Source organism: Mesobacillus sp. AQ2 (assembly GCF_030122805.1).
GTDB lineage: Bacteria > Bacillota > Bacilli > Bacillales > Cytobacillaceae > Mesobacillus > Mesobacillus oceanisediminis_A.
In genome coordinates this window covers 40,001-155,343 of record NZ_CP126080.1, presented here as the reverse complement: position 1 = coordinate 155,343, position 115,343 = coordinate 40,001, and the positions used below count along the sequence as shown (strand labels likewise).

111 protein-coding genes, 11 tRNA genes, 6 rRNA genes and 2 other annotated features (2 of these 130 running past the window's edge) are annotated in these 115,343 nt (G+C 46.0%); of the genes, 4 read left to right on the top strand and 124 right to left on the bottom strand.

Going from position 1 to position 115,343, the window contains the following annotated elements; translation table 11 throughout:
- The 55 genes from map to QNH36_RS00560 all read right to left on the bottom strand — a co-directional run.
- Positions 1–295, bottom strand: partial view of a type I methionyl aminopeptidase gene (gene map / locus QNH36_RS00830; RefSeq protein WP_251544832.1) — the 5' portion only. It extends 452 nt beyond the left edge of the window; the window shows 295 of its 747 coding nt (coding positions 1–295); its start codon is at positions 293–295; its stop codon lies beyond the left edge, outside the window.
- The gene (locus QNH36_RS00825) at positions 295–945 is read right to left on the bottom strand and encodes an adenylate kinase (RefSeq protein WP_144481251.1); all 651 of its coding nucleotides are present in this window, start codon (positions 943–945) and stop codon (positions 295–297) included. Before QNH36_RS00825 ends, map begins: the two co-directional genes overlap by 1 nt.
- Before the next feature lie 56 nt (positions 946–1,001).
- Complete coding sequence (gene secY, locus QNH36_RS00820) at positions 1,002–2,297, bottom strand: preprotein translocase subunit SecY (RefSeq protein WP_144481252.1); 1,296 nt, start codon at positions 2,295–2,297, stop codon at positions 1,002–1,004.
- Complete coding sequence (gene rplO, locus QNH36_RS00815; protein ID WP_144481253.1) at positions 2,297–2,737, bottom strand: 50S ribosomal protein L15; 441 nt, start codon at positions 2,735–2,737, stop codon at positions 2,297–2,299. Before rplO ends, secY begins: the two co-directional genes overlap by 1 nt.
- Positions 2,738–2,769: 32 nt before the next feature.
- Positions 2,770–2,952 carry a 50S ribosomal protein L30 gene (gene rpmD / locus QNH36_RS00810; protein ID WP_079504252.1) on the bottom strand — a complete coding sequence of 61 codons (183 nt, stop codon included), beginning with the start codon at positions 2,950–2,952 and terminating at the stop codon, positions 2,770–2,772.
- 13 nt (positions 2,953–2,965) lie between these two features.
- Positions 2,966–3,466: a 30S ribosomal protein S5 gene (gene rpsE / locus QNH36_RS00805; protein WP_283904463.1), complete on the bottom strand. Its 501-nt coding sequence runs from the start codon at positions 3,464–3,466 to the stop codon at positions 2,966–2,968.
- A 24-nt stretch (positions 3,467–3,490) separates the two neighbouring features.
- Positions 3,491–3,850: a 50S ribosomal protein L18 gene (gene rplR, locus QNH36_RS00800; protein WP_144481255.1), complete on the bottom strand. Its 360-nt coding sequence runs from the start codon at positions 3,848–3,850 to the stop codon at positions 3,491–3,493.
- A gap of 32 nt (positions 3,851–3,882) precedes the next feature.
- On the bottom strand, positions 3,883–4,419 hold the full coding sequence (gene rplF, locus QNH36_RS00795; protein ID WP_144481256.1) for a 50S ribosomal protein L6: 537 nt from the start codon (positions 4,417–4,419) through the stop codon (positions 3,883–3,885).
- 32 nt (positions 4,420–4,451) lie between these two features.
- Positions 4,452–4,850, bottom strand: coding sequence for a 30S ribosomal protein S8 (gene rpsH / locus QNH36_RS00790; RefSeq protein WP_023626417.1), 399 nt, complete (start codon positions 4,848–4,850; stop codon positions 4,452–4,454).
- A gap of 30 nt (positions 4,851–4,880) precedes the next feature.
- Positions 4,881–5,066, bottom strand: a complete 186-nt coding sequence (rpsN, locus tag QNH36_RS00785) for a 30S ribosomal protein S14 (protein ID WP_009499044.1) — start codon at positions 5,064–5,066, stop codon at positions 4,881–4,883.
- A gap of 25 nt (positions 5,067–5,091) precedes the next feature.
- Positions 5,092–5,631, bottom strand: coding sequence for a 50S ribosomal protein L5 (rplE, locus tag QNH36_RS00780; RefSeq protein ID WP_041966519.1), 540 nt, complete (start codon positions 5,629–5,631; stop codon positions 5,092–5,094).
- Positions 5,632–5,657: 26 nt separating this feature from the next.
- Positions 5,658–5,969 carry a 50S ribosomal protein L24 gene (rplX, locus tag QNH36_RS00775; protein WP_283904462.1) on the bottom strand — a complete coding sequence of 104 codons (312 nt, stop codon included), beginning with the start codon at positions 5,967–5,969 and terminating at the stop codon, positions 5,658–5,660.
- Positions 5,970–6,003: 34 nt separating this feature from the next.
- On the bottom strand, positions 6,004–6,372 hold the full coding sequence (rplN, locus tag QNH36_RS00770) for a 50S ribosomal protein L14 (protein WP_044393899.1): 369 nt from the start codon (positions 6,370–6,372) through the stop codon (positions 6,004–6,006).
- Positions 6,373–6,412: 40 nt separating this feature from the next.
- Positions 6,413–6,676: a 30S ribosomal protein S17 gene (rpsQ, locus tag QNH36_RS00765; protein ID WP_023626421.1), complete on the bottom strand. Its 264-nt coding sequence runs from the start codon at positions 6,674–6,676 to the stop codon at positions 6,413–6,415.
- Between the two features lie 19 nt (positions 6,677–6,695).
- Positions 6,696–6,896 carry a 50S ribosomal protein L29 gene (rpmC, locus tag QNH36_RS00760; protein WP_079504261.1) on the bottom strand — a complete coding sequence of 67 codons (201 nt, stop codon included), beginning with the start codon at positions 6,894–6,896 and terminating at the stop codon, positions 6,696–6,698.
- Entirely contained in the window at positions 6,886–7,320 is a 435-nt protein-coding gene (gene rplP, locus QNH36_RS00755) for a 50S ribosomal protein L16 (RefSeq protein WP_102264859.1), read from the bottom strand. Before rplP ends, rpmC begins: the two co-directional genes overlap by 11 nt.
- A gap of 1 nt (position 7,321) precedes the next feature.
- The gene (gene rpsC, locus QNH36_RS00750) at positions 7,322–7,978 is read right to left on the bottom strand and encodes a 30S ribosomal protein S3 (RefSeq protein ID WP_144481258.1); all 657 of its coding nucleotides are present in this window, start codon (positions 7,976–7,978) and stop codon (positions 7,322–7,324) included.
- A gap of 3 nt (positions 7,979–7,981) precedes the next feature.
- The gene (gene rplV / locus QNH36_RS00745) at positions 7,982–8,323 is read right to left on the bottom strand and encodes a 50S ribosomal protein L22 (protein WP_079504264.1); all 342 of its coding nucleotides are present in this window, start codon (positions 8,321–8,323) and stop codon (positions 7,982–7,984) included.
- Positions 8,324–8,341: 18 nt separating this feature from the next.
- Positions 8,342–8,620: a 30S ribosomal protein S19 gene (rpsS, locus tag QNH36_RS00740; protein ID WP_044393904.1), complete on the bottom strand. Its 279-nt coding sequence runs from the start codon at positions 8,618–8,620 to the stop codon at positions 8,342–8,344.
- A gap of 57 nt (positions 8,621–8,677) precedes the next feature.
- Entirely contained in the window at positions 8,678–9,508 is an 831-nt protein-coding gene (gene rplB, locus QNH36_RS00735; protein WP_144481259.1) for a 50S ribosomal protein L2, read from the bottom strand.
- A gap of 29 nt (positions 9,509–9,537) precedes the next feature.
- The gene (rplW, locus tag QNH36_RS00730) at positions 9,538–9,822 is read right to left on the bottom strand and encodes a 50S ribosomal protein L23 (protein ID WP_144481260.1); all 285 of its coding nucleotides are present in this window, start codon (positions 9,820–9,822) and stop codon (positions 9,538–9,540) included.
- The gene (rplD, locus tag QNH36_RS00725; RefSeq protein WP_283904461.1) at positions 9,822–10,445 is read right to left on the bottom strand and encodes a 50S ribosomal protein L4; all 624 of its coding nucleotides are present in this window, start codon (positions 10,443–10,445) and stop codon (positions 9,822–9,824) included. Before rplD ends, rplW begins: the two co-directional genes overlap by 1 nt.
- 26 nt (positions 10,446–10,471) lie before the next feature.
- Positions 10,472–11,101: a 50S ribosomal protein L3 gene (rplC, locus tag QNH36_RS00720; RefSeq protein ID WP_144481262.1), complete on the bottom strand. Its 630-nt coding sequence runs from the start codon at positions 11,099–11,101 to the stop codon at positions 10,472–10,474.
- Positions 11,102–11,139: 38 nt separating this feature from the next.
- On the bottom strand, positions 11,140–11,448 hold the full coding sequence (gene rpsJ, locus QNH36_RS00715) for a 30S ribosomal protein S10 (RefSeq protein WP_009791329.1): 309 nt from the start codon (positions 11,446–11,448) through the stop codon (positions 11,140–11,142).
- Positions 11,449–12,247: 799 nt separating this feature from the next.
- A complete protein-coding gene (tuf, locus tag QNH36_RS00710) occupies positions 12,248–13,435 on the bottom strand; it encodes an elongation factor Tu (RefSeq protein WP_144481263.1) in 1,188 nt (395 codons plus the stop codon).
- A gap of 123 nt (positions 13,436–13,558) precedes the next feature.
- Entirely contained in the window at positions 13,559–15,637 is a 2,079-nt protein-coding gene (gene fusA / locus QNH36_RS00705) for an elongation factor G (RefSeq protein WP_283904460.1), read from the bottom strand.
- A gap of 48 nt (positions 15,638–15,685) precedes the next feature.
- On the bottom strand, positions 15,686–16,156 hold the full coding sequence (rpsG, locus tag QNH36_RS00700; protein WP_023626435.1) for a 30S ribosomal protein S7: 471 nt from the start codon (positions 16,154–16,156) through the stop codon (positions 15,686–15,688).
- A 40-nt stretch (positions 16,157–16,196) separates the two neighbouring features.
- Positions 16,197–16,619, bottom strand: a complete 423-nt coding sequence (rpsL, locus tag QNH36_RS00695; RefSeq protein WP_023626436.1) for a 30S ribosomal protein S12 — start codon at positions 16,617–16,619, stop codon at positions 16,197–16,199.
- Positions 16,620–16,720: 101 nt separating this feature from the next.
- The gene (locus QNH36_RS00690; RefSeq protein ID WP_144481265.1) at positions 16,721–16,969 is read right to left on the bottom strand and encodes a 50S ribosomal protein L7ae-like protein; all 249 of its coding nucleotides are present in this window, start codon (positions 16,967–16,969) and stop codon (positions 16,721–16,723) included.
- A 180-nt stretch (positions 16,970–17,149) separates the two neighbouring features.
- A complete protein-coding gene (gene rpoC, locus QNH36_RS00685) occupies positions 17,150–20,752 on the bottom strand; it encodes a DNA-directed RNA polymerase subunit beta' (RefSeq protein WP_144481266.1) in 3,603 nt (1,200 codons plus the stop codon).
- Between the two features lie 113 nt (positions 20,753–20,865).
- A complete protein-coding gene (gene rpoB, locus QNH36_RS00680) occupies positions 20,866–24,429 on the bottom strand; it encodes a DNA-directed RNA polymerase subunit beta (RefSeq protein ID WP_144481267.1) in 3,564 nt (1,187 codons plus the stop codon).
- A 245-nt stretch (positions 24,430–24,674) separates the two neighbouring features.
- Positions 24,675–25,277, bottom strand: a complete 603-nt coding sequence (locus QNH36_RS00675; RefSeq protein ID WP_144481268.1) for a class I SAM-dependent methyltransferase — start codon at positions 25,275–25,277, stop codon at positions 24,675–24,677.
- A gap of 316 nt (positions 25,278–25,593) precedes the next feature.
- Positions 25,594–25,959, bottom strand: coding sequence for a 50S ribosomal protein L7/L12 (rplL, locus tag QNH36_RS00670; protein ID WP_144481269.1), 366 nt, complete (start codon positions 25,957–25,959; stop codon positions 25,594–25,596).
- A gap of 57 nt (positions 25,960–26,016) precedes the next feature.
- Positions 26,017–26,517 carry a 50S ribosomal protein L10 gene (gene rplJ / locus QNH36_RS00665; protein ID WP_144481270.1) on the bottom strand — a complete coding sequence of 167 codons (501 nt, stop codon included), beginning with the start codon at positions 26,515–26,517 and terminating at the stop codon, positions 26,017–26,019.
- Positions 26,518–26,549: 32 nt separating this feature from the next.
- Positions 26,550–26,686: a sequence feature (ribosomal protein L10 leader region), on the bottom strand.
- Positions 26,687–26,736: 50 nt separating this feature from the next.
- Positions 26,737–27,429 carry a 50S ribosomal protein L1 gene (rplA, locus tag QNH36_RS00660; protein ID WP_125482148.1) on the bottom strand — a complete coding sequence of 231 codons (693 nt, stop codon included), beginning with the start codon at positions 27,427–27,429 and terminating at the stop codon, positions 26,737–26,739.
- Between the two features lie 227 nt (positions 27,430–27,656).
- Positions 27,657–28,082: a 50S ribosomal protein L11 gene (gene rplK, locus QNH36_RS00655; protein WP_144481271.1), complete on the bottom strand. Its 426-nt coding sequence runs from the start codon at positions 28,080–28,082 to the stop codon at positions 27,657–27,659.
- 173 nt (positions 28,083–28,255) lie between these two features.
- Entirely contained in the window at positions 28,256–28,789 is a 534-nt protein-coding gene (gene nusG, locus QNH36_RS00650) for a transcription termination/antitermination protein NusG (RefSeq protein ID WP_144481272.1), read from the bottom strand.
- 276 nt (positions 28,790–29,065) lie between these two features.
- A complete protein-coding gene (gene secE, locus QNH36_RS00645) occupies positions 29,066–29,248 on the bottom strand; it encodes a preprotein translocase subunit SecE (protein WP_144481273.1) in 183 nt (60 codons plus the stop codon).
- Between the two features lie 51 nt (positions 29,249–29,299).
- The gene (gene rpmG / locus QNH36_RS00640; protein ID WP_079504286.1) at positions 29,300–29,449 is read right to left on the bottom strand and encodes a 50S ribosomal protein L33; all 150 of its coding nucleotides are present in this window, start codon (positions 29,447–29,449) and stop codon (positions 29,300–29,302) included.
- A 146-nt stretch (positions 29,450–29,595) separates the two neighbouring features.
- Complete coding sequence (gene sigH / locus QNH36_RS00635) at positions 29,596–30,246, bottom strand: RNA polymerase sporulation sigma factor SigH (RefSeq protein WP_079504287.1); 651 nt, start codon at positions 30,244–30,246, stop codon at positions 29,596–29,598.
- A gap of 68 nt (positions 30,247–30,314) precedes the next feature.
- Positions 30,315–30,824, bottom strand: a complete 510-nt coding sequence (locus tag QNH36_RS00630; protein ID WP_144481274.1) for an NYN domain-containing protein — start codon at positions 30,822–30,824, stop codon at positions 30,315–30,317.
- A 2-nt stretch (positions 30,825–30,826) separates the two neighbouring features.
- Positions 30,827–31,612 (bottom strand): 23S rRNA (guanosine(2251)-2'-O)-methyltransferase RlmB, encoded by a 786-nt coding sequence (rlmB, locus tag QNH36_RS00625; RefSeq protein WP_144481289.1) that lies wholly within the window; start codon positions 31,610–31,612, stop codon positions 30,827–30,829.
- Positions 31,613–31,811: 199 nt separating this feature from the next.
- A complete protein-coding gene (locus QNH36_RS00620) occupies positions 31,812–32,216 on the bottom strand; it encodes a Mini-ribonuclease 3 (RefSeq protein WP_144481290.1) in 405 nt (134 codons plus the stop codon).
- A 3-nt stretch (positions 32,217–32,219) separates the two neighbouring features.
- A complete protein-coding gene (gene cysS / locus QNH36_RS00615) occupies positions 32,220–33,617 on the bottom strand; it encodes a cysteine--tRNA ligase (protein ID WP_283904459.1) in 1,398 nt (465 codons plus the stop codon).
- Entirely contained in the window at positions 33,598–34,293 is a 696-nt protein-coding gene (cysE, locus tag QNH36_RS00610; protein ID WP_144481276.1) for a serine O-acetyltransferase, read from the bottom strand. Before cysE ends, cysS begins: the two co-directional genes overlap by 20 nt.
- A 480-nt stretch (positions 34,294–34,773) precedes the next feature.
- Positions 34,774–35,013 (bottom strand) — a binding site (T-box leader).
- A gap of 68 nt (positions 35,014–35,081) precedes the next feature.
- Positions 35,082–36,539, bottom strand: coding sequence for a glutamate--tRNA ligase (gene gltX, locus QNH36_RS00605; protein ID WP_283904458.1), 1,458 nt, complete (start codon positions 36,537–36,539; stop codon positions 35,082–35,084).
- A gap of 73 nt (positions 36,540–36,612) precedes the next feature.
- Positions 36,613–37,095, bottom strand: a complete 483-nt coding sequence (gene ispF / locus QNH36_RS00600; RefSeq protein WP_144481278.1) for a 2-C-methyl-D-erythritol 2,4-cyclodiphosphate synthase — start codon at positions 37,093–37,095, stop codon at positions 36,613–36,615.
- Positions 37,096–37,138: 43 nt separating this feature from the next.
- Positions 37,139–37,834, bottom strand: a complete 696-nt coding sequence (gene ispD, locus QNH36_RS00595) for a 2-C-methyl-D-erythritol 4-phosphate cytidylyltransferase (RefSeq protein WP_144481279.1) — start codon at positions 37,832–37,834, stop codon at positions 37,139–37,141.
- A gap of 443 nt (positions 37,835–38,277) precedes the next feature.
- Positions 38,278–39,369 carry a PIN/TRAM domain-containing protein gene (locus QNH36_RS00590; protein WP_144481281.1) on the bottom strand — a complete coding sequence of 364 codons (1,092 nt, stop codon included), beginning with the start codon at positions 39,367–39,369 and terminating at the stop codon, positions 38,278–38,280.
- A 280-nt stretch (positions 39,370–39,649) separates the two neighbouring features.
- On the bottom strand, positions 39,650–40,723 hold the full coding sequence (gene disA / locus QNH36_RS00585) for a DNA integrity scanning diadenylate cyclase DisA (protein ID WP_144481282.1): 1,074 nt from the start codon (positions 40,721–40,723) through the stop codon (positions 39,650–39,652).
- 4 nt (positions 40,724–40,727) lie between these two features.
- A complete protein-coding gene (gene radA, locus QNH36_RS00580; RefSeq protein WP_144481283.1) occupies positions 40,728–42,107 on the bottom strand; it encodes a DNA repair protein RadA in 1,380 nt (459 codons plus the stop codon).
- A gap of 231 nt (positions 42,108–42,338) precedes the next feature.
- The gene (gene clpC, locus QNH36_RS00575; RefSeq protein ID WP_144481284.1) at positions 42,339–44,777 is read right to left on the bottom strand and encodes an ATP-dependent protease ATP-binding subunit ClpC; all 2,439 of its coding nucleotides are present in this window, start codon (positions 44,775–44,777) and stop codon (positions 42,339–42,341) included.
- 4 nt (positions 44,778–44,781) lie between these two features.
- Positions 44,782–45,864: a protein-arginine kinase McsB gene (mcsB, locus tag QNH36_RS00570; protein ID WP_144481285.1), complete on the bottom strand. Its 1,083-nt coding sequence runs from the start codon at positions 45,862–45,864 to the stop codon at positions 44,782–44,784.
- Positions 45,865–45,866: 2 nt separating this feature from the next.
- A complete protein-coding gene (mcsA, locus tag QNH36_RS00565; RefSeq protein ID WP_144481286.1) occupies positions 45,867–46,412 on the bottom strand; it encodes a protein-arginine kinase activator protein McsA in 546 nt (181 codons plus the stop codon).
- A 28-nt stretch (positions 46,413–46,440) separates the two neighbouring features.
- A complete protein-coding gene (locus QNH36_RS00560; protein WP_144481287.1) occupies positions 46,441–46,902 on the bottom strand; it encodes a CtsR family transcriptional regulator in 462 nt (153 codons plus the stop codon).
- Positions 46,903–47,075: 173 nt separating this feature from the next.
- On the opposite strand from QNH36_RS00560, the gene QNH36_RS00555 reads away from it, so the two are divergent.
- Positions 47,076–47,255 (top strand): hypothetical protein, encoded by a 180-nt coding sequence (locus QNH36_RS00555; RefSeq protein ID WP_251544824.1) that lies wholly within the window; start codon positions 47,076–47,078, stop codon positions 47,253–47,255.
- A gap of 257 nt (positions 47,256–47,512) precedes the next feature.
- Here the strand turns inward: QNH36_RS00555 and rrf (QNH36_RS00550) are convergent.
- From rrf (QNH36_RS00550) to spoIIE, 34 genes are all read right to left on the bottom strand, one after another.
- Positions 47,513–47,628, bottom strand: a 5S ribosomal RNA gene (rrf, locus tag QNH36_RS00550).
- A gap of 224 nt (positions 47,629–47,852) precedes the next feature.
- Positions 47,853–50,787: ribosomal RNA gene (locus tag QNH36_RS00545) — 23S ribosomal RNA — on the bottom strand.
- Positions 50,788–51,012: 225 nt separating this feature from the next.
- A 16S ribosomal RNA gene (locus QNH36_RS00540) occupies positions 51,013–52,562 on the bottom strand.
- Positions 52,563–52,744: 182 nt separating this feature from the next.
- Positions 52,745–52,820: transfer RNA gene (locus QNH36_RS00535), tRNA-Ala, on the bottom strand.
- Between the two features lie 13 nt (positions 52,821–52,833).
- Positions 52,834–52,910 (bottom strand) — tRNA-Pro (locus QNH36_RS00530).
- A gap of 19 nt (positions 52,911–52,929) precedes the next feature.
- Positions 52,930–53,006 (bottom strand) — tRNA-Arg (locus tag QNH36_RS00525).
- Between the two features lie 22 nt (positions 53,007–53,028).
- A tRNA-Leu gene (locus tag QNH36_RS00520) sits at positions 53,029–53,117 on the bottom strand.
- A 10-nt stretch (positions 53,118–53,127) separates the two neighbouring features.
- Positions 53,128–53,202, bottom strand: a tRNA-Gly gene (locus QNH36_RS00515).
- A gap of 18 nt (positions 53,203–53,220) precedes the next feature.
- Positions 53,221–53,305 (bottom strand) — tRNA-Leu (locus QNH36_RS00510).
- 18 nt (positions 53,306–53,323) lie between these two features.
- Positions 53,324–53,399, bottom strand: a tRNA-Lys gene (locus QNH36_RS00505).
- Between the two features lie 7 nt (positions 53,400–53,406).
- Positions 53,407–53,482: transfer RNA gene (locus tag QNH36_RS00500), tRNA-Thr, on the bottom strand.
- A 24-nt stretch (positions 53,483–53,506) separates the two neighbouring features.
- Positions 53,507–53,582 (bottom strand) — tRNA-Val (locus tag QNH36_RS00495).
- 8 nt (positions 53,583–53,590) lie between these two features.
- A 5S ribosomal RNA gene (gene rrf, locus QNH36_RS00490) occupies positions 53,591–53,706 on the bottom strand.
- Positions 53,707–53,808: 102 nt separating this feature from the next.
- A 23S ribosomal RNA gene (locus QNH36_RS00485) occupies positions 53,809–56,743 on the bottom strand.
- A gap of 225 nt (positions 56,744–56,968) precedes the next feature.
- Positions 56,969–58,518 (bottom strand): 16S ribosomal RNA (locus QNH36_RS00480).
- The 16S, 23S and 5S rRNA genes sit together here with 9 tRNA genes alongside, the layout of an rRNA operon.
- A gap of 398 nt (positions 58,519–58,916) precedes the next feature.
- Positions 58,917–60,401, bottom strand: coding sequence for a lysine--tRNA ligase (gene lysS, locus QNH36_RS00475; protein ID WP_144481398.1), 1,485 nt, complete (start codon positions 60,399–60,401; stop codon positions 58,917–58,919).
- Between the two features lie 199 nt (positions 60,402–60,600).
- Positions 60,601–61,602: a tRNA dihydrouridine synthase DusB gene (gene dusB / locus QNH36_RS00470; RefSeq protein ID WP_283904457.1), complete on the bottom strand. Its 1,002-nt coding sequence runs from the start codon at positions 61,600–61,602 to the stop codon at positions 60,601–60,603.
- 82 nt (positions 61,603–61,684) lie between these two features.
- A complete protein-coding gene (locus QNH36_RS00465) occupies positions 61,685–61,888 on the bottom strand; it encodes a helix-turn-helix domain-containing protein (RefSeq protein WP_144481400.1) in 204 nt (67 codons plus the stop codon).
- Positions 61,840–62,367 carry a 2-amino-4-hydroxy-6-hydroxymethyldihydropteridine diphosphokinase gene (gene folK / locus QNH36_RS00460; protein ID WP_283904456.1) on the bottom strand — a complete coding sequence of 176 codons (528 nt, stop codon included), beginning with the start codon at positions 62,365–62,367 and terminating at the stop codon, positions 61,840–61,842. The genes QNH36_RS00465 and folK overlap by 49 nt, the downstream gene beginning before the upstream one ends.
- Positions 62,368–62,369: 2 nt before the next feature.
- Complete coding sequence (folB, locus tag QNH36_RS00455; RefSeq protein ID WP_144481402.1) at positions 62,370–62,729, bottom strand: dihydroneopterin aldolase; 360 nt, start codon at positions 62,727–62,729, stop codon at positions 62,370–62,372.
- Entirely contained in the window at positions 62,722–63,555 is an 834-nt protein-coding gene (folP, locus tag QNH36_RS00450) for a dihydropteroate synthase (protein WP_144481403.1), read from the bottom strand. Before folP ends, folB begins: the two co-directional genes overlap by 8 nt.
- The gene (gene pabC, locus QNH36_RS00445; protein WP_283904455.1) at positions 63,552–64,427 is read right to left on the bottom strand and encodes an aminodeoxychorismate lyase; all 876 of its coding nucleotides are present in this window, start codon (positions 64,425–64,427) and stop codon (positions 63,552–63,554) included. Before pabC ends, folP begins: the two co-directional genes overlap by 4 nt.
- The gene (gene pabA, locus QNH36_RS00440; protein ID WP_283904454.1) at positions 64,427–65,017 is read right to left on the bottom strand and encodes an aminodeoxychorismate/anthranilate synthase component II; all 591 of its coding nucleotides are present in this window, start codon (positions 65,015–65,017) and stop codon (positions 64,427–64,429) included. The genes pabC and pabA overlap by 1 nt, the downstream gene beginning before the upstream one ends.
- Complete coding sequence (gene pabB / locus QNH36_RS00435) at positions 65,014–66,417, bottom strand: aminodeoxychorismate synthase, component I (protein ID WP_481825298.1); 1,404 nt, start codon at positions 66,415–66,417, stop codon at positions 65,014–65,016. The genes pabA and pabB overlap by 4 nt, the downstream gene beginning before the upstream one ends.
- Positions 66,418–66,580: 163 nt before the next feature.
- Entirely contained in the window at positions 66,581–67,507 is a 927-nt protein-coding gene (gene cysK / locus QNH36_RS00430) for a cysteine synthase A (RefSeq protein WP_283904453.1), read from the bottom strand.
- 218 nt (positions 67,508–67,725) lie between these two features.
- Entirely contained in the window at positions 67,726–68,610 is an 885-nt protein-coding gene (locus tag QNH36_RS00425) for a peptidyl-prolyl cis-trans isomerase (protein WP_283904452.1), read from the bottom strand.
- A gap of 21 nt (positions 68,611–68,631) precedes the next feature.
- Positions 68,632–69,510 (bottom strand): Hsp33 family molecular chaperone HslO, encoded by an 879-nt coding sequence (gene hslO / locus QNH36_RS00420; RefSeq protein WP_144481408.1) that lies wholly within the window; start codon positions 69,508–69,510, stop codon positions 68,632–68,634.
- Positions 69,511–69,563: 53 nt separating this feature from the next.
- Complete coding sequence (locus QNH36_RS00415) at positions 69,564–70,340, bottom strand: type III pantothenate kinase (protein ID WP_186326893.1); 777 nt, start codon at positions 70,338–70,340, stop codon at positions 69,564–69,566.
- A 168-nt stretch (positions 70,341–70,508) separates the two neighbouring features.
- Entirely contained in the window at positions 70,509–72,479 is a 1,971-nt protein-coding gene (gene ftsH / locus QNH36_RS00410; RefSeq protein ID WP_144481410.1) for an ATP-dependent zinc metalloprotease FtsH, read from the bottom strand.
- 137 nt (positions 72,480–72,616) lie between these two features.
- Positions 72,617–73,156, bottom strand: a complete 540-nt coding sequence (gene hpt, locus QNH36_RS00405) for a hypoxanthine phosphoribosyltransferase (RefSeq protein WP_186326894.1) — start codon at positions 73,154–73,156, stop codon at positions 72,617–72,619.
- 27 nt (positions 73,157–73,183) lie between these two features.
- Positions 73,184–74,572, bottom strand: coding sequence for a tRNA lysidine(34) synthetase TilS (gene tilS / locus QNH36_RS00400; protein WP_349654832.1), 1,389 nt, complete (start codon positions 74,570–74,572; stop codon positions 73,184–73,186).
- A gap of 168 nt (positions 74,573–74,740) precedes the next feature.
- Positions 74,741–75,766: a protein kinase domain-containing protein gene (locus tag QNH36_RS00395; RefSeq protein ID WP_283904451.1), complete on the bottom strand. Its 1,026-nt coding sequence runs from the start codon at positions 75,764–75,766 to the stop codon at positions 74,741–74,743.
- Complete coding sequence (locus QNH36_RS00390) at positions 75,735–76,472, bottom strand: vWA domain-containing protein (RefSeq protein ID WP_144481413.1); 738 nt, start codon at positions 76,470–76,472, stop codon at positions 75,735–75,737. The genes QNH36_RS00395 and QNH36_RS00390 overlap by 32 nt, the downstream gene beginning before the upstream one ends.
- A 385-nt stretch (positions 76,473–76,857) precedes the next feature.
- Positions 76,858–79,332 carry a stage II sporulation protein E gene (gene spoIIE, locus QNH36_RS00385; RefSeq protein WP_251544897.1) on the bottom strand — a complete coding sequence of 825 codons (2,475 nt, stop codon included), beginning with the start codon at positions 79,330–79,332 and terminating at the stop codon, positions 76,858–76,860.
- Positions 79,333–79,616: 284 nt separating this feature from the next.
- Between spoIIE and QNH36_RS00380 the strand changes: the two genes are divergently transcribed.
- Positions 79,617–79,690, top strand: a tRNA-Met gene (locus QNH36_RS00380).
- Between the two features lie 136 nt (positions 79,691–79,826).
- Positions 79,827–79,898: transfer RNA gene (locus QNH36_RS00375), tRNA-Glu, on the top strand.
- Positions 79,899–80,052: 154 nt separating this feature from the next.
- On the opposite strand, the gene QNH36_RS00370 is transcribed toward QNH36_RS00375, so the two are convergent.
- The 26 genes from QNH36_RS00370 to metG form a co-directional block, all read right to left on the bottom strand.
- Positions 80,053–80,517, bottom strand: coding sequence for a S1 domain-containing RNA-binding protein (locus QNH36_RS00370; protein ID WP_283904450.1), 465 nt, complete (start codon positions 80,515–80,517; stop codon positions 80,053–80,055).
- Positions 80,518–80,592: 75 nt separating this feature from the next.
- The gene (locus QNH36_RS00365) at positions 80,593–80,991 is read right to left on the bottom strand and encodes an FtsB family cell division protein (protein WP_144481416.1); all 399 of its coding nucleotides are present in this window, start codon (positions 80,989–80,991) and stop codon (positions 80,593–80,595) included.
- A 47-nt stretch (positions 80,992–81,038) separates the two neighbouring features.
- A complete protein-coding gene (gene yabQ, locus QNH36_RS00360) occupies positions 81,039–81,674 on the bottom strand; it encodes a spore cortex biosynthesis protein YabQ (protein WP_144481417.1) in 636 nt (211 codons plus the stop codon).
- Positions 81,671–81,973 (bottom strand): sporulation protein YabP, encoded by a 303-nt coding sequence (yabP, locus tag QNH36_RS00355; RefSeq protein WP_079504197.1) that lies wholly within the window; start codon positions 81,971–81,973, stop codon positions 81,671–81,673. The genes yabQ and yabP overlap by 4 nt, the downstream gene beginning before the upstream one ends.
- An 87-nt stretch (positions 81,974–82,060) precedes the next feature.
- Positions 82,061–82,333 (bottom strand): RNA-binding S4 domain-containing protein, encoded by a 273-nt coding sequence (locus QNH36_RS00350; RefSeq protein ID WP_283904449.1) that lies wholly within the window; start codon positions 82,331–82,333, stop codon positions 82,061–82,063.
- 39 nt (positions 82,334–82,372) lie between these two features.
- Positions 82,373–83,836: a bifunctional methyltransferase/pyrophosphohydrolase YabN gene (gene yabN, locus QNH36_RS00345; protein ID WP_283904448.1), complete on the bottom strand. Its 1,464-nt coding sequence runs from the start codon at positions 83,834–83,836 to the stop codon at positions 82,373–82,375.
- A 30-nt stretch (positions 83,837–83,866) separates the two neighbouring features.
- A complete protein-coding gene (locus QNH36_RS00340; RefSeq protein WP_283904447.1) occupies positions 83,867–85,471 on the bottom strand; it encodes a putative polysaccharide biosynthesis protein in 1,605 nt (534 codons plus the stop codon).
- A 181-nt stretch (positions 85,472–85,652) separates the two neighbouring features.
- Entirely contained in the window at positions 85,653–86,189 is a 537-nt protein-coding gene (gene spoVT, locus QNH36_RS00335; RefSeq protein ID WP_144481350.1) for a stage V sporulation protein T, read from the bottom strand.
- Positions 86,190–86,454: 265 nt separating this feature from the next.
- Positions 86,455–89,991, bottom strand: a complete 3,537-nt coding sequence (gene mfd, locus QNH36_RS00330) for a transcription-repair coupling factor (protein ID WP_283904446.1) — start codon at positions 89,989–89,991, stop codon at positions 86,455–86,457.
- Positions 89,992–90,174: 183 nt separating this feature from the next.
- Entirely contained in the window at positions 90,175–90,405 is a 231-nt protein-coding gene (fin, locus tag QNH36_RS00325) for an anti-sigma-F factor Fin (RefSeq protein WP_144481348.1), read from the bottom strand.
- A 148-nt stretch (positions 90,406–90,553) separates the two neighbouring features.
- Positions 90,554–91,114: an aminoacyl-tRNA hydrolase gene (gene pth / locus QNH36_RS00320; RefSeq protein WP_251544904.1), complete on the bottom strand. Its 561-nt coding sequence runs from the start codon at positions 91,112–91,114 to the stop codon at positions 90,554–90,556.
- Positions 91,115–91,250: 136 nt separating this feature from the next.
- Positions 91,251–91,883 carry a 50S ribosomal protein L25/general stress protein Ctc gene (locus tag QNH36_RS00315; protein ID WP_144481346.1) on the bottom strand — a complete coding sequence of 211 codons (633 nt, stop codon included), beginning with the start codon at positions 91,881–91,883 and terminating at the stop codon, positions 91,251–91,253.
- An 897-nt stretch (positions 91,884–92,780) separates the two neighbouring features.
- Positions 92,781–93,737, bottom strand: coding sequence for a ribose-phosphate diphosphokinase (locus QNH36_RS00310; protein ID WP_144481345.1), 957 nt, complete (start codon positions 93,735–93,737; stop codon positions 92,781–92,783).
- Between the two features lie 18 nt (positions 93,738–93,755).
- A complete protein-coding gene (gene glmU / locus QNH36_RS00305) occupies positions 93,756–95,129 on the bottom strand; it encodes a bifunctional UDP-N-acetylglucosamine diphosphorylase/glucosamine-1-phosphate N-acetyltransferase GlmU (protein WP_283904445.1) in 1,374 nt (457 codons plus the stop codon).
- 229 nt (positions 95,130–95,358) lie between these two features.
- The gene (gene spoVG / locus QNH36_RS00300) at positions 95,359–95,649 is read right to left on the bottom strand and encodes a septation regulator SpoVG (protein WP_023613316.1); all 291 of its coding nucleotides are present in this window, start codon (positions 95,647–95,649) and stop codon (positions 95,359–95,361) included.
- 769 nt (positions 95,650–96,418) lie between these two features.
- On the bottom strand, positions 96,419–96,793 hold the full coding sequence (locus QNH36_RS00295; protein ID WP_079504186.1) for a RidA family protein: 375 nt from the start codon (positions 96,791–96,793) through the stop codon (positions 96,419–96,421).
- 33 nt (positions 96,794–96,826) lie between these two features.
- Positions 96,827–97,651, bottom strand: a complete 825-nt coding sequence (gene purR / locus QNH36_RS00290; RefSeq protein WP_144481342.1) for a pur operon repressor — start codon at positions 97,649–97,651, stop codon at positions 96,827–96,829.
- Positions 97,652–97,706: 55 nt separating this feature from the next.
- On the bottom strand, positions 97,707–98,576 hold the full coding sequence (gene ispE / locus QNH36_RS00285) for a 4-(cytidine 5'-diphospho)-2-C-methyl-D-erythritol kinase (RefSeq protein WP_144481341.1): 870 nt from the start codon (positions 98,574–98,576) through the stop codon (positions 97,707–97,709).
- 537 nt (positions 98,577–99,113) lie between these two features.
- The gene (locus tag QNH36_RS00280; protein WP_144481339.1) at positions 99,114–99,293 is read right to left on the bottom strand and encodes a small, acid-soluble spore protein, alpha/beta type; all 180 of its coding nucleotides are present in this window, start codon (positions 99,291–99,293) and stop codon (positions 99,114–99,116) included.
- A gap of 155 nt (positions 99,294–99,448) precedes the next feature.
- Complete coding sequence (gene veg, locus QNH36_RS00275) at positions 99,449–99,712, bottom strand: biofilm formation stimulator Veg (protein ID WP_023613322.1); 264 nt, start codon at positions 99,710–99,712, stop codon at positions 99,449–99,451.
- Positions 99,713–99,907: 195 nt separating this feature from the next.
- Entirely contained in the window at positions 99,908–100,786 is an 879-nt protein-coding gene (yabG, locus tag QNH36_RS00270; RefSeq protein WP_144481352.1) for a sporulation peptidase YabG, read from the bottom strand.
- Between the two features lie 303 nt (positions 100,787–101,089).
- Positions 101,090–101,968, bottom strand: a complete 879-nt coding sequence (rsmA, locus tag QNH36_RS00265; protein WP_251544907.1) for a 16S rRNA (adenine(1518)-N(6)/adenine(1519)-N(6))-dimethyltransferase RsmA — start codon at positions 101,966–101,968, stop codon at positions 101,090–101,092.
- Positions 101,961–102,524 carry a ribonuclease M5 gene (gene rnmV / locus QNH36_RS00260; RefSeq protein ID WP_283904444.1) on the bottom strand — a complete coding sequence of 188 codons (564 nt, stop codon included), beginning with the start codon at positions 102,522–102,524 and terminating at the stop codon, positions 101,961–101,963. The genes rsmA and rnmV overlap by 8 nt, the downstream gene beginning before the upstream one ends.
- 230 nt (positions 102,525–102,754) lie before the next feature.
- Positions 102,755–103,939 carry a resuscitation-promoting factor gene (locus QNH36_RS00255; RefSeq protein WP_251544918.1) on the bottom strand — a complete coding sequence of 395 codons (1,185 nt, stop codon included), beginning with the start codon at positions 103,937–103,939 and terminating at the stop codon, positions 102,755–102,757.
- A gap of 238 nt (positions 103,940–104,177) precedes the next feature.
- Positions 104,178–104,945 (bottom strand): TatD family hydrolase, encoded by a 768-nt coding sequence (locus QNH36_RS00250; RefSeq protein WP_283904443.1) that lies wholly within the window; start codon positions 104,943–104,945, stop codon positions 104,178–104,180.
- A gap of 296 nt (positions 104,946–105,241) precedes the next feature.
- The gene (metG, locus tag QNH36_RS00245; RefSeq protein ID WP_144481335.1) at positions 105,242–107,197 is read right to left on the bottom strand and encodes a methionine--tRNA ligase; all 1,956 of its coding nucleotides are present in this window, start codon (positions 107,195–107,197) and stop codon (positions 105,242–105,244) included.
- Between the two features lie 859 nt (positions 107,198–108,056).
- Between metG and QNH36_RS00240 the strand changes: the two genes are divergently transcribed.
- A complete protein-coding gene (locus tag QNH36_RS00240; RefSeq protein ID WP_079504177.1) occupies positions 108,057–108,344 on the top strand; it encodes a transition state genes transcriptional regulator AbrB in 288 nt (95 codons plus the stop codon).
- Positions 108,345–108,394: 50 nt separating this feature from the next.
- Here the strand turns inward: QNH36_RS00240 and rsmI are convergent, their stop codons facing one another.
- The 9 genes from rsmI to QNH36_RS00195 all read right to left on the bottom strand — a co-directional run.
- Positions 108,395–109,276, bottom strand: coding sequence for a 16S rRNA (cytidine(1402)-2'-O)-methyltransferase (gene rsmI / locus QNH36_RS00235; protein WP_283904442.1), 882 nt, complete (start codon positions 109,274–109,276; stop codon positions 108,395–108,397).
- Positions 109,277–109,493: 217 nt separating this feature from the next.
- Complete coding sequence (locus QNH36_RS00230; RefSeq protein WP_283904441.1) at positions 109,494–110,237, bottom strand: tRNA1(Val) (adenine(37)-N6)-methyltransferase; 744 nt, start codon at positions 110,235–110,237, stop codon at positions 109,494–109,496.
- 62 nt (positions 110,238–110,299) lie between these two features.
- Positions 110,300–110,671, bottom strand: coding sequence for a DNA replication initiation control protein YabA (gene yabA, locus QNH36_RS00225; protein WP_144481332.1), 372 nt, complete (start codon positions 110,669–110,671; stop codon positions 110,300–110,302).
- 13 nt (positions 110,672–110,684) lie between these two features.
- The gene (locus QNH36_RS00220; RefSeq protein WP_144481331.1) at positions 110,685–111,515 is read right to left on the bottom strand and encodes a PSP1 domain-containing protein; all 831 of its coding nucleotides are present in this window, start codon (positions 111,513–111,515) and stop codon (positions 110,685–110,687) included.
- Entirely contained in the window at positions 111,508–112,515 is a 1,008-nt protein-coding gene (holB, locus tag QNH36_RS00215; RefSeq protein WP_283904440.1) for a DNA polymerase III subunit delta', read from the bottom strand. Before holB ends, QNH36_RS00220 begins: the two co-directional genes overlap by 8 nt.
- 13 nt (positions 112,516–112,528) lie before the next feature.
- Positions 112,529–112,969 (bottom strand): YaaR family protein, encoded by a 441-nt coding sequence (locus QNH36_RS00210; RefSeq protein ID WP_251544913.1) that lies wholly within the window; start codon positions 112,967–112,969, stop codon positions 112,529–112,531.
- A 27-nt stretch (positions 112,970–112,996) separates the two neighbouring features.
- On the bottom strand, positions 112,997–113,326 hold the full coding sequence (locus tag QNH36_RS00205; protein ID WP_079504170.1) for a cyclic di-AMP receptor DarA: 330 nt from the start codon (positions 113,324–113,326) through the stop codon (positions 112,997–112,999).
- A gap of 329 nt (positions 113,327–113,655) precedes the next feature.
- Positions 113,656–114,288, bottom strand: coding sequence for a dTMP kinase (tmk, locus tag QNH36_RS00200; RefSeq protein ID WP_144481328.1), 633 nt, complete (start codon positions 114,286–114,288; stop codon positions 113,656–113,658).
- Positions 114,289–115,343, bottom strand: partial view of an aminotransferase class I/II-fold pyridoxal phosphate-dependent enzyme gene (locus QNH36_RS00195; protein WP_283904439.1) — the 3' portion only. 367 nt of this gene lie beyond the right edge of the window; only the last 1,055 of its 1,422 coding nucleotides appear in the window; the start codon falls outside the window, past its right edge; its stop codon occupies positions 114,289–114,291. It lies immediately after the preceding gene.

The following is a 115,343-nucleotide window of genomic DNA, read 5'->3' as shown; positions in this document are numbered from 1 at the left end:
ACTTTGCACCGATGTCAATGCTGATGATGTCGCCTTCTTTAAGAACCCGATTTCCAGGTATCCCGTGAACTAGTTCTTCATTAACGGATGCACAGATGCTGCCGCGAAAACCATTATAACCTTTAAAAGAAGGAGTTGCACCTTGTTTGCGGATAAAATCCTCAGCAATGGCATCCAGCTCTTTGGTTGTAATGCCAGGAGCAACGTGTTTTTTCAACTCCTGGTGTGTCAGCGCTACAATGCGACCTGCTTCCCGCATAATTTCTATTTCACGAGGGGTTTTGCATATGATCATTAATTTAAGCCCCCAAGCAATTCTTCGATATCAGCAAAAACGACATCAATGTCCTGCTGACCGTTGATATTGCGTAAGTAACCTTTATCTTCATAGAAGTTCAACAGAGGCTTTGTTTGCTGGATGTTAACGTCCAGACGGTTTTGAACTGTTTCTGCGTTATCATCAGCGCGCTGGTAAAGCTCGCCGCCACAACGGTCACAAACGCCTTCCTTTGCAGGAGGATTGAACACAAGGTGGTATGTCGCTCCACAGTTTTTACAAATCCTGCGTCCTGTCAAACGCTCCATGAGGATACTCTGATCCACATCAATGTTGATGACATAATCAATTTTTTTGCCAAGATCAGCAAGCATGCTGTCCAGTGCTTCAGCCTGTGCAACTGTGCGCGGGAATCCATCAAGAAGGAATCCATTTTCACAGTCTTCTTTGCTTAAGCGTTCACGGACAATCCCGATCGTAACTTCGTCAGGAACCAGCTCTCCCTTGTCCATAAATGATTTTGCCTGTAATCCAAGTTCCGTTCCTTCTTTGATAGCTGCACGGAACATATCTCCAGTTGAGATATGAGGGATGTTGTATTTACCAACAATTTTATCGGCTTGCGTGCCCTTACCGGCACCCGGAAGCCCCATCAGAACCAAATTCACAAGTTTTCCCCCCTCAGTCTCTATTAAAGATTCAAGGGACACAAGTCCCCTAAATCTTATTTTATAAAGCCTTTATAATGGCGTTTTACAAGCTGAGCTTCAAGCTGCTTCATCGTTTCAAGCGCAACGCCGACAACGATCAGCAAGCTAGTTCCGCCAATCTGAACCGATTGAGGCAGACCAGCGAATTTAATGAAAAACACTGGCAGCACAGAGATTACTGAAAGGAAAATCGCACCAACCAAAGTCAGGCGATAAAGAACCCTTGTCAAGTATTCCTGTGTGTTTTTTCCTGGACGTATACCAGGAACATATCCACCCTGCTTCTTCAGGTTCTCGGCGACTTGTTCAGGATTGACCTGGATGAACGCATAGAAATACGTGAACGCGATGATTAGTGCCACATAGACGATCATACCGATCGGCTGTGTGTAATCAAACGTCTTCTGAATCCAGAGTGTCACATCATTCGTGCCGAAGAACTGAGCGATTGTCGGAGGTGTAACGACAAACGAAATCGCGAAGATAACCGGGATGACACCAGCAGCGTTCACTTTCAAAGGAAGGTGAGTGTTCTGGCCGCCAACCGCGTTGTTTCCTACGCTCATGCGTTTAGCGTACTGGATCGGTATTTTACGTGTTGCCTGCTGGATGAAAATAACACCCACAACGATTGCGATAACAGCAATCAGAATCAGCAATACAGTCACAATGCGCAGGAACAGAGCGTCGCCTGCATCAGAGAACTGCTGTGCATAAATCTGATTGACCATTGTCGGAATTCCGGCAGCAATACCTGCAAAGATAATGATTGAAATACCATTTCCTACACCTTTTGCCGTGATCTGCTCACCGAGCCACATCAGGAATGCAGTTCCAGCTGTCAGAACAAGGGCAATCATCAGGTAAGAAGTGATACCGGCATTTTGGATCAATAATCCTCCTGCCATATTGTTAAAGCCATAAGACATACCGAGTGCCTGGATAAAACCAAGAACGATCGTGAAATAGCGGGTAAACTGAGCTAATTTACGGCGTCCGACTTCTCCTTGTTTGGACCATTCAGTAAACTTTGGCACAACATCCATCTGCAAAAGCTGGATGATGATTGAAGCAGTGATGTACGGCATGATTCCCATCGCGAAGATGGAGAAGTTCTGCAGCGCACCGCCGCCAAAAGTATTCAGCACACCGAAGACACTCATGTCATCCTGTGCTTTCAAAATATCTGCATTTACGTTCGGTACAGGAATAAATGAACCAAGACGAAATACAATCAACATTAAAAGGGTGAAGAGAATTTTATTTCTAATTTCACCCACGCGCATAAAATTGGAGATTGTCTGGAACATTAAATCACCTCAGTTTGACCGCCGGCAGCTTTGATCGCTTCCTCGGCTGCAGAGGAGAACTTATGAGCTTTAACAGTCAATTTCTTCTCAAGGCTTCCCTTAGCAAGGATCTTAACTCCTGCTAGTTCCTTCTTGACAAGACCTGTTTCGATTAGAAGTTCTGGAGTTACTTCTGTTCCATCTTCGAATACGTTCAGGCTATCAAGGTTAACGACTGCGTATTCTTTGCGGTTGATGTTCGTGAAACCGCGTTTAGGCAAGCGTCGGAATAAAGGAGTTTGACCACCTTCAAAACCAGGGCGTACACCGCCGCCAGAACGAGCGTTTTGACCTTTATGACCTTTACCAGCAGTTTTACCTTGACCAGAACCGATACCGCGTCCAAGACGCTTACGTTCTTTACGAGAACCTTCTGCAGGCTTTAATTCATGAAGTTTCATGTTGGCACCTCCTTATTTTAAAAAGGTTAAAATTATTTTTCAGTTACTGTAACCAGGTGAGAAACTTTGTTGATCATGCCGCGGATTGCTGCATTATCTTGTTGCTCAACTGTTTGGTTCATTTTACGTAAGCCAAGAGCCTTAACTGTTTCGCGCTGATCTTGCGGACGGCCGATCAGACTGCGAGTGAGGGTAATTTCTAATTTGTTAGCCATTTGATTTCCCTCCTTATCCTAACAGTTCTTCCACAGATTTACCGCGAAGTTTCGCTACTTCCTCTGCACGCTTAAGTTGAGATAGACCTTCAAGAGTTGCACGAACCATGTTGATTGGAGTGTTCGTTCCTAGAGACTTAGACAGGATGTCAGCAACACCTGCTAATTCTAGTACCGCACGAACTGGTCCGCCAGCGATAACTCCTGTACCTTCAGAAGCAGGCTTCAGAAGGATTTCACCAGCACCAAAGTGTCCGATAACCTGGTGTGGAATTGTAGTACCAACCATAGGTACTTGGATTAGGTTCTTCTTCGCATCTTCGATAGCTTTGCGAATCGCTTCAGGTACTTCTTGTGCTTTACCAGTACCCATGCCGACATAACCGTTTTTATCTCCTACTACTACTAGAGCAGAAAAACGGAAACGGCGTCCACCTTTAACAACTTTAGCAACACGGTTAATCGTAACTACGCGTTCTTCAAGTTCAAGTTTGTTTGGATCAATACGACGCATCTTTTTGTGTCCCTCCTTTTTCTATTAAAATTCTAAGCCGTTTTCGCGGGCAGCATCAGCAAGTGCCTGGATGCGGCCATGATAGAGGTATCCGCCACGGTCAAATACTACTGACTTATAACCTTTTTCCACAGCACGCTTAGCGATTAATTCACCGATTTGCTTTGCTGATTCCAGGTTATTGCCTTCAACGTTCACTTCTTTATCTAAAGTAGAAGCACTCGCTAGAGTTACTCCATTTACATCGTCGATTAATTGAGCATAAATGTGCTTGTTTGAACGGAACACATTTAGACGAGGACGAGCTTCAGTTCCGCTAAGTTTCGCACGGACACGAGCGTGTCTCTTACGGCGAGTAGCGTTTTTATCAGCCTTCGTAATCATTTACGTCACTCCTTTCGTTAACCTATGCGGCATTACTTACCTGTTTTACCTTCTTTGCGGCGTACATATTCGCCTTCATAACGAATACCTTTGCCTTTGTAAGGCTCTGGTGGACGTACGTCACGGATGTTAGCAGCCAATGCGCCAACACGCTCTTTATCAGTACCTTTAATAACGATCTTCGTATTTGAAGGAACTTCGATTTCAAGGCCTTTTTCTGCCTCGATTTCAACCGGATGAGAGTATCCTACGTTAAGTACAAGCTTGTTACCTTGCTTAGAAGCACGGTAACCGACACCTACTAGCTCAAGGCCTCTTTCGAATCCTTTAGATACACCCTCAACCATGTTAGCAAGAACCGCACGAGTCGTTCCGTGCAATGCACGATGTTCTTTGTTATCAGTTGGACGAGAAATGTTGACTACGTTCTCTTCGACCTTGATTTCGATGTCAGAGTGAAAAGTACGAGACAATTCACCTTTTGGTCCTTTTACTGTTACGTGATTGTTATCAAGAGTAACAGTAACACCAGCTGGAATTTCAATTGGTTTTTTACCTACGCGTGACATTTGTTGCACCTCCATTCATTCAGAAAAATCTATTACCAAACGTATGCTAAAACTTCTCCGCCCACTTGCTTAGCGCGAGCTTCTTTGTCAGTTAAAACGCCGTTTGAAGTTGATACTAGTGCGATACCTAAACCGTTAAGTACACGAGGTACTTCAGTTGATTTTGCATAAACGCGAAGTCCTGGCTTACTGATTCTCTTAAGACCAGTGATAACACGCTCGTTGTTTGCACCGTACTTCAAGAAGATACGGATGATACCTTGCTTATTGTCTTCGATATATTCAACGTCACGCACGAAACCTTCACGCTTAAGGATCTCAGCGATTTCTTTTTTAATGTTAGAAGCAGGTACTTCTAATTTTTCGTGACGAACCATATTCGCGTTACGAATACGAGTTAGCAAATCTGCAATCGGATCTGTCATGACCATTTAATTTACCTCCTTCCAGAGCTTTCAGTTTTACCAGCTAGCTTTTTTCACACCAGGAATTTGTCCTTTGTATGCTAATTCACGGAAACAAATACGGCAAAGCTTAAATTTGCGGTATACAGAGTGCGGACGGCCGCAGCGCTCACAGCGAGTGTACTCTTGTACTTTGTATTTAGGCGTGCGTTTTTGTTTCGCAATCATTGATTTCTTAGCCACGTTTTCGCCTCCCTCTTATTAGAGATTACTTTTGAAATGGCATTCCGAATTGTGTTAATAGTTCACGAGCTTCTTCATCAGTGTTAGCAGTCGTTACAATAACAATGTCCATGCCACGTACTTTGTTTACTTTATCGTAATCAATTTCAGGGAAGATTAACTGTTCTTTAACACCAAGTGTGTAGTTACCGCGTCCGTCGAAAGACTTCTTGGAGATACCGCGGAAGTCACGTACACGTGGTAAAGATACTGAAATTAACTTGTCGATGAATTCGTACATGCGCTCACCGCGAAGAGTTACTTTCGCACCGATTGGCATACCTTCACGAAGGCGGAAGCCAGCGATTGATTTCTTAGCACGAGTCACAACTGGCTTTTGACCAGTGATCGTTGCCAATTCCTCAACTGCAACATCAAGAGCTTTAGCGTTGGCAACAGCGTCACCTACACCCATGTTGATTACGATCTTTTCAAGTTTAGGAACTTCCATAATTGACTTATAGTTAAACTTGCTCATAAGAGCAGGAGTAATTTCATTGTTGAACTTTTCTTTTAGGCGGTTCATCGATTGTACCTCCCTTCTTCAATAGACTATTTATCTAGAACTTCACCGGATTTTTTAGCAACGCGTACCTTCTTGCCGTCCTCGACAGTGTATCCAACTCGGGTTGGCTTGCCGGATTTCGGATCTACAGGCATTACGTTTGATACATGGATAGGTGCTTCCTGGTTCAAGATTCCACCTTGTGGATTTACTTGAGAAGGTTTAGCGTGTTTTTTCACGATGTTGATTCCTTCTACAAGAACACGGCTTTGCTTAGGATAAGCTTCAAGGATGATCCCTGTTTTGCCTTTGTCCTTACCAGAGATGACCATTACTTTGTCACCTTTTTTTACATGCATCTGTGTGCACCTCCTTAAAGGCATTTGAAATAGATTATAGTACTTCTGGAGCTAATGAAACGATCTTCATGAAGTTGTTGTCACGAAGCTCACGTGCAACTGGTCCGAAGATACGAGTACCACGAGGACTCTTATCGTCACGGATGATTACACAAGCATTCTCGTCAAACTTAATGTAAGTACCGTCAGTGCGGCGCATACCAGTTTTTGTACGAACGATAACTGCTCTGACAACGTCACCTTTTTTAACAACGCCACCTGGTGTTGCTTGTTTCACTGTGCAGACGATGACGTCACCAATATTAGCAGTCTTACGGCCGGAACCGCCAAGAACCTTAATAGTAAGAACTTCACGAGCACCTGAATTGTCAGCAACTTTTAAACGTGTTTCCTGTTGGATCATGCGAGTAACCTCCCTTCGGAATAAACCTTAATCCGAACAATTAGATAATAACAGCTTTTTCCACCACTTCTACAAGGCGGAAACGTTTTGTGGCAGATAGCGGACGAGTTTCCATGATACGAACTACATCGCCGATTTTTGCCTCGTTTTGCTCATCATGAGCCTTGAACTTCTTAGAGTATTTTACACGCTTGCCGTATAAAGGATGCTTTTTGTAAGTCTCAACAAGAACAGTAACAGTTTTGTCCATCTTGTCAGATACTACGCGTCCAGTATAAACTTTGCGTTGGTTGCGTTCACTCATTGTGAGAACCTCCTCTCAATTATCTGTTAACGCCGATTTCTCTTTCACGAATTACAGTTTTCATGCGAGCAATCGCTTTGCGTACTTCACGAATGCGAGCTGTGTTTTCAAGTTGTCCAGTCGCTAATTGAAAGCGCAGGTTGAATAGCTCTTCTTTTAAAGATTTAACTTTTTGTTCAATTTCAGCAGTGGTAAGGTCACGAATTTCATTAGCTTTCATTAGATTCACCACCAATTTCTTCTCGTTTAACAAACTTGCACTTTACAGGAAGCTTGTGTGATGCAAGGCGTAATGCTTCGCGTGCGATCTCTTCAGAAACGCCAGCAACTTCGAACATTACTTTGCCTGGTTTAACAACTGCTACCCAACCTTCAGGAGCACCTTTACCAGAACCCATTCGGACTTCTAGAGGCTTTGCAGTATATGGCTTGTGAGGGAAAATCTTGATCCAGACTTTACCGCCACGTTTCATGTAACGAGTCATTGCAATACGGGCAGATTCGATTTGGCGGTTTGTGATCCAAGAAGCTTCAAGAGCTTGCAAACCGAATTCACCGAAGTTTACTTCAGTACCGCCTTTAGCTTGACCGCGCATCTTGCCACGGTGTTGACGGCGATATTTAACGCGTTTTGGCAATAACATATTATTTGCCTCCTTCCTCAGTTTTCTTCTTCGTAGGAAGGACCTCTCCACGATAAATCCATACTTTAACGCCTAGCTTACCGTAAGTTGTATCTGCTTCAGCAGTAGCATAATCGATATCGGCACGAAGAGTATGAAGTGGAACTGTTCCTTCGCTGTAATGTTCTGAACGAGCGATGTCTGCACCGCCAAGACGGCCGGATACCATTGTCTTGATACCTTTAGCGCCAGCACGCATTGCACGTTGGATAACTTGCTTCTGTGCGCGGCGGAAAGATACACGGTTTTCCAATTGGCGTGCGATGTTTTCAGCAACCAATTTCGCATCGATATCAGCTTTTTTGATTTCAAGAATGTTTATATGAACACGTTTGCCTGTTAGTTCGTTTAGCGCTTTACGAAGTGCTTCGACTTCTGTTCCACCCTTACCGATAACCATTCCTGGCTTCGCAGTGTGAACAGTTACATTCAAGCGGTTTGCAGCACGCTCGATTTCTACTTTAGAAAGAGAAGCATCGCGTAAACGCTTAGTGATGTACTCACGAACCTTAAGGTCTTCGTGTAAAAGATCAGCGTAGTCTTTGCCTGCGTACCATTTTGATTCCCAATCACGGATGATTCCGACACGCAAACCGACTGGATTTACTTTTTGACCCACTGATTATCCCTCCTTCTTTTCTGATAAAACGATTGTAATGTGGCTAGTACGTTTGTTAATTGCACTTGCACGGCCCATAGCACGTGGACGGAAACGTTTCAACGTTGGTCCTTCGTTAGCGTAAGCTTCGGATACGACAAGGTTATTAACATCCATCTCATAGTTGTGCTCTGCGTTTGCTAATGCAGATTTCAACACTTTTTCTACGATTGGAGAAGCTGCCTTTGGGGTAAGGTTTAAGATAGCAACTGCTTCACCAACTTGCTTTCCTCGAATTAAATCTAGAACTAAGCGAGCTTTACGAGGAGCAATACGAACTGTTCTTGCAACAGCTTTAGCTTGCATTTGGATGCCCTCCTCTCATTAACGTCTTGTTTTCTTATCGTCATTACCATGACCTTTGTAAGTACGAGTTGGAGCGAATTCTCCAAGCTTGTGGCCTACCATGTCTTCAGTGACATAAACAGGTACATGTTTGCGACCATCGTAGACAGCAATCGTGTGTCCGATGAATTGTGGGAAGATCGTAGAACGGCGAGACCAAGTTTTAACAACTTTCTTGCCTTCAGTTTCATTTAACTTTTCGATCTTTGTGATTAAGTGCTCATCAACAAAAGGTCCTTTTTTTAAGCTGCGACCCATGATTGAACCTCCCTTCGTGATTGCCCTACGGTTCCCGCGAACCGTAGCTCAATCCCGTTATTTTTTACGACGACGTACAATAAACTTGTCGGATTTGTTCTTCTTCTTACGAGTCTTAGCACCAAGAGTTGGTTTGCCCCATGGTGACATTGGAGACTTACGTCCGATTGGTGAACGTCCTTCACCACCACCGTGTGGGTGATCGTTAGGGTTCATTACAGATCCACGTACTGTTGGGCGCTTGCCTAACCAGCGTGAACGACCTGCTTTACCGATGTTGATCAATTCGTGCTGTTCGTTGCCGACTTGACCTACAGTTGCACGGCACTCAGCAAGGACCATACGTACTTCGCCTGAGTTCAAACGAATCAATACATATTTACCTTCTTTACCAAGAACCTGTGCTGAAGTTCCAGCAGAACGAACCAATTGTCCGCCTTTGCCAGGCTTCAATTCGATGTTGTGTACGACTGTACCAACTGGAATGTTAGCTAGTGGAAGAGCGTTACCTACCTTGATGTCAGCTGTTGGGCCAGACATAACTTCCATACCTACTACTAGGTTTTTAGGAGCTAGGATATATCTCTTTTCACCATCTACATAATTAATTAACGCAATATTTGCTGAACGGTTTGGATCATACTCAATTGTGGCAACGCGTCCTGGAATGCCATCTTTTGTACGTTTAAAATCGATGATTCTGTACTGACGCTTATGGCCGCCACCTTGATGACGAACAGTTAACTTACCCTGGTTGTTACGACCGCCTTTTCTGTGCAACGGAGCAAGCAAGGATTTTTCCGGCTTGTCAGTTGTAATTTCAGCAAAATCAGATGCTGTCATATTACGACGACCGTTGGAGGTAGGTTTGTACTTTTTAATCGCCATTTCGTTTCCCTCCTCTTCTTATTGAATTATTATACTTCGAAGAATTCGATTTCTTTGCTGTCTTGAGTAAGCTTAACGATAGCTTTACGACGCTTGTTAGTGTAACCGCCGAACTTGCCCATACGCTTGAACTTACCTTTGTAGTTCATGATGTTAACTTTTTCAACTTTTACGCCGAAAATAGTTTGAATAGCATCTTTAACTTGTGTCTTGTTCGCTCTTGTATCAACTTCGAAAGTGTATTTCTTCTCAGCCATTAGATCTGAAGAACGTTCTGTAATAACGGGGCGCTTAATGATATCACGTGCATCCATTATGCAAGCACCTCCTCTACTTTTTCAACAGCTGCTTTTGTCATGATCAGCTTATCATGATTTAAAACATCTAGTACGTTGATTCCATCAGCAGTAACAACAGTTACTCCAGGAATGTTACGTGCAGATAGTGCGACGTTTTCTTCAAGACCTGCTGTTACGATCAATGCTTTCGTGTTAACAGAAAGACCATTTAGTACACTCTTGAATTCCTTTGTCTTTGGAGCTTCGAAAGCTAGGCTCTCAAGAACAAGGATGTTCTCAGCTTGCACTTTTGATGATAAAGCAGATTTGATTGCCAAACGACGAACTTTCTTAGGCAGTTTATAGCTGTAGCTGCGTGGAACTGGTCCGAATACAGTACCGCCTCCGCGCCATTGTGGAGATCTGATAGATCCCTGACGAGCACGGCCAGTACCTTTTTGACGCCATGGTTTGCGTCCACCGCCCGCTACTTCAGAACGAATTTTTGTTTTATGAGTTCCCTGACGTAATGAAGCTCTCTGCATAACGACTGCTTCGAACATTACGTGGTTGTTAGGCTCAATACCAAATACTGAATCGTTAAGTTCGATTTCTCCAACTTGTGAACCAGCTTGGTTGAATAATGCTACTTTAGGCATTCTTGTTTCCTCCTTTCCTGTAAAAATTACTTAGCTTTTACAGCAGTTTTGATTTTTAGAAGGGCTTTTCTAGCACCTGGAACGTTTCCTTTGATTAAAAGGAGGTTACGTTCAGCGTCAACTTTGACGATTTGCAGGTTTTGAACAGTGATCTGCTCTCCACCCATGCGACCAGGTAGCAATTTACCCTTGAATACGCGGTTTGGAGCAACAGGACCCATTGAACCAGGGCGGCGGTGGTAACGAGAACCGTGAGCCATTGGTCCGCGAGATTGTCCGTGACGCTTGATAGCACCTTGGAAACCTTTACCCTTTGAGATTCCTGTAACATCTACGATATCGCCTTCTGCGAAAATATCAACTTTGACTTCCTGACCAACTTCATATCCTGCTACTTCGACACCATTGAATTCCTTAACGAAGCGCTTAGGAGCAGTGTTTGCTTTTGCAACGTGTCCTTTTTCAGGCTTGTTGGAAAGCTTTTCGCGCTTGTCTTCAAAACCTAACTGGATCGCTTCGTAGCCATCTGTTTCAGCAGATTTCACTTGAAGAACAACGTTTGGAGCAGCTTCTACAACAGTTACCGGGATAAGGTCGCCGTTTTCAGCAAATACTTGAGTCATACCGATCTTTCTTCCTAAGATTCCTTTGGTCATTTCAGTCACACCTCCTGTGATTTATAATGTTTTATTGATTAAAGTTTGATTTCGATATCTACACCTGATGGCAGGTCTAAACGCATTAGTGAATCGACCGTTTGCGGAGTCGGATTGATGATGTCAATCAGACGCTTATGCGTACGCATTTCGAACTGTTCACGAGAATCCTTGTACTTGTGCACCGCACGAAGAATTGTGTAAATGGACTTTTCTGTAGGTAGTGGGATTGGACCAGACACTGCCGCACCAGAACGTTTCGCAGTTTCAACAATTTTCTCTGCAGATTGATCAAGAATCCTGTGATCATAAGCTTTCAAACGGATACGAATTTTTTGTTTTGCCATTATTTTCCCTCCTTTTCGCCTATTTTAAAATAGACATTCTCCGCGAAAATTTCCCACACACTCGCCATGGCAAAGCGGCCGGGTGTGTCAGCAACCTTCCGCATCATCGCAGTCAAAGACCAACATTGTCTATTATACATAAAACATAACCCAAACGCAAGAAGTATTCCGCTTTTTAATTATGTTCAACACACTTTTACTATTATAGCGGGCACTTTGGTATTTTACAAGTGGGGAAAGAGATTTCTAACTATTTGGACGTGGAGAAAATAATTCCTATTGTTTGATTGGTGGAATATATATAGAAGAAACTAGAATGAGATGCTCCTTATTGAGCGGTTGTATTTATAAAAGCGGTGTTTTTTTAAAAAGTGAAGTATATTACTTTCGCTCCTAATACGGGTATTCGATTACCTTTTATGCAATCTATTCATCAGCGATTATCTATTACATGATGCTCCCTATTTCTGCGACCGCAGTTTCTTCTCCTCTCACGTCGCGGACGGAGAATCACTCTTTCTGCGACCGTATTCTCTTCTGTCCTCTCATTTCGGGCGAAGAATCACTCTTTCTGCGACCGTATTCTCTTCTGTCCTCTCATTTCGGGCGGAGAATCACTCTTTCTGCGACCGTATTCTCTTCTGACCTCTCATTTCGGGCGGAGAATATCTTTTTTTTAACCCATCCACGTCACACTTAGGATTTGAGATATGTACCTCCTGGTTTTATAATAGACCGATTTCAACATAAAAAAGCAGCTGGATCGTCACCCAGCTGCTTTCATTGTTTCTATTTAAAATTACTCTTGGATAGTCGCAACTACGCCAGCGCCTACAGTACGGCCGCCTTCACGAATTGAGAACTTAGTTCCTTCTTCGATAGCGATTGGAGCGATTAGTTCAACAGTCATTTCGATGTTGTCGCCAGGCATAACCATTTCTACGCCTTCAGGAAGGTTACAGATACCAGTTACATCAGTTGTACGGAAGTAGAACTGTGGACGGTAGTTAGTGAAGAATGGAGTGTGACGTCCACCTTCTTCTTTTGAAAGAACGTATACTTCAGCTTTGAACTTTGTGTGTGGCTTAACAGAACCTGGCTTAGCAAGTACTTGACCACGTTGGATATCTTCACGAGCTACCCCACGAAGAAGTGCACCGATGTTGTCTCCAGCTTCTGCATAGTCAAGAAGCTTACGGAACATTTCAACACCTGTTACAGTAGTTGATTTTGGTTCTTCAGTCATACCGATGATTTCTACAACGTCACCGACTTTAACTTGTCCACGCTCAACACGTCCAGTAGCAACTGTTCCACGGCCAGTGATTGAGAATACGTCCTCAACAGGCATCATGAAAGGCTTGTCAGTGTCACGTTCTGGAGTTGGGATGTACTCGTCAACTGCAGCCATAAGCTCGTTGATTTTTTCTTCCCATTCCGGAGCTCCTTCAAGAGCTTTAAGAGCAGAACCTTTGATAACTGGGATGTCATCGCCAGGGAAGTCGTATTCAGAAAGAAGGTCACGTACTTCCATTTCTACTAGTTCAAGAAGTTCTTCGTCGTCAACCATGTCACACTTGTTCATGAATACAACAAGGTAAGGTACGCCTACCTGACGAGAAAGAAGGATGTGCTCACGAGTTTGTGGCATTGGGCCGTCAGCAGCAGATACTACAAGGATACCGCCGTCCATTTGTGCAGCACCAGTGATCATGTTCTTAACATAGTCAGCGTGTCCTGGGCAGTCAACGTGTGCATAGTGACGAGTTGCAGTTTCGTACTCAACGTGTGCAGTTGAGATTGTGATTCCACGCTCGCGCTCTTCTGGAGCAGCGTCGATTTGGTCGTAACCGCGTGCTTCACCGCCGCCTACTTTAGAAAGAACAGTAGTGATAGCAGCTGTTAGAGTTGTTTTACCATGGTCAACGTGACCAATTGTACCAATGTTAACGTGTGGCTTAGAACGATCGAATTTAGCTTTTCCCATTAGAAAAATCCTCCTTTGATATATGAAAATTAAGTATATTTTAATGTGCTGTGAAATAGGCGAGCCTATCCCACAGCGTATGCTTACATTAGTAGTTATACTTGATTAAAAGATGAAAATCAATTATTCACCTTTATTTTTTTTGATGATTTCTTCAGAAACAGATTTAGGAACTTCTTCGTAGTGGTCGAAGTGCATTGAGAATACACCGCGTCCTTGTGTGCTTGAACGAAGAGCAGTTGCATAACCGAACATTTCTGATAGTGGAACCATCGCACGAACAACTTGTGCATTACCACGAGCATCCATACCTTCGACGCGTCCGCGACGAGCAGTGATCATACCCATGATATCTCCAAGGTATTCTTCAGGAATTACAACTTCTACCCTCATGACTGGCTCAAGGATAACTGGCTTACACTTGGAAGCCGCATTCTTAAGTGCCATTGAAGCAGCGATTTTAAACGCCATTTCAGAGGAGTCAACATCGTGGTAAGAACCATCGAATAGTCTTGCTTTGATGTCAACAAGTGGATATCCTGCAAGTACTCCGCGATCGAGAGCGTCTTCAAGACCAGCTTGAACCGCTGGGATGTATTCACGTGGAACAACACCACCGACGATACCGTTCTCGAATTCGATGCCTTTTCCTTCTTCGTTTGGAGAGAACTCAATCCAAACGTGTCCGAATTGACCACGTCCACCGGATTGGCGAGCGAATTTACCTTCAACCGAAGCTGATTCGCGGAAAGTTTCACGGTATGCAACCTGAGGTGCACCAACGTTAGCTTCCACTTTAAATTCACGACGCATACGGTCAACGATGATATCAAGGTGAAGTTCACCCATTCCAGCGATGATTACCTGTCCAGTTTCCTGGTCAGTATGCGCGCGGAATGTAGGATCTTCTTCTTGAAGTTTTTGCAATGCAGTTGTCATTTTGTCCTGGTCAGCTTTTGACTTAGGCTCAACTGATAACTGGATTACTGGTTCTGGGAACTGCATGGACTCAAGAATAACTAGAGACTTTTCATCACATAGAGTGTCACCAGTAGTAGTATCTTTCAAACCAACAGCTGCAGCGATGTCACCGGCGAAAACCTTTGAGATTTCCTGGCGGCTGTTTGCGTGCATCTGAAGGATACGTCCGATACGCTCACGCTTTCCTTTTGTTGAGTTCTGTACATATGACCCAGACTCAAGAGTACCAGAGTATACGCGGAAGAACGTTAACTTACCAACATAAGGGTCAGTCATAACTTTGAACGCAAGAGCAGAGAATGGCTCGTTGTCGTCAGAGTGACGCTCAACTTCTTCATCAGAATCCGGCAGAGTACCTTTGATTGCTGGTACATCCAGTGGAGATGGAAGGTAGTCGATAACAGCGTCAAGCATTAGCTGAACACCTTTGTTTTTGAATGCTGAACCACAGATAACTGGGTAGAATTCAACGTTTGTTGTACCTTTACGGATAGCAGCTTTGATCTCTTCGATAGTAAGCTCTTCTCCGCCAAGGTATTTTTCCATTAACTCTTCATCAAGCTCAGCTACCGCTTCGATTAGCTTTTCACGGTATTCTTCAGCTTGTGCTTTATATTCTTCAGGAATCTCACCTTCAGTAATTTCAGTACCTAGGTCATTTCCGTAGAAGATAGCTTTCATTTCAACAAGGTCGATGATTGCTTCAAACTCATCTTCAGCTCCGATTGGAAGCTGGATTGGATGAGCATTCGCTTGAAGACGATCATGGATAGTTGAAACAGAGTATAGGAAGTCCGCGCCTAGCTTATCCATTTTGTTAACGAATACTACACGTGGAACTCCGTAAGTAGTAGCCTGGCGCCAAACTGTTTCAGTTTGAGGCTCAACACCTGACTGTGCGTCAAGTACTGCTACTGCACCATCAAGTACACGAAGTGAACGTTCAACTTCAACAGTGAAGTCTACGTGTCCTGGTGTGTCGATGATGTTAACGCGGTGTTCTTTCCAAGAAGCTGTAGTTGCAGCAGAAGTGATCGTGATTCCACGCTCTTGTTCCTGCTCCATCCAGTCCATTTGAGAAGCACCTTCATGAGTTTCGCCGATTTTATGAATACGGCCTGTATAATATAGAACACGCTCAGTTGTTGTTGTTTTACCAGCATCAATGTGAGCCATGATCCCAATATTACGAGTTTTTTCTAAGGAGAACTCTCTTGCCATTTGGTCTTTCTCCTTCCTAGTATGAGTGTTTTTAGATTGAAGGTAAGATTACCAACGATAGTGAGCGAATGCTTTGTTTGCTTCCGCCATTTTGTGTGTATCTTCGCGCTTCTTAACAGAAGCACCAGTGTTGTTAGCAGCGTCAAGAATTTCGTTAGCAAGACGCTCTTCCATTGTCTTTTCCCCACGAAGACGTGAGTAGTTGACCAACCAGCGAAGACCAAGAGTTGTACGGCGGTCTGCACGCACCTCAACTGGTACTTGGTAGTTAGCTCCACCTACACGGCGTGCTTTTACTTCTAGAACAGGCATGATGTTCTTAAGAGCTGCATCGAATACTTCGATTGGCTCCTTGCCTGAACGCTCACGAATGATATCAAAAGCTGAATAAAGGATCTTTTGTGATTTACCTCTCTTGCCATCGATCATCATTTTGTTGATCAAACGAGTGATAAGCTTTGAGTTATAAATCGGATCCGGCAATACGTCTCTCTTTGCAACTGGACCTTTACGTGGCATGTAATTTCCTCCTTTCAAAAAGGGTTAATAGTTTTGGTTATTATTTCTTAGCTGCTTTTGGTCTCTTAGTACCGTACTTAGAACGGCCCTGCATACGGTTGTTTACACCAGCAGTATCAAGAGCACCACGAACGATGTGGTAACGCACACCCGGTAAGTCTTTTACACGTCCTCCGCGGATAAGAACAACGCTGTGCTCTTGAAGGTTGTGCCCGATACCAGGGATATAAGCTGTTACCTCGATTCCGTTAGTCAAACGTACACGAGCGTATTTACGCAACGCTGAGTTCGGCTTCTTTGGAGTCATAGTACCAACACGAGTACATACACCACGCTTTTGTGGAGATGAAACGTTAGTTTGTGCTTTTTTGAAGCTGTTGTAACCTTTATTTAGCGCCGGAGATTTTGACTTCTCCTCTTTTGAGCTACGTGGCTTGCGCACTAATTGGTTAATTGTAGGCATGATCATTTTCCTCCCTTCACATTTTGTGTAAGCCCACACATCCAGGTGGTTCATTTTTTTACAAAAAACAAAGTTCTTGCAGTTGACTGCAAAAACAGTTTTTACTTGGTTATCGCTACAGCTGAGGCGCCGACGGCAATTCCGCATGCCTTCCCTAATTTTTTCATAGAGTCGACATAGGTGATGGCGGTGTTCATTTCCCTGGCAGCTTGCAATAGATTCGCTGTCACTTTCGTGTCAGCATCCTTTGCAATGACCAGTTCGATTACTTCGCCAGCCTTCAGTGCTTTCACTGTTTGCTTTGATCCTACTATAATCTTGTTAGCTTGAGCTACTTTTTCATAAGACATCGATATCCTCCAAAGTAACCGGTAAATAGGAGCACCTTTGAAATAGTAACATTTAGTGCAAGGTATGTCAACAGCATTAAAAAACTTTTTTCGCTAATGTGTTTCTTTATTCATAGATTCGCTCTTATTTTTTAAAAAGGCGGCACTTTCTGCCGAAGCAGAGAGTACCGCGCTTTTACTTTATTCTACAGTGATGGCATCTTCAGCATTTTCTTCTTCCGTTGAGATTGGCTCAGCTCTTCTGTAGCGCTGCATACCAGTTCCTGCTGGAACAAGTTTACCGATGATAACATTTTCTTTCAGGCCGAGAAGTTCATCTCGCTTGCCTTTGATCGCTGCATCTGTAAGCACTCTTGTTGTTTCCTGGAAGGATGCTGCGGACAGGAATGAATCTGTCTCAAGTGATGCTTTTGTGATACCAAGCAATACTGGACGTCCTGTTGCAGGCATTTTACCTTCAAGAAGCGCTTTGCGGTTCGCGTCAGTGAACTGATGGATTTCAAGCAATGTGCCTGGCAGTACATCCGTTTCACCAGCGTCGATTACCCTGATTTTGCGCATCATCTGGCGAACCATTACTTCTACGTGCTTATCCCCGATCTCAACACCCTGCATACGGTATACCTTTTGAACTTCTTTCAATAGGTATTCCTGCACGGATTGAACATCTTTGACTCTTAAAAGTTCCTTAGGGTCAATTGAACCTTCAGTGAGTTCCTGACCGCGTTCAACATGGTCATTTATAGCAACCTTTAGGCGTGCTGTATATGGCGCATTGTATGTGCGGCTTTCGATTTCACCCTGGATCACGATTTCCTGCTGACGGTCTTTTCCTTCGTTGATGCCTACTACGACACCTTCCAATTCAGAGATGACAGCCTGACCTTTAGGATTACGCGCTTCAAACAATTCCTGGATACGCGGAAGACCTTGTGTGATATCGTCTCCTGCAACACCGCCGGTATGGAATGTACGCATTGTAAGCTGTGTGCCCGGCTCACCGATTGACTGCGCAGCAATGATGCCGACTGCTTCGCCAACTTCGACTTCCTGGCCAGTTGCCAGGTTGCGTCCGTAACATTTCTTACATACGCCGTGGCGTGTATTACATGTGAATGCAGAACGAATCCAAACTTCTTCGATACCTGCTTCTGTTACTTCAACAGCAAGGTCTTCTGTAATCAAGCCATTTTCAGGTACAATTACAGCCTTTGTTTCAGGATGCTTGATTGCCTTTCTTGCATAACGGCCAATCAATCGCTCATCAAGAGGTTCGATTACTTCAGTACCATCTTTAAGAGATTTGATAAACAAGCCTCTGTCTGTTCCGCAATCGTCTTCGCGAACGATGACATCCTGGGCTACGTCTACAAGACGGCGTGTCAGGTAACCTGAGTCCGCAGTCTTAAGTGCTGTATCGGCAAGACCTTTACGAGCACCGTGAGTAGAGATAAAGTACTCCAATACTGTAAGACCTTCACGGAAACTTGACTTGATCGGCAATTCGATGATCCGTCCCGCCGGGTTGGCCATCAGACCACGCATACCAGCAAGCTGCGTGAAGTTGGACGCGTTACCACGGGCACCGGAGTCACTCATCATGAAGATTGGGTTGGAATTATCCAGTGATTTCATCAGCTTCGCCTGGATATTATCCTTCGCCTGGCTCCAGATAGAAATAACACGGTCATAACGCTCATCCTCGGTAATCAAACCGCGTCTGAACTGCTTAAGAACATTATCGACCTTCGTTTGTGCTTCTGAAATGATTTCCTGCTTCTCTTTAAGAACCACGATATCAGCCACACCGACCGTAATACCCGCTTTAGTGGAGTATGTGAAGCCAAGTCCCTTCATACGGTCAAGCATTTTTGAAGTTTCGGTGATCTTGAACTTCTTGAAAACTTCAGCAATGATGTTTCCAAGAATTTTCTTCTTGAATGGATCAACCAATGGCATACTCTTGATAACTTCCTTGATATCAGCGCCTTTTTCCACAAAATACTTCTCAGGAGTTTTCTCCTCAAGGTTTTGCTTGGAAGGTTCGTTGATATATGGGAAGGACGCTGGAAGGATTTCATTGAAAATCAACTTACCAACAGTCGTGATCAAGAGCTGGCCATTTTGCTCTTCAGTGAATGTCTGGTTGCCAAGTGATGATGCGGCAACAGCAACACGTGTATGAAGATGCACATAGCCATTTTGATAGGCAACTAATGCTTCGTTTGTATCCTTGAAGACCATACCTTCACCGACAGCGCCTTCTCTTTCAAGTGTCAGGTAGTAGTTACCCAATACCATATCCTGTGAAGGAGTTACAACTGGCTTGCCGTCCTTAGGGTTCAGGATGTTCTGTGCTGCAAGCATCAACAAGCGTGCTTCTGCTTGTGCTTCAGCAGAAAGCGGAACGTGGACAGCCATCTGGTCACCGTCGAAGTCAGCGTTATATGCTGTACATACGAGCGGGTGAAGACGGATTGCTCGTCCTTCTACCAATGTCGGCTCGAATGCCTGGATTCCAAGTCTGTGAAGAGTCGGTGCACGGTTCAGCAATACTGGGTGCTCCTTGATGACATCTTCAAGTACATCCCAGACTTCCGGCTGGACGCGCTCGATTTTACGCTTGGCAGACTTTATATTATGGGCTAAGCCCTTTTGGACAAGTTCTTTCATGACAAACGGCTTGAACAGCTCAAGAGCCATTTCTTTTGGCAGTCCGCACTGGTACATGTGCAGGTTAGGCCCTACGACGATAACAGAACGGCCAGAGTAGTCAACACGCTTACCAAGAAGGTTTTGACGGAAACGACCTTGTTTACCCTTCAGCATATGAGAAAGGGACTTCAATGGACGGTTACCTGGTCCGGTTACCGGACGTCCGCGGCGGCCGTTATCAATCAGCGCATCAACAGCTTCCTGAAGCATACGCTTTTCGTTCTGGACGATGATGCTTGGAGCACCAAGGTCAAGAAGTCGCTTAAGACGGTTATTACGGTTGATTACACGGCGATACAGGTCATTCAGGTCAGACGTTGCGAAACGGCCGCCATCAAGCTGTACCATCGGGCGAAGTTCCGGCGGGATAACAGGGAGAACATCAAGGATCATCCATGATGGCTCATTGCCTGATCCACGGAATGCTTCTACTACCTCAAGGCGCTTGATCGCACGAGTACGACGCTGGCCCTGTGCAGTTCTCAATTCTTCCTTCAGCATATCTGCTTCTTTATCAAGGTCGATATCAGAAAGCAGCTTTTTGATTGCTTCAGCTCCCATGGCAGCCTGGAACTTATTGCCGTATTTTTCACGGTAAGCACGGTATTCTTTCTCTGATAACAATTGCTTCTTTTCAAGAGCAGTGTCACCAGTTTCCGTTACCACATACGAAGCAAAGTAAATAACTTCTTCAAGTGCACGCGGAGACATGTCAAGGACTAGTCCCATGCGGCTAGGAATACCTTTGAAATACCAAATGTGAGAAACAGGAGCCGCAAGCTCAATGTGTCCCATTCTTTCACGACGGACTTTTGCACGAGTTACTTCAACACCGCATCGGTCACAGACAACGCCCTTGTAGCGGACTCTCTTGTACTTTCCGCAGTGACATTCCCAGTCTTTTGTCGGTCCGAAGATCCGCTCACAGAATAAGCCGTCTTTTTCTGGCTTTAAAGTACGATAGTTGATTGTTTCTGGCTTTTTAACCTCACCGAAAGACCATGAACGGATCTTGTCTGGTGAAGCGAGGCCAATTTTCATGTACTCAAAATTATTAACATCTAGCAAGGGGCCTACCTCCCTTTTAATCTAGGGTTTTACCCTTATGGCCATCCAAAAAGGAACACACGTGGACAATACTGTTATTCAACTGTTTGTACACGTGTGCCAATTAGATGGACCTATTCTTTCATTCCCACTTTTTCTGAATCCATTTCTTCTGCTTCAGGAGCAATTGTCAATGTTTCAGCATGCTGCATCTCTTCATCCTCATCGAAGTCGCGCATTTCGATTTCTTTTTCATCGCCTGAAAGGATCTTTACGTCCATACCAAGACTCTGAAGCTCTTTCATCAATACTTTGAATGACTCAGGAACACCTGGTTCTGGTACGTTTTCACCTTTAACAATCGCTTCATATGTTTTAACACGTCCAACAACATCATCGGACTTGACAGTTAAGATTTCCTGCAATGTGTATGCAGCGCCGTATGCTTCAAGCGCCCAAACTTCCATCTCCCCGAAACGCTGTCCGCCGAACTGGGCTTTACCGCCAAGCGGCTGCTGCGTAACAAGTGAGTATGGTCCAGTAGAACGAGCGTGAAGCTTATCGTCTACCATGTGGGCAAGCTTGATCATGTACATGACACCGACAGATACACGGTTATCGAAAGGTTCGCCTGTACGGCCATCATAAAGGATGGTCTTAGCGTCCCTTGCCATGCCTGCTTCCTCGATTGTCGCCCAGACATCCTCTTCAGTGGCACCATCGAAAACAGGAGATGCAACATGGATTCCAAGGTAACGCGCAGCCATGCCCAGGTGAAGCTCAAGCACCTGTCCGATGTTCATACGTGATGGTACCCCTAGTGGGTTAAGCATGATATCGACTGGTGTTCCATCCGGCAAGAAAGGCATATCCTCTTCCGGAAGGATTTTTGAGATAACCCCTTTGTTACCGTGGCGTCCTGCCATTTTGTCACCTTCAGAAATCTTACGCTTCTGAACGATGTATGCACGGACAAGCTGGTTTACACCAGGAGGAAGCTCGTCGCCATCTTCACGGTTGAACACTTTGACGTCAAGGACAATCCCGCCGCCGCCGTGTGGAACACGCAATGAAGTATCACGCACTTCCCTTGCTTTTTCACCAAAGATTGCATGAAGGAGACGTTCTTCCGCAGTCAATTCAGTAACCCCTTTTGGTGTTACCTTACCTACTAGAAGATCTCCATCTTTTACTTCAGCACCGACACGGATGATTCCGCGCTCATCAAGGTTTCTTAATGCATCTTCCCCGACGTTCGGGATATCACGTGTGATTTCTTCAGGTCCAAGCTTTGTATCGCGGGACTCTGACTCATATTCTTCTATATGGATCGATGTATATACATCGTCTTTAACGAGGCGCTCACTCATGATGATCGCATCCTCGTAGTTATAACCATTCCATGTCATGAAGCCAACAAGGACGTTACGGCCAAGTGCCAGTTCACCTTTTTCCATTGACGGGCCATCTGCAAGGATTTCCCCTTTGGTTACACGGTCGCCAATACTTACGATTGGGCGCTGGTTGTAGCATGTTCCCTGGTTGGAACGGATGAACTTCAGCATACGGTACTTATCAAGGTCACCCTTGACTTCCTGTCCGTCTACTTCCTTGACGCGGCGTACCCAGACTTCACGGGCTTCCACATGCTCGACAATCCCCTCATGCTTACAGATGACTGCAGCTCCGGAGTCTTTGGCAGAAACGTGTTCCATTCCAGTTCCGACTCTTGGTGCTTCAGGCTGCATCAATGGAACAGCCTGACGCTGCATGTTCGCACCCATTAGGGCACGGTTGGAGTCATCGTTTTCAAGGAACGGGATACACGCAGTGGCTGCGGATACAACCTGCTTCGGTGATACGTCCATGTAATCGACGCGGTCACGCATGACAACAGTATTTTCACCGCGGAAACGGGCAATTACTTCTTCATCAACGAAGGAACCATCATCAGCAAGACGAGCATTCGCCTGTGCCACTACATAGTTATCTTCTTCATCAGCTGTTAAGTAATCGAAATGGCTTGTCACTTTACCTGTTTCAGGATCAACACGGCGGTACGGAGTCTCGATGAATCCGAAGCGGTTAACCTTCGCGAAACTTGAAAGTGAGTTGATCAAACCGATGTTTGGACCTTCAGGCGTTTCGATCGGGCACATACGTCCATAGTGGGAGTAGTGAACGTCACGCACTTCAAAGCCTGCGCGTTCACGTGTAAGACCACCAGGTCCCAATGCAGAAAGACGCCTCTTATGTGTCAATTCAGCCAGCGGATTTGTCTGGTCCATGAACTGTGAAAGCTGTGAGCTTCCAAAGAACTCTTTAATGGACGCAATGACCGGGCGGATATTGATTAATTGCTGTGGTGTAATCGTGTTTGTGTCCTGGATGGACATTCTTTCACGGACTACACGCTCCATTCGGGACAAACCAATACGGAATTGGTTCTGCAATAGTTCGCCAACAGAACGAAGACGTCTGTTACCTAAATGGTCGATATCATCCGTGTCGCCAACACCATGCAGCAAGTTAAAGAAGTAGCTGATGGATGCAATGATATCAGCAGGCGTGATGTTTTTGATCGGTTCAGGGACATAGGCGTTTCCTAGAACATTAATCTCTTTCTCACCCTCAACATCGTTCGGTGAGTAGATTTTAATGCTTTGAAGCGTTACATCCTCTTCAACCACGCCGCCGTAAGGGCTGATTGTCTTGAAGCCAACATTGTTCTCAAGCGCAGGGATGATCTTATCCAAAGTACGGCGGTCAAGAGTGACGCCTTTTTCTGCGATGATTTCTCCTGTTTCAGGATCCACCAATGTTTCTGCAAGCTTTTGCCCGAATAAACGGTTTTTAATATGAAGCTTTTTGTTGATTTTATAACGCCCTACATTTGCAAGGTCATAGCGCTTTGGATCAAAGAATCTTGATACCAAAAGGCTTTTTGCATTGTCAACTGTAGGCGGTTCGCCAGGACGGAGACGCTCATAAATTTCAAGAAGCGCTTTTTCCGTACTTTCCGTATTGTCTTTTTCAAGAGTATTACGGATATATTCGTTATCACCGATCAGATCAATGATTTCTTGATCAGAACCGAACCCTAATGCACGCAAAAGAACCGTAACAGGGAGCTTCCTCGTACGATCGATCCTTACATATACAACATCCTTGGCATCTGTTTCATACTCTAACCAGGCGCCGCGGTTAGGAATAACGGTTGCAGTGAACCCTTTCTTCCCGTTCTTATCAAGTTTCCCACTATAGTACACACTTGGTGAACGCACTAACTGGGAAACGATAACCCTTTCAGCACCGTTTATGACAAACGTGCCAGTTTCTGTCATAAGCGGAAAATCGCCCATGAAGACATCCTGGTCCTTTACTTCACCTGTTTCCTTGTTTACAAGGCGGACCTTTACCCGCAATGGTGCAGAGTAAGTAACGTCTCTTTCTTTTGATTCTTCCACTGGATATTTCGGTTCGCCAAGACTGTAATCGATAAACTCTAACGATAAGTTACCAGTAAAGTCTTCAATCGGTGAAATGTCCTGGAACATTTCACGGAGGCCCTCATCAAGAAACCACTGATAGGAAGAGGTTTGAATTTCAATCAAATTCGGCAATTCCAAAACTTCACTGATGCGAGCATAACTTCTACGTTGGCGGTGTCGTCCATACTGAACTAGTTGACCTGTCAACTGATTCACCCCTCAAATCAAGCGTTATTATTCATCTATCCCTGTCTTGTCCATGAAGTTTCCTCCATTTCAAAAGACAAAAAGAAAAAGGGTTTTCACCTAAAAACCACATTTCCTGCAACGAACAATTATTTTGTTAGTTTTCCCTTTATGCCCAAAATTATACAACTTTCGATGAAAATAGCAATTGAAAAGAAAACTAATATATTGGCATTTTATAATATTAACATAGCGGTTTTCTCACGTCAACATTTAACAGATTTGAGAATAAAGTATCCTTTACTTTTCGCCTCAACCTCTACATCGCCAAAAAGTTCTTTCATTTTTTCCATCGCTGATGGAGCACCCTGTTTTTTTTGGATGACCACCCAGAGCTCTCCGCCTTCAGCTAAACGCTGAAAACTTTGTTCGAATATATCGTGAACGATTTTTTTGCCGGCTCGGATCGGCGGGTTGGTGAGGATTGCATCGAATCCGTCTTCTTCCACTCCATTCAGCCGGTCACTTTCATAGATTTTCACATTGTCCACTTTATTTTCGGACGCGTTTTCTTTCGCAAGCATAATCGCTCTTTCATTGACATCCACCATGTGGACCATCGCTTCTGGATAGGCCCTGGCAATTGAAAGTCCGATCGGTCCATAGCCGCAGCCTACATCGAGAACCATCCCATCAGCTTTCTTTAGTTCGAAGGTATCGATCAATAATCTCGAACCAAAATCGACTTCCTTTTTTGAAAAAACGCCGCTGTCCGTCTTGAAACGGAAGGTGTTTCCCTTCAATTCGCTTTGCCATTTCACAGGATTGCTTTCAGTGCTGGGTTTGCGGGAGTAATAATGTTCAGTCAAAATCTCTCACCTCCACGGGGACTCATTTGAAGAATGCGATCGCGGATTGCATTGCTACTGCGGTATTATAAACTCTTTGTGATTAAAAAGCAAAAAATCGAAAAGCGGAAGCGCCTTGGTCAGACCCGACAAGCGCTGGAGGGCCGATCAGTGAAGTCGTTTTTTGACTTCATTGATCGGACCGAAGCGTCTCGAGGGGCTAGGCGCTGAAGCTAGACACTTCTCGGAGTTAAGGTCATTTAACTTGATTCAACTACAAAGATATAAAGCGAAAAAAAAGCCCGCTTTAGCAGCGAGCTTTTTATTGTAAGGTTGATTACTTAACTTCGACGTTAGCTCCAACTTCTTCAAGCTTAGCTTTGATTTCTTCAGCTTCTTCTTTAGAAACGCCTTCTTTAAGAGCTTTAGGAGCGTTGTCAACAACTTCCTTCGCTTCTTTAAGACCAAGACCTGTGATTTCACGAACAACTTTGATAACCTTGATCTTCTGGTCGCCAGCAGATGCAAGAACTACGTCAAACTCAGTTTTTTCTTCAGCAGCGCCGCCAGCAGCAGCTCCACCCATCATTGCTACTGGTGCAGCAGCAGTTACGCCGAATTCTTCTTCGATTGCTTTTACTAGATCGTTAAGTTCTAAAACAGTCATATTTTTAACTGCTTCAATGATTTGTTCTTGAGTCATGATTTGTTTCCTCCTAATAGGTTAGTTTTTTATTGTTAAACGGTAATTATTTTTAGCTTACGCGCCTTGCTCTTCTTTCTGTTCTGCAACAGCTTTTGCAGCAAGAGCAAGATTGCGGATTGGAGCTTGAAGTACGCTGAGTAGCATAGAAAGTAGACCTTCGCGAGATGGCAGATCTGCAAGTGCCTTGATTTCTTCTACTGTAACGATGTTGCCTTCAACTACGCCCGCCTTGATTTCAAGGGCTTCATGCTTCTTAGCGAATTCGTTAAGAATCTTAGCTGGTGCAACGACATCTTCAGTACTGAACGCGATTGCGTTAGGGCCTGTTAAAGATGCGTTTAAGTCAGCAAGTTCAGCAGCTTCTGCAGCACGGCGTGTCATAGAGTTTTTGTAAACCTTGAATTCAACACCAGCTTCGCGAAGCTCTTTACGAAGTTCAGTTACTTCAGCAACTGAAAGTCCACGGTAATCAACGACGATAGTTGATTTACTTTCTTTAAGTTTGCCAGCAATCTCGTCAACGATTTGCTTTTTCACTTCGATAATTGCGCTCATCCTTACACCTCCTGTAGATTTCTGCATTTATACCGATCAAATAAAAACCTCCGCATCAAGGCAGACGCGGAGGAAGTATACAATAGCAAGTATGTTGCTCTATCGTATGACCTCGGCAGGATATTAAGCATTAAGCCCCTGCTGTCTGCGGTACAAATGTAATTCTATTTTCACAACAAGAAGAATTATATACAATCCTTCGTTGATTGTCAAATACTATTATTTTACAGTTGAAGGATCAACTTTAACGCCAGGTCCCATTGTAGTAGAGATCGTAACGTTCTTCATGTATGTTCCTTTAGCTGCAGCTGGCTTGACCTTCATCATTGTTTCGAAGATTGTGTTGAAGTTTTCAACAAGCTTGTTGTCTTCGAAAGAAACTTTTCCGATAGGTACGTGGATGTTACCAGACTTGTCAACGCGGTATTCTACTTTACCAGCCTTGATTTCGTTAACTGCTTTTGTTACATCAAAAGTAACTGTGCCAGTCTTAGGGTTTGGCATCAAACCTTTAGGTCCCAATACGCGACCAAGCTTACCAACTTCACCCATCATGTCAGGCGTAGCAACGATTACGTCAAAGTCGAACCAGCCTTGCTGGATCTTGTTGATGTATTCTGCATCGCCAACATAGTCTGCACCAGCAGCTTCTGCTTCTTTTAATTTTTCGCCTTTAGCGAATACAAGAACGCGTTGAGTTTTACCAGTTCCGTTTGGAAGCACAACCGCTCCACGGATTTGCTGGTCAGCTTTCTTAGGGTCTACACCCAGACGGAAAGCAGCTTCAACAGTAGCGTCAAATTTAACTGTGCTTGTCTTTTTAGCAAGCTCAATTGCTTCAGCAGCTGTATATGCTTGAGAGCGATCTACAAGCTTAGCAGCTTCAAGATACTTTTTACCTTTTTTAGCCATTTTTAGTTCCTCCTGTATTGTGGTTTTAACGGAATAACCTCCCACTTTGAAAAGCGGAGACGCAATGGCACATAGGCCATACGTCGGAGCTAGACAACGAAAGCGGTGGCACCTTGACGGCACCAGAGCTTGAAAAGCGAAGGCGCCATAAAGGCGCCGTTTCAGACAAAAGGTTGCGGGTGAAATCTAATTCAGCTCCGCAACCCATTCATCCTCTGCAGCAGAAATTAGTCTTCGATATTGATTCCCATGCTGCGTGCAGTACCTTCAACCATGCGCATTGCTGCTTCAACGCTAGCTGCGTTCAGGTCAGGCATTTTCTGTTCAGCAATCTCACGTACTTTATCACGCTTGACTGTTGCTACTTTATTACGGTTTGGTTCACCAGAACCAGACTGGATTCCAGCTGCTACCTTCAAAAGAACTGCAGCAGGAGGAGTTTTCGTAATAAATGTAAATGAACGGTCTTCAAAAACCGTGATTTCAACCGGAATGATCAATCCAGCTTGATCAGCTGTACGAGCGTTAAATTCCTTACAGAATCCCATGATGTTAACACCGGCTTGACCTAGTGCAGGTCCAACTGGTGGTGCCGGATTGGCTTTGCCAGCAGGGATTTGCAATTTAACCATTTTAATTACTTTTTTAGCCACGAGACACACCTCCTTAAAGTCCGTGATGTGGTAATAGGGGATTTTCCCCTCCCACTCATAATAAAAAGTCTTTATATAAAATAAAGAACTTGACATATATCTGTCAATCGTCCAAGACATACTGACCTATGAAATATTAACACTTTTTAAAGTTGATTTCAAGTTATTTCAGATTATAATTTTTCAATCTGGGAAAATTCAAGCTCAACCGGAGTATCGCGCCCGAACATATTGACAAGAACTTTAAGCTTCGCTTTATCCTTATCGATCTCTTCGATTGTACCCGTGAAGTTCGCAAACGGCCCTTCGCTGACTTGTACTGTCTCGCCAAGTTCGAAGTTGACATCTACCTTCTTCTCTTCAACGCCCATGCGCTTAAGGATGAAAGTTACTTCTTCAGGCAGCAGCGGTGTAGGTTTTGATCCAGCACCTGCAGAGCCGACGAAGCCCGTTACGCCTGGCGTATTGCGGACAACATACCAGGAATCATCTGTCATGACCAACTCTACTAAAACATAGCCAGGGAAAGTCTTTCTCTTCACAACTTTCTTTTTGCCATTTTTGAAATCTGTTTCTTCTTCTTCAGGAACGATCACACGGAAGATCTTATCTTGCATGCCCATTGTTTCAACACGCTTTTCAAGATTCGTCTTGACCTTGTTCTCGTAGCCCGAGTAAGTATGCACTACATACCAATTCTTTTCCATTATCGAGGACTAAATCGTCCGTCCCTCCCCATTTCCAAATGCACTAGAAAAGCGTAAGTGCCTTGGTCAGCCCCGACAAGCGCTGGAGGGCCAGGCAGTGAAGTCGTTCTTTGACTTCATTGACTGGACCGAAGCGACCTCGAGGGGCTAGGCACTGGAGCTATACAACATCTAATGTAATGGTGAATTTTTTTCAAGCAAATAAAAAACCCGTTATCCGGGCTTTTAAACTTGTCCTGCGTTTATATTTTCCATTATACCATGAGTGTGCAGTGGTTATTCAAGAATTAAGCGAATCAATTCAGAAATACCAAGGTCTAACACTGCGAAGAACAGAGCAGCAAAAGCAACTGTAGACAGAACTGTAATCGTGTAGCGAGTCAGTTCCTTGCGTCTAGGCCAGCTGACCTTTCTCATTTCACGTCCAACTTCACTGAAAAACTTAGTGATGCGCTGCATTTTGTAACCTCCAACTTATCGGAATTCCATATGATGATCTATCTGAAAACCTTATTTCGTTTCCTTATGAACTGTATGGGCACCACAGTTGCTGCAGTACTTTTTCAGCTCCAGCCGTTCCGTTTGCGTTTGCTTGTTGCTCGTAGTGGAATAATTGCGGGACCCGCATTCCTGACAAGCAAGAGTCACTTTGTTGTTCATTGACATCTACACCCGCTTCAATAGGCGGAATTCTATGAAACCGCCATCTATTATATCTTTAAAAAGATAACACGGCTGATAGATTGTGTCAATAAGAGCTTTTGGGAGTAAAAGTCAGTTTTATGGCTATTTTTCGTCAATTTCGCCTATACTGACAGCTCTCTCAGTTCAAGATACCTTTCAAGCTTCCGCTTCACACGCTGAAGCGCGTTGTCGATGGATTTGACATGGCGATTCAGCTCTTCGGAAATTTCCTGATAGGATTGTCCGTCCAAATACAATGCGAGCACTTTTCGTTCAAGGTCACTCAGCAGCTCTGACATTTTCACTTCAATCTGGTCAAACTCTTCCTGATTGATAAATAACTCTTCGGGGTCCATCACTTTGGCTCCGGATAAAACATCCATCAGTGTCCTGTCCGATTCTTCATCATAAATCGGCTTGTCCAGGGAAACATAGGAGTTAAGCGGGATGTGTTTTTGCCTTGTGGCCGTCTTGATGGCCGTAATGATCTGACGGGTAATGCATAGTTCTGCAAATGCTTTGAATGATGTTAGCTTGTCCTCCCGGAAATCACGGATTGCTTTATATAGCCCGATCATTCCTTCCTGCACGATGTCCTCTTTATCTGCTCCAATCAGGAAATATGAACGTGCTTTCGCCCGAACAAAGTTCCTGTATTTGTGAATCAGAAAATCAAGTGCATCACTTTCTCCTCTGTGAACTGCTTCAACAATTTCTTCATCTTCCAGCAATAAATAAGCGTCATTTAAACGATTCCCGATGTCAGCACTCATTTCGATCCCCCCGCCCGCACATACAGTTAGAAATATTATACAGCAGGCTTTTTTAAGGCGTCAACAGGTCATTGCTCTCCTCTGCGCCATTTTTCAAAAATTTCTGCCACTTCTTTTGTAAGCGGAATCTTTGCACTTGGCTTCTTTTCCTGGATCACTTTCACGCTTTTTTCTATTTTTTTACTGATTAAATTTGTTTCATTAAGCAGCTCCCTTGCTGATTTCCGTAAGGCTCCCTGTCCAAAAATCGCCCATTGCTCGGTATAGTCTGAGGTGGCTACATGAATTTGCGTTTGGCGGTTGCTTAGTTCGATTGCCAGCCTTTCAATCCTTTCATCTGCCGTTTCATTTTCTTTTGTAAAAATTACATCCACTTTATAATTTTTATATTTCTTTTGTGTGCCTGATACAAAATAAGCGTCGAAAACAATGATGACGCGATAGCCGGTATAAGCCTGGTACTCAGCCATGATTTCCACCAGCCTGTCCCTGGCCGCTGAGAGTTCTTTCTTCTTGAGGCTGACCAGTTCCGGCCATGCGCCGATAATATTGTAGCCGTCAACAAGCAGGATATCCATTCCTATTCCCCTAGAGGTTGACGTTTGCGGTAAACTTCATACATCAAAAGCGCTGCGGCCACTGATGCATTCAAGGAAGTCACATGTCCAGCCATCGGCAGGCTCAATAGGAAATCACATTTATCCCGGATCAGCCTTCCCATGCCTTTTCCTTCGCTGCCAATTACCAGACCCAAAGGTAATGTGCCATCCATTTGGCGATAATCCTGTTTCGCCGATGCATCGGTTCCGGCAATCCAGACACCGCGTTCCTTCAGTTCATCGATTGTCTGTGCCATATTCGTGACCCTCGCAACCGGGATATATTCGATTGCACCCGTAGATAGTTTTGCTACTGTAGACGTCAGTCCCACAGCTCTCCGCTTAGGAATGATAATTCCATGCGCTCCTGAAGCATCAGCTGTCCTCATGATTGATCCAAGATTGTGAGGGTCCTCAATTTCATCAAGGAGCAAAAAGAAAGGAGCCTCATTTTTCTTTTCCGCTGCCGCGAACAGATCATCTATCTCCGCATATTCGTAGGCTGCTACCTGGGCGATGACACCCTGGTGATTGCCATCAGCAAGCTGGTCGATCTTCTTTTTCGGGACGAATTGAACCATGACATTGGCTTCCCTTGCCATTCCGATGACCTGTTGCATTTGTCCGCTCTGGGAGCCTTCCGCAATCAGGATCTTGTTGATGTCACGATCTGATTTCAGTGCTTCGATGACTGGATTTTTGCCAATGATATAATCCTGGTTTTCGTTTTGCTCCCGCTCATGTTCAGGTTTTTGCCTTTGCTTCATGTCACGGCCAACTGCGGGTTTCTGGACACGCTTTGTATCATGGTCCTGGTTCCTGGCTTGTTTTCTCTTTGGTTTGTCTTCCGGTTTCTGCGCCAGGTTCCGCGCAGGTTTCCGGTTTTTATCGTCATCCTGCTTCTGCCTGGTGTTCCGGTTCTGTTTTTGCTTTTGTCTCTGGCTCATCTGGAACCCTTCCTCCTATCTATTCTTCAGCGAGTGCAAATACTTTGGCAATCAGTTCTTCTATCCGTCTTTCATTCCCTGCCAGATGCAAAGAGCCGATCAAGGCCTCAAAGGCTGTACTGTAACGATATGTTTGGACATCGGTGTTTTTCGGGACTGAGCCTGATTTCGCATTGCGGCCCCGTCTGACAATGGCCATCTCATGTTCTGACAGCTCTTCCATTTCCATCAATTTATGGAGGTACTTCGCCTGTGATTTTGCTGAAACATAAGCGGTCGCTTCCTTGTGCAGCTGGTTCGGCCGCACCTTCCCGCTGTGCAGCAGGTGATGCCGGACATACAGTTCGTACACCGCATCACCCATATAAGCAAGCGCAAGGCTGTTCAATTGTTTTTCATCCACTCGTTTTTCGTAATGCAGCATCATTTAGCCTCTTTTCCATCTGATGCCCTGAGGAGTGTCCTCAATGATGATGTTCATTTCCTTCAGCTGGTCACGGATTTCATCTGCCAGCTGGAAGTTCCTTTCCTTCCGTGCCTGGGTCCTTTTTTCGATCAGTGCCTCGATTTCTTCATCCAACAGCTCTTCATCCTTCAGTGACAGACCGAGAACGCCGAATAAAGCTTCGAATTCATTGATGAATGACTGGATCACTACTGCAGAAGTATTCTTCTCCATCAGGTACAGATTGGACAGCTTCGATAGGTCGAACAATACGGACACACCATTTGCTGTATTGAAATCATCGTCCATTTCCTTGATGAACTGACTGCGGAGCGCAGCGATTTTATCGAGCCATTCCTGATTGTTATCGGTCAATTCAGCACTTGCATCCATGCGGTGTTTCAGGTTCTGATAGGAAGTCTTCAGGCGCTCGAAGGCAGCCTTCGTATTTTCAAGCAGCTCCTCGCTGTAGTTGATTGGATTGCGATAATGCACGGACAGCATGAAGAACCTTAACACCTGCGGATCATGCTGCTTGATGATGTCATGCACGGTGACAAAATTGCCAAGTGATTTGGACATCTTCTCATTATCGATATTGATATAACCATTATGCATCCAGTAGCGGGCAAACGTCTTTCCTGTCAACGCCTCTGACTGGGCGATTTCATTTTCATGGTGAGGGAATGCAAGGTCCTGGCCTCCTGCGTGGATATCGATTGTATCCCCAAGATATTCACGTGCCATTGCCGAGCACTCGATATGCCATCCCGGACGGCCTTTGCCCCAAGGACTGTCCCAGGAAATCTCGCCTTCCTTTGCTGTTTTCCAAAGAACAAAATCAAGTGCGTCTTTCTTCTTCTCTCCGACCTGGATCCTTGCTCCAACCTTCAGCTCTTCGATCGATTGATGGGAAAGCTTACCGTATCCTTCGAATTCCCTCGTGCGGTAATAGACATCCCCGCCGGACTCATAGGCAAAGCCTTTTTCAATCAAGGCACCGATGAATTCGATGATCAAATCCATTGTCTCGGTCACCCTTGGATGTGCATCGGCCTTTTTGCAGCCAAGTGCGTGGACATCCTCGAAATAGGCATTGATGAAGCGCTGAGCGATGGTCGGTACATCTTCGCCGAGTTCGTTCGCGGCTTTGATGAGTTTATCATCGACATCTGTAAAATTAGAAATATATCTGACCTCGTAGCCGCGGAATTCAAGGTAGCGGCGCACCGTGTCGAAAACAATAGCCGGACGGGCATTTCCGATGTGGATATAGTTATAGACGGTAGGTCCGCAGACATACATCTTCACTTTTCCCTCTTCCAGTGGGATAAACTCTTCTTTATTGCGGGTAAGTGTATTATAAATTTTGATTCCCATTTCCCATGCCCCTTCCTTGTTTCACAACTTCAATCTCTTCTTGTAATTTCACTAGTTCAAGTTCTTTTCTTAGTTTAACCAGTTCCTTTTCGATCTCCTGGCAGCGGTCAGAAACAGGGTCCGGCAAATCGCGATGATTGAAGTCCTTTTTGACCCTGACGCCATCCTGGATGACGATTTTTCCCGGAATGCCGACCACAGTAGAGTTCGGCGGCACATCCTTCAGGACAACCGACCCTGCCCCGACTTTAGAATTCTCCCCAATCGTGATCGAACCTAAAACCTTCGCGCCAGTCGCAATCAACGCATTGTCCATCACCGTTGGATGGCGCTTGCCTTTTTCCTTGCCGGTCCCTCCGAGGGTAACCCCCTGGAACACCGTCACATTATCACCGATTTCACAAGTTTCGCCGATGACGACGCCCATCCCGTGATCGATGAAAAACCTTCTGCCAATCTTTGCTCCCGGATGGATTTCAACCCCCGTAAAAAAGCGGCTGATCTGCGAGATGGCCCTTGCGATAAAATAAAACTTGCGCTTATAGAAAGCATGTGCCAAACGATGAGACCAGATCGCATGCAATCCAGCATATGTCAAAATCACTTCCAGCGCGCTTCTCGCAGAAGGATCTTGTTCAAACACAACTTCTATATCTTCCTTCATCATTTTAAACATGTTGAAACCCTCCTTCTTTTAAAAACTGATAGGGAATTTGCTCATTTGTGAGCACCTTTAGAGCGGAGATTTGGTTATAACCCAATTGTTTTGGATGTATGTGACCGAAATCTTGATCCTCTGGCTTTTTCGGGCACATATCAATGTTTTATATGCCCCGTTTCCACCCCTTGCCCTGAGACCGGGTACATATCCGTGTTTTATGTGCCCCGTTTCCACCCTTTGCCCTGAGACCGGGCATATATCCATGTTTTATGTGCCCCGTTTTCATCCCTTTGCCTGAAACCGGGAACATATCCGTGTTTTATGTGCCCCGTTTTCATCCCTTTGCCTGAGATCGGGTACATATCGGTGCTTTATGTGCCCCGTTTCCACCCCTTGCCCTGAGACCGGGCACATATCCGTGATTATCTGACCGGTAAGTGGCCACTCAGACTATTCCCGGAGTACACCATATAAAAAAGCGCCCCTGTCGTAAACGACAGAGACGCTTTGTATGCGCGGTTCCACTCTGTTTAGGCCGCCTTCAAATCCTGGCATGGCCTCAACTTCCGCCTGTTAACGGGAGGTCCCGCCCAATACTACTATGGCTATGTTTGCCTTTTCGCACAGGGACTCTGAGGCGCATTTCAAAAAATGAGGGGCCTGAACCACTTTCAGCCGGTGATGGTTCTCTCTAATAAGCGTCATTCTTCTACTTTTCCTCTTCAACACTTTGGTTTTATAGAATTACTCTTACTATATTACATTTTTGAAATTCTGTTAACTAAAAGAGCTTAAAAAAGTTATTAGCCCAAAAGTTTCTGGACTCTTTCCTTGACCTTGTCTTTCCCGATCAATTCCATCGCAAGCATCAGGTCCGGTCCATGTGTCTGGCCTGTCGCAGCCGCACGAATCGGCATGAAAAGCTTCTGGCCTTTATGGCCGGTACCTTTTTGGACCGCCTTCACCGCTGCCTTGATTCCATCCGCCTTGAATTCTTCAAGCTGCTCGATTTCTCCAAGGAATGCTTTCAGCACTTCAGGAACCTGTTCGCCTGCAAGAACTTCTTTTGCTTCTTCATCATAGTTTACCTCATCGCGGAAAAATAAATCCGACATCTCGACGATTTCCGCTCCGAAGCTCATTTTATCATGATACAGGGAGATGAGGTTGCGTACCCATGCTTCCTCTTCTGCACTACGATTCTCGCTGACCTTTCCAGCTTTGACGAGGTGCGGCAGTGCAAGCTCGAAAACCCTGTCAAGATCTGCTTTTTTCATATATTGATTGTTCATCCAGGCAAGCTTCTGCTGGTCAAAGAGAGCCGGAGATTTTGAAAGTCTGGCAGGGTCGAAAATCTCGATGAACTCATCCTTTGAATAAATCTCTTCTTCACCTGATGGAGACCATCCAAGCAGGGTAATGAAGTTGAACAGTGCCTCAGGCAAATAGCCAAGCTCCTCGTACTGCTCGATGAACTGGATAATGGACTCGTCACGCTTGCTCAGCTTTTTGCGGCTTTCGTTGACAATCAGCGTCATATGGCCAAACACAGGCGGCTCCCAGCCAAGCGCTTCATAAATCACAAGCTGCTTCGGTGTATTGGAGATATGGTCATCCCCGCGAAGAACGTGGGAAATCTTCATTAAATGATCATCCATGACAACCGCATAGTTGTAAGTAGGCGTGCCATCCTTCTTGACGATGACAAAGTCACCCATTCCGTCTGATTCAAAGCTCACGTCGCCTTTTACCATATCATCGAACTTCAGGATCTGGCCTGCAGGCACTTTGAAGCGAAGACTTGGCTGGAGTCCTTCCTGTTCAAACTGCTCGCGCTGTTCTGGCGTCAGGTTGCGGCAGCGCCCTGAATAATGTGGAGTCTCATTGCGTGCAGCCTGCTCCTCGCGCTCAGCCTCTAGCTCTTCCTCGGTGCAATAGCACTTGTAGGCATGACCTTTATCAAGAAGCTCCTGATTATATTGCTCATATATGTGGTTACGCTCTGACTGGCGGTATGGTCCATATTCGCCGCCAACATCGACGCTCTCGTCCCAGTCGATTCCAAGCCACTGAAGATACTTCAATTGGCTCTGCTCTCCGCCTTCGATATTGCGTTTTTTATCTGTATCTTCAATACGGATAATGAACTTTCCGCCTCTGTTGCGTGCGAATAGATAATTGAATAATGCTGTACGGGCATTCCCGATATGTAAATGTCCAGTCGGACTCGGTGCGTAACGCACCCGGATATCTGCTGACATAGTGAATCCTCCTCTAATATAGCTGTCCATTATTGTATCACTATCAATATATAAAGCGGAAGTAGCACCGAATTTATTTCTCTGTCTGCTTCAGCAATACGGTTGCCTGGGAAGCAATCCCTTCACCTCGGCCCGGGAATCCAAGCTTTTCTGTTGTCGTCGCCTTGACGTTCACCTGATCCGGTTCCCCCTCAAGCAATCCCGCGATCCTCTCGCGCATCGCTTCAATATGCGGGGCCATCTTTGGCTGCTGGGCGATGATCGTGCAGTCGATGTTGACGAGTTCATAGCCTTTTCCCTTCACAATCTTCCATACATGCTCAAGCAATTTTGCCGAATCGGCGTCCTTGAATTCTGGGTCCGTATCCGGGAAATGCCGGCCGATATCTCCTTCGCCAATTGCCCCCAGGCATGCATCTGCTACCGTATGTAAAAGTACGTCAGCATCCGAGTGGCCAAGCAGCCCTTTTTCATATGGAATCGTGATTCCGCCGATGATCAGCGGGCGTCCTTCCGTCAGTTGATGCACATCAAAACCTTGTCCAATTCGAAACATAGTGAATTACTCCTTTAAAAGTGCTGTTTTTTCCATTCTATTTTCAAACACCGGATTCATTCCGTTTGCGCAGAATGGCCTCGGCAAAATATAAATCTTCTGGTGTTGTCAGCTTTATATTATCATAGTCTCCTTCTATGATGCTCACTGGATGGGGGATACGTTCAACCAGGCTTGATTCATCTGTCCCGATGAACTGTTCCCTCGCTGCCTTGTTATGCGCTTCGAGCAAAACAGAGACGCGAAAAGCCTGGGGAGTCTGGACGGACCACAGACTGGAGCGTTCGACTGTTTCAGAAACCTGATTGTTGGCCGCTTTCTTGATTGTATCTTTTACAGGAACAGCTACGATTGCCCCGCCATCCTTGCTTGCCGCATCCACGAGCTTGTGGATGGTCTCAATTTTGATGAATGGGCGTGCGGCATCATGCACAAGCACGATCCCATCCAGGGAACTTACGGCCATCAGCCCGTTGTATACACTGTCCTGCCTTTCCTTTCCGCCGGTGACAAGTGAAGATACCTTATGTATACCATACTCATTCAATAAAGATTTAAACTCTTGCTCATCATCGGGATGAATTGCAAGAATGATGCCCGTGCATTCGGGATCAGCTTCGAACACCTTTAGCGTGTGGATGAGGATTGGGGTTGCTTTGAGCGTCAGCAGCAGCTTATTTTTCCCTGCTCCCATCCTCTTGCCCTGACCTGCAGCAGGAATAATGACCTGATAAGGCATAAAGAAAACTCCTATCTATTTTGAAAAGCGCAAGCGCCATGGTCAGCCCCGACAAGCGCTGCCCTCCTAAAAACGCCACGTCCTGTGGCTGGCGGGTCTAGCACATCGTGTGCCACGGAGGGCCGCCCGATGAAGTCGTTCTTTGACTTCATCGGGCGGACTGAAACCGAAATGTGCAGCCGACTGCCCAGAAACACAGAAACTGGAGACTCCGTCAAAGAAGCGCTTTTTGCTTCTGTTGGCGGAGTTGAAGTTTCGGAGTTTCTAGGAGGCGCAACTAGACATGCGACTCGAGGGGCTAGGCGCTGGAGCTAGACATTTTTCAATTTTTCGAAGTGAAATACATATAAAGGGGCAGCCGAAGCCCTGCTTCATGCCTTCAAGGAACCGGTGAAGGAAGCGGGGATCAACTGCCCATAAAGGCTTTTTTCGTCATGTAAAAATCAACTGATTACGCTTTTTTCCACGAGTTTGGGTTTCGCGAAAATCATTCTTCCTGCAGATGTCTGCAGCACACTTGTCACGAGCACATCAATGCGTTTTCCAATATAATCGCGGCCTTCTTCGACAACGATCATGGTGCCATCATCAAGATAGGCGATGCCCTGGTTATGCTCTTTTCCATCCTTGATGACCTGAATGTTCAGCTCTTCTCCAGGAAGGACGACTGGTTTGACCGCATTGGCAAGATCGTTGATATTCAATACGGCCACCTTTTGCAATTCACAGACTTTGTTCAGGTTGAAATCATTCGTGACGACAACGCCATTTGTCAGCTTGGCCAGTTTCACCAGCTTGCTGTCGACTTCCTGGATATCATCAAAATCACCTTCATAAATTTCAACATTGATCTTAAGTTCCTTTTGAATGCGATTAAGGATGTCCAATCCGCGTCGGCCGCGATTGCGCTTCAACACATCGGATGAATCTGCGATATGCTGCAATTCTTCGAGGACAAATTGCGGGATTACAATTGTTCCTTCAAGGAATCCAGTCTGGCAGATGTCAGCAACCCTTCCGTCAATAATCACGCTGGTATCGAGAATTTTCCATTCTCTTGGACGTTCTTCTTTTTCCGTCTCTTCTTCAGCACCCTTTTTCTTCGACCTTGAAAATAAACCAAGCAGCTCATCACGTTTTTTGAAGCCGACCTGGAATCCCAGGTAACCAAATAAAAGTGTCAAAAGTGTCGGGGCAACAGTATTCACGACTGGCACCTGGATGGCATTCAATGCAAAACCAACCAAAAACGCCACGAGCAAACCAAAGAAAAGCCCGACACTGCCGAATAGGACATCCGTGATTGGTGCCTTGATCAGCGATTCTTCAGCCCACTTCACAAAATTGGTCACAGGATCGACGGCCCAAAAAGTAAGAAGATAAAAAATAAGTGCGCCCAAAACAGCAGTAACATAAGGATTATTGATGAGAGTCATATCTCCCGCGTTCATCAATGATAATAAATCAGGAATTAAGAATATACCAAGCGTTCCCCCAATGATCAGGAAGCAGGCTTGAATGATACGTCTTAACATCCTTTCACCTCCTTTTACTCATTATAAACAACTTCTAAAATTTGAAACCCTGCATATTGAAAACATTTTCGTTTTCAATCCATTTAATATACCCAAAGATTTATACGTTTCAACCTATGAAAAAGTTACGTTATTTGGCCAACATTTTTAATAGAAGCCGTTGTTAAAATATTCCTCTGAACAAAATAGTTAGCCAATATCCCTATAGGAGTAATCTCTTCTTTAAATTAGCACCGGCAAATGCGAGTGTCAATTAATAGGAAACCGCCAATGTGGTGCATTACATTTGGCGGTCTGCCATCAGCTGGTCCCTGATCAGTTTGAACCCTTCTTTGATTTTCCGCGCCCTTACTTCACCGATTCCCTCGACATCGTCCAGTTCTTCGACTGATGCGGAGATCATATTGGTAAATTTCCCAAATCGATTGACCAGATTTTCGGTGATGATCATCGGCAGCCGCGGAATTTTATTGAGCATCCGATATCCCCTTGGACAGATGAATTCGTCCATGTGCACATATCCCTGGTATCCGAGCAGTTTCAGGATGGTAGAATCCTCTATGACTCCCGACTTCGACAAGTCCTGGAACCTGGCCATCACATCCTCGGCCTTCATATCGTTTTCTGCAGAGTAATCCTTGATCACAAGCAGTGCCTCTCGTTCCATCTCAGATAACAGCTCCTGCATTTGCAGGCGAATCAGCCGCCCCTCCATGCCAAGCTCACTTAAGTATGTAAACAGCTCTGTCTTGATCCTCAGCACCATTTCGAAACGGTGGATGACCTGCAGCAAATCATTATAGGTGACAAGATTCTCGAATTCTAGGATTCCCAGATTGGTAATGCTCTGCTCGAGAACCACTTTGTATTTTTCGAGTGTCTGGATCGCCTGGTTGGCCTTTGTTAAAATGACGCCAATATCCTTCAGGGCATAACGAAGGTTTCCCTGGTAAAGGGTGATGACATTCCTCCGCTGGGAAATCGCAATGACCAGAGCCTTTGTCTGTCTAGCCACGCGTTCCGCTGTCCTGTGGCGCATCCCGGTTTCAGTTGACGGGACACCTGTATCGGGGGCAAGCTGGGCGTTGGCGAACAATATTTTACTGCCTGTATCATTAAGAATGATGGCGCCATCCATTTTCGCCAGTTCATAGAGAAAGCTCGGACTGAACCTGCAGTTAATCTCAAACCCGCCGTCCACGAGGTTTTTCACCTTCTCATTGTAGCCAAAAACAATCAGCCCGCCAGTATTGGCACGGAGAACATTATCGATTCCGTCCCTCAGCGGCGTACCGGGAGCGATAAACCGGAGGATTTCACCCAGCGCTTTTTCTTCAAGCTCCTTTTGTTCCAATCCATCAACCTCCTAAGGTGACTTTAAGTGCATGGCTGACAGATGATACACCAATCAACTCGACTCCCTGTGGAGGAGTCCATCCGCCAAGATTATTTTCTGGTAAAATAATTCTTTCGAAGCCCAGCTTGGCTGCTTCCTGAACACGCTGCTCGATTCTTGATACCCTTCGGACTTCCCCCGTGAGGCCAACCTCACCGATGATGCAATCAGAAGCACGAGTTGGCTTATCCCTGAAACTCGATGCGATGCTCACCGCTACAGCAAGGTCGATTGCCGGTTCATCCAGCTTCACCCCGCCGGCCACCTTCAAATACGCATCCTGATTGGCCAGAAGCAAACCGACGCGCTTTTCCAGCACCGCCATCAAAAGCGACACCCGATTATGGTCAATCCCGGTAGCCATCCTCCGAGGATTTCCAAAACTCGTCGGTGAAATCAGCGCCTGGATTTCAACCAGGACCGGCCGAGTTCCTTCCATCGAAGCGACAACCGTCGAACCGGAAGCACCCTGTGACCTTTCTTCCAAAAAGATCTCCGAAGGGTTCGCCACTTCCTCAAGGCCTGCTTCTTTCATCTCGAAAATGCCCATCTCATTCGTCGAGCCAAAACGGTTTTTCACCGCCCTGAGAATCCTGTATGTATGGTGCCTTTCTCCCTCAAAATAAAGAACGGTATCCACCATATGCTCAAGCAGCCTTGGACCGGCAATCGAACCTTCCTTCGTCACATGTCCGACGATGAAGATGGCGATGCCTTTTGTCTTCGCGATGCGCATCAGTTCCGCCGTACATTCCCTTACCTGCGACACGCTTCCCGGCGCAGAGGTAACTTCCGGATGGAAAATCGTCTGGATGGAATCGACGATGACAAAATCCGGATTGCTGTTTTCGATTGTCAGGCTGATTTCCTGCAGATTCGTTTCTGAATAGACAAAGAGATTGTCAGATGTGACTCCAAGCCTGTCAGCGCGCAGCTTCGTCTGCCTCATGGATTCCTCACCTGAAATATAAAGGACAGAATGAGCCTTTTTCGCCAGTTGATAGGATACCTGGAGCAAGAGTGTCGATTTTCCGATACCCGGATCTCCGCCGATCAAGACAAGTGATCCCCTGACAACGCCTCCGCCAAGCACGCGGTTCAATTCGTTGAGGTCCGTCTTAACCCTCGGTTCACTGACTGTTTCAATTGTAGTGATTGGTGTCGCCTTTGCCGCAATAGTGGTATTTCCTGTGTTTGCAAAAGCCCCCCTTCTTGTCGATCCAGTGCTTTCCACTTCCTCGACCATCTTATTCCATTGTCCGCAGCCCGGACATTTCCCCATCCATTTCGGAGATTCATAGCCGCATTCCTGGCACATGAATTTCGTTTTTCTTTTAGCCATTTTCTTAGCCTCTCAGTATAAATGTAGTTATCTATATAATAATGCTTAACAAGCAATAAAAGAAATGATAGCGGTTGGAGGATATATGTAATTTTCCAATGTTCTTTTCAGCAAGGCCAAAGCACATATCCTGTTGTTCATTTTTTTGCTGCTAATCAAACAGCCATATTGAAAAAAGGGGTACACGCATTTAAGTACGTATACCCCTTGAGTTTCACATGTTAAGCAATATTAGGACTTTGCGGATCCTTCCGGAGTCTTGACGACGAACTTCCCTTCTTCGACATCAATGACGACATTTTGCCCGGTAAGGACTGTTCCTTTCAGCAATTCTTCCGACAGCTGGTCTTCGATATGCTTCTGGATTGCCCTGCGCAATGGACGGGCTCCGTATTCCGGATCATAACCTTCTTCAGAAATCTTGTCTTTCGCCGCATCTGTGAGTTCAAGAGTGATTTCCTGTTCCCTCAAACGCTTCACAAGCTGATCGGACATCAGTGTCACGATTTCTTTCAGATGGGGTTTTTCAAGAGCATGGAACACGATAATTTCATCGATACGGTTCAGGAATTCCGGACGGAAGGCTTTTTTCAGCTCCTCCATGACTTTGCCCTTCATATCCTTGTAATCCTGTTCCCCATCCTGGATATTGAAACCGACATATTTATTGCGCTTCAATGCTTCAGCACCGACATTGGATGTCAGGATCATGATCGTATTGCGGAAATCGACTGTGCGTCCTTTAGAATCTGTCAAGCGTCCATCCTCAAGGACCTGCAGCAGAATATTGAACACATCTGGATGTGCTTTTTCAATTTCATCAAGCAGGATGACGGAATATGGCTTCCTGCGGACCTTTTCAGTCAGCTGGCCGCCTTCATCATATCCTACATAGCCTGGAGGCGAACCGACCAGACGAGATGTTGAATGCTTCTCCATATACTCGGACATATCGACGCGGATCATCGCATCCTCATCGCCAAACATGGACTCGGCAAGCGCCCTCGCCAATTCCGTTTTACCAACACCTGTCGGCCCAAGGAAGATGAATGAACCAATCGGGCGCTTAGGATCCTTCAAGCCTGCACGTGCACGTCTAACAGCCTTTGATACAGCCTTGACTGCCTCATCCTGTCCAATCACGCGTGAGTGTAGGATTTCCTCAAGATTCAACAGCTTATCTGTTTCAGTTTGTGCCAGCTTCGAAACAGGGATATTCGTCCAGCTGGAGACAACATTCGCGATGTCTTCCACTGTAACCTCACTGTTTTCCTTGCCTTGCTTTTCTTTCCAAGTCTTCTTCGTATTCTCAAGCTGCTCGCGCAGGCGTTGTTCTGTATCCCGTAAGGATGCCGCTTTTTCAAACTCCTGGCTTTGGACTGAAGCATCCTTTTCCTTGCGCACTTCCTCAAGCTTCACTTCAAGCTCCTTGAGGTTTGGAGGAGTTGTATAAGAGCGAAGACGGACCTTTGAACCTGCTTCATCAATCAGGTCAATCGCTTTATCCGGAAGGAAACGGTCTGAAATATAACGGTCAGACAGTTTTACCGCCGCTTCGATTGCCTCGTCTGTGATCGATACTCTATGGTGAGCTTCATAGCGGTCACGAAGCCCTTTTAAAATCTGGACAGATTCCTCTGCAGTTGGCTCATCCACTGTGATTGGCTGGAAGCGCCGTTCCAGCGCAGCATCTTTTTCAATATATTTACGGTATTCATCCAATGTCGTCGCCCCGATACATTGCAGCTCACCGCGGGCAAGTGATGGCTTCAGGATATTGGATGCATCGATCGCACCCTCTGCTCCGCCGGCACCGATCAACGTGTGAAGCTCATCGATGAAAAGGATGATATTCCCGGCCTGGCGGATTTCATCCATGACCTTTTTCAGACGGTCCTCAAATTCACCGCGGTATTTAGTGCCCGCAACAACTGTACCCATATCAAGAGTCATAACACGCTTGTCACGAAGGATTTCAGGCACTTCATTATTGACGATTTGCTGTGCCAGGCCTTCAGCGATCGCCGTTTTACCGACACCCGGCTCCCCGATCAGTACAGGGTTGTTCTTTGTCCGGCGGCTCAGCACTTCAATGACACGCTGGATTTCCTTGCTTCGGCCGATGACCGGATCAAGGCTGCCTTCCCTTGCGATGGCTGTCAAATCCCTTGCCAGACTATCAAGAGTCGGAGTATTGGCATTTGCCGTACCGCCTCCCTGATGGCCGGACGTTTCATTGCTGCCAAGCAGCTGAAGGACCTGCTGGCGCGCTTTATTCAGACTGACACCAAGATTGTTCAACACCCTGGCTGCAACGCCCTCTCCCTCACGAATCAAGCCAAGAAGGATGTGCTCTGTGCCTACATAGGAATGACCAAGCTTTCTCGCTTCATCCATGGAAAGTTCAATCACCTTCTTGGCTCTAGGAGTATAGTGGATTGTCTGGGATGTTTCCTGGCCGCGGCCAATCAGATTTTCCACTTCCTTCTGGATCTTCTCTGCGCCAAGGCCGAGACCATAAAGCGCCTTAGCTGCTATGCCCTCACCTTCACGCACAAGGCCAAGTAAGATGTGTTCTGTACCGATATTGTTATGTCCAAGGCGGATTGCCTCTTCCTGTGCGAGTGCCAATACTTTTTGTGCTCTCTCTGTAAATCGTCCAAACATCATAAGATCATCCTCCTGACTCGTCTTTTGTTTCCATTTTCAGTCGTTCTCTTATTAAAGCAGCTCTGCGGATATCCCGCTCATTCGGTCTTAACGGCCCTCCCGCATATTGCTGCAAAAAACCCGGCTGAGTCAAAATCATTAATTCATTCAAAATTGATTTCGATATATTCTTTATATAACCCATATCTATTCCAAGCCTTAAATCAGACAGGCATCGTGCAGCTTCCTTTGTCTCGATGATCCTGCTGTTGGCAAGCGTCCCGTAAGAGCGAAACACTCTGTCTTCTAATTGTATGTTCGAAGTCTTCGCTAATGCTTCCCGCGCCGACCTTTCCTGAGATATTATCTGGCCGACGACACTTTTCAAATCATCCACGATATCATCTTCCGATTTTCCAAGCGTGATCTGGTTCGATATTTGAAAGATATTGCCCAGTGCTTCACTGCCCTCACCGTAAATACCTCTTACCACCAAACCCAGCTGGTTAATCGCCGGGACAATCCGGTTCATTTGCTGAGTCAGAACGAGGCCCGGCAGGTGCATCATCACCGATGCCCTCAGGCCAGTTCCTGCATTCGTCGGGCAGCTGGTCAGATAGCCAAATTTTTCATCAAAAGCATAGTTCACATACTCTTCAAGCCAGTCATCGATTTCATTGGCAGCCTTTAAAGCTTCAGTTAACTGGAAGCCCGGGAATAAACATTGAATCCTTATATGATCCTCTTCATTGATCATGATGCTAATTTCTTCATTACCCGACAAGAGCACTGCACCATGAACAGCGTTTTCCGCTAAATGCGGGCTGATTAAATGCTTCTCGACCAAAACCCGTTTCTTCATAGGTGGTATCTCATCCATTTTGATCATTTCCAGCTGTCCAAAGCCAGCTGCAGAAGTTTGGCTGGCACGCTCCATGATCGTGCCGATGACCGCCTCTGCCTCTCCATCGGTGAACAAGGTGGGAAAGTTATATTCATCAAGATTTCTTGCAAAACGGATGCGAGAGCTTAGGACAATATCTGAATCAGGACCATCATCACTCATCCAGGAGCTGACAGCCTGATTGATGAACTTCTCCAATGACAAGGCTACTCCCCTCCCTCTTGACCTGCTGACAATTTCCTTTCGAGTTCCCTTATCTGGTCCCTCGTCCCGGCAGCTTGCTCAAATTCTTCCTCAGAAATTTGGTGCTTTAGGGTCTGCTTAAGATGATCGATTGTCTTCCTTAAATGAAGGTCACCGCCGATCCTTTTCGGTATTTTTCCATTGTGCATGGAATTTCCGCTATGGAGTCTCCTGACAATTGGCGTCAATTGCTCCCGAAAAGCATCATAGCAGGTCGCACAGCCAAACCGGCCTACTTTTACAAACTGCGGAAATGTCATCGAGCACTGAGGGCACTGAGCAACTTGCTCAGTCTCAAAAGCTTCCTTTTTTTGTTCAAAAGCAGGCTCCATATTCAATAAACCGGCCAGCAAACTATTGATCGAAAAAGCAGGGCCATTGCTCATCATGAACAAGTCACCTTTTTCCTGTGCACACTTTTCGCACAAGTGCAGTTCCGACTTTTCCCCATTTGAGTAATTCGTGAAGTGCAGCGTTGCCGGCCTTTGATTGCACTGTTGGCAAATCAATGCCCTCACCTCTTTGTCTGCTTTGGTATTATTTATACTTCAATGCCATCAGCATCGCCTTCAACATTCTCGCTCTCAGCTCATCCCGCTGCGGCAGCTCGATATACAGGACAGACCTGTCGAGTACACTCAGCATGATTTTTGCTTCACGGTCTGTGACTACATCTTCCTCAACAAGCCGGTAGATGACATCTTCAGCACTGCTTTGCGAAATTCTCGTCCGAATCAAAGACAGTAAATCATCAATCAAGTGTGCATGATCATAAGCCTGGACTTTGATGATCCGGATATAGCCGCCGCCACCCCGTTTGCTCTCAACAAGATAGCCTCTTTCAATCGTGAATCTTGTATTGATAACATAATTGATCTGGGACGGCACGCATTGAAATTTATCGGCGATTTCACTTCGTTTGATTTCCAAAATGTCTTTATCGCTCATTTCCAAAACCTGCTTAAGGTAATTCTCAATGATGTCCGATATATTCCTCACTAAACCTCCCCCAATCTGACTTTGACTATATTTGACATTAATTATACAAAAAAATATTTTTTGTTGCAATCAATGCATCTTGTATTATTTTCGCCAAAATTATGTATGCCAAAACATGCCAATGAGGGGTGTGTTGGTTATTATACCCATTTCAGAGGGGGCGGAAACTTGTAATGAGAAAAGGAAATGAGATTTTTCGTAACATTATATGGGCAGGCGGAATCAATAGTGACTCTATCCGTGAGATAACTGGAGGGTGGTATTTGCTTGTGGGAAAAAGAGGATTTGGTGCTGATTCTAGGGTTATTTCATATCAAGCTAGGCGTTTTTGTTTGAAAATGTTTGCCAAATGAGTAGTTTTTACGGTAAAAGTGTACCTAAGAGTTCTTTTACGAGGATCCATTCAGAATTTTATTGGCGATTTTTTGATTTTATCGACCACATTTTCGAAATTATCGGCGGATTTACAAATATATCGACCAAATCCAGAGATATATCGACCACTTTGACAAAGATATCAACCAACCTGGCTAAACGGAAAAATTCTGCTTCTCATGAAAATTTGATCAAAACACAAAAAAAGAACAGCCATTCAGCTGTTCTTTCGTGTGCCCGGCGGCGTCCTACTCTCACAGGGGGAAACCCCCAACTACCATCGGCGCTGAGAAGCTTAACTTCCGTGTTCGGTATGGGAACGGGTGTGACCTTCTCGCCATCGCCACCAGACTATTTGGTTTGAGGTTTTAGTTATTTTGCTACCGCAAAAAACTTTGTACCCTCAAAACTAGATAATGTGTAAGAAGAAATCAAGAGAATCGAATGATCATTGTCCAGCTCCGGCTCCTAGCCTCTCGAGTCGCTTCGGTCCATCCGCCGAAGTCAAAGAACGACTTCAACTGCTGGCCCTCCAGCGCTTGTCGAGGCTGTACAGTCGCCTACGCTTTTCGTATTTGGTTAAGTCCTCGAACGATTAGTATCAGTCAGCTCCACACGTCACCGCGCTTCCACCTCTGACCTATCAACCTGATCATCTTTCAGGGTTCTTACTAGCTTGCGCTATGGGAAATCTCATCTTGAGGGGGGCTTCATGCTTAGATGCTTTCAGCACTTATCCCGTCCGCACATAGCTACCCAGCGATGCCTTTGGCAAGACAACTGGTACACCAGCGGTGCGTCCATCCCGGTCCTCTCGTACTAAGGACAGCTCCTCTCAAATTTCCTGCGCCCACGACGGATAGGGACCGAACTGTCTCACGACGTTCTGAACCCAGCTCGCGTACCGCTTTAATGGGCGAACAGCCCAACCCTTGGGACCGACTACAGCCCCAGGATGCGATGAGCCGACATCGAGGTGCCAAACCTCCCCGTCGATGTGGACTCTTGGGGGAGATAAGCCTGTTATCCCCGGGGTAGCTTTTATCCGTTGAGCGATGGCCCTTCCATGCGGAACCACCGGATCACTAAGCCCGACTTTCGTCCCTGCTCGACTTGTAGGTCTCGCAGTCAAGCTCCCTTGTGCCTTTACACTCTGCGAATGATTTCCAACCATTCTGAGGGAACCTTTGGGCGCCTCCGTTACTCTTTAGGAGGCGACCGCCCCAGTCAAACTGCCCACCTGACACTGTCTCCCGCCCCGATCAGGGGCGCGGGTTAGAATTTCAATACAGCCAGGGTAGTATCCCACCGACGCCTCCACCGAAGCTGGCGCTCCGGTTTCTCAGGCTCCTACCTATCCTGTACAAGCTGTACCAAAATTCAATATCAGGCTACAGTAAAGCTCCACGGGGTCTTTCCGTCCTGTCGCGGGTAACCTGCATCTTCACAGGTACTATAATTTCACCGAGTCTCTCGTTGAGACAGTGCCCAGATCGTTACGCCTTTCGTGCGGGTCGGAACTTACCCGACAAGGAATTTCGCTACCTTAGGACCGTTATAGTTACGGCCGCCGTTTACTGGGGCTTCGATTCAGAGCTTCGCGTGAGCTAACCCCTCCTCTTAACCTTCCAGCACCGGGCAGGCGTCAGCCCCTATACTTCGCCTTGCGGCTTCGCAGAGACCTGTGTTTTTGCTAAACAGTCGCCTGGGCCTATTCACTGCGGCTCATCCGGGCTATTCACCCAAATGAGCACCCCTTCTCCCGAAGTTACGGGGTCATTTTGCCGAGTTCCTTAACGAGAGTTCTCTCGCTCACCTTAGGATTCTCTCCTCGCCTACCTGTGTCGGTTTGCGGTACGGGCACCATTTATCTCGCTAGAGGCTTTTCTTGGCAGTGTGGAATCAGGAACTTCGGTACTATATTTCCCTCGCTGTCACAGCTCAGCCTTCACGCAAGCGGGATTTGCCTCACTTGCAGCCTAACTGCTTAGACGCGCATATCCAACAGCGCGCTTACCCTATCCTCCTGCGTCCCCCCGTCGCTCAAACGATAAAGAGGTGGTACAGGAATATCAACCTGTTGTCCATCGCCTACGCCTTTCGGCCTCGGCTTAGGTCCCGACTAACCCTGAGAGGACGAGCCTTCCTCAGGAAACCTTAGGCATTCGGTGGATGGGATTCTCACCCATCTTTCGCTACTCATACCGGCATTCTCACTTCTAAGCGCTCCACCAGTCCTTACGGTCTGACTTCAACGCCCTTAGAACGCTCTCCTACCACTGACATCTAAGATGTCAATCCACAGCTTCGGTGATACGTTTAGCCCCGGTACATTTTCGGCGCAGAGTCACTCGACCAGTGAGCTATTACGCACTCTTTAAATGGTGGCTGCTTCTAAGCCAACATCCTGGTTGTCTAAGCAACTCCACATCCTTTTCCACTTAACGTATACTTTGGGACCTTAGCTGGTGGTCTGGGCTGTTTCCCTTTTGACTACGGATCTTATCACTCGCAGTCTGACTCCCACGGATAAGTCTTTGGCATTCGGAGTTTGTCTGAATTCGGTAACCCGATGAGGGCCCCTAGTCCAAACAGTGCTCTACCTCCAAGACTCTTACAACGTGAGGCTAGCCCTAAAGCTATTTCGGAGAGAACCAGCTATCTCCAAGTTCGATTGGAATTTCTCCGCTACCCACACCTCATCCCCGCACTTTTCAACGTGCGTGGGTTCGGGCCTCCAGTTGGTGTTACCCAACCTTCACCCTGGACATGGGTAGATCACCTGGTTTCGGGTCTACGACCACATACTCATTCGCCCTATTCAGACTCGCTTTCGCTGCGGCTCCGTCTTCTCAACTTAACCTTGCATGTAATCGTAACTCGCCGGTTCATTCTACAAAAGGCACGCCATCACCCATGAACGGGCTCTGACTACTTGTAGGCACACGGTTTCAGGATCTCTTTCACTCCCCTTCCGGGGTGCTTTTCACCTTTCCCTCACGGTACTGGTTCACTATCGGTCACTAGGGAGTATTTAGCCTTGGGAGATGGTCCTCCCAGCTTCCGACGGGATTTCTCGTGTCCCGCCGTACTCAGGATCCACTCAGGAGGGAACGAAGTTTCAACTACAGGGTTTTTACCTTCTCTGACGGGCCTTTCCAGACCACTTCATCTACCCCGTTCCTTTGTAACTCCATGTAGAGTGTCCTACAACCCCAAGAGGCAAGCCTCTTGGTTTGGGCTATGTCCCGTTTCGCTCGCCGCTACTCAGGGAATCGCGTTTGCTTTCTCTTCCTCCGGGTACTTAGATGTTTCAGTTCCCCGGGTCTGCCTTCAATACCCTATGTATTCAGGTAAAGATACTGTTCCATTACGAACAGTGGGTTTCCCCATTCGGAAATCTCCGGATCAAAGCTTACTTACAGCTCCCCGAAGCATATCGGTGTTAGTCCCGTCCTTCATCGGCTCCTAGTGCCAAGGCATCCACCGTGCGCCCTTTCTAACTTAACCTAAAAGGTCATTTCTCTAATTGAATAGAGAGAAAACTAAAATGGCGATCACTCGGTTTTCTTCTTGGTTCTTCTTACTTACGATTATCTAGTTTTCAAGGAACAAAAAAGCTTTGAGAGAATTGCTCCCTCAAAACTAAACAAACAAGCGTACAACTATGTGGATTACATCCACAGTACGAATCGAAAGATTCGCATTCCGATTGCCCTTAGGCAATATCCTTAGAAAGGAGGTGATCCAGCCGCACCTTCCGATACGGCTACCTTGTTACGACTTCACCCCAATCATCTGTCCCACCTTAGGCGGCTGGCTCCAAAAGGTTACCCCACCGACTTCGGGTGTTACAAACTCTCGTGGTGTGACGGGCGGTGTGTACAAGGCCCGGGAACGTATTCACCGCGGCATGCTGATCCGCGATTACTAGCGATTCCGGCTTCATGCAGGCGAGTTGCAGCCTGCAATCCGAACTGAGAATGGATTTATGGGATTGGCTTCACCTCGCGGCTTCGCGACCCTTTGTTCCATCCATTGTAGCACGTGTGTAGCCCAGGTCATAAGGGGCATGATGATTTGACGTCATCCCCACCTTCCTCCGGTTTGTCACCGGCAGTCACCTTAGAGTGCCCAACTGAATGCTGGCAACTAAGATCAAGGGTTGCGCTCGTTGCGGGACTTAACCCAACATCTCACGACACGAGCTGACGACAACCATGCACCACCTGTCACTCTGTCCCCCGAAGGGGAACGCCCTATCTCTAGGGTTGTCAGAGGATGTCAAGACCTGGTAAGGTTCTTCGCGTTGCTTCGAATTAAACCACATGCTCCACCGCTTGTGCGGGCCCCCGTCAATTCCTTTGAGTTTCAGCCTTGCGGCCGTACTCCCCAGGCGGAGTGCTTAATGCGTTTGCTGCAGCACTAAAGGGCGGAAACCCTCTAACACTTAGCACTCATCGTTTACGGCGTGGACTACCAGGGTATCTAATCCTGTTCGCTCCCCACGCTTTCGCGCCTCAGCGTCAGTTACAGACCAGAGAGCCGCCTTCGCCACTGGTGTTCCTCCACATCTCTACGCATTTCACCGCTACACGTGGAATTCCGCTCTCCTCTTCTGCACTCAAGTTCCCCAGTTTCCAATGACCCTCCCCGGTTGAGCCGGGGGCTTTCACATCAGACTTAAGGAACCGCCTGCGCGCGCTTTACGCCCAATAATTCCGGACAACGCTTGCCACCTACGTATTACCGCGGCTGCTGGCACGTAGTTAGCCGTGGCTTTCTGGTCAGGTACCGTCAAGGTACCGGCAGTTACTCCGGTACTTGTTCTTCCCTGACAACAGAACTTTACGACCCGAAAGCCTTCATCGTTCACGCGGCGTTGCTCCGTCAGACTTTCGTCCATTGCGGAAGATTCCCTACTGCTGCCTCCCGTAGGAGTCTGGGCCGTGTCTCAGTCCCAGTGTGGCCGATCACCCTCTCAGGTCGGCTACGCATCGTTGCCTTGGTGAGCCGTTACCTCACCAACTAGCTAATGCGCCGCGGGCCCATCTGTAAGTGACAGCCGAAACCGTCTTTCAGCTTTCCCTCATGTGAGGGAAAGGATTATCCGGTATTAGCTCCGGTTTCCCGAAGTTATCCCAGTCTTACAGGCAGGTTGCCCACGTGTTACTCACCCGTCCGCCGCTGATCTTCAAAAGCAAGCTAATGAAGATCCGCTCGACTTGCATGTATTAGGCACGCCGCCAGCGTTCGTCCTGAGCCAGGATCAAACTCTCCAAGAAAGAGTTATGAGTTAGCTCATAAGTTAAAACGTTGGCTCATGTCTTCTATTAATAGAAGCATGATAATTTATTGTTTGTTGACGCTTGTTTGTTTAGTTTTCAAAGAACAATTTCACCGACCAGTTCATCAAGTCAGCCTTAATATACTAACATGAATGACTCATATGGTCAAATGGTATTTTTGGTGGAGCCTAGCGGGATCGAACCGCTGACCTCCTGCGTGCAAGGCAGGCGCTCTCCCAGCTGAGCTAAGGCCCCATATTAAATTGAATGGTCGGGAAGACAGGATTCGAACCTGCGACCCCTTGGTCCCAAACCAAGTGCTCTACCAAGCTGAGCTACTCCCCGTTCTATTGAGAAAAAATAATGGCGCGCCCGAAAGGAGTCGAACCCATAACCTTCTGATCCGTAGTCAGACGCTCTATCCAATTGAGCTACGGGCGCAAATATAATATTTTAGCTTGCTTGGTGCCGAGGACCGGAATCGAACCGGTACGGTAGTCACCTACCGCAGGATTTTAAGTCCTGTGCGTCTGCCAGTTCCGCCACCCCGGCTAAAGAACTATGGAGCGGAAGACGGGATTCGAACCCGCGACCCCAACCTTGGCAAGGTTGTATTCTACCACTGAACTACTTCCGCATATTTAACTTTAAAAAATGGTGCGGGTGAAGGGAGTCGAACCCCCACGCCTTGCGGCGCCAGATCCTAAGTCTGGTGCGTCTGCCAATTCCGCCACACCCGCATATTTTTTTAAAAAAACTGGTGAGCCATGAAGGACTCGAACCTTCGACCCTCTGATTAAAAGTCAGATGCTCTACCGACTGAGCTAATGGCTCGTACAAATGGTGCCGGCAAGAGGACTTGAACCCCCAACCTACTGATTACAAGTCAGTTGCTCTACCAATTGAGCTACACCGGCATTTGTAATTATTAAAGGAATATATGGTGGAAGATGACGGGATCGAACCGCCGACCCTCTGCTTGTAAGGCAGATGCTCTCCCAGCTGAGCTAATCCTCCATATATATGCCCGGCGGCGTCCTACTCTCACAGGGGGAAACCCCCAACTACCATCGGCGCTGAGAAGCTTAACTTCCGTGTTCGGTATGGGAACGGGTGTGACCTTCTCGCCATCGCCACCAGACTATTTGGTTTGAGGTTTTAGTTATTTTGCTACCGCAAAAAACTTTGTACCCTCAAAACTAGATAATGTGTAAGAAGAAATCAAGAGAATCGAATGATCAATTTGGTTAAGTCCTCGAACGATTAGTATCAGTCAGCTCCACACGTCACCGCGCTTCCACCTCTGACCTATCAACCTGATCATCTTTCAGGGTTCTTACTAGCTTGCGCTATGGGAAATCTCATCTTGAGGGGGGCTTCATGCTTAGATGCTTTCAGCACTTATCCCGTCCGCACATAGCTACCCAGCGATGCCTTTGGCAAGACAACTGGTACACCAGCGGTGCGTCCATCCCGGTCCTCTCGTACTAAGGACAGCTCCTCTCAAATTTCCTGCGCCCACGACGGATAGGGACCGAACTGTCTCACGACGTTCTGAACCCAGCTCGCGTACCGCTTTAATGGGCGAACAGCCCAACCCTTGGGACCGACTACAGCCCCAGGATGCGATGAGCCGACATCGAGGTGCCAAACCTCCCCGTCGATGTGGACTCTTGGGGGAGATAAGCCTGTTATCCCCGGGGTAGCTTTTATCCGTTGAGCGATGGCCCTTCCATGCGGAACCACCGGATCACTAAGCCCGACTTTCGTCCCTGCTCGACTTGTAGGTCTCGCAGTCAAGCTCCCTTGTGCCTTTACACTCTGCGAATGATTTCCAACCATTCTGAGGGAACCTTTGGGCGCCTCCGTTACTCTTTAGGAGGCGACCGCCCCAGTCAAACTGCCCACCTGACACTGTCTCCCGCCCCGATCAGGGGCGCGGGTTAGAATTTCAATACAGCCAGGGTAGTATCCCACCGACGCCTCCACCGAAGCTGGCGCTCCGGTTTCTCAGGCTCCTACCTATCCTGTACAAGCTGTACCAAAATTCAATATCAGGCTACAGTAAAGCTCCACGGGGTCTTTCCGTCCTGTCGCGGGTAACCTGCATCTTCACAGGTACTATAATTTCACCGAGTCTCTCGTTGAGACAGTGCCCAGATCGTTACGCCTTTCGTGCGGGTCGGAACTTACCCGACAAGGAATTTCGCTACCTTAGGACCGTTATAGTTACGGCCGCCGTTTACTGGGGCTTCGATTCAGAGCTTCGCGTGAGCTAACCCCTCCTCTTAACCTTCCAGCACCGGGCAGGCGTCAGCCCCTATACTTCGCCTTGCGGCTTCGCAGAGACCTGTGTTTTTGCTAAACAGTCGCCTGGGCCTATTCACTGCGGCTCATCCGGGCTATTCACCCAAATGAGCACCCCTTCTCCCGAAGTTACGGGGTCATTTTGCCGAGTTCCTTAACGAGAGTTCTCTCGCTCACCTTAGGATTCTCTCCTCGCCTACCTGTGTCGGTTTGCGGTACGGGCACCTTTTATCTCGCTAGAGGCTTTTCTTGGCAGTGTGGAATCAGGAACTTCGGTACTATATTTCCCTCGCTGTCACAGCTCAGCCTTCACGCAAGCGGGATTTGCCTCACTTGCAGCCTAACTGCTTAGACGCGCATATCCAACAGCGCGCTTACCCTATCCTCCTGCGTCCCCCCGTCGCTCAAACGATAAAGAGGTGGTACAGGAATATCAACCTGTTGTCCATCGCCTACGCCTTTCGGCCTCGGCTTAGGTCCCGACTAACCCTGAGAGGACGAGCCTTCCTCAGGAAACCTTAGGCATTCGGTGGATGGGATTCTCACCCATCTTTCGCTACTCATACCGGCATTCTCACTTCTAAGCGCTCCACCAGTCCTTACGGTCTGACTTCAACGCCCTTAGAACGCTCTCCTACCACTGACATCTAAGATGTCAATCCACAGCTTCGGTGATACGTTTAGCCCCGGTACATTTTCGGCGCAGAGTCACTCGACCAGTGAGCTATTACGCACTCTTTAAATGGTGGCTGCTTCTAAGCCAACATCCTGGTTGTCTAAGCAACTCCACATCCTTTTCCACTTAACGTATACTTTGGGACCTTAGCTGGTGGTCTGGGCTGTTTCCCTTTTGACTACGGATCTTATCACTCGCAGTCTGACTCCCACGGATAAGTCTTTGGCATTCGGAGTTTGTCTGAATTCGGTAACCCGATGAGGGCCCCTAGTCCAAACAGTGCTCTACCTCCAAGACTCTTACAACGTGAGGCTAGCCCTAAAGCTATTTCGGAGAGAACCAGCTATCTCCAAGTTCGATTGGAATTTCTCCGCTACCCACACCTCATCCCCGCACTTTTCAACGTGCGTGGGTTCGGGCCTCCAGTTGGTGTTACCCAACCTTCACCCTGGACATGGGTAGATCACCTGGTTTCGGGTCTACGACCACATACTCATTCGCCCTATTCAGACTCGCTTTCGCTGCGGCTCCGTCTTCTCAACTTAACCTTGCATGTAATCGTAACTCGCCGGTTCATTCTACAAAAGGCACGCCATCACCCATGAACGGGCTCTGACTACTTGTAGGCACACGGTTTCAGGATCTCTTTCACTCCCCTTCCGGGGTGCTTTTCACCTTTCCCTCACGGTACTGGTTCACTATCGGTCACTAGGGAGTATTTAGCCTTGGGAGATGGTCCTCCCAGCTTCCGACGGGATTTCTCGTGTCCCGCCGTACTCAGGATCCACTCAGGAGGGAACGAAGTTTCAACTACAGGGTTTTTACCTTCTCTGACGGGCCTTTCCAGACCACTTCATCTACCCCGTTCCTTTGTAACTCCATGTAGAGTGTCCTACAACCCCAAGAGGCAAGCCTCTTGGTTTGGGCTATGTCCCGTTTCGCTCGCCGCTACTCAGGGAATCGCGTTTGCTTTCTCTTCCTCCGGGTACTTAGATGTTTCAGTTCCCCGGGTCTGCCTTCAATACCCTATGTATTCAGGTAAAGATACTGTTCCATTACGAACAGTGGGTTTCCCCATTCGGAAATCTCCGGATCAAAGCTTACTTACAGCTCCCCGAAGCATATCGGTGTTAGTCCCGTCCTTCATCGGCTCCTAGTGCCAAGGCATCCACCGTGCGCCCTTTCTAACTTAACCTAAAAGGTCATTTCTCTAATTGAATAGAGAGAAAACTAAAATGGCGATCACTCGGTTTTCTTCTTGGTTCTTCTTACTTACGATTATCTAGTTTTCAAGGAACAAAAAAGTCTTGAGAGAATTGCTCCCTCAAAACTAAACAAACAAGCGTACAACTATGTGGATTACATCCACAGTACGAATCGAAAGATTCGCATTCCGATTGCCCTTAGGCAATATCCTTAGAAAGGAGGTGATCCAGCCGCACCTTCCGATACGGCTACCTTGTTACGACTTCACCCCAATCATCTGTCCCACCTTAGGCGGCTGGCTCCAAAAGGTTACCCCACCGACTTCGGGTGTTACAAACTCTCGTGGTGTGACGGGCGGTGTGTACAAGGCCCGGGAACGTATTCACCGCGGCATGCTGATCCGCGATTACTAGCGATTCCGGCTTCATGCAGGCGAGTTGCAGCCTGCAATCCGAACTGAGAATGGATTTATGGGATTGGCTTCACCTCGCGGCTTCGCGACCCTTTGTTCCATCCATTGTAGCACGTGTGTAGCCCAGGTCATAAGGGGCATGATGATTTGACGTCATCCCCACCTTCCTCCGGTTTGTCACCGGCAGTCACCTTAGAGTGCCCAACTGAATGCTGGCAACTAAGATCAAGGGTTGCGCTCGTTGCGGGACTTAACCCAACATCTCACGACACGAGCTGACGACAACCATGCACCACCTGTCACTCTGTCCCCCGAAGGGGAACGCCCTATCTCTAGGGTTGTCAGAGGATGTCAAGACCTGGTAAGGTTCTTCGCGTTGCTTCGAATTAAACCACATGCTCCACCGCTTGTGCGGGCCCCCGTCAATTCCTTTGAGTTTCAGCCTTGCGGCCGTACTCCCCAGGCGGAGTGCTTAATGCGTTTGCTGCAGCACTAAAGGGCGGAAACCCTCTAACACTTAGCACTCATCGTTTACGGCGTGGACTACCAGGGTATCTAATCCTGTTCGCTCCCCACGCTTTCGCGCCTCAGCGTCAGTTACAGACCAGAGAGCCGCCTTCGCCACTGGTGTTCCTCCACATCTCTACGCATTTCACCGCTACACGTGGAATTCCGCTCTCCTCTTCTGCACTCAAGTTCCCCAGTTTCCAATGACCCTCCCCGGTTGAGCCGGGGGCTTTCACATCAGACTTAAGGAACCGCCTGCGCGCGCTTTACGCCCAATAATTCCGGACAACGCTTGCCACCTACGTATTACCGCGGCTGCTGGCACGTAGTTAGCCGTGGCTTTCTGGTCAGGTACCGTCAAGGTACCGGCAGTTACTCCGGTACTTGTTCTTCCCTGACAACAGAACTTTACGACCCGAAAGCCTTCATCGTTCACGCGGCGTTGCTCCGTCAGACTTTCGTCCATTGCGGAAGATTCCCTACTGCTGCCTCCCGTAGGAGTCTGGGCCGTGTCTCAGTCCCAGTGTGGCCGATCACCCTCTCAGGTCGGCTACGCATCGTTGCCTTGGTGAGCCGTTACCTCACCAACTAGCTAATGCGCCGCGGGCCCATCTGTAAGTGACAGCCGAAACCGTCTTTCAGCTTTCCCTCATGTGAGGGAAAGGATTATCCGGTATTAGCTCCGGTTTCCCGAAGTTATCCCAGTCTTACAGGCAGGTTGCCCACGTGTTACTCACCCGTCCGCCGCTGATCTTCAAAAGCAAGCTAATGAAGATCCGCTCGACTTGCATGTATTAGGCACGCCGCCAGCGTTCGTCCTGAGCCAGGATCAAACTCTCCAAGAAAGAGTTATGAGTTAGCTCATAAGTTAAAACGTTGGCTCATGTCTTCTATTAATAGAAGCATGATAATTTATTGTTTGTTGACGCTTGTTTGTTTAGTTTTCAAAGAACAATATTTGTTTGTTGCTCCGTCAGAAGCAACTCTTATATACTATCAGGTTCAAAACCCGATGTCAATAAGTTTTTTTCATTTTCTTTGTTGCTAACTAAGTAGCTCGCAGCAACAGATATAAATATAGCACCTTTATTCTTCAATAGCAACCTCTTTTTTAGATTTTTATTCACAGAAACAAAAGAAAGATAATTCATATTTCTGTAGGCAAATCTATTGACGAATCCACCTATATACTTCACAAAAATAAAAGGCAAAACGACGATTGCCGTTTTGCCTTCCAATATTATTAACGATGGCGCATCAATGGGAATAACAGTACATCCCTGATGGATGGTGAATTGGTCAGCAGCATAACAAGCCGGTCGATCCCAATTCCCAGTCCGCCTGTTGGCGGCATCCCATATTCCAATGCTTCGATGAAGTCTTCATCCATTTCATGTGCTTCATCATTACCTTGCTCTTTTTCTTTCAGTTGCGCTTCAAAACGTTCCCTTTGATCGATTGGATCATTCAGCTCAGTGAACGCGTTAGCATGTTCCCTGGCAACGATGAACAATTCGAAGCGGTCCGTGAAGCGAGAGTCCTCATCATTCTTTTTCGCCAAAGGAGAAATGTCAACCGGGTGGCCGTAAATGAATGTAGGCTGGATCAGGTGCTCTTCTACTTTTTGCTCAAAGAATTCATTGACGATGTGTCCGAACTGCATATGTTCAGTGATTTCCACTCCATGTTCTTTCGCCAGCGCACGTGCTTCCTCTGTGCTCATTTGCGGCCAGAAGTCCACTCCTGTATGTTCCTTAATCGCATCAACCATGTGAACTCTCTTCCACTCCGGCTTCAGGTCGATTTCATATTCGCCATACTGAATCGTCGTTGTTCCGAGAACATCCTCTGCAATGTACGCAACCATGTTCTCTGTAAGGGACATGATGTCTCTCCAATCAGCATATGCCTCATAAAGCTCAAGCATGGTGAATTCCGGATTATGTCTTGTCGATACACCTTCATTACGGAATACACGTCCGATTTCATATACCTTTTCCAGGCCTCCGACAATCAGGCGCTTCAAGTGAAGCTCGATTGCGATCCGCATGTAAAGCTGCATATCGAGAGCGTTATGATGAGTAATGAAAGGACGTGCTGAAGCTCCGCCGGCAATAGAGTGCATTAATGGCGTTTCCACTTCAAGGTATCCTTGTCCATCAAGATAACGGCGCATTGACTGGATGATGCGGCTGCGGTTGATGAATGTCGTCTTGCTTTCGTTGCTCGTAATAAGGTCAAGATAACGCTGGCGATAACGCTGCTCGACATCCTTGAGTCCATGGAACTTTTCAGGAAGCGGGCGCAGTGCTTTTGACAGGAACACAAAGTTTTGAGCTTTTATGGAAAGTTCGCCAACTTTGGTTTTGAAAAGGGTTCCCTCAACACCGACAATATCACCAAGGTCAGCAGAGTCAAAAACTTCGTATTGTTCTTCGCCGACTGCATCCTGGCGGACATAAATCTGGATCTGGCCAGCTAGGTCCTGGATGTGTGCAAAGCCTGCTTTTCCTTTTCCGCGCTTCGTCATGATCCGTCCAGCAATCTTCACCGCGACATTCTTTGTCTCGATTTCTTCTTTTTCCAATTCACCATATTCGCTGATCAGCTCTTCAGTAAGATGGGTGCGCTCGAATCTTTTGCCGAATGGGTCCATGCCCTTTTCACGCAATGCACTCATTTTTTCCCTTCTGACTCTGAGCTGGTCGTTTAATTCTTCATGACTCATGTCGCTTTCACTCCAATATATAATTAAATTTAATATGTAATCCTGATTATGTTTGGTGGATACTTTTATTATTTTACACAAACAAACGTATTCAGACATTAAAAATCTCTTAAATAGAATAAAAACTGCCAGTTTGACCACTGGCAGTTACATTTAAGGATAAAGGTATTATAGGAAATGTGATGGTTAATGTCAATTTTTATCCAACCTGATGTGCATTTTGCTCTTCTGTTTCCACTTCATCAGCGAAGTTTCTTACTAAGCTGGCATATTGGTCTCTCGTTGTGCATTCATTGATCCCATTGCGAATCCTTGCGTTGCCGCGGATGCCTTTCATATACCATGCAGCATGTTTGCGCATTTCGCGGACAGCTATGTGTTCATTTTTCAGTGCGATCAGGCGGTCCAGGTGAAGGATGCTGACATCGATCTTCTCGCGGGCGGTCGGTTCACCCATCAATTCGCCTGTTTCCAGGTATTTAACCGTGCGGTAAATCATCCACGGGTTACCGAGAGCCGCGCGGCCGATCATCACTCCGTCCACTCCTGTTTCATCAAGCATTCTCTTTGCATCCTGAGGCGTCTGGACATCACCATTGCCAATCACAGGAATGGTTACTGCCTGCTTGACATCACGGATGATGTCCCAGTTCGCTTGTCCTTCATACATCTGGACACGTGTACGGCCGTGAAGGGCTATCGCCTTACCCCCAGCTCGTTCTACAGCGCGGGCATTCTCTATGGCGAAAATATGTTCGTCATCCCAGCCCATGCGCATTTTAACCGTTACCGGCTTATCAACGGCATCAACAACAGCAGATACCATTTCATAGATTTTGTTTGGGTCAAGAAGCCATTTCGCACCTGCATCACATTTTATGATCTTCGGTACAGGGCAGCCCATATTGATATCAATGATATCGGCATTCGTATTTTTGTCGACATATTTGGCCGCCTGGACAAGCGTTTCTTTTTCGCCGCCAAAAATCTGCAGGCTGAGCGGCTTTTCACGTTCATCTATATATAACATATCGAGTGTCCGATCGTTTTGCAGAACAATTCCTTTATCGCTGACCATTTCCGCACATACAAGTCCTGCGCCGAATTCTTTTACCGTCAGACGGAACGCAGAGTTGCAGACGCCAGCCATTGGCGCAAGCACGACCTGGTTCTTCATCTCAATATCGCCAATCTTAAGCATGTCCTTCCTCCTTCTTTTCGTCCTGTTGAGTTCCACACGAAGCGGAAAACCACAATCACGATGGTAAAGAATCACTTAAACCCTACTGCGGGGTTAACTCATCCAATCCGACATCCAGAAACTCTGCGATTCTGGCAATCAATTTTTCATGAGGCATTCTGTTTCCCCGTTCGATTTCTCCGAGGACTGAAACCGAAATGCCAAGCTCTTTTGCGAAGCCTTCCTGTGTGTAACCCTTCAGCTTTCGATAAGCGCGAATACGTCTTCCCCATTTTTCTGCTTCCATATTCGTACTCCTTCTCTATCCGGTATACTTAGTAAATCGTTTGCCAGTGGCTCCCCGGTGGATGGGAGCGTGATATGTGGATCCATTTCAAGCAATGGAAGGATTACAAATGCGCGTTCGCTCATCCGAGGGTGCGGAATTGTAAGCTTCTCTGTTTCAATATTTTCGTGATTATACAGCAAGATGTCAAGGTCTAAAGTTCTGGGACCCCACTTTATTTCCCTTTTTCTCCCAAGCTTCAATTCGATCTCCAGGCATGTATCAAGGAGTTCAACAGGAGGGAGACTTGTCTTTACTTCGATTGCCATATTTAAAAATTGATCCTGATCGGTATAGCCAACCGGATCCGTCTCATAGATGGAAGAAGTATTTACCACTGAAATTTCCTCATGGCCCTCAAGGAGTATAATGGCCTGTGTCAAATACCCGAACCGGTCACCCATATTGGACCCTAGCGCAATATATGCTATGTTTTCCACTGTCATCTACTCCTTGTGATTTCGACTGCGACGGATTTATAGTGTCCCGGTATTGGCGGGTCTGGCTTGATGACTTTTACATGGCATGCTTCGACAAGCGAAAACTGATCGAGAATGGTGCCGGCAATCTTCTCAGCAATGGCTTCCACCAGCTTGTATGGTTTGCCTTCCACAATATCTTTGCATACTTGATATAAGTCAGCGTAGTTGATGGAATGCTGAAGTTCATCACTTTTCCCAGCTCTCGATAGGTCCAGCTCCACCGTCAAATCCACCGCAAACCTCTGGCCAAGCCTTGTTTCTTCAGGAAACACACCATGGTAGCCGTAAAACTCCATTTGATTGACATGTATTTTATCCACTGAACTCACCCTTCCCCATCATCGCATCCATCATTTTTGCCATTCGCGACATTTCTTTTACATCATGGATCCTGACGATCTGGCAGCCCTTCTGGATTCCATAGCATACTGTCGCTCCTGTTCCTTCCGTCCGTTCAGAAACAGGAAGGTCGAGCACGCCGCCAATCATCGATTTTTTTGAGGTGCCCAGCAGAACTGGATAACCCAGTGACACAAGAGTATCTAGATGGCGCATCATCTCCAGGTTCTCTGCCAGGTCTTTTGCAAAGCCAATACCCGGGTCCAGGATGATTTGTTCATCACTGACGCCAGCTTTCTTGGCAATTGTAATGCTTTCATATAGATCATTCAGTACGTCCCGAATGAAATGAGTATAGTTTCGATCATTGCGATTATGCATCAGGATGATGGGCACGCCCGTTTCAGCTGCAACATCGGCAATCTCAGGGTCTTCCTTTGCTCCCCAGATATCATTGATGATCACCGCTCCGGCGTCGATCGCGCTTTTGGCAACCTTTGATTTATAGGTATCGATGGAGATCGGTGCCTGCAATTCCTCTGTGATTGCTTCGATTGCAGGTACCACCCTGCTGATCTCCTCTTCATCCGAAATCCGTTCATAACCAGGCCTGGTCGATTCACCGCCGATATCGAGGATATGTGCTCCGTCCCCCATCATTTGCTTCGCGCGGACCACGGAAGTTTCAAGGTGGTTGTACTTGCCGCCATCCGAAAACGAATCGGGCGTTACATTCAAGATTCCCATGATCAACGTTTGATTGCTGTAATCCAATGTATATGGACCAGCTTTTATCACAGTTTTCATTTTGCGAGTCCTCCATCCAATTGTGTTCTGCTCCATAGCGTTTCCCGCAGTACTTCATATCGCCCAAATAGACTTCTGACAATCTCGCCAGATTTCCCAGGAAAACTTTTACCTGAAAAAGAAGTGACCGGGACGATTTCCTGGATCGAGTTCGTCAGGAAGATTTCGCCGGCTGCTTCCGCTTCCTCTTTTTTGTAAAAGCCTTCACGTACCTCAATGCCTGCTGTACGGGCCAACTCGATGACGAACCTGCGGGTTACTCCATCCAAAATACCGGTATCGACGGCCGGAGTGAACAAGATCCCATCCCTGTACCAAAATAGATTTGAGACAATCCCTTCCGCCAGGAAACCTTCATCATTCAAAAAAACACCCTCTGTATCCATTGCAGGGCCCGCCTCACGCTTGGCCAATACGTTATTGAGATAATGATGCGATTTCAACCTGGCACTTCCTTCTGGAGTGTTGCGCCTTAACTCAAGCAGCACGGCCTGTTTCTCATTCATCTCGCCTGCCGGTGGCATAGGTTTTGCAAAAACAATCACATTTGGCTCATTATAGCTTTCCGTCTGCAAGCCGATTTCTCCATTCCCTGCGGAGATATTAAACCGGATATACGCATCCGTGAGAGAGTTTTCTGCTAAAAGGGCATCCAGAATCTTGACCGTTTCATCCCTGGTGAATTCAGCTTCGATGTCCAGAATCCGCAGACTGGCATTCAGCCGCTCCAGATGGTCATCCAGCAAAAACGGGTGGCCATTGTAGATTCTGAAGGTTTCAAAGACACCCAAACCATATAAAAAACCATGGTCAAAAGGGGAAATCGCTGCCTCATTCTTATCCATGAACCGGCCATTTATATAGAGTTTCATTAAAAGCTTACTTCCTTCGTTAAATTGTAATGCGCAATGAAATTCCTCAGCAGCTGCTTTCCCGAAGTTGTCAAAATCGATTCGGGATGGAACTGGACGCCTTCCACAGGCAGGGTTTTATGGCGGATGGCCATGATTTCCCCTTCTTCCGTCCAGGCTGAGATCTCAAGACAGTCCGGAAGGGTTTCCTTTTTGACAATGAGAGAATGATAGCGCGCCGCAGGGAATGGGTTTTCCACACCTTCAAAAATAGTCTTTCCGTCGTGGTAGACCATCGATGTTTTTCCGTGCATCAGCCGCTCCGCCCGGATAACGTCACCGCCAAATACCTGGGCAATGGACTGATGGCCGAGGCAGACACCAAAGATCGGCGTCTTGCCAGCGAAATTTTTGATGGCTTCCAAACTGATGCCTGCTTCATTCGGACTGCACGGCCCCGGGGAGATCATCAAAAACTTTGGATCCAGCTCTGCGATTCCCTGGATGGATGTCTGGTCATTGCGGATGACCTTCAGTTCTTCACCCATTTCACCAAGATATTGAACCAGGTTATATGTGAATGAATCATAATTATCAATCATCAAAATCATGCGTTTCCCTCCGCAAGCTCTTTTGCCTTCCAAAGCGCGATGGCTTTCTTTAACGATTCCTTGTATTCATTTGCCGGGATGGAGTCAATGACGACGCCTGCTCCCGCCTGGACATGTGCCATCCCATCCTTGACGAGCATCGTGCGGATGATGATGTTCAGTTCCATATTGCCGTTAAACCCGATCCAGCCTAGCGAACCAGTATATGGGCCCCGCCGCACCGGCTCAAGCTCTTCAATGATTTCCATCGTCCTGACCTTTGGAGCACCTGTAATCGTTCCGCCGGGGAAGGTTGCATTCACAACATCGAACCAGGTTTCACCTTCTGCAAGCTCGCCCCTGACATTCGAAACGATATGCATTACATGCGAGTATTTTTCGATGACCATGAATTCATTGACCTCGACCGTTCCGTATTTGCACACTCTGCCAAGGTCATTCCGTTCAAGATCGACAAGCATGACATGTTCAGCCCGTTCTTTTTCGTTATTGATCAATTCACTTGCAAGCTGCAGATCTTCCTGGTCCGTCCTTCCTCTTGAACGTGTTCCGGCAATCGGCCTTGTGCTGACCTCCGACCCCTTTACTTTTGCCAAAAGTTCTGGGGACCCGCTGACGAGCTGGAACTCCTCTGTATGCAAATAGCCCATATACGGAGATGGGTTCAGCTTGCGCAGCTGGCGATATACTTCAAGCGCTTCTGTTTCGATTGGCTTTGATTGCCTGACAGATAGATTGACCTGGAAGACATCACCCTGAGAAATGTATTGCTGAATCCTTTCTACTGCCTGAATAAAGGCGCCTTCATCCATCGAGACATGCAGCTCCTCTGCGCCTGGCTTGTCCGCTTTTTCCGCGAGCATCACCGGTATCCCAGCCTCCCAGCGTTTTTGCCACTCTGACAGCCTTTCTTTTGTCTGCTCTTCCTGGCCCGGTTCATTCAGGGCCATGATCCATAGGGTTTCTGTCTGGTGGTCCAACACGAACCACTCCATATACACCTGAAAATAAATCTCTGGTATGCAGGAATCATCCTTTGCCATTTGCGGAAGCTTTTCGATATAGCGGGCATAATCATAGCTGATATAGCCAATCGCCCCGCCCTGGAAATCTGGGAGACCTTCCACTTCCGGGACCTGGAAGGCTTCCATTTCCCGCTTCATTAGGTCAAGAGGATTCCCTTCAAGCGTGGTTGTCATTCCATTCTTACTAATCGTCAATTTATGGTCTTTTCCTGAAAAAGTGATTTCCGGACGGAAAGCAGCCATGCTGTAACGCCCGCCCCGTCCACTTTCGAGGATGACATGCTCTTTATATTGTTGGGCAATATGGTCGTATTGATGAAAAAAACGTGAAGCCGTATAAGATATACTTTGAGTATGAATGCTGTAGTGCGGCAAGCTCGTCACCCCTATTTTTTTCTCTTTATCCATCATACATTATGAAAGGCGCGCTTTCATTTTTAAATTCATGGATTTTGCACAAAAAGGATCAGTTTTTTAAGTGGGATTCTTGGACACAGCAAAAAGAGGCAAGCTTTGCCGGCCTGCCTCCCGTTAAATATTAGTTATCGAATTGATAAAGTGGTGTGCTCAGATAGCGTTCCCCGTTGCTTGGAATGATCGCAAGGACTTTCTTGCCTTTGCCCAGTTTTTTCGCAATTTCAAGTGCTGCATAGATCGCCGCACCAGAAGATATTCCTCCGAGGATGCCTTCTTCTTTTGCCGCACGGCGGGCATAGTCGAATGCCTGTTCATTTTCCACCTTGATGATTTCATCGTATACATCGGTGTCAAGGACGCCAGGCACGAAACCTGCTCCAATCCCCTGGATTTTGTGGGGTCCCGGCTTTCCTCCTGATAAAACGGGAGAGTCTGTCGGTTCGACAGCAACAATTTTGATATCCTTATACTTCTGGCGAAGAACTGTTCCTGCACCCGTGATTGTTCCGCCTGTCCCGATGCCTGCAATGAATGCATCAAGCTGGTCACCCATCTGCTGGACGATTTCCGGACCGGTCGTTCTTTCGTGGATGGTAGGATTGGCTTCATTCTCGAACTGCTGAGGCATGAAATAGCCATTTTCCTTAGCCAGCTCCTCCGCCTTGCGAATCGCTCCGCCCATCCCTTCAGGACCAGGAGTCAGCACAAGGTCTGCCCCATATGCCCTCAGCAGGTTACGGCGCTCCATGCTCATCGTTTCCGGCATGACGAGAATGGCTTTATATCCCTTAGCAGCTGCCACCATTGCAAGACCGATCCCAGTATTGCCGCTTGTTGGTTCAATGATTGTATCTCCCTGCTTAAGGACACCCTTTCCTTCAGCATCCTCAATCATCGCAAGTGCGATCCGATCCTTGACACTGCTTCCCGGGTTCATGTATTCAAGCTTCAGATACACATCGGCACTTTGGTCATCAACCAGCCTGTTCAGTTTCACAATCGGTGTTTGGCCAATCAGCTCATTAATCGAGTTCGCAATACGTACCATATTATCCACCTCTTAATCCGAGTATTTTAATTGGTTTTATTAAAATTTACCAGTACTTTTAGTCTATGTCAATCAGTATGCTTCGACAAAAACAGATATCAGGCTTCTGCCCATCCTTTTTAAACTATCCTATTTTTACTCCCACTAAACAAGAAAAACGCATCTCAGAGCGAATGATAGAAAGAAAGCACCGGTCGTGAAAACCGGTGCTTCCATGATTATTTTTTGCCGGTCTCGCCATAGAACCAGCTGACTTCGGCATCATTCCAAAATGCACGTGCAGACACAGGGATATCCATCTGTTCCAGGGCTATCTGTCTGCGGATCTGGTTCTTGACCTCGCTGAAGCTATATTTCTTGCCTTCCAGCTTTTCGTGCAGGTAAACAATCGCATAGCCATTTTCCACTTTTACAGGTCCGGTCCATTCCTCAGGTTTCAGGGATTTGGCCGCTGAAATCACTTCCGGGGAAATGAGTTCATCTTCTTCGGTTACAAAGCCTATGTCGCCGCCCTCATTAGCAGAAAACTCATCGATCGAACGCTCCATCGCCAGTGCGGCAAAGCTAGATCCATCCTTTAGCTCCTTCACTGCAGATTCTGCATCTTGTTTCGTTTCGACAATGATTTGAGATAGATGATACGAGGCAGGGATATCAAAGAGACTCTTGTTTTGATCATAGAAGGTTTTCATATCCTCATTTGATACTTGGACATCCTTTGTCAGCAGTTCTTCAAGCAGCAAACTGTATTTGATCTGCTGCTTCCATTTTTCTTCGCTCTTAGGTTCATTCCCTGGCGACGAATACATCGCCTTATAAATGGTCAGTTCCCGTTCGACTGCTTTGTCGGATAATTCAATTCCATATTCGTCAGCCATCTGCCTGACCACTTCCTGATCGATCAGGTCCCTGAGCGTCTCTTGTCCATACCGTTCTTCCAGCTCGGTGAGCCATTGCTGGCGGGTGATCGACTCCTTGCCAACCTCCGCTACTGTCTCCTTCTTCCCTTCAAGGATTGCAGGCTTGGCCAGAAGCATGACAAGAGTGATTGCATTCAATATGGCTAACCCGGCAATAATGTACCAAAGCTGCTTTTTTTCCACTTCTCTTCCCCCAGCACTTGCTTATTTTGCTTCTTTTTCTATCTCTTCCAGTTCTTCTTTTGTGAACATATATTTTTCGTTGCAGAAATGGCAATGCGTTTCAGCCTGTCCTTCTGTATCGATCATATCACGGATTTCTTCTGCTCCGAGACTGACCAGTGCATTGCTGAAGCGGTCTTTTGAACAGTTGCACACGAATGAAACCGGCATCGTCTCAAGGAACTTGACATTGTCTTTGCCAAGCAGTTCTTCTAAAAGTTCCTCAGGAGACAGGCCTTTTTCAATTAGTTTCGAGACCGGCGGAATGGATTCTAATCTCTTTTCGATTGCTGAAATCGTTTCTTCTGTCGTTCCAGGCATCAATTGGAGGATGAAGCCGCCTGCCGCTTTGATTGAGTTGTCAGGATTGACGAGCACTCCGACACCAACTGAAGAATTGACCTGCTCAGATGTCGCAAAGTAATAAGTGAAATCTTCACCTAGTTCTCCTGAAACAATAGGAACTTGTCCCGTAAAATAGTCACGCAAGCCAAGATCTTTTACAACCGTAAGCGTTCCGTCTGTACCGACACCCTGTCTTACATCCAGCTTGCCATGCTCATTCAGGTCGAAGTGGACATGAGGATTCGAAACATAGCCTCTGACTTCCCCTTTGGCATTGCTGTCAACGAGGATCAATCCAAGCGGACCGCCGCCTTCGATTTTAACCGTTAATTTATCTTCGCCTTTCATCATCGCACCCATCATCACACCAGCAGTCATCGTGCGGCCAAGTGCGGCTGATGCAACAGGCCATGTATAATGGCGGCGCTGTGCCTCTCCAACAGTTTCAGTCGTTTTTGCTGCATACGCCCTGACCTGTCCATCAAAAGCAAGTGCCTTTACTAAATAATCACTCATTGTTCTACTCCCTTCATGCTGTAAAGTTTAATGCGTCCTCCCATCCAGGAAGCTTAGCTGTTTTTATCCATGTTGCGCTTATAGATAAGCTGCAGTCCTTTTAAAGTCAAAAACGGATCGACAACATCAATGACAGTTGATTCCTGGGCGATTAAATTCGCCAGTCCGCCAGTGGCAATCACTTTAGTCGTGACCGCACTCTTATCTTTCATCCGTTTAACTATTCCCTCTACTTGCCCAACATATCCATACAGGATACCCGCTTGCATCGCTGACACCGTGTTTTTGCCAATCACGTCATCCGGACGGCTGATTTCAATCCTCGGAAGCTTGGCAGCACGCGAATAAAGGGCTTCGGTAGAGATGCCGATCCCCGGGGCAATCGCTCCGCCCATATACTGATTATGGTCATTGATATAACAATAGGTTGTCGCTGTTCCGAAATCGACGATAATCAACGGGCTGCCATATTCATGGATTGCCGCAACTGCATTGACGATTCGGTCTGCACCGACTTCCCTCGGATTTTCGTATTTGATGTCAAGACCTGTCTTGATGCCAGGCCCAACGACTAATGGTTTTAGGTGGAAATACTTCTGGCACATTCTTTCAAGCGAGAACATGATTGGCGGTACAACGGACGATATGATGATTCCATCTATATCAGAAAAAGAGAGATTGACATGGTCAAAAAGATTTTTGATGATCATCCCAAACTCATCTTCTGTTCTATGGCGGTTTGTTTCGATTCTCCAGTGGTGTTTCAACTCTTCCTGCTCATAAACACCCAACACGATATTTGTATTCCCGACGTCAAAAACAAAAATCAAGCTATTCACCAACTTATCAGTAGTTTTCTGAATCAATTCTGCAAATATCATACCATAATCGCCGGGAATTCACTAAATAAAGTCAACCGATTCTGATTGTCCCTGCCAACTGAACAGCGTCCAGAAAAATAAGCAGGTGTCCCGTAACAGGACACCTGCTTCATGAATTTATTCTTTTGGATTCTCGTCGATTGCCTTTGGATCCTCAATGACTGAGTCAACTGTCCTGTCAGTCTCTTCGATTGCAGGCAGCTCATCCTTTTTCGTGTTGATGTTCACTTTCATGTCGTCATTATCCAGGCTCACACTGCGCTCAGGAAGACGTCCATGATCGATCAGATGCTTGATCTGTTCTGCATCGAGCGTTTCGACTTCAAGAAGCGTATTCGCGATAATATCAAGCTTATCACGATGCTTTGTAAGAAGGTCCTTCGCCCTTGCATAACAATCCTTGATAATGGTTTGGATCTCCACATCAATTTCATAAGCAATCTTATCTGAATAGTTCTGTTCATTATTCAGGTCGCGTCCAAGGAATACCTGGCCCTGCGCCTGGCCGAACTGCAATGGTCCGAGTTTATCACTCATCCCGAATTCAGTAACCATTCTTCTCGCAATGCCTGTCGCGCGCTGGAAGTCATTGTGGGCACCAGTGCTCACTTCGCCAAAGACGATTTCTTCCGCTACACGGCCGCCAAGGAGGCCGGTGATTTTATCAAGAAGTTCAGGCTTTGTCATAAAGTAACGGTCTTCCTTAGGAAGCATGACAGCGTAACCGCCTGCCTGTCCGCGAGGGACAATCGTTACCTTGTGGACCATTTCGGCTTCATCAAGAACGACGCCGATGACGGTATGGCCGGCTTCATGGAAGGCAACAATATTTCTTTCCTTTTTGGAGATGACCCGTGTCTTTTTGGCAGGACCGGCAATGACGCGGTCTGTTGCTTCATCCAAATCCAACATGTCGATCTTCTTCTTATTCCTTCTGGCTGCAACAAGCGCTGCTTCATTTAGCAAGTTTTCAAGGTCCGCTCCAGAGAAACCTGGAGTACGAGCCGCAATACTCTTTAAGTTAACAGACTCATCAAGTGGTTTATTTCTCGCATGCACCTTCAATACAGCTTCACGGCCAGTGACATCCGGGCGGTCAACTGTAATCTGGCGGTCGAAACGGCCTGGACGCAGCAATGCAGGGTCAAGGATATCAGGGCGGTTTGTAGCCGCTACGATGATGATTCCCTCGTTGGCACCAAATCCATCCATTTCAACAAGCAACTGGTTGAGCGTCTGTTCACGCTCATCGTGCCCTCCGCCCAGACCAGCACCACGCTGGCGGCCGACAGCATCGATTTCATCGATGAAGATAATACATGGAGCATTCTTTTTAGCTGTTTCAAATAAATCACGCACACGTGACGCACCGACACCGACAAACATTTCTACGAAGTCGGAACCGCTGATTGAGAAGAACGGTACTCCCGCTTCCCCGGCAACAGCACGTGCAAGCAATGTTTTACCGGTTCCTGGAGGTCCTACCAACAGGATTCCCTTTGGTATACGCGCTCCAAGCTCGGCGAACTTACGAGGGTCCTTAAGGAACTCAACAACCTCGACTAGCTCTTGCTTTTCTTCATCTGCACCCGCAACATCCTTGAAGCGGACTTTCTTCTTTTCTTCGTTATACAGCTTCGCTTTGCTTTTGCCGAAGTTCATGACACGGCTGCCGCCCCCCTGAGCCTGGTTAAGCAAGAAGAAGAACAGAATGAAAATAATGATGAACGGAATGATGGATGTAAAGAACGTTACCCATCCGCTTGTTTCTTTTGCAGGTTTAATATCGACATCTGCATCAGCAGCCGTCTGTTCAATGCGGTTTAATGTATCCGGGTTGCTCCATACATAAGTAATGAAGCCTTTGCCCTCTTCCTGGCCCTTCATCTGGCCCCTTACTTCATACACACCTCGTTCAGGCTGCAGCGTCAGAGTTCCTGCCACATTGCCTGCCTCAAGTTCCTGCATGAATTTATCGTAAGAGATTTGTTCAGTTGGCTGGTTATTTCCATTAAAGAAGCTCACTACTCCGATAATGACTAAAAATATCAATAAATAAAAGATGGTATTACGGAAGATCCGATTCATCCCTTACCTCCTCCCACGGTAGACAAACTATACTAAATAGTATCATAGCAAATTATGCTAATACAAGAAATTAACATTCAGAATATTTAGTTGTTATGCGGAATGTTAATTTTCATTCACTAAATCGTAACCGTTTTTTATTTTGTATATACTTCCGGCTTTAGAATACCAATATACGGAAGGTTACGGTATTTTTCCGCGTAATCAAGACCATATCCAACAACAAACTCATCAGGAACGATAAACCCAACATAATCTGCTGCGATGTCAGCCTTTCTTCCTGTTGGTTTATCAAGCAGAGTGACAATTTTGATGGACTTTGCCTTGCGGTATCTGAACAACTCCACCAAATAGCTGAGAGTCAATCCGCTGTCGATGATGTCCTCGATGATCAAAATGTCCCTTCCTTCAACGGAAGTATCAAGGTCCTTAAGGATTTTGACCTCACCGGATGATACCATAGCATTTCCATAACTTGAAACATCCATGAAATCCATTTCAAGATATGCATCCACGCGCTTAAGCAGGTCACCCATGAAAGGCATTGCGCCCTTCAGGACTCCGATTGCCAGCGGGAAACGGTCCTGGTATTCTTCAGTTAATTGAGCCGCCAGCTTCTTTGTTTTTTCCTGAATCTCTTCTTCTGTAAACAAAACTTTTTCAATATCATTTTTCATCATGATCATTGTGCCCCCTGGAAGATATCAATGCTTTATATAAGTTAATAGTAATAACCTGTTTCCTTGTTCATTTGCCTCATTATTCGACTTTTTCAGGCCTGGAAGCCAAAGGATCCTGTCTTCCCTGTCTGTGACGACCGGCCATTCATCCCTTTGTCCTAATGGGATTTTCATATCGATGAAAATATCTTTCAGCTTCTTTGACCCCTTCATCCCCTTCAAAGACATCCTGTCACCATCCTTTCTTGTGCGGATGTACAAGGGAGTGCCAGTTTCCTCCAGGTCGACGATGAAACGATAATTGGAAATATCCCTGACATGAGCATCATTGAGCAATTGGGCATCAATGAGGTCACCATTCGGCAAGATCAGCTGTTTTGGTCCTAAAATTTCAAAACAATAGCTTTGCCTTTCTGGCGGGTTCAATGTGAATTGACAATTTCCATACGATCGTATGATTCTTAAACCGCTGGGGAAATCAAGTGTTCCTGACGGATGGGGGTTGCGAATTATTGAAAAAATCTTTTCAATATGTATGGCGGAAAGAGAAGCAGGTCGATCATTGTAAAGATAATTTAATATTAGTTTAATCCCTCTTCTTTGTAAAGGCATTGGCATTTCCCGAAAAGAACTAATATGGATCGTGACCCCTCGGTCCTCTTTCTTCATTACTTTATTCAATTCTTTCCTTGTTAATTCAAGAAGATACTTTTCATCCATCTGCAATTCTTCGCTGAAGCGCTGGAAATGTTCATGGACTCCCGGATTCTCTTCTTTTAAAAAGGGCAGGACGGTTTTCCTGAATCGGTTCCTGCTATAGTATGCCTTCTGATTGCTGGGGTCGATTCTGGGTTCCAGGGAATTCTCGGAGCAATACTCTTCCAGTTCCCTTTTTGCCAGGCATAAAAACGGCCTGAAAACCGTAAACGGACCCATTTTGCGGGAAAAAGGAATACCTGCCCTTGCTGCTCCTGAACTGCCCCTAGTAAGCCTCATCAAAACCGTTTCGACCTGGTCGTCCCCATGATGCCCCAATGCAAGGTATTCAAGTTGATGTTTAACCATCACTTCCTCGAAAAAGGCATATCGGCATTCGCGGGCGGCTTGTTGGGAGCTTAAACCTGTCTCTTCCATATAAGCTGGCACATTGACCCTTTTCATCTCAAAGGGAAGACCCCGTTTTTCGCAAAAATCTTTTACAAACAAAGCATCCTGATAAGATTCATCACCACGGAACATATGGTCAACGTGGACAGCAATTATCCTCAGAGATTTCCGTTCCCGCTGCTCAGATAAGTAATGAAGCAGAGCAAGCGAATCCGGTCCTCCGGAAACACCAACCGCGATTGACTTGTTATTCAGCTGAAAACCATGCCTTTCAAGAAAGGCATTCACCTTCATATCAATCATCATGCTCTTCCTTACCGAATTGCCGGTTTAACTCTATACCCAAGCCGGCAATCCATTAATCTTCTAAATAGGTTTATTATTTTTTCAGCTTAACACTTTCCATAGTACTTATCAAAAATGAGGACTCTAATCCATTATCTACGGATGAGCCCGTAAAAGGTTTCAAAAATATCAGGTAATCTGGCTATAAATATAGAAAAAATATAACAATGAGATAATCAGGATGATGGTGGCGGTTTCGAGAGTGGAGGACTTCTTCCTTCTCTTGTTATAGCCCTTTCGCGTCTGTCCGGATGCTGTTGATGATGACCTCTTCGCAGTGCTTCGTGCCGGACTCGGCTGCGGCTGCTTCTGTGGGGCAGGCTTTTGCTGGCGAGTGTTTCTCGATGGTGCATCCGGCTGATGTACCTGGAGTAAATCATTCCTCATTTCTTTTGCAGACCGGTATTTCCCAGACAGTGCATTGTAAATGACCTTTTCGTATCTCCTCAACTCCGGGCTTTGCTTCACCTTTTCCATGATTTCACTGATTCCGCCTGACTTCTTCGTAAACCTTTTCGGATAGACAGTGTTGACCATGATCATGCCGACGGCAAACAAATCGTACCCGGGCTCTGCCTTTCTGCTTCCAAGTCCCCAGTAACCCCGGTCGAAGAATTCCGTGAACTCTTTGATTGATCGGCCCTGCATCGTCGTTCCGCCGACATCGATACAGCGAATCCTCGCCGGTGGTCCTGTCACAATCAAATTTTCCGGTTTTAAATCGCCGAATACCCAGCCATTATCATGAAGCAGCTGCAAATCAGCAAGCAGCTGAAGGATCATCACTCCAGTCCAGTCTGGTCCCTTTTGCTCAAGAAAAGCGAGAAAATCCGGCCCTTTTATGAATTCCATGACATAGAAGCTGACTTTCTTTCCTGGGCGTTCCCAATCATCCACATCCAGCAAAGAAGGCCCGAGGGCAGATCCCTGGACCTTGGCAAAAGCTTTCAATACATTGACCTCAGAAGTGACCGACATTCCATTATCGCTCATTTTCAATGCAACTTGTTTATTGTCATGCCTTGCTAAATAAACAATCCCATTGGCTCCAAAACCAAGCTCTTTAATGATGGTATAGCGATTGTGATGCCATTTCCCTTCAATGATGGTTCCGGGAATGACCTTACACAGATTCTTCAAAGAAGGATTCATCATCACGGGACAGAAGGCTCCTTAAAGATCGTTTTTTATTGAAATAGGAAAGGGCTTCACGAATCGCCGGTCCTGTCGGTGTAATTCCGCCAGTCGTCAGCTTGGCAAAAATGCTGGTAAGCGATTCAAGCTTAGGTGTCCAATCCAGCAATTTTTCGACATCGTTTCGTTTCCCGGGAAATACAAACACCGAAAAGTGATTATCGCCTGAACGCGCATTCAAACTCAAACTCAAGTCCAGCAAGGCTTCTTTTACAGTCGGCAGCTTATGCTTCATGCTCGCGCTCGTATCGACAAGAATCAACACATCGAGCTCGACCGTCTCCCCAAGCTCGTCCACAACTTCCATGACTTCCCCGCGCTGCTCCGGAGGAAGGTCTTCTACTGTCCTGCCCCCTCCAAGGATTTGCTGAAGCTCCTTATTGACCACTCCCTGAAGAGTCTGGGTCATCGCTTTCCTCGTTACCATCTGCACTGTCTGTGAAAGCTGCTGCGCATACACAATCTGGCTGACGCCGCCGCCGGACATCGCAATTCCCTCGATTTCTTTCATGCCCTGTTCATCTATCATGTCCTGTTCCATCACACCAATGACATTAACCGTAATCCCTTGCTCCTTGGCCAGCGCAGCCATTGCGATCGGATCTTCACCTTGGTTTGAGCATCCATCTGTAATGAGCAATATTTGCCTGATTGTACCTGTTTTCATGCAATCCCCTCACTTCCAGGCCCTACTTTTACAATCTAGTAAAAGCAAGAAGCCTATAATAAATTTGTTACCATTTTCGACGAAGTAGAGGGGAAATATACATACGAAAAGCGAAAGCGCCTTGGTCAGCCCCGACAAGCGCTGGAGGGCCTGACAGTGAAGTCGTTCTTTGACTTCATTGGCAGGACCGAAACCGAAAAGTATAGCCGACTGTCCAGAAACGCAGAAACTGGAGACTCCGACAAAGAAGCGCTTTTTGCTTCTGCCGGCGGAGTTGAAGTTTCGGAGTTTCTAGGAGGCGACACTAGACAAGCGACTCGAGGGGCTAGGCGCTGGAGCTAGACATTTCTCCCAGTGGGAACCGCATATTGCCTTATTAAAGCGGTTAGGCTCTCTTTTGATAATTAGCCATCGGAATCGATGCCCATTTCGGGATATTGTGATCGATTTTCGCGACAACGACGGTCATGTCATCCTCAATGGAACCTCCGCGGGAACGGATGACTTCCTCCATGATCAAATCGGCGATGGCCTGGGGATCTTCGGTCTGGAGCTCATTGATTTTCCGCTTCATCCATAGATCGTAATTCTCGACATGCTTCGGCCCTTCGAAAACACCATCGCTCATCATGATCAACAGATCTCCAGCCTTCAGCTGCTCGCCAACGACATCCACATCGAATTCCTGCAAAATGCCCATCGGCAGGTTGCTTGCCTGTACCTTCATTACCTTGGAGCCGCGCTTGATGAAACTCGGGGTCGAACCGATTTTCAGGAATCTTGTCGATGCATTTTGCAGGTCAATCATAGCGAGGTCCAGGGTCGAGAATATTTCATCTGTTGTTCTTAACGATAAAATGGAGTTCACTGACTTGATTGCCACTTTTTCTTCAATTCCAGATTGCAGGATTTGCTGCAGCAATAACAGTGTGTCCCTGCTCTCTGAATGTGCTCTTTCCCCATTGCCCATTCCGTCACTGATGGCAATCGCAAACTTCCCGCCGCTCAGTTCAATGGTCGAATAGCTGTCCCCGGAAACAAGGTCTCCATCTTTGGCGGCATGCGCCACTCCAGTCGAAACGACAAAAGCTTTGGCAGAACGGAATGTCACATGGCAAAAACCGTTCGGGAATGTCGAACATTCTTCCGAATTGACGACGATGTTTTCCTTGAGGATATCTGACAGCATCGGCGCGATCAGCTTTTCGCATTCCCCATGTCCCTGGCAATATGGAATGGTCATATCGATATCCACATTGCCCTGTTCAAGGCTATAGATTTCCACATGCTCGATATGAATGCCAAAATCCTGCAGAGACTCCAGAATCAACTCTTCCTGCTTGGAGTGGTTCTCACGCTCACGCTGGATTTCCTTGGCGAAATCGCCCATGACTTCTGATACACCCAGCAATTGATCGGCAACAAGCCGCCTGCTTTCCTGAACCTGCTTTTTCAGCTTACGGTTGGCCTGGTAATAGGTCAGCTGCTGCTGCATGATTTCAAGAACTTTTTTCGATCTCGTGCAATGCTTGTCCCAATCCCGGGATAGTTTCTGGGGCACTGCACCGGAATTTTGATCCATCTCCTGCATAATTTCGCTCATATAGTCATAGGTTGTATTAAAGTTCCTTGTCCAGCAATGGTCTTTCTTAAAACAAGTCTGGCATGTCTTTTCGGTGACATTGCTCAAGAAATAATCCATATCGCGATCTGTTTCAATCGTTTCATCCTGGACCTGCAAAGTCGAAAAGCTTTTCGACAATGCTTCAAATACATTCGAGAACTGGACGACACGCTGTGCTGTCACATCTCTCATTTTTCTCATATATTGCTGCTGCTCTGCTGAGTACTCCGCTGTTCCCGGAATATGTTTGGCGATACGTGACATAAGTGATTGAGGAGTCAGGAAAAAGAGCAGGACAGCCGCAGCCGACTCGGTCAATGTCTGGCTAAGGGCACCCCCGCCCTCGCCATACATGCCAATTAAAAGTGTGGAGATGAACAGTCCGAGTGCTACCCCCGGCTTTTTTCCTTCTTTCAGCAAGCCGCCGAGCAGACCTGAAAATGCCAGCAGGCTCATATGGTAAAAACTAGACACATTCGCAAGACTGAAAATCAGGCCTGTTACAACACCGACTGTAGAACCCACCGTGGCTCCGGCGACAAATGAAAAAATGAGGATCAAGTAACGGGACATGACGTGTTCGACCGATAAGTCATAAATGGTCCAGCCAATTGTTCCTGTCATCACAGAGGCAAGCATGATGATCAAACAGACAATTTCCTCTGTTTTCAAAGATTGCTTGCGCAGACTTGAGGTCATCAACGGAATGCTTTGCAGGAAAATGAATGTCAACACCAAACCCAGCCCTGCTTCGACTCCTGTCATCATCCCTTCATACATTGTAATATTTCCAGACAAAATGAGAGCTTTCAACATTTTGGCTATTAATATAGTGAAAAATATATAGAAGGGAAGCACTTTCAGATTGTTCTTGATCCACTTTTTTGTCAGTTTGTAGAGAAGCAAGAACAGGAATACCGAGCCGAAGGTGAAAACCGCGTCTGTAAAAGATAGGGTCGCGGCTCCAGCAACCAGTCCAAACAGTGCAATTGGGGCTCGGTCTTTACGGATGAGGTAAACGGCCGCAAAAAATGGAAGGCTAAAAGGGGTTAATTGTGCCAGTATCAAGGCACGGCCAAGCAAGAATCCAATGAACAAGAATATATAGCCTTTTTTCAGGAAAAGGGTTTCGATCTTGGATTGCAGCTTCGACATGCCTTTTGCCAATCTGAATCGCGATTCCTCGAGATGAACTTCACCGATCGGTTCCATCATGTTCCTTTCTACCTTTTGCATTAAATACACTCCCCACTTTTTTATCGTTGCTGATTATTATAAAAGGGAGCAATCCAGAAGTTTGTCAAAAACAAGGACAAGCTACCAATTTTCGTTCGACTCATTTCCCCGTAAACAAAGCAATTCCTCGAAAAACCACGGATTATTTTTCGCCGCATGTTGAAATTTTGCAGAGACCGCTAAAAATTACCTCGTTACTTTTTTATCTTTCTTTTAAAAAATCCATTGACACTATTTTAATATCTATGTATTATATTTCTTGTGCCTCAAAACAATACCAATATGGCGGTGTAGCTCAGCTGGCTAGAGCGTACGGTTCATACCCGTAAGGTCGGGGGTTCGATCCCCTCCGCCGCTACTTAGAAAAGCGCAGGCGACTGCTTAGCTTCGACAAGCGCTGGAGGGCCGGCTGGTGAAGTCTTACTTTGACTTCGTCGGACGGACCGAAGCGACTCGAGGAGCTAGGAGCCGAAGCTGGACACATAACTATATACGGCCCCTTGGTCAAGCGGTTAAGACACCGCCCTTTCACGGCGGTAACACGGGTTCGAATCCCGTAGGGGTCATAAACACTGCAAAAACCTCGTTCCTTTTAAAGGAGCGAGGTTTTTTATTGTAAGATGAGCACTTTTTTAAGAAAAAACAAAAAGACAAGCCAGCGATCGACTTGTCTTGGTATAGCATAATACCTGCTATTATTTATATTCACTTAGCAGCAAGTTACCCTCTTCTGGCTCCTCTTCCACCGCGCTTGGATTCGGTAGCACGTTTCAGAGATGACAAACGGTCTTCACTGTCCTTCAGGAATTTCGCCATTTTTGACTCGAAATTTTCAGGACGGGCATTTCGGTTGTCATTTCCTCTTCCGCCGCCACGTGGACGCTGGGAGTATGGTCGATCAGTTCTTTCTGGTCTTGCAGGTCGTTCTGGTCGTTCTGGTCGTTCTGGTCGGTCAACAGCTTTTTTGATAGATAAACCAATTTTACCGTCTTTTTCAACATTGATTACCTTCACTTCAACCTGGTCGCCTACTTTGAGGTGGTCATTGATATCCTTGACATAATTGTCAGCAACCTCACTGATATGAACGAGTCCGGTTGAACCGCCCGGCAGTTCCACGAACGCCCCGAAATTTGTAATACCTGTTACCTTTCCCTGTAGCTTGCTGCCTACTTCGATTGACATAAAAAAGTTTTGCCTCCTTAAAGATATAAAAAAATCATACTTACCTTATATTATACAGAATATAAAAAAAGAGTGTCAATAAGGCGAATCTTGGGAGTCCTTTTTCTCTTTAGGAAGGTTGAAGATGATTTCATTCTTTTCAGATAGGAAGTATTCCTTGCGGGCAAGCTTCGCTATGTATTCGTCATCGTTCAATTTGACAATTTCCTCATCCAGAATTTCCTGCCTTTTCTGGAGGTTTGCTAACTTTTGCTCAAGCTGAGTTTTGTCCTCCTGCTTCTTTTCCAGCGCTGCCGTCTGGGAAATGAAGGTGGAGATCATCAAATAGGAGATGATCGATGCGAATAAAGCAAAGACTGCGAGGCGCCTGAATAGCAGTTTCCGCTTCCTGGTTTCAGCTATACCTGCTTTTTCACGCTGCTGTACATATTGATTTTCAATCCTGGCTATGTTCTTTTTCCTGATGACACTCATTCCCCGCAGTCCTCCTTACATTTATTTTAGGCCGTGTTTAAAACTGCCTATTTTTTTAAGTTCTTTATCCATTTTATCGGCTTAGTAGAATAATTCTTTACTATAATTAGAAATCCTGCCAATTTATTATATAACTTCTCGACGCTTTTTTTAACTGTTTTCGGCAAAAGTTTCCAAAAAAGTAGGAAAATCATCTTAACTGGCTTCCAAATGATGTTTTTCAGCAGCCACAATAAAACGGAAAGAAGCCATTTTAACAGAACATAAAGGCCTCTCCCCGTAATGAGCACGAGTGATAGAGCAGTGGCGGCCAGCATTTGCAGCGGCCTGACTATGAGCAGCCTGACAGCCTTCACGAAGAACAAATAGATATTGATGGTGATAGAAATCGCGCGCTCGAGCACCTTTAGGTACGTTTTCTTGAATAGGCTTTGATAGGCAGCAAAGCCGCATAATAATGCCAGGAAAATATAAAAACGCAATTCTCCCATATTTACTGAAAATAACACATAAAAAATCGACAAACCCTGGAATACCCAGAACAGGATGTCATTGATGAAGACAATCCAGGATTTCCGCTTCGACCTTTTCAGGAACCGGTTATGCGTATCAAGTGAAGCTCCGAATAGGCTGCCCATCCCAATCATGGCGAGCATCGTCAAAAATTGGGTCGACAGTGTCATCGGAATAACTTGCTAAAGAACCCTTTAGCTTTCTCCCCATGCTGGTCATCTAGATAGACCAGATCGAAGATTTTCCCCTTGATCGAGACGACACCCTTGTCGACATCCAGATTCTTCATTTGCAGATTCTGGCCTTTGATCGCCAGGAACCCCATGACCGTTTCCAGCAGGAACTCTTCGTTATCAAAACTTTCAACCTGCTTTACTCCTGTGATTTCCAATGTCCGTCTGCCTCTCATCACTAAATCGTGATCCGGCAAGTTGCTCTTTGTCTGATTCGTTTCATAATATTGGCTCATCTTAACCCCTCACAATCATAATGCACTTTTGTACATGTTTATGATTGGATAAGGCAGAATAGAACAAGCCTTCCAACGAAGCCAGGTTTACTCTTCGTCGTCCCCCGGGATTCGCTCTTCCCCAAGGATTGTATACATTTCAGCCGCGTCTTCCTTACGGGAATTCTCCTGGATCCGCTCAATTTTGACGGAAACCACTTTCTGTCCAAAACGGATCGCCAGTTCATCGCCCGCTTTTACATTGGTGCTCGCTTTTGCCGGAACACCGTTGATGGAAATCCTTCCCTGGTCCGATACTTCCTTTGCCAATGTTCTTCTTTTGATCAATCTTGACACCTTTAAAAATTTATCCAGCCTCATCACAGTTAAACCCCTTTTTAAAAATTGGTTTGATTTACCTTACAATCCTTTTTTCTTAGCTTCGTCCCAATAAGCGTCCAGCTCATCCAGGGAATGGTCCTCGAGCTTCCGGCCCTTTTCAGCTGCCTTCTCTTCGATGAAAGCAAAACGCCGTATGAATTTCTGGTTTGTTTTGTATAACGCTTCTTCCGGATTAATATCGTAATGCCTTGCAAAGTTTACGAGTGCAAACAGCATGTCTCCGTATTCAAGCTGAATGTCATCAAACCGGCCGTTCCCGCTTATTTCAGCTGACAGCTCCTCTATTTCTTCCTTAACTTTATCCAGGATAGGGGCAACTGTCTTCCAGTCAAAGCCGACTTTTGCTGCTTCTTTTTGCAGTTCATAAGCCTTCAGCAGGTTTGGCAGCCCTTTGCCGGCTCCCTCTAGCAATGATTTTACGGCGCCGCCTTTTTCCTGCTCCTTGATTTCCTGCCAGTTGCGCATGACATCCTCTTCATTTTCTGCAGTCTTGTCGCCAAAAACATGTGGATGCCTGCGAACCATCTTTGATGATAACCCTTCGATGACATCGTCAATGGAGAAATATCCTTCATCCTCGCCAATCTGGGCATGAAGCATGACCTGCAGCAGCACATCTCCCAATTCCTCTATCATATGGTCAATATCGTCATTGTCGATGGCTTCGAGCAGCTCGTATGATTCTTCAATTAAGTATTTCTTCAAGGACTGATGGGTTTGTTTTTTATCCCAAGGGCAGCCGTTTGGACCCCTCAGTTCTGATATAATTCCACGCAGCTTCCGGAAATCCTTGTATAAAATCTGTTCCTCTTCAACCGGAGGAACATATACCGATGTCAGATTGCTCAATTCCATCTCCCGGTCAAGTTCATATAATGGAACCTTTTTAATTACTTCCCCACTGCTTCCTGCTGCCGTGACGATGTATACCTCGTAGTCATCCGGCAATTTTTCCATCAACGTCAGCTTCACTTCAGAGGCTACAAACACATCATACACCTGGCCGATGATTGTATGGCTTTTCAGCAGGAGGTCTTCTTTTAACAGAGCAGTGCCGTCAAGCAGCTGGAATCCATCGATTGGATCAATCGCCAGCGACTGGAACATCGCATCAAGGAAGCTTTGGCCGCCTCCGATCTCAATTTCCGTTTCACGTTCCGGACCTCGTTCAAGCAATAGCTGCACGGTCCGCTCCGCAATCAAAGGATGTCCGGGAACAGCATAAGTTACAGGTTCCTTGTCTGCTTCTGCCAGCAAAAACTCAGTGATTTCCTCATATACATCCGCAAACTGGTCATGCTTCTCATAGACTGTGTCGAACGATTGAAACTGCATGCCCTCTTTCTCGAGCTCAGCAACCACCGGATGCTCCTTTGTCCGTAAAAACAGGTTCTTCTCCTGCTGCAATTTTCTATATACACCAAGCGGCAGCTGGTCGAGGTCGCCAGCGCCCAGCCCGATGATGACAATCTTTTTCGTCATTTCCTGCTTCCTCCTTCTTAAAATTAAGCATTACCTGGAGAACAGCTGAACAATCCGGCTTCCGAATGGCAGGGTCGCCAGCTCATCTTCAGTCAAAGCCCTCGTTTTAATCAGCACTAAAAAATAAACAAGTGCCCCAACAGCCACTGAGCTTAATGCCTGGAAAATAGCTCCGAGTCTGTCAGGTTCAATATATCCATAACCGAAATCTGTTATAAACAGGAAGAATCGCAAAATAACAGCCATAACAGCCGAGGATAGCAGGATTTTCCCGATAAATACGAGTGATAAAACAGGCCCGCCAAGTTCGCGCCGCAATTTTGCAATCAGGACCATCATGACAGCCAGCATGGCTAGCAGGGTGGCACAGGCAGCTCCCATCGTCCCAAAATTCGGGATCAGGATAAGATTCAATATATATTTCATGCCGAATCCGGCAATAACGACTGCTGCCGGGAACAGCGAGTGATCAAGACCCTGAAGGATGCTCATGATCGTCAAGATGACAGAGGCAAATAAAATCATCAGGCTTAGGACTGCCAGGACATTTGATCCAGCGGCATTCTTAAACAGCATGATATTCACCGGGACCATGATGCTGGATAATCCCACCGCAGCTGCTGCGCCAAAAACCAGGCTTGTCTGAAGCGCCAGCCTGACTTTCGCGAGGATTCCCTCATGACGATCACTTGATTTGTCCCCGGAAATAGCTGGTACAAGACTCAATGACATCGATGTAGCAACAACAGCACCCAGCTGGATGAGCGGCTGTCCACGGTCAAAAATCCCTTTTGCCGACTTTGCTTCGTCTGCCGTCAGCCCTGTATCCAGCAAGGAATAATACATATTCAATGAGTCCGCAAGCTGGAACAGGATCAACAGCATGCCACTGACGCTGATCGCAAGGCCCTGGACAACAAGAGCTTTTACGGCCCAGGCTGTGTCATGGAACAGGTCTTTGGACTGAAAATGCTTGAATGGGTCTCCGCCTCTATTTTTCCAGAAATAAAAGCCAAGCAGCAGCACAGAGATCAGGCCCCCAGTTACTGATCCGAATACAGCGCCGGCTCCCGTTACATAAAGTGAGAAACCTTGGCGTACAAAGAATGCTGATAAAATCAGGATGGTCGCAACACGGATGAATTGTTCCGAAACCTGGGAAATCGCTGTCGGAACCATATTTCCCTTCCCCTGAAAGTAACCTCGGAACACAGAGATGAACGGGAAGAGCAAAAATGGGATCGATACGACTTTGAATAGTGGAGTTAATTCAGGGTCTCCGATTTTACCGGAAATCCATGACGCACCAAAAAAGAAGAAGAGGAAAAGCAGCACCCCGATCAAGCTGAGAAACACAAGCGAGATGGCCAACAGCCTGTCCGCTCTGCCATGATGACCAGCAGCCTGCTCCTCCGTGTATAATTTAGAAATGATCACAGGAAATCCATATGTAGATAAAACCATGACAATGCCAAAAAAGGGATATACCTGCTGATAAATATAAAAGCCAATGTCTCCGACAATGTTCTGGAACGGGACACGGTATACAGCGCTTAATATTTTTGTAACCAGGGCTGCCAGTGTAAGGACCATGGCTCCCTTCATCAATTCGTTTGAATCTGCAACGGGCTTCATCGCCCATCTCCTTCCAATTTCAGTTTCAAACGTATTATATCATAGCATGAACATGACGGCTCCAAGCCACGAAGCCATTTTATCAATTGTAAAATAGCCGTAATAAATCAGGGCATGAAAAAAGGCAGCTTTGTCAGCTGCCCCATTCAGGTATGATAGAAAATACGGTTAAAACTCTCGATTATTGCTCCATCTGTCTTGCAAGGAAGCCTGCAGCAGTTTCCACTGCTTTTTGTTCAACATCTCCTAGTGACCCTTCTTTAGAGAAGATGATTACGGCCCCAATTGGGTCTCCGTTAGCGATGATCGGCCCGATTGTATAAGAAGAAATAGACTCTTCATTACCGTCAACAAGCGCGAAGTTAGATTGCTGGTTCACAAGCGAGGAAGTACGGTCTTCCATTGTCTTCTCGACTAGTTCACCGATGTTTTTATTCAGGTAGTCCTTCTTGGAACCGCCCGCCACTGCGATATAAGTATCTCGATCGCAGATCAGAACCGGGTTGCCAAGGCTGTCATACAGCGCTTCTGCATACTCCTTCGCAAAATCGCTCAGCTCGCTGATTGGTGAATACTTCTTAAGGATTACCTCACCATCACGGTCCACGAAAATCTCAAGTGGATCTCCTTCACGAATACGAAGGGTTCTCCTAATTTCTTTAGGAATAACGACACGACCTAAATCATCGATTCGACGAACAATACCAGTTGCTTTCATCCAACGTTGCCTCACTTTCATCTGATGATTATTTTTTTGGTAGCGATAATGGCTTTATTCATCATCTTTACCAAGATTTGAACTTAGTATCTTTCATATGGAAAGTTCTATACACTTCTCATCATTATTTTCTTTGAAGTGATAAAGGTGCCAAAAACGGATAAACCTTCCAGTCAACTTTTGCGTACACACAAAAATTACCCTTGTCTATCTTTTTTGAAACACCTTCTTGTTTTACATTTGTATTACAAAATATTTCCACATATCAGGATACTGTATTTTCCTGTTCCTTTTGGGAGTCGTGCAGTCCCTTAACCATCTCGAAAGTAATGTCGAACCAACGATTGTCCTTCAATGCTTTTGTATGGACAACCATCTTTAGCTTGTTGCCTTCCATGCCAAGCCCGACAGCATTCCTGTACTTGCTGCTCAGCTTGAATACCTTCTGTCCGTCAATCCGGGTGCTTCCATCCTCTGATAACAGGATCGTCACATCCTGCTTCGCCTGTTTGATTGATTCCACTCCTGCGGTAATGGCATATACCTTAAGCTCTGCCACCTTGAATAAGGTTCCAACCTCCTGCGGATAATCCCCAAAGCGGTCGGTGATCTCTTCTTTCAATTCATCGATATCCTTCAATGTCTCGATACCGCGGAATCGCTTATACATTTCGATTTTTTGATGGCCATCGGAAATATAGCTGTCCGGGATATAGGCATCAAGCTCCAGGTCGATTTCAATTGAAGGCTTGCGAATCTGTTCTTTTTCAGGCTTGCGTTCTTCGATGGCTTCCTTGAGCATTTGTGAATATAGATCAAAACCGACTGAATCAATGAAGCCATGCTGCTGGGCACCAAGCAGATTTCCGGCACCGCGGATCGACAGGTCACGCATCGCGATTTTAAACCCGGAGCCGAGTTCAGTGAACTCCTTGATGGCCTGCAGGCGCTTTTCCGCCACTTCAGTAAGAATTTTGTCCTTCCTGTAGGTGAAATAGGCATAGGCCACCCTGTTGGAGCGTCCAACCCTTCCACGCAGCTGGTATAGCTGGGAAAGTCCCATTTTATCGGCATCATAAACAATCAAGGTGTTCACATTCGGGATATCCACACCTGTTTCGATGATCGTCGTACTGACAAGGACATCGTATTCACCTTCAAGGAAACCAAGCATCACCGATTCAAGTTCATTTTCAGTCATCCGGCCGTGGGCAAACGTAACGCGTGCATCCGGGACGAGCATGGAAATCTCTTCTGCTTTCCGTTCAATGTCCTCGACACGGTTATATAGGAAGTATACTTGTCCGTCCCTCGCCAGTTCCCGTTCAATCGCTTCACGGACGAGTCCCCCGTTATATTCCATGACATATGTCTGGACAGGGAAACGGTTTTCCGGCGGTGTTTCGATGACGGACAGGTCCCTGACTCCAAGCATCGACATATGCAGCGTTCTCGGGATCGGCGTCGCTGTCAATGTTAGGACATCGACATTCGTCTTCAGTTGCTTGATCTTTTCTTTATGGGTGACCCCAAACCGCTGTTCTTCATCGATGATCAGCAAGCCCAAGTCACGATAAGTGATTTCCTTTGATAAAAGCCTGTGGGTACCGACGACAATATCGACGCTTCCCGCTTTCAAGCCCTTGATTGTCTCCGTTTGCTGCTTGCGTGTGCGGAACCTGCTCATCAGGCCAATATTGATCGGGAAGTCCTGGAACCTTTCACGAAGTGTTTCATAATGCTGTTGTGCCAGGATGGTCGTTGGCACGAGGAATGCGACCTGCTTCCCGTCTGCAATTGCTTTGAATGCTGCCCTGATGGCCACCTCTGTTTTCCCATAGCCAACATCTCCGCACAGCAGGCGGTCCATCGGTCTTTCACGCTCCATATCCCGCTTGATTTCATGGATGGAACGGATTTGGTCCTCTGTTTCCTGATAGGGGAAGGACGATTCAAAATCGCGCTGCATTTCGCCATCCGGTGAATAAGCATGGCCGACACTCGCCTCACGCTCTGCGTATAGCTTGATCAGATCATCGGCAATATCCTGGACAGAGGATTGCACCTTGCTCTTGACACGCTTCCAGTCGCTTCCGCCCAACTTGTAGACCTTTGGCTCTTTCCCTTCAGAGCCCACATACTTCTGGACAAGGTCAATCTGCTCTACAGGGACATACAGCTTATCCGTCCCTTGATAGCGGATGTGAAGATAATCCTTATGGACACCATTGATGACAAGCGTTTCAATGCCAAGGTATTTCCCGATTCCATGATTGACATGGACGACATAGTCGCCGATTTTCAGTTCTGAATAGCTTTTGATCCGCTCTGCATTCGAAAGCTTCTGCCGTCTTGCCGGCTTCTTTGTTTTCTTGTTGAAAAGCTCCTCTTCCGTGATCACGGCAATCTTTTGGATCGGGAATTCGAAGCCGGTATTCAGGCTTCCCTGGATGATCTGCACCTTCCCTGGCAGCAATTCCTGCTTGCTGCCCACCTTTACCGCATCAATCTCATAGTCTTCGAGGACACGCTCGAGCTTCTTCACCCTTTCGGCATCCGGACCGACAAAAATGACTGCATAATTCCCTTTGCGCCAACGGTCGACTTCGCCTTTCAGCACATTCATCTGCCCATGGAAGTTCTGCATCGGTTTGCAGGAGATATTGATGATATTCTGCGGACTCGTGTTTGGCACATGCCGTAAAAATAACGATAAATAGACAATTGGCTTTTGGGTTTTACTCATCAAGTCAGGAAGATGGTGAGAAATTTTCAAATCATGGATGATCTGCCCTTCGCCCAGGAGGCTTGTATACCATTCCGCTTCTTCCTTGCTGAGCGACTCGTTCATCTCCTGCACCCTGCTGATTTCATCAATAAACAGAAAACCATTCGACGGCAAGTAATCTATTAAACTTTGAGGCTTTTCGTATGCAATCGATAAGTATTTGAACACTTGATCCGGTTTTTGCCCGTTGCGGAGCTGTTCCAGTTCATAGCCGATATTCTGTGACATCAGCGTCTTCGCTTTGTCATCCTTGAGCTTTTTAAGGCTTTTCGCCAGGCCTTCCTTGATGCCTGAAACCATCCGGTCCAGCTGTTCATGCTCTATCGGGTTTTCCGTCGCAGGCCCGATCGCCACGGCTTTCATTTTTTCCTTTGACCGCTGATCCTCAAGCGAGAACGTCCGGATTGAATCTACCTCCGTGTCAAACAGTTCGATCCTGATCGGATCCGAAGAAGTAAGCGGGTAGATATCAATGATTCCGCCGCGGACACTGAATTCCCCAGGGGCGGACACCATTTCCGCCCGTACATAGCCCATGCTGACGAAGCGGTTCAATATGGATTCCAGTTCAATTTCTTCGCCAACCTTAAATGACATCTGGAATTTTGACCAAAGCTCCTTCGGTGGCAGTAGTTTTCTCAAACCCGCCATTGGGACAATCACAATCCCCGTTTTCTTTTTGCTCCAATGATTCAAGGCTTCGATCCGCTGCGCCTTAAGCTCAGGACTGGATATGCTGATTTCAGCAGCAATCAGTTCATTGGCGGGATAAAGATAGACGTCATTTTCCCCTACTAAATTCACCATGTCATCATATAGCTTTTGAGCTTGCAATAAATTATGTGTCACAATCAGGACGGGACGCTTCGTCTGTTCGTAAATCGCCGCTAAAAAAACCGTCCTTGCCGAACCGGACAGGCCTGCAACGAGCTGTTCCCTGAGACCCGCATCCATTCCGGAAATGACAGATTGGACATCATCCTGATGACTAAAAAGAGCTTTCAGCCCCTGCATCCAAACCTCTCCCTCTCTTTTTAAAAATCCTAATCTTTTAACTTGGCTTTATTAAACATGGCTGTTGATATTCATTCCGGGTCTAACGGTTTAAGAGAAACCGGCTGATCAGAGCCTATGATCACTTCAAGATAGTGAATATTGTAAACAGAAAAATGCTTTGGATGTGGAATCCAAAGCTTGTCAGTGAATCAGGTAGTCATGCTGGTGGAAGTCCGGGTTGCGTTCCAGGGCTTCCTGACAATCTTCACAAATCGATTTTATATGAATGTCGCCATCACCTGAGTAAGAAACCATTTCCTGGCGTTCTTCCTCTGTCAGCTTGTGCAACCCTAAGCTTTCACTGTGGACAGACAACCTGTCCAATGAGCCAATATTCGTGCCGCAATGACGGCAATGATAATGTATAGCCATGCCCGTCCCTCCCAATTTAAGTCATTATTCATTATTGACCCGTTGTGAGGAACTTATGCACTTAGCCTATTGTATGATTCTATTTTAACATTATATTACTTAATCAGAAGATTGAAATGATTTCGTGTACTCTCTTCCCTGATGTATTTTACTGATTAAACGTATTCATGACTTCCAGGAACGGCTTCTTGATCCATGCTTCACAAGCATCTGCGGATTTCACCACAGCTTCATTCATCTGGTCCTTCTCCTCTGCGGTAAAACGGCCAAGCACCCAATCCGTGATCGCCATTCCATTCGTCGGACGGCTTATGCCCACCCTGATCCTTTTGAATTCCTGTGTGCCTGTATGGGCGATAGTGGATTTTATTCCATTATGGCCCCCTGCACTGCCCTTTTGACGCAAACGAATCCTGCCTGTAGGCATATCCAGGTCATCGTAAATCACGACTAAATCTTCCACATCTATATCATAAAAATCCATAACCGCCCTGATTGATTCACCAGACAGATTCATATAGGTTAACGGCTTCAAAAGAATGACCTTTTCTCCGCCCACAAATCCCTTTCCATAAAGCCCTTTATGTTTTGCCTGATCCAACGGGATATTCCACCGTTTGGATAATTCATCAATGACCTCAAAGCCGATATTATGCCTAGTCTGGTCATATTGTCTTCCTGGATTCCCAAGCCCCACGAATAATTTCAACTTTCCACACCCCTAACCAAAAACTTAAGGTTTTAGGCTTCCCCTCGATGCAGGGGCTGCCAGAAAAACCATCCTTTTCTAATGTACATGAAAACCGCAAAAGACGTAACCCTTTCAGGCTACGTCCATTGCATCTTTATTCTCCGCTTGCTTCCGTTTCTCTTCCTTCTTCATTTTCAGGGTCTCCTGGTTCTTGTTCTTCACCGGAGTTGATTTCTTCTTCCACCTTAGGAGGAAGGATTGAAACGATTACCGTGCTTTCATCATCATTTAATTCATAGTTTCCTGTTTTAACATCAGCCAGAGTCAAATTCTCTCCGACCTGAAGGTTCGTGACATCCACATCGATCGAATCCGGAATATTTCCCGGTGTCGCTGTGATATTCACCTCATGGAGCGGCTGCTGAAGGACGCCTCCATCCTTCACACCCGCTGCCTCGCCGACCAGGTTCACCCTGACGCTCGTATGCACCTTAGAACTCTTGTCCACCGCAAGAAAATCCGCATGCAAAATTTCATTTTTAACATGGTCCTGATGGTAATCAGTAAGCATGACGTCCTGCTGTTTGCCATTGACATCAAGCGATATAACACCATTTCTGCCATTTTCACGAATCGTTTTAATAAATTCGATACTGTCAATATAAATCGACTGATTTTCTGTATTCCTTCCGTATACGACAGCCGGGATTTTCCCCTCTTGACGTAATTTCCTCAAGGCAGAACGTTGAGCATTTGTGCGTTCATTTGCTTTCAATAATGCACCCATGATTTTGTCCCCTTCCTATTTCGTTAGTACTTGTCTATATAAAAAATGCCCCAAAACAGGAAGGTCTAAACGTTTTACTTTTTTAAAACGCTTTTATTAACATGGCCCTTTCGCTCTGCACAGTAAATTGCTTCAGGTTCTTGAGAGGTTTGATCCTTTATCTTTAAAACCTGTCACAATAACGAGGGTTTCTTGACAGCTTTGACCCTTTGTCCTTAAAACCTGTCACAATAACGAGGGTTTCTTGACAGCCTTGACCCTTTATCCTTAAAACCTGTCACAATAACGAAGGTTTCTTGACAGCTTTGACCCTTTATCCTTAAAACCTGTCACAATAACGAGGGTTTCTTGACAGCTTTGACCCTTTGTCCTTAAAACCTGTCACAATAACGAGGGTTTCTTGACAGCTTTGGACCTTTATCCTTAAAACCTGTCACAATAACGAGGGTTTTTTGACAGCTTTGGACCTTTATCCTTAAAACCTGTCACAATAACGAGGGTTTCTTGACAGCCTTGACCCTTTATCCTTAAAACCTGTCACAATAACGAGGTTTTTTTGACAGCTTTGGACCCTTATCCTTAAAACCTGTCACAATAACGAGGGTTTCTTGACAGCTTTGACCCTTTATCCTTAAAACCTGTCACAATAACGAGGGTTTCTTGACAGCCTTGACCCTTTATCCTTAAAACCTGTCACAATAACGAGGGTTTTTTGACAGCTTTGGACCTTTATCCTTAAAACCTGTCACAATAACGTGCTTATCTTGGCAGCTTCATCTTCTCCTGCGGAAAGGCATGAAAAAGCGGAAGCGCATTGGTTAGCCCAGTTCGTTTGTAAAAGCAATCAGAAACAAGAGTAGGCTTGCCGATTGGCAAACCTGTAATCCCTTTATAAAATCAATCAAACAATGTGCTGACGGATTGCTCTTCGTGGACGCGGATAATCGCTTCCCCAATCAGTGGAGCAACAGACAGCTGATCGATCTTTCCAATGCGCTTTTCTTCCGGAAGCGCAATTGTATTTGTCACTACCAGTTCTTTAATCTTAGAGTTTTCGATACGCTCAATCGCCGGACCTGACAATACAGGGTGCGTACAGCAAGCGTACACTTCTAGTGCTCCATTCTCAACGAGGGCATTTGCCGCTAATGTAATGGTGCCGGCTGTATCAATGATATCATCAATCAGGATCGCAATCTTGCCTTCGATGTTACCAACGATATTCATAACTTCAGCAACATTCGGCTTTGGACGGCGCTTATCGATGATCGCAATCGGCGCTTTCAGCCTTTCAGCCATCTTTCTTGCACGAGTAACTCCGCCATGGTCAGGAGAAACAATGACGACGTCGCCATTCAATTCCTTGCTTTTGAAGTGTTCAGAAAGAATTGGCACACCCATCAGGTGATCGATTGGAATATCGAAGAAGCCCTGAATTTGCGGAGCGTGAAGATCAAGCGTGATTACGCGGGTAGCACCGGCAGTCTCAAGCAGGTTCGCTACAAGCTTAGCTGTGATTGGTTCACGGGCACGGGCTTTGCGGTCCTGACGTGCATATCCATAATAAGGCATAACAATATTGATTGTTTTAGCTGATGCACGCTTCAATGCATCAATCATGATCAGCAATTCCATGATGTTCTCATTTACTGGAGAGCTGGTAGACTGGATGACATATACATCACAGCCACGGATACTTTCTTCGATATTGATCTGGATTTCTCCATCGCTGAACTGGGATACAGAACATTTTCCGAGCTCGACTCCGATGACTTGCGCGATTTCCTGGGCTAGTTCTACGTTTGAGTTAAGTGAAAAAACCTTCAAATTTGGATCAAGATACTGGTTTGACATTGGGGACCTCCAAGACTCTTATTTCTTTACGTTCATTTTCCCTACATAATCTTCTTTGTTGACTTGGCGGGCACGTGCTACCGCAAGTGCTTCACCTGGGACATCTTCAGTGATCGTCGAACCGGCCGCAACATATGCGCCTTTGCCGATTTTCACTGGTGCAACAAGATTTGAATTACAGCCAATGAATACGCCATCCTCAATCTTGGTCAGGAATTTATTTTTGCCATCATAATTCACTGTGATCGATCCGCAGCCGATATTCACATCAGCGCCAACTTCTGCATCACCGATATAGCTCAGGTGGGAAGCCTTGCTTCCTTTGCCGAATACCGCTTTTTTAATTTCGACGAAATTGCCGATCTTCACTTCATCATGGATATCAGAAGCAGGCCTGATATGTGCAAAAGGCCCAATATTGACTTCAGAGCCAATCTTGCTGTCAAAGGCCGCTGATTGACGGATAACTGTATTGTTTCCAATCTCACAGCTGCTAATTTCAGTATTTGGTCCAATCTGGCATTCAGATCCGATGACTGTGCTGCCGGAAAGTGTCGTTCCCGGGAAAATGACTGTGTCCTGTCCGATTGATACATCAGGTCCAATATAGCTATTATCAGGATCGATAATCGAAACACCATTGCGCATATGGAACTCATTGATTCGCTTTTTCATCGTGCGCTCTGCCTCGGCAAGTGCAACACGGTCATTTACGCCAAGCGTTTCAGCGAAATTATCCGTAACGTATGCTGATACAGTTTCACCCTGGTTTTTCAGGATTTCGATGACATCAGGAAGATAGTATTCCCCCTGAACATTATCATTTGATACATTCTGGATCGCTTCGAATAGCATTTTGTTATCGAAGCAGTACGTACCTGTGTTAATTTCATTGATGGTTCTTTCCTGCTCATTCGCATCCTTGTGCTCGACAATTTTTTCGACAAAGCCTTCTGCATTCCGGACGATACGGCCGTAGCCAGTTGGGTCTTCCGCTCTTGCAGTCAGGATGGTCGCTTTGGCGCTTGTCTCTTCATGGTGCTTGAAAAGAGCTTCCATTGTTTCTCCCTTAATCAGCGGAGTATCACCGCAGACAACAATGGTGACCCCTTCCCTATCTGCAAGCATTTCACTCGCTTGCTGTACAGCATGGGCTGTTCCCAGCTGTTCCGCCTGCAAGGCATACTGGCTATCCTCGCCAAGCTGCTCTTTCACCTTTTCGGCGCCATGACCGACAATGGTCACGATTTCGTTTATATCAAGACTTTTCACCTGGTCAATTACATGCTGTACCATTGGCTTGCCGCATACAGGGTGAAGCACCTTATACAACTTGGACTTCATTCTTGTTCCCTGACCGGCTGCTAAAATGATTGCATAACGATTAGACATTAGCAGGCCTCCAATTTACCTTTTTATCCATTACGAATATATCTTAAATAGCCGGCCATTTCAAGAATAGAAGAACAAGTACAATTATTTGTCAGTTTAGGGGGGAAGGTATTTTTCCAAATAGATGGATAAATTTTTATGAGAATAGGTTTAGCTTGCGGATAAACCGGGGAAATAAAAAAGAGCCTAACTTATGCAGCAGGCTCTTGATGTTATGCACTTTTATGTTCTAGGAAGCGCCAGCTTCTTCGAATTCAACTTCCAATTCACCCAAACGGTGGTACTCTGCCAAAACAGCGTCCTGAATCTTTCCGCGTGTACCCGAGTTGATCGGATGCGCGATATCACGGAACTCGCCATCAGGAGTGCGCTTACTTGGCATTGCAACAAATAGGCCGTTGTTTCCATCAATCACCCTGATATCATGGACAACAAACTCGTTGTCAAGCGTGATGGAAGCGATCGCTCTCATCCGTCCATCTGTATTAACGCGGCGTAATCTTACGTCAGTTACTTCCATTCTGTTCACCACCTTTACAAATAGATAAAATTCTAGTTAAATAATTCCACGTTGAAATCAAAACTCCTTCTTTTACAAGAAAATTTTTTTGAAAAAATAGGTCAATTTTGTGAACTTTTTCATAGGGAAAGCCTTTACAATTCCCCAAACCCTTATAAAATAGGCCTTTTCAGCTATTGACGAATCTACAATTTTTTCTAAAAAACTACTTGTTATTTTCTTTTTGAGTTTCTTAATAGAAAACGTTTTTGTATTATAAATGTTAAATTATCCGATTCTATTTGTTGAGGGTTAGAGTTGAACTTTAATTGTTCAGGGTCTCTCTCTTTTTCAGGCGGAGAAATCTCTTGGCTGCGACCGTAACTCGAGGTCTCTCTCTTTTTCGGGCGGAGAAATCTCTTGGCTGCGACCGTAACTCGGGGTCTCTCTCTTTTTCGGGCGGAGAAATCTCTTGGCTGCGACCGTAACTCGGGGTCTCTCTCTTTTTCGGGCGGAGAAATCTCTTGGTTGCGACCGTAACTCGGGGTCTCTCTCTTTTTCGGGCGGAGAAATCTCTTGGCTGCGACCGTAACTCGGGGTCTCTCTCTTTTTCGGGCGGAGAAATCTCTTGGCTGCGACCGTAACTCGAGGTCTCTCTCTTTTTCGGGCGGAGAAATCTCTTGGCTGCGACCGTAACTCGGGGTCCCTCTCTTTTTCGGGCAGAGAATCTTTTCTAAGTTACCGAAACTCGGGTTCTCTCGTTACTTAGTGAACATAAAAAAAACGCCCGTTATTTAACGAGCGCTACTACTTCGATTTCCACCAGAGCGTCTTTTGGCAATCTTGCCACTTCGACTGTGGAGCGTGCCGGTTTATGTTCATTGAAATACTCAGCATAGACTTCATTCAATTGAGCGAATTCATCCATATTCTTGATGAACACAGTTGCCTTTACGACTGTTTCAAGCGATGCTCCTGCAGCTTCCAGCACAGCTTTTAGGTTTTTGAAGACCTGATGTGTCTGGGCCTGGATGTCACCTTCGACCATTACCCCCTCAGGAGTCAATGGAATCTGGCCTGAGCTGTAGAAAAGATTGTTCACCACTACTCCCTGAGAGTAGGGTCCGATTGCTGCTGGTGCATTGGAAGTTTGTACAATATTCATATTGTCACCCCATTATTTTTTTCGTCTGAACAACTATTCTTTACGGGCAAAGTAATTTCCTTCACTAACGGTAATTTTTCTTTCTTTAACATCAACGTCGGAAAGACGGACGAGTGAAAGATATTCATCAACAAGTCGCTCTTCGATGTTTTCCGATTCCACCAATACTGCGATTCCCGCCAATTTTGCATTAAACTCCTCCAGCAGGTTGATCATGCCGTTGACTGTTCCGCCTGCTTTCATGAAGTCATCCACAATTAAAACCTTGGAACCCTCTGCAAGGCTCCTCTTCGATAACACCATTGTCTGGATCCTTTTAGATGAACCGGAGACATAATTGATACTGACCGTAGACCCTTCTGTCACCTTGCTGTCCCTTCTGACAATCACAACCGGGACATTAAGATGGCTTGCGACTGCATAAGCAATCGGGATTCCCTTCGTCGCCACAGTCATAACCACTTCAATGTCTTTTTCGGCATAAGCGGATGCCAGCAGGCGTCCAACCTCCTGGACGATCGCAGGGTTGCCAAGGATGTCATTCATGAAGAGATAACCACCAGGAAGCAGTCTATCAGGAGTAGCCATGATCTTGCATAGTTCATCAATGACTGCCCTTGCCTTTTCATCACTTACATGGACGTGGAATTTCACTCCTCCGGCGGCTCCCGGCACAGTCTGGAGAACTCCAATTCCTCTTTGTTCAAATGTTTCTTTGATGATTCCGAGATCTTCGCTGATCGATGACTTAGCTGAACCATACTTCTCCGCAAAATAGGTTAACGGCACCAATTGACGGGGATGTTCCAGTAAATAGGTCGTCATATCGATCAAACGCTCGCTGCGTCGAAATTTCATTCCAGAACCTCCAAAATCCGAATATTTAAGGTTAATATAACACCATTATACGGATTTAATCAAGGGTATGGCGTTCACCCAGCATCCTTACCGCAAATACTTGATCGCAAAAACCGCGTAGTCCGTTATAAATGCGATGCATGCGCGAATCGTGGGCCACCAGGCTAAAAACGGTGGGGCCGCTTCCGCTCATCAACACGGCATCTGCACCGAAACGCTTCATCTGATCCTTTATTTGGGCGACCTCAGGATATAGGGATAGCGTCACATCCTCAAGTACATTGCCGACACTATTGCAGACCCCTTTAAAATCACCCTCTTCAATCGCAGAGATCATTTCTTTAGTAGGCGGGTGCTGAATTTTTTCTACATTAAGGCGGCGATATACTTCTGCTGTTGATACACCAATAAAAGGCTTCGCCAAAACGACCCAGCATGTTGGCGGCGCAGGCAGCTCTTCAATGATTTCCCCTCGCCCTGTGGCAAGCGCTGTTCCTCCGTACACACAGAAAGAAACATCCGAACCAATTTCTGCGCCAAGCACCGCCAGCTCGTCCAATGACAAACCAAGATTCCACAGCTTGTTCAATCCCCTTAATGTCGCCGCTGCATCACTGCTGCCGCCAGCAAGACCAGCTGCTACCGGGATGGTTTTTTCAATCCCGATCATTACACCTTTTTTCACCTGGAACCTCTCTTTTAACAGTATGGCCGCCTGGTAAGCAAGGTTCCGTTGGTCATCCGGAACAAATCGATTATGAGAATGGATCATGATCCTGTCTTCTTCTAATAAACTAAGTTCAATGCGGTCAGCCAGATCAATCGTCGTCATCACCATTTCTACCTCATGGTAACCGTCCGGACGTTTATGCAAAACATCAAGTGATAAATTGATCTTTGCTGGCGCCTTCACTAAAATCTTCACTACTTCCACCTACTTTTACACGAATTCCACATTTTGTCCTATTTTACCACAAAAAGAATAGAAAAGCGCAAGCGCCTTGGTCAACTCCGACAAGCGCTGGAGGGCCTGGCAGTGAAGTCGCTCTTTGACTTCATTGCCAGGACCGAAATCGAAAAGTATAGCCGACTGCCCAGAAACGCAGAAACTGGAGACTCCGACAAAGAAGCGCTCTTTGCTTCTGCCGGCGGAGTTGAAGTTTCGGAGTTTCTAGGAGGCAACACTAGACAAGCGACTCGAGGAGTTAGGCGCTGGAGCTGGACAATGATCGAATTTAAACAATACACTCTGAAAGTAAAATAAGTAAGACTCCTCTATAGAAACATTCCTCTATTTTATCATTTGCTCATTGGCGAATACAGTCATTTCACAAAGAATTAGGATTCCAGGAATCTAACGCAAAAAAGCCGGAGCAATAGCCCCGGCACCGTGATGGTCTGAATTATATTGGTCACTGTCAGGAACAGTTTTACGGCAGTTTACAAAGAATGTCGTTCACAATCAGCGGTTCTGGTTCGCAAGCTGCTGTTCAGCAAGCTCAATCGCCCGCTTTACCATGTTGCCCGCGTCCCTGGCCCTGATTCCGCCCCATCCTTCATTTTGGACGACATCATAAAAGCCGAGCTCTTTCGCAAGCTCTTCCTTCAGCCTGTCAGACATAATTCCTCTTCTTCTGCCCAATACTACCATCTCCTTTTCACCATCACAGTATTTTTAGTATTCTGGGTAAAGGAGATTTTCATGTGCACCTTATTTATCCTTTGCCTCTTAAAAATGGGCAAAATAAAAAGCAGCTAACCCGAGAGTTCACTGCCTGTACTGCATTTGAGCATAGATTAGCTCAAAGCAATTGATCCTGTTGTATCTTCAAAGAAGGTAATTTCAACCGTTTCAGTTAATACATCTGCGTAGCTGTACGAAACACGTTCAAAAGCATTTTCATCCTGGTCAAGCTCAATGACGAAAACTGAAGGATAAGTTTCCGCTAATACGCCTGAACGTTCGATCGTCTTTCTGCGTCCGCCGTTGGCCTTTAGCATAAGTCTTTTTCCCAAGTTTGAATCAAGTGCTTTTTTGATATCCGATAATGTTTTTGGCATTCGGTCCACCTCACTACATAAAAGTATAACACGCTTACACACTTTAGTCAAACAAAAACATAAATTATAACAGTACTTAAATTTAAAAGTCAATATATTTTCGTCTTCTTTTTCTTCTAAATTTCTACATTTTTAGGGTGGCCGGTATTGCGGAAAATTATGTATGAAGAAATAAAAACGCCGGACGTATATAAATCAGTCCGACGAATTCTTCTTATATGGCATTCCGGTCCTTAATACTCCCTTTGTTTCAATGCCGCCTAATCCTTTATCCCCCGTCAGGGTATTTCTCAGCACATCCCATACATTAATCCGTTCCATGAAAGGGGTAAAGCTGATTTTTGCGACGATATAGACTGGATCAAGCGCGTGGATATTGACTCTTGATGGCGAACTGGCAAAATTGGCTCCTGCATGGATCAGCGACTCGAAATGAGACTGGCATGCACCCGCAAAGATGACGAGCTGGTCAAGATGGGGAATTCTCTTTCGTGCCTCCCTCACCGTCTGGACAAAATGCTTGGAATGGCGGTAGGCATTGATATCATCCATAGAGCCTTTCGACTTTGAATAGGCATCATGTCCGGTGATGACCAGTATATCCGGCCGATAATAATCAATCAGCATCCCGACCTTATCGGGCATTTCTTTTTCATTGCAATGAAACCCATAAACCGGAACCCCAACCTTTTCGTATAAGGTCAGGCACTTTTTTAAATAAATTGGATCTCCATCAATATGGAGAACCTTTCCAGGCATCTGAAAATAGTTATATGATTTGCTGTAACCCTCGGTCGACTCATATTCCTGTTTTTGCTGCAATAAATCAACATCCTGCCGGAATAGCTTATATGATTGTTCTTCAAGTGACCGGAATTCCTCTGTCAGCCTCATGCGCATCCCCGGATCGATTTTGATCAGGTCTTCATAGGGCGCATCCGCAATCAATCGGAAATCCTCACCATATAATATCGCAATTTTTTTCCCATTATTCTCTCTGATATCGATTACCCGGAACATAATATCGCATTGATGCGAAACCCTGCCGACGATATCCATGAGGTTAATATTCATCATCCTCACTCCAATTGCCCCGCACACAGGCTGCGCTAAGTGGTTTTCTTTCATAAAATATGCAAACACCTATAGACATGTGCTTTTTAGGCTCCGGAGTATCATCCAGGAAGCATATTCCTGAGTTCTGCTGATATATTCCTTAGATTCTGGATATATTCCTGACTCGCAGCGTTTTATTCCTGAAAAAACAAAATATATTCCTTAACTTCTTATTTTATTCCGAAACAGCAAAAAAGGCCTGGAGTCTCCAGACCTTTGACAGCTGTATTACGTACTGCTTTTCGAACAAAATCCTAAGCTTTAATGAAAATATGGATACAGTGCATTACTCAATTGTGCGAATTCTTCAATCGTTAGAGTTTCCCCCCGGCGCGATTCTTCCACTCCTGCCTGCTGAAGCGCTGCTTGTATACTTTCTTTCTTCAGCTTTCCATCTGGGAGCTGGCTGGTCAGGTTATTCAGGATGGTCTTTCGTCTTTGGGCAAAACTTGACCTGGTGACATGGAAAAAGAAAGCTTCATCCGTCACTTTTACAGGCGGCTCATCATGCAATGTCAGCCGGATGACCGCAGAGTCGACATTTGGCTGCGGCATGAATACTGTTTTCGGAACAATCATCACGGTCTCTGCCTTCGTGTAATACTGGACAGCAATCGAAAGGGAACCGTATTCCTTTGTCCCCGGCTTGGCTGAAATCCTGTCTCCCACTTCTTTTTGAAGCATGCAGACGATTCCCCTGATCGGCAGTCTTTCCTCGAGCAGCTTCATAAGGATCGGTGTCGTCACATAATAAGGCAGGTTGGCAACGACCATCACATCTTTAAATTGGGCAAATTCTTGTTCCATGACTGCATGGACATCTGCTTTCAGGACATCACTATGGATGATTTTCACATTGGGATATGGCGAAAGGGTGTCCTCCAAAATCGGGAGGAGGCGCTGGTCAATCTCAAAAGCGACAACCTTTTCTGCTCTTTTCGCCAGCTGTTCGGTCAATGCGCCAATTCCAGGGCCAATTTCAATCGCGCCGCTTCCGTCCGTTAATTCTGCATGATCAACAATCCGGTTGAGGATATTGGTATCGATCAGAAAGTTCTGTCCCAGGCTCTTTTTAAAAGAAAAGCCGTACTTATCCAATATTTCTTTCGTTCTCACAGGGGTTGCAATATCTTTATGCATTTTGTTGTTCCTCCTTGAGGATCTCAGCCAGAGCATCTGCGAAATCCTGTCTTTTCACCTGAAACATCATCAGGCGCTTGTGGAGCTGCTTGCCGTTTGTATATCCGATCTTCAGTAGCCTTCCAAGCTTTTCCCGCCTCTCCTTGGAACCAGGGCCGCCAATCAGCCCGGCAACAAGCAAATCCTCCTGGGTGATTTCCTCGACTGCCTCTGCGTCCATGATCTGTGCATCCTTGAGTGCTTCACGGATCACTTCGGGAGCGGCATGCTCAACGCCCAGGCCTCTTCCAGACTTGGGCTTGGCCAATTCCTTTGGAATGAATGCATGCTTGCAGCCAGGAACCTGTTCTGAAATGGTCTTGCGAATTTTTTCACCAGGGAAATCCGGGTCGGTAAAAATAATGACTCCTCTTTTTTCATGGGCATTCCGGATCTTTTCAATTGTTTCTGCGTTTACGGCAGAACCATTCGTTTCAATAGTGTCCGCGTCGATGGCACGCCTGATCGCCGTTGTATCATCCTTGCCCTCGACTACAATGATTTCTTTTAATCTCATGTTTCCTCCGATACCTATATTGCTTACGCTGCTTCATTCAGCCAGCAGTAGACTTTTTAATTACACTTTTTTTAAAAAGAAAAAATTTCCTATGAAATAAATGAAACATTTTTGAAATATAATCGTCTATATAAGTGTAAAGTTTTTTAGGTGATATGCTTTTCTTATTATACCTTAAAGACTGTTTGAAAAAACAAAAATGCAGAGGAAGGTTCCCCTGCATCCGTTAATTAATTTAGGATTTTGATTTTGACTGTCTTACGTCCCCAGCGGTAGGCATCTGATTTTGATGCGAAGAAAACATCGATCTTGTTACCTCTAATCGCTGAACCCTTGTCGGCAGCGATGGCATAGCCATAGCCTTCAACATATACTTTGGTTCCTAATGGAATGACGCTTGGATCTACTGCAATGACTCTGACATTTGGATTCGCCCTCAGGTTAATCCCTGTAGCAGTGTAGCCGGAGCAACCGTTACAGTTAGCAGTATAAGCTGTGGAGGAAACATAGAATTCCTTCCCTGCCGGTTCACTTGAGCCACGTGAAACTTGAGCAACGATGACCTTCGTTCCCATTGCCACGACTTTATCCTTTTTCTCTTTTAATGTCTTTTCTCTGACCAGTTTTCTTGATACTTCCTTGCCGTTTTCAAGGACGACTTCATATTCCTTGGAAAGCAAACCTTCCTGGCCTTCTGTCACAACTTCTTGTTTCCCTTTTTCCAGTTTGCTGTCCTTTTGCGTGACGACAGCATAGCTAATTGGTTCTTCAACTACATCGGTGACTTTTTCAACTCGAGTGACATTAATCACGGCATCTTTTGTGACTGTCTGCTTTAACGCAGGCTCAACACGGTCCATATCGTTCAGTGTGATTCCTTGCTGTGATAAAAAGTCAGCGACCGTAGTCGAAGTCGACCATACATCTTGCTCTTTTCCGCCTACTACGAGTTTAAGCGGGAAAGCTCTTTGAATGGCAATCTTCACATCTTGCTTTAACTTAGCGTCTGGGTTTGGGCTTAACTTGTCGTGTTCATTTATAACGATATTCTGTTCTTTCAGGAAATCTTCGACCGTATCGGCTGCTGTCCAATACTTCTTGGTCTCCTGGTCCTGTATTACTTCTACCTGTTTGGCCGGTTTCCACACGATTGATAGGTTATTCTTCACCTTGGTGTGTGCCGCCAGCGATAAATAATCCTCTGAGCGCAATGAGATATCGAGATCATTAAATATATCCTGGATAGTATTTGCGTGTGTTTTAATGACTCTTTCTTCGCCATCCAATGTCAATGCGACTGTCTTTTTGGTCCCTTCATACATGAAGATCCCAAGAGCAGCGGCAAAAACTAGGAAACTAGCAGAAAAAAGCACCAGTTTCTTCTTACTCAAAGTCTTGGAAAACAGGTTTTTCATGCTATTAATCACGATGAAAAACGCCTCCTCTTCTCGGAGTGATTATAAAGATATTGTTGCCGACTTGTCAACCCAGACACCCTTGCCCAAACGTAGTCCCTATTATGCAAGATGCACCATAAAAAGAAAAGCAAGAGTTATCGACACGGTTATCCTATGTCGCAAGTGAGACATGTAGAACTTTTTAGAATCAGAAAAGTTTTGGACAACCTTGCTGATAAATCGACAACATTCCCTATCACTTTATGCCGAATAATTTTTTTGCATTTTTGGCTGTTTCGCCTGCAACTTCTTCGAGAGTTAGCCCTTTCAATTCCGCAATTTGCTGTGCTACCAATTTTACATAGGCTGGTTCATTTCGTTTTCCGCGATATGGATGCGGAGTCAGGTAAGGGCAATCTGTTTCGACCAAAAGACGGTCCATTGGAATCGCCTCTGCCACTTCCTTCGGTTTCTTTGCATTTTTAAACGTAACCGGTCCGCCAAGCGAAATATAGAAGTTCATATCAACGCATTCAAGTGCTGTTTCCACGCTGCCGCTGAAACAGTGCATGATCCCGCCAACTTCCCGGGCATTCTCTTCCTTTAAAATTTCCACTATGTCTGCTGTTGCGTCACGATTATGTATGATGATAGGAAGATTCACTTCTTTTGCAAGCCTGATTTGTTTGCGGAAGACCTCTTTCTGGATTTCCTTCGGTGACTTGTCCCAGTGATAATCAAGGCCCATTTCCCCGAGAGCGACGACTTTAGGGTGGCTCGCCAGGTCTTTCAGCCAAGCCAGATGCTCCTCCGTCATATCGATCGCATCGACCGGATGCCATCCTACACTTGCATAAAGAAATTCATAGCTTTCTGCGAGCTCAATCGCTTTTTTGATTGTCACTTCATCGAACCCGACAACCACCATGTTGGTAACTCCTTCAGCAAGGGCCCGGTCAATGACATCCTGGAGATCTTCGTTGTATTGTTCCGCGTTTAAGTGTACATGTGTATCAAAAAGCATATTTAACTCCTTTACTGGCATTGCCTGCAGCTTTATACTAATCCAGCTCCCTGTTAGGGAGAATAGACCCGCTGCCATGTTCTTATTATTGTGATAAAGTTGTGTCGATATCATAACTTTTTTCCAATGTCCAGGTCAAATTTCTGGATTCGGTTTCATAAAAACCCGACAAGTGTCGGGAATGCTTGCTAACTGACTCTCTTATCTATCATAAATCACGCTATTTAAAAAATTGCCTTTTTAACACAAAAAACCTGAAAATGTTACACATGAAACATTTTCAGGTTCGTATGGTTTTATTTTATTTTCGCCCCGATAGCCAGTGAATCATCAACTGATGCCAGTGACATGACGCCATCTTTTTCACCTGCAAGGATCATTCCCTCGGAAAGCTCCCCGCGAAGTTTAACAGGCTTAAGGTTGGTCACACAAATCACTTTTTTGCCCACAAGGTCTTCCGGTTTGAAGTACTTTGCAATACCCGAAACGACCTGGCGTTTTTCATAGCCAAGATCCAATTGAAGCTTCAGCAGCTTATCAGCTTTTTTGACAGGCTCTGCGTGAATGACTTGTGCTACACGCAGTTCAACTTTCATGAAGTCATCAATCGTGATTTCTTCCTGCAATTCCGGCTTCTCTTCTTCCACAGGTGCCGCGGCAGGAGCAGATCCCTGCATTTTTTCCTTGATGAACTCCACTTCGTCCTTCAGTTCAAGACGAGGGAAAATCGGTTCACCTTGGACCACCTTGGTTCCTGCTGGTATCTGTCCGAACTCTTCAAGGCTTTCCCATGTCTGTAGTCCCTCGGAAGCAACATTCAGCTGAGCGAAGATTTTATCCGGAGTCCTTGTCAGGAATGGCTTTAACAGGATCGCCACTCTTCTTAAAGATTCAGCCAGGTGGACCATGACATCAGCCAGAGCCGCTTTCTTTTCTTCATCCTTCGCCAGCACCCATGGCTGTGTCTCATCGATGAATTTATTGCAGCGGCTGATCAGCTGCCAAACAGTCGTAAGCGCAACGGAAAACTCCATTTTCTCCATTGCCTCTTCGTATTTCAAGACAGTCTCCTTGTTCACTTCAAGCAGCTGCTTTTCAAATTCTCCTTCAGAACCATTGTATGCAGGAATTTCACCGTCGAAATACTTATTGATCATGGCAACAGTCCTGTTCAGCAGGTTTCCAAGGTCATTGGCAAGATCGAAATTGATTCTTTCGACAAAGCCTTCAGGCGTAAATACGCCATCAGAACCGAATGGAACCTCACGAAGCAAGTAGTAACGAAGAGCATCCAGGCCGTAGCGGTCAATCAGCGTGACAGGGTCCACTACATTCCCTTTGGATTTCGACATTTTTCCGTCCTTCATCAAAAGCCAGCCGTGGGCAAAAACCTTTTTAGGAAGCGGAAGATCAAGAGCCATCAGCATAATTGGCCAATAAATGGTGTGGAAGCGGACAATTTCCTTTCCGACAAGGTGGACATCCGCCGGCCAGTAGTTCAAGTACTTGGAATCATCATCAGTACCATAGCCCAGAGCTGTAATATAGTTCGATAACGCATCGATCCACACATAAATGACGTGCTTCGGATCCCCGGGAACCTTGATACCCCAGTCAAAAGTTGTCCTGGACACAGCCAAGTCTTCAAGTCCTGGCTTGATGAAGTTATTGATCATTTCATTTTTCCGTGATTCCGGCTGGATGAAGTCAGGATTCTCTTCATAGTATTTCAGAAGCCTGTCAGCGTACTTGCTCATCTTAAAGAAATAAGATTCTTCCTTTACCTTTTCAACAGGTCGGCCGCAGTCCGGGCAATTCCCATCCACAAGCTGTCTGTCAGTATAGAAGGATTCACACGGTGTGCAATACCAGCCTTCATATTGGTCAAGATATATATCCCCCTGCTCCAGAAGCTGAGCGAAGATTTTCTCAACGATTTGTTTATGACGGTCTTGGGTCGTACGGATAAAGTCGTTATAAGAAATATCCAGTTTGCCCCAGAGTTCCTGGATCCCATCAACAATTCCATCTACATATTGCTGCGGGGTAACACCCTTTGCCTCTGCATTCCGCTGAATCTTCTGACCGTGCTCATCCGTGCCTGTCAAATACATGACATCATAGCCGCGCAGTCTTTTATAGCGGGCCATCGCATCGCCAGCTACCGTTGTATAAGCATGTCCGATATGAAGATTTCCGCTTGGATAATAAATCGGTGTCGTAAGATAAAAGGTTTTCAGTTTCTCTTCCATGAAGATCCTCCTTAACTAATACTGCTAGTTCATTCTAATAGTAGTTATTATACCAGTTAATGCGTTGGGATTCATAACACTTTAACAATGGCCTTTTTCGTAATTTACATTGTTTTTACATACAACAGCTTCTGGATTTATTATTACTCCCGCATTTCCAGTTTGGAAGCCTGTATGAAAATAGCACCTGAGGCTTTATAACTAAGGTTGATGCACAAAAGCAACAATCCATGCGGAAACGGCTTAAGTAAATTTGCCGCTTACAACCGAAGAATATGTAGTGGCTAAAAGGAGAGCAGGCACCAAAATTATAAATAAACTCGAAATTTGTAAAAAAAATTACTGCTACGGACATTCTCCTCATAATGTTAACGTATTTTGTCATTAGCAGAATGCAGTTTGCTCTGTTTCTATCATTAAATTAAAAATCCCGCCTTATGATTCTGGCAGGAGATGAACTACTGTGAATTTTTACTTAATAAAATCATAACCAATTTCATTAATAGAATATACCTGATTAGAAAATAATCTACGGTGCTTTTCAAATATGACAAACTTGTGACTTTTTTGTCGAATAGATTGTAGAATTTTGTCGAAACATGCGCTTAATGTTATCGTCGAATAATATTTTCTCCTTTTATCCATTAGTAAAAATCCCTTCCCAGGTGTCTCCCCTCTAATACTACTTATCAGTAAACCTTGGTATGATAAGGTTCAAGCCCTGTGTAAAATTTTTCTAATAAAAGAAAAATAATTTAATTGACGGTAATTGGAATCACTGGTATTATAAAACCAATAAGAGAAAAATGTCGAAAAATGACGAATAAATATATGGGAAAATGAGAGGAGATTATAAAAAATGAAATCTACTGGTATCGTACGTAAAGTTGATGAGCTTGGCCGCGTGGTTATTCCAATCGAATTAAGAAGGACTCTTGGCATCGCAGAAAAGGATGCTTTGGAAATCTATGTTGACGATGACCGCATCATCCTGAAGAAGTACAAGCCAAACATGACTTGCCACATCACTGGTGAAGTATCTGACAACAACATCACATTGGCTGGCGGCAAGCTAATCCTTAGCCGTGAAGGTGCTGAACAGCTTCTTAAAGAAATCCAGGGAAGCTTCGAACCTGTAAAAGCTTAATATAAAATATAATCAAGGCCGTGGATTGCATCCACGGCCTTTTTACGTTTTCATTCTTCTATATGGTAAGCCTGGTAAACTTCCCGTTTTTGCAGACCCCGGTCCTTTGCTGTTTGCTTGATGGCATCTTTGGAATTCATATTTTCCTTTGAGATATAATGCTCCACATGTTCAGTCAAGCTAAGTTTTTCCCACCAATGATTTTCTTCAAGTTCAAGGGTGTCTACAGACGCCCCCTCAATAATCAGTACGAATTCACCGCGCACTTCTTCCGTTTCAGTCCATGCAAGTGCTTCAGAAACAGTCCCTCTGAGGAACTCTTCATATTTCTTCGTTAATTCCCGGCAAAGAACAATTCGGCGGTCACCCAGACCATCCAGCATCAATGCCAGTGTCTCCTTCAATCTGTGTGGTGATTCATAAAGGATTATGGTGGCTGCCTGTTTTGCCAGCTGTTCGAGTTCCTTTCTTTTATCCTTTTTGCCTCTCTGGAGGAAACCGTAATAATAGAAAGGCTGCGGCTGGATCCCTGAAGCAATCAATGCGGTAAGGGCTGCGTTTGCTCCTGGCAGCGGGACGACCGTGAGCCCCTCGGCAATCGCCTCGGCCACAAGTTCCATACCAGGGTCTGATATAGTCGGCATTCCCGCATCGCTGACCAGCGCAATTTTTGCTCCGTCCTTCAGTTTCTCAACCAACTTATGCCCACTGCTTTCCTTATTATGTTCATGATAGCTGGTAACGGGCGTTTCAATCTCAAAGTAATTGCACAGCTTTTTTGTATTTCTTGTATCTTCCGCGGCAATCAAATCCGCTTCCTTCATCATCCTGATCGCCCTGAAGGTCATGTCCTCCAGGTTTCCGATTGGCGTAGGCACCAGATACAGGATTCCTTTTTCATTCTCGCGTTCAAAACTTTTTTGCTGCTGCATTTTTAAACCACCCGTTCCTCTTTTACTTAGGCTGTTTTCGTAATGAATGTTGTTAAAATCCTAAAGCCGATTTTAACGTATTATAAGGCGTTTTGCTGGTCGGTAAATAGTTTGCAAGCTCTTTTCCCGTCTAAATCGTCCATTTAGCTAAGTTACCTAGGTCCTTCAATGCAATTTTGCAGCAAATGGCAACAAAGTTCCAGAAAAGAGCCTTTACTTATTTGCTTCCATATAACATCTCTTTGATCACTGGGGTATATTCATTATTTTCATCATAGACCGTTAAAGGCTCAAGAATCTTAAGGTCAGGGCTGCCATCCTTTATGGCTTCTACCAGCAGCGTATTCGCTTCCTTCCCTGCCTTTGGATAGACAAACTGGATCCGCTTGGGCTCAAGCCGGTATTTCCGCATAAGCTCAATGATGTCAATCAGCCTTCCCGGACGGTGGACAAATGCAACCTTCCCACCCTGTTTGACCAGCTGGCTTGCCGACCGAATCGCATCCTCGAGCGTGCAAAGAATCTCATGGCGCGCAATCGCCAGGTGTTCATTCACATTGATCTCTTCCTTGGACGGGGTCGGAAAATATGGCGGATTGCAGGTTACAACATCGTACTTCTCAAAGCCAAGCTGTTTTGGAGCATCCTTTAAGTCCCCATGAACCATATGGAGACGGTCATTTAATTGATTGTATTCAATGCTGCGGATGGCCATATCGTACAATCGTTCCTGGATTTCGACTCCGGTGATTGTCCCTTTCGTCCTCGCACTTAAAAACAAGGGAATCACCCCATTGCCACTGCATAGGTCGACGATCTTCCCTTTTTGGATCGGCACCCATACAAATCTCGCAAGCAGGACAGCATCCAGGGAAAAAGAAAATACATTCGGGCTCTGGATAATCCGCAAATCCTCCCCAAGCAAATAATCCAGTCGTTCATCTTCTCGTAAGTTTACCATTTGTTGTGTTCCTCCAAAACGAACTTATAAAAATAGCCTTCCCTATAAAGGAAGGCTGCCAATTACTTTTTATTAAGAAAGGACAGGCAGAACAAGCAATCCTCTTTTCGCGGGCTGCCAAAATGCAGATTGCAGATGTGGAAGCCTTCCTGGTACAGGCGGGCAAGATTGTCATAGCCTTCACCGATGTCGACTACGTTTTTATCAGCCTGTGCCTGATTGCTGTTTTCCTTGCCGCTTTTCTTAATGGTTGGATCTTTTTTACCAATGGTTTGATCCAGACGGCGTCTTATATGCTCATTTTCCAGCTTTAGTGCATTATTCTCTTCCAGAATCTCTGCCAAATGCTGTTTTAACTCACCAAGCTGACGGTATAAATCACCGATCTGCGCTTCCATATTACTTACTGAGTCAAAGATATCTTTTTTATCCACCTGTTCCACCTCATTAATCTGTGGATGATTGCAACGATACAGCTCCTGCTTCCTGAATTTCCTCAAGTGTATATTCCAGAACGCGTTCCTGTCCTGGGATATCAACTTGCATGACTCGTTCCAGGATGTTCAATCCGACGACTTTCCCTCGTCCATCCGGCGTCAAGATTGTTTCACCAATGTCTGGCAGCTGCTCTTTCGCTGTTTCATATTCGTCGTTCTCATATTTCAAACAGCACATCAGCCTGCCGCAAAGACCGGAAATCTTTGTTGGATTGAGCGAGAGGTTTTGATCCTTGGCCATCTTGATTGAAACAGGTTCAAAGTCTCCCAGGTACGTAGAGCAGCAAAGCATCCTTCCGCATGGCCCTATACCGCCAAGCATTTTTGCTTCATCCCTGACACCAATCTGGCGAAGCTCGATCCTTGTCCGGAAGATGGATGCCAAATCCTTGACCAATTCCCGGAAATCAACTCGGCCGTCAGCCGTGAAGTAAAAAATGACTTTGTTGCGGTCAAATGTATATTCAACATCAACAAGCTTCATATCAAGCTGATGTTCGTTCACTTTTTCACTGCAAACATCGTATGCTTCCTTTGCAGCTGTTTTGTTCTCCTCGACAATGAGACGATCCTTCTGATCTGCAATTCTGACGACCTTTTTCAGAGGCAGGACCACATCATTTTCGCCGACTTGCTTTCGGGGAATGACCACTCTGCCGTACTCAACGCCCCTTACAGTTTCGACAATGACGAATTCGTCCTTTTGAATTGAGAGATCGCCGGGATCAAAATAATAAATCTTCCCCGCTTTCTTGAAGCGGACACCTACTACATCATACAAGTGTAGATCCCTCCTGCAATTTTAACACCAGCTCTTCCATGAGCAGCTGGGGATTCATATTGGCATGCAGCTTCCTTTTCGCCTCCAGAATGGCTGCCATTTGTTCGGTAAGACGCCGTCCGGATGTCTGTAGTGCAAACTGTTCTAAACGTGAGCTTTCGTTTAGATACACAACCTGGTCCTTCTTGCCAAGCTGAATGTATAGTAAATCCTTAAATATAAGAAGTAATAAATCCAAACCACGATCGATTTGTTCTTTCTCTTTAAAGTGCGTGAACCAGTTCTCCTGAAGCGCGACCATAGCTTCAAGCGAATTCTTCTTCAGCACTTCATATAATTTTAACACTATTTTTTGTGCTTGTGCAAACCAATCATTACTACTTATCTCTAAAGCTTCTTCCAAATTATTCGTCAGCTGTGCCAGCAGCGGGGCTGTATGCGGGTGGACCCCGTTTGCTATCAATTGTTCTGTCATATTTTTAGGAGATAATGGCGTAAAATTGATCATCTGGCATCTGGATAAGATGGTCGGAAGCATTTGCTGTGCCTGCTCGGTGATCAACACAGCAACAGTCCCTGCATGGGGTTCCTCGAGGAACTTCAGCAAACTGTTCGCCGCATTAGTCGTCATCCGGTCAGCATGGACAATCGTGTAAAGCTTGTTCTTCGACTCAACCCCTGTTTTCGAAAACTCCTCTTGCAGCAGCTGAATCTGCCCTTTCTTGATCGAAAGGCCATCAGGCTCTACAAGATGGATATCCGGATGGTTCCCATGGTTGATCCTTTTGCAGTTCAAACAGTTTTCGCAAGGTTTATAGCCATCCACCGGCGCCTGGCAATTGATGCTCTTGGCAAGGAGTATACTTATCTCCTTTTTGCCGGTGCCCCTCATTCCCTCAAATAAATAGGCATGGGCGACCCGATTTTTCAGGATGCTGTTTTTTATCATCTTCAAAACATTGGGCTGGAGTCTCTCCAGCTCGTCCCATGTCTTTGCCAAGGCGATCACTCACTTACGTATATAAATTGATTAACAGGCCTTTGACTTCCCCAATCTTGCCGAGGATATCAATCTGTTCATCCTTTTTCTTCATCAGCTCATCCGTCAACTCGACCAGCTTATCATCAATCGTTTCCACGACCTTCAAAGATCTGCCTTCGCCAAATTGGTTCCAGCTATGCGAGTGCTTGAGCTCCATTCCGAAATTGACTGCTTCTTTAACGAATTGCTTCACTAGCGTCTTGAACTTGGCAAGGTCCTTGAAAGTCCTGGACCGTGCCAGCCGCTCGCCGGCAGATTCCACTTCCTTCATTAATTGCTGGAGCTGTCCGATTTGCAATTTATGTTCCTGTTTCTCCACAAGTGCATTGAATTTGATGCCGCTGCCAGGCTGCTGTTTCTGGTCCTGGCGCACTTTATCTATGTTAAGGCGCATATCCTGATTAATTTTCATTTGGTGCTAACCTCCGGGCATTTCCCGTTAAAATTGATGAAACTGCTCGACAGGCAATACGAAAACAGTCGCACCGCCAACTTCGACCTCGACAGGGTATGGAACATATGAATCTGCATTCCCTCCCATAGGTGAGACAGGTGCCACAAGCTGGTCACGAGACTTACAGTTGTCCCTGATGACCTCCAATGCCTTATCCACTCTGATGTCTTCTGTTCCTATGATAAACGTGGTATTCCCTGATTTCAGGAATCCACCTGTACTGGCCATCTTTGTTGCACGGAAATTATGGTCGACCAGCGCATTTGAAAGGCGGTTGCTATCCTGGTCTTGAACCACTGCTAAAATTAATTTCATTCGTTTACCCCCTGAATTTTTTTATTGGCATGAAATTTTGCTTCCGTAACAGTTGTATCCTTATTATAACAGGATTCCTGGGACAACACATGATATAAACGTAAAATTCCATTCGCTTCCAGAAAAGAGGGTGCCTAAATTGCCCCCATTCCTTAAAGACAACTCTTTATTCGCAAATTTTAATACATAGTTCGCTAAAAAAACTTTTTATTCGCTAGTAAACAGTGTTCATTTGCAAAAAGCAGCCCTTTATTCGCAGACTGGAAATTTACTTCTATCTTTACCAGATAAAAAACAAGCCTGACAGAGGACAGGCTTGTTCATGGAATCTACATTTTCAATATTTCTTTAATTTTCTCTTCAGCTTGTACGTAAACCTCTTCCAATTCCTTTGAAGCATCAATCGTGACAATCCTCTCCGGGAATCGCTCGGCAATCATCGTATAGCCTTCCCTTACCTTTTGGTGGAACTCCAGCTTTTCCAAATCGAGACGATTCACTTCACGGCCCTTATTTTTATTGATCCTTTCAAGCCCCACTTCTGGTGCTACGTCAAAATACAGTGTCATTTTGGGCATCATGCTTTCAATCGCAAACTGGTTGATTGAATAGACCTCGTCAATACCCAAGCCTCGGGCATGGCCCTGATACGCCAGTGAACTATCGACAAATCGGTCACATAAAACAATTTTCCCTCTTTCCAGCGCTGGCTTGACCTTTTCGGCAAGATGCTGCCTTCTGGCTGCCGCATATAAAAGGGCTTCTGTACGCGGATCCATTGCGGTGTTTTTCGGATCGAGGATGACTTGCCTGATTTGTTCCGCAATCTCTATTCCACCAGGTTCACGTGTCGCGACAATCTCATATCCTTCCTTTTCAAGCTTCTCCGCCAGCATCTGAATGATGGTCGTTTTTCCCGAACCATCCGGCCCTTCGACTGTAATGAATATACCCTTGTCCATCTATATCCTCCAACTCTGAAACACTTTTATTTTACCAGCATGCAAATACTCTCCGCCCTGGATTTTCGCTTCTTTTCTTATTAAATATAAGATCATTTGAATGTCTTCTTCAGTGATGCATTCCCCTGGCAGGCAAATGGGAATCCCCGGCGGATACGGAATGATCTGTTCCGCACAAACCCTGCCAGCCGCCTCTTCCAGTGGTATAGGCTCACATAGCTGATTCTCCATCTCTTTATAGCTTGCTGCCAGTGTGGAAATTCCTTTATCCGTTAGTTTCGATTCCGGGTGACTGACTCTTCTTGGAATGTTGCTGACAACCTTTTTAATCTTATCAGCAGCTTCCTGCAGGTAATGTGCCATATTCTTTTTAAGTAAAGGCAGAACGAGCAGGACATTATGTGGGTCAGCCAATTCTGTAAAAATCCCTTTTGCTTCAAGTCTAGTTTGCAGCTCGAAGCCTGACCAGGATTGAATGGTTAACTTTAGCGGGTCATCCCCTGACAAAATCCGAATTGTTTCCAGGTGCTCGAGGCTTACCCGGAATTTTTGCAATTCTGCTTTCAAATAAGTCAGATCCGCCTGATTATAGGTACCCAGATAGCTCCGGGCCAAATCCAGCGATGCCATCAATGGATAGGAAGGACTGCTTGATTGCAGCGCCTGCAGGTAAAACTCCAGCTTGCTCATCGCTACCCGTTCTGTCTGAAAATGAAGGAACGCCCCCATGGTCATGGCCGGAAGTGTCTTATGTGCCGATTGCACAACAAGATCAGCACCAAGCTCAACCGCTGACTTCGGGAAATAGTCCCCTGCGATAAAATGCACGCCATGTGCCTCATCCACCAATACAGGAATCTGATAACGATGCGCCAAGTCAATGATGCTTTTAAGGTCATACGTTAATCCATAATAATTTGGGTATGTCAGAATGAGTGCCTTTGCCCCGGGATACTGCTGGATTGCCGATTCTACAGCCTCCAAACTCAGTCCTGCAGCGACAGCATAGTCCTCATGATACTCCGGACTGATGAAAACTGGCCTCGCTTTAGCGA

Excerpts from the sequence above, each read along its gene's own strand:
- rpsL (WP_023626436.1), bottom strand. The coding sequence starts at position 16,619 with ATGCCTACAATTAACCAATTAGTGCGCAAGCCACGTAGCTCAAAAGAG.
- cysE (WP_144481276.1), bottom strand. The coding sequence starts at position 34,293 with ATGTTTAAAATGATGAAGGAAGATATAGAAGTTGTGTTTGAACAAGAT.
- rpsH (WP_023626417.1), bottom strand. The coding sequence starts at position 4,850 with ATGGTCATGACAGATCCGATTGCAGATTTGCTAACTCGTATTCGTAAC.
- ftsH (WP_144481410.1), bottom strand. The coding sequence starts at position 72,479 with ATGAATCGGATCTTCCGTAATACCATCTTTTATTTATTGATATTTTTA.
- tuf (WP_144481263.1), bottom strand. The coding sequence starts at position 13,435 with ATGGGAAAAGCTAAATTCGATCGTTCTAAGCCACACGTTAACATTGGT.
- tmk (WP_144481328.1), bottom strand. The coding sequence starts at position 114,288 with ATGGACAAGGGTATATTCATTACAGTCGAAGGGCCGGATGGTTCGGGA.
- purR (WP_144481342.1), bottom strand. The coding sequence starts at position 97,651 with ATGAAATTTCGACGCAGCGAGCGTTTGATCGATATGACGACCTATTTA.
- gltX (WP_283904458.1), bottom strand. The coding sequence starts at position 36,539 with ATGTCAGCAGATATCCGGGTGCGTTACGCACCGAGTCCGACTGGACAT.
- rplA (WP_125482148.1), bottom strand. The coding sequence starts at position 27,429 with ATGGCTAAAAAAGGTAAAAAGTATCTTGAAGCTGCTAAGCTTGTAGAT.
- secY (WP_144481252.1), bottom strand. The coding sequence starts at position 2,297 with ATGTTCCAGACAATCTCCAATTTTATGCGCGTGGGTGAAATTAGAAAT.
- QNH36_RS00250 (WP_283904443.1), bottom strand. The coding sequence starts at position 104,945 with ATGCTTTTTGATACACATGTACACTTAAACGCGGAACAATACAACGAA.
- rplF (WP_144481256.1), bottom strand. The coding sequence starts at position 4,419 with ATGTCACGCGTAGGTAAAAAACCAATTGAAATTCCAGCTGGTGTTACT.
- QNH36_RS00620 (WP_144481290.1), bottom strand. The coding sequence starts at position 32,216 with ATGCTGCATTACGAAAAACGAGTGGATGAAAAACAATTGAACAGCCTT.
- rplR (WP_144481255.1), bottom strand. The coding sequence starts at position 3,850 with ATGATTACGAAGGCTGATAAAAACGCTACTCGCCGTAAGAGACACGCT.
- QNH36_RS00690 (WP_144481265.1), bottom strand. The coding sequence starts at position 16,969 with ATGTCTTATGAAAAAGTAGCTCAAGCTAACAAGATTATAGTAGGATCA.
- QNH36_RS00365 (WP_144481416.1), bottom strand. The coding sequence starts at position 80,991 with ATGAGTGTCATCAGGAAAAAGAACATAGCCAGGATTGAAAATCAATAT.
- folP (WP_144481403.1), bottom strand. The coding sequence starts at position 63,555 with ATGAAAACTGTGATAAAAGCTGGTCCATATACATTGGATTACAGCAAT.
- rpsQ (WP_023626421.1), bottom strand. The coding sequence starts at position 6,676 with ATGAGTGAACGCAACCAACGCAAAGTTTATACTGGACGCGTAGTATCT.
- QNH36_RS00465 (WP_144481400.1), bottom strand. The coding sequence starts at position 61,888 with ATGGAAGCAGAAAAATGGGGAAGACGTATTCGCGCTTATCGAAAGCTG.
- QNH36_RS00230 (WP_283904441.1), bottom strand. The coding sequence starts at position 110,237 with ATGGTAAACTTACGAGAAGATGAACGACTGGATTATTTGCTTGGGGAG.
- rpsG (WP_023626435.1), bottom strand. The coding sequence starts at position 16,156 with ATGCCACGTAAAGGTCCAGTTGCAAAGAGAGACGTATTGCCGGATCCG.
- tilS (WP_349654832.1), bottom strand. The coding sequence starts at position 74,572 with ATGATGATTGATATGAAGGTGAATGCCTTTCTTGAAAGGCATGGTTTT.
- ispD (WP_144481279.1), bottom strand. The coding sequence starts at position 37,834 with ATGCCTTATCAGGTCATTATTCCTGCTGCAGGTCAGGGCAAGAGGATG.
- pabC (WP_283904455.1), bottom strand. The coding sequence starts at position 64,427 with ATGAAACTCTATATAAATGGCCGGTTCATGGATAAGAATGAGGCAGCG.
- fusA (WP_283904460.1), bottom strand. The coding sequence starts at position 15,637 with ATGGCAAGAGAGTTCTCCTTAGAAAAAACTCGTAATATTGGGATCATG.
- rplV (WP_079504264.1), bottom strand. The coding sequence starts at position 8,323 with ATGCAAGCTAAAGCTGTTGCAAGAACAGTTCGTATTGCTCCTCGTAAA.
- dusB (WP_283904457.1), bottom strand. The coding sequence starts at position 61,602 with ATGCTTAAGATTGGCGATATTGAGATGAAGAACCAGGTCGTGCTTGCG.
- QNH36_RS00315 (WP_144481346.1), bottom strand. The coding sequence starts at position 91,883 with ATGGGTGCATTATTGAAAGCAAATGAACGCACAAATGCTCAACGTTCT.
- QNH36_RS00295 (WP_079504186.1), bottom strand. The coding sequence starts at position 96,793 with ATGAATATTGTACAAACTTCCAATGCACCAGCAGCAATCGGACCCTAC.
- ispF (WP_144481278.1), bottom strand. The coding sequence starts at position 37,095 with ATGTTTCGAATTGGACAAGGTTTTGATGTGCATCAACTGACGGAAGGA.
- sigH (WP_079504287.1), bottom strand. The coding sequence starts at position 30,246 with ATGAGTGCTGACATCGGGAATCGTTTAAATGACGCTTATTTATTGCTG.
- QNH36_RS00210 (WP_251544913.1), bottom strand. The coding sequence starts at position 112,969 with ATGAAAATTAATCAGGATATGCGCCTTAACATAGATAAAGTGCGCCAG.
- yabP (WP_079504197.1), bottom strand. The coding sequence starts at position 81,973 with ATGAGCCAATATTATGAAACGAATCAGACAAAGAGCAACTTGCCGGAT.
- spoIIE (WP_251544897.1), bottom strand. The coding sequence starts at position 79,332 with ATGCAAAAGGTAGAAAGGAACATGATGGAACCGATCGGTGAAGTTCAT.
- glmU (WP_283904445.1), bottom strand. The coding sequence starts at position 95,129 with ATGTCTAATCGTTATGCAATCATTTTAGCAGCCGGTCAGGGAACAAGA.
- lysS (WP_144481398.1), bottom strand. The coding sequence starts at position 60,401 with ATGAGTCATGAAGAATTAAACGACCAGCTCAGAGTCAGAAGGGAAAAA.
- cysS (WP_283904459.1), bottom strand. The coding sequence starts at position 33,617 with ATGGGAATCAAAATTTATAATACACTTACCCGCAATAAAGAAGAGTTT.
- rnmV (WP_283904444.1), bottom strand. The coding sequence starts at position 102,524 with ATGAGATTAAAAGAAATCATTGTAGTCGAGGGCAAGGATGATACAACG.
- clpC (WP_144481284.1), bottom strand. The coding sequence starts at position 44,777 with ATGATGTTTGGACGATTTACAGAGAGAGCACAAAAAGTATTGGCACTC.
- QNH36_RS00310 (WP_144481345.1), bottom strand. The coding sequence starts at position 93,737 with ATGTCAAACCAGTATCTTGATCCAAATTTGAAGGTTTTTTCACTTAAC.
- rpmC (WP_079504261.1), bottom strand. The coding sequence starts at position 6,896 with ATGAAAGCTAATGAAATTCGTGACCTTACCACTGCTGAAATTGAACAA.
- rplX (WP_283904462.1), bottom strand. The coding sequence starts at position 5,969 with ATGCATGTAAAAAAAGGTGACAAAGTAATGGTCATCTCTGGTAAGGAC.
- secE (WP_144481273.1), bottom strand. The coding sequence starts at position 29,248 with ATGCAGCGCATCACTAAGTTTTTCAGTGAAGTTGGACGTGAAATGAGA.
- mfd (WP_283904446.1), bottom strand. The coding sequence starts at position 89,991 with ATGCAGGGGCTGAAAGCTCTTTTTAGTCATCAGGATGATGTCCAATCT.
- rpsE (WP_283904463.1), bottom strand. The coding sequence starts at position 3,466 with ATGCGTCGTATTGATCCAAACAAACTTGAACTTGAAGAACGCGTAGTT.
- rplL (WP_144481269.1), bottom strand. The coding sequence starts at position 25,959 with ATGACTCAAGAACAAATCATTGAAGCAGTTAAAAATATGACTGTTTTA.
- rplW (WP_144481260.1), bottom strand. The coding sequence starts at position 9,822 with ATGGATGCACGTGATATCATTAAGCGCCCCGTTATTACAGAACGTTCT.
- rplO (WP_144481253.1), bottom strand. The coding sequence starts at position 2,737 with ATGAAACTTCATGAATTAAAGCCTGCAGAAGGTTCTCGTAAAGAACGT.
- spoVG (WP_023613316.1), bottom strand. The coding sequence starts at position 95,649 with ATGGAAGTAACTGACGTAAGATTACGCCGCGTTAATACAGATGGACGG.
- rplC (WP_144481262.1), bottom strand. The coding sequence starts at position 11,101 with ATGACCAAAGGAATCTTAGGAAGAAAGATCGGTATGACTCAAGTATTT.
- fin (WP_144481348.1), bottom strand. The coding sequence starts at position 90,405 with ATGGCTATACATTATCATTGCCGTCATTGCGGCACGAATATTGGCTCA.
- rplP (WP_102264859.1), bottom strand. The coding sequence starts at position 7,320 with ATGTTATTGCCAAAACGCGTTAAATATCGCCGTCAACACCGTGGCAAG.
- cysK (WP_283904453.1), bottom strand. The coding sequence starts at position 67,507 with ATGGTACGTATTGCGAACTCGATTAATGAGCTGATTGGCCAAACACCG.
- yabN (WP_283904448.1), bottom strand. The coding sequence starts at position 83,836 with ATGACGAAAAAGATTGTCATCATCGGGCTGGGCGCTGGCGACCTCGAC.
- QNH36_RS00205 (WP_079504170.1), bottom strand. The coding sequence starts at position 113,326 with ATGAAATTAATTTTAGCAGTGGTTCAAGACCAGGATAGCAACCGCCTT.
- QNH36_RS00350 (WP_283904449.1), bottom strand. The coding sequence starts at position 82,333 with ATGAGGCTGGATAAATTTTTAAAGGTGTCAAGATTGATCAAAAGAAGA.
- rpmD (WP_079504252.1), bottom strand. The coding sequence starts at position 2,952 with ATGGCTAACAAATTAGAAATTACCCTCACTCGCAGTCTGATCGGCCGT.
- QNH36_RS00590 (WP_144481281.1), bottom strand. The coding sequence starts at position 39,369 with ATGTTAAGACGTATCATTCAAGCCTGCTTCCTGATCATTGGGGGAACG.
- veg (WP_023613322.1), bottom strand. The coding sequence starts at position 99,712 with ATGCCAAAAACATTATCGGATATCAAAAAAGCACTTGATTCAAACTTG.
- pabA (WP_283904454.1), bottom strand. The coding sequence starts at position 65,017 with ATGATTTTGATGATTGATAATTATGATTCATTCACATATAACCTGGTT.
- hslO (WP_144481408.1), bottom strand. The coding sequence starts at position 69,510 with ATGAGTGATTATTTAGTAAAGGCACTTGCTTTTGATGGACAGGTCAGG.
- rplN (WP_044393899.1), bottom strand. The coding sequence starts at position 6,372 with ATGATCCAACAGGAAACACGTTTAAAAGTTGCTGACAATTCAGGTGCT.
- yabQ (WP_144481417.1), bottom strand. The coding sequence starts at position 81,674 with ATGACACTGTCGACCCAATTTTTGACGATGCTCGCCATGATTGGGATG.
- rpsS (WP_044393904.1), bottom strand. The coding sequence starts at position 8,620 with ATGGGTCGCAGCTTAAAAAAAGGACCTTTTGTTGATGAGCACTTAATC.
- rsmI (WP_283904442.1), bottom strand. The coding sequence starts at position 109,276 with ATGCAGCAGCAAAAAAGTTTTGAACGCGAGAATGAAAAAGGAATCCTG.
- QNH36_RS00395 (WP_283904451.1), bottom strand. The coding sequence starts at position 75,766 with ATGATGAATCCTTCTTTGAAGAATCTGTGTAAGGTCATTCCCGGAACC.
- rsmA (WP_251544907.1), bottom strand. The coding sequence starts at position 101,968 with ATGCATAAAGATATTGCAACCCCTGTGAGAACGAAAGAAATATTGGAT.
- QNH36_RS00555 (WP_251544824.1), top strand. The coding sequence starts at position 47,076 with ATGAGAAAAGGAAATGAGATTTTTCGTAACATTATATGGGCAGGCGGA.
- QNH36_RS00370 (WP_283904450.1), bottom strand. The coding sequence starts at position 80,517 with ATGTCAATCGAAGTAGGCAGCAAGCTACAGGGAAAGGTAACAGGTATT.
- hpt (WP_186326894.1), bottom strand. The coding sequence starts at position 73,156 with ATGAAAAATGATATTGAAAAAGTTTTGTTTACAGAAGAAGAGATTCAG.
- rlmB (WP_144481289.1), bottom strand. The coding sequence starts at position 31,612 with ATGAAGCAAAGGCAAAAACCTGAACATGAGCGGGAGCAAAACGAAAAC.
- rpsJ (WP_009791329.1), bottom strand. The coding sequence starts at position 11,448 with ATGGCAAAACAAAAAATTCGTATCCGTTTGAAAGCTTATGATCACAGG.
- QNH36_RS00240 (WP_079504177.1), top strand. The coding sequence starts at position 108,057 with ATGAAATCTACTGGTATCGTACGTAAAGTTGATGAGCTTGGCCGCGTG.
- metG (WP_144481335.1), bottom strand. The coding sequence starts at position 107,197 with ATGGAAGAGAAACTGAAAACCTTTTATCTTACGACACCGATTTATTAT.
- rplB (WP_144481259.1), bottom strand. The coding sequence starts at position 9,508 with ATGGCGATTAAAAAGTACAAACCTACCTCCAACGGTCGTCGTAATATG.
- yabG (WP_144481352.1), bottom strand. The coding sequence starts at position 100,786 with ATGAATATTAACCTCATGGATATCGTCGGCAGGGTTTCGCATCAATGC.
- QNH36_RS00255 (WP_251544918.1), bottom strand. The coding sequence starts at position 103,939 with ATGAAAAACCTGTTTTCCAAGACTTTGAGTAAGAAGAAACTGGTGCTT.
- spoVT (WP_144481350.1), bottom strand. The coding sequence starts at position 86,189 with ATGAAAGCAACTGGTATTGTTCGTCGAATCGATGATTTAGGTCGTGTC.
- QNH36_RS00630 (WP_144481274.1), bottom strand. The coding sequence starts at position 30,824 with ATGGATATCCTGCTTGTTGACGGCTACAATATTATCGGCGCATGGCCG.
- rplD (WP_283904461.1), bottom strand. The coding sequence starts at position 10,445 with ATGCCTAAAGTAGCATTATTCAACCAAGCTGGTTCACAAGTTGGAGAA.
- QNH36_RS00340 (WP_283904447.1), bottom strand. The coding sequence starts at position 85,471 with ATGAAGCCCGTTGCAGATTCAAACGAATTGATGAAGGGAGCCATGGTC.
- QNH36_RS00390 (WP_144481413.1), bottom strand. The coding sequence starts at position 76,472 with ATGAAAACAGGTACAATCAGGCAAATATTGCTCATTACAGATGGATGC.
- rpmG (WP_079504286.1), bottom strand. The coding sequence starts at position 29,449 with ATGAACAACAAAGTGACTCTTGCTTGTCAGGAATGCGGGTCCCGCAAT.
- radA (WP_144481283.1), bottom strand. The coding sequence starts at position 42,107 with ATGGCTAAAAGAAAAACGAAATTCATGTGCCAGGAATGCGGCTATGAA.
- rplJ (WP_144481270.1), bottom strand. The coding sequence starts at position 26,517 with ATGAGCGCAATTATCGAAGTGAAAAAGCAAATCGTTGACGAGATTGCT.
- nusG (WP_144481272.1), bottom strand. The coding sequence starts at position 28,789 with ATGGAAAAGAATTGGTATGTAGTGCATACTTACTCGGGCTACGAGAAC.
- rplE (WP_041966519.1), bottom strand. The coding sequence starts at position 5,631 with ATGAACCGCCTAAAAGAAAAGTTCAACAATGAAATTACTCCTGCTCTT.